86 protein-coding genes, 2 tRNA genes and 1 pseudogene (1 of these 89 running past the window's edge) are annotated in these 106,680 nt (G+C 66.5%); 52 read left to right on the forward strand and 37 right to left on the reverse strand.

From position 1 onward, the window contains the following. Positions 1-1,218, forward strand: the 3' portion of a protein-coding gene (locus ACFPQ5_RS08920) for a hypothetical protein (RefSeq protein ID WP_379753762.1). Its footprint begins 738 nt before the window's first position; the window shows 1,218 of its 1,956 coding nt (coding positions 739-1,956); its start codon lies beyond the left edge, outside the window; its stop codon occupies positions 1,216-1,218. A 16-nt stretch (positions 1,219-1,234) separates the two neighbouring features. Here the strand turns inward: ACFPQ5_RS08920 and ACFPQ5_RS08925 are convergent, their stop codons facing one another. Together ACFPQ5_RS08925 and ACFPQ5_RS08930 are read right to left on the reverse strand one after the other, a co-directional pair. Next, a complete protein-coding gene (locus tag ACFPQ5_RS08925) occupies positions 1,235-2,626 on the reverse strand; it encodes a nucleobase:cation symporter-2 family protein (RefSeq protein WP_379753765.1) in 1,392 nt (463 codons plus the stop codon). Between the two features lie 49 nt (positions 2,627-2,675). Then, positions 2,676-5,096, reverse strand: coding sequence for an ATP-binding protein (locus ACFPQ5_RS08930; RefSeq protein WP_379753768.1), 2,421 nt, complete (start codon positions 5,094-5,096; stop codon positions 2,676-2,678). A 340-nt stretch (positions 5,097-5,436) separates the two neighbouring features. On the opposite strand from ACFPQ5_RS08930, the gene paoA reads away from it, so the two are divergent. The 4 genes from paoA (at position 5,437) to ACFPQ5_RS08950 (ending at position 11,074) form a co-directional block, all read left to right on the forward strand. Then, positions 5,437-6,099 carry an aldehyde dehydrogenase iron-sulfur subunit PaoA gene (paoA, locus tag ACFPQ5_RS08935; protein WP_379753770.1) on the forward strand — a complete coding sequence of 221 codons (663 nt, stop codon included), beginning with the start codon at positions 5,437-5,439 and terminating at the stop codon, positions 6,097-6,099. After that, positions 6,096-7,049: an FAD binding domain-containing protein gene (locus tag ACFPQ5_RS08940; RefSeq protein ID WP_379753773.1), complete on the forward strand. Its 954-nt coding sequence runs from the start codon at positions 6,096-6,098 to the stop codon at positions 7,047-7,049. The genes paoA and ACFPQ5_RS08940 overlap by 4 nt, the downstream gene beginning before the upstream one ends. Positions 7,050-7,053: 4 nt before the next feature. Further along, the gene (gene paoC, locus ACFPQ5_RS08945) at positions 7,054-9,255 is read left to right on the forward strand and encodes an aldehyde oxidoreductase molybdenum-binding subunit PaoC (protein ID WP_379753776.1); all 2,202 of its coding nucleotides are present in this window, start codon (positions 7,054-7,056) and stop codon (positions 9,253-9,255) included. A 223-nt stretch (positions 9,256-9,478) separates the two neighbouring features. After that, positions 9,479-11,074, forward strand: a complete 1,596-nt coding sequence (locus ACFPQ5_RS08950; RefSeq protein ID WP_379753779.1) for a TerC family protein — start codon at positions 9,479-9,481, stop codon at positions 11,072-11,074. A gap of 17 nt (positions 11,075-11,091) precedes the next feature. On the opposite strand, the gene ACFPQ5_RS08955 is transcribed toward ACFPQ5_RS08950, so the two are convergent. Then, a complete protein-coding gene (locus ACFPQ5_RS08955) occupies positions 11,092-11,370 on the reverse strand; it encodes a hypothetical protein (protein ID WP_379753781.1) in 279 nt (92 codons plus the stop codon). 309 nt (positions 11,371-11,679) lie between these two features. Next, positions 11,680-13,200 (reverse strand): FAD-dependent monooxygenase, encoded by a 1,521-nt coding sequence (locus ACFPQ5_RS08960; protein ID WP_379753783.1) that lies wholly within the window; start codon positions 13,198-13,200, stop codon positions 11,680-11,682. A 190-nt stretch (positions 13,201-13,390) separates the two neighbouring features. Here ACFPQ5_RS08960 and ACFPQ5_RS08965 point away from each other — a divergent pair, with 190 nt between their 5' ends. The 3 genes from ACFPQ5_RS08965 to cphA (ACFPQ5_RS08975) all read left to right on the forward strand — a co-directional run bounded on the left by ACFPQ5_RS08965 (position 13,391) and on the right by cphA (ACFPQ5_RS08975) (position 18,852). Beyond that, positions 13,391-14,512 carry a 6-phosphofructokinase gene (locus ACFPQ5_RS08965; RefSeq protein ID WP_379753786.1) on the forward strand — a complete coding sequence of 374 codons (1,122 nt, stop codon included), beginning with the start codon at positions 13,391-13,393 and terminating at the stop codon, positions 14,510-14,512. Between the two features lie 149 nt (positions 14,513-14,661). Then, positions 14,662-16,122: an iron-containing redox enzyme family protein gene (locus ACFPQ5_RS08970; protein ID WP_379753789.1), complete on the forward strand. Its 1,461-nt coding sequence runs from the start codon at positions 14,662-14,664 to the stop codon at positions 16,120-16,122. A gap of 96 nt (positions 16,123-16,218) precedes the next feature. Continuing rightward, the gene (gene cphA / locus ACFPQ5_RS08975) at positions 16,219-18,852 is read left to right on the forward strand and encodes a cyanophycin synthetase (protein ID WP_379753792.1); all 2,634 of its coding nucleotides are present in this window, start codon (positions 16,219-16,221) and stop codon (positions 18,850-18,852) included. A 248-nt stretch (positions 18,853-19,100) separates the two neighbouring features. On the opposite strand, the gene cphA (ACFPQ5_RS08980) is transcribed toward cphA (ACFPQ5_RS08975), so the two are convergent. The 4 genes from cphA (ACFPQ5_RS08980) to ACFPQ5_RS08995 all read right to left on the reverse strand — a co-directional run bounded on the left by cphA (ACFPQ5_RS08980) (position 19,101) and on the right by ACFPQ5_RS08995 (position 24,077). After that, complete coding sequence (cphA, locus tag ACFPQ5_RS08980; protein WP_379753795.1) at positions 19,101-21,692, reverse strand: cyanophycin synthetase; 2,592 nt, start codon at positions 21,690-21,692, stop codon at positions 19,101-19,103. Then, complete coding sequence (locus tag ACFPQ5_RS08985; RefSeq protein ID WP_379753798.1) at positions 21,689-22,573, reverse strand: cyanophycinase; 885 nt, start codon at positions 22,571-22,573, stop codon at positions 21,689-21,691. The genes cphA (ACFPQ5_RS08980) and ACFPQ5_RS08985 overlap by 4 nt, the downstream gene beginning before the upstream one ends. After that, positions 22,573-23,481, reverse strand: coding sequence for an isoaspartyl peptidase/L-asparaginase (locus tag ACFPQ5_RS08990; RefSeq protein ID WP_379753801.1), 909 nt, complete (start codon positions 23,479-23,481; stop codon positions 22,573-22,575). The genes ACFPQ5_RS08985 and ACFPQ5_RS08990 overlap by 1 nt, the downstream gene beginning before the upstream one ends. A gap of 140 nt (positions 23,482-23,621) precedes the next feature. Beyond that, on the reverse strand, positions 23,622-24,077 hold the full coding sequence (locus tag ACFPQ5_RS08995) for a DUF2244 domain-containing protein (RefSeq protein WP_379753804.1): 456 nt from the start codon (positions 24,075-24,077) through the stop codon (positions 23,622-23,624). A 156-nt stretch (positions 24,078-24,233) separates the two neighbouring features. Between ACFPQ5_RS08995 and ACFPQ5_RS09000 the strand changes: the two genes are divergently transcribed. The 8 genes from ACFPQ5_RS09000 to ACFPQ5_RS09035 all read left to right on the forward strand — a co-directional run bounded on the left by ACFPQ5_RS09000 (position 24,234) and on the right by ACFPQ5_RS09035 (position 33,576). After that, positions 24,234-25,490 (forward strand): Hsp70 family protein, encoded by a 1,257-nt coding sequence (locus ACFPQ5_RS09000; protein ID WP_379753807.1) that lies wholly within the window; start codon positions 24,234-24,236, stop codon positions 25,488-25,490. 10 nt (positions 25,491-25,500) lie between these two features. After that, a complete protein-coding gene (locus tag ACFPQ5_RS09005) occupies positions 25,501-26,139 on the forward strand; it encodes a 3'-5' exonuclease (protein WP_379753811.1) in 639 nt (212 codons plus the stop codon). A 41-nt stretch (positions 26,140-26,180) separates the two neighbouring features. Next, the gene (locus ACFPQ5_RS09010; protein ID WP_379753814.1) at positions 26,181-26,528 is read left to right on the forward strand and encodes a hypothetical protein; all 348 of its coding nucleotides are present in this window, start codon (positions 26,181-26,183) and stop codon (positions 26,526-26,528) included. 81 nt (positions 26,529-26,609) lie between these two features. Further along, positions 26,610-28,037, forward strand: coding sequence for a hypothetical protein (locus ACFPQ5_RS09015; RefSeq protein ID WP_379753817.1), 1,428 nt, complete (start codon positions 26,610-26,612; stop codon positions 28,035-28,037). A gap of 10 nt (positions 28,038-28,047) precedes the next feature. Next, positions 28,048-28,959 carry a metal ABC transporter solute-binding protein, Zn/Mn family gene (locus ACFPQ5_RS09020; protein WP_379753820.1) on the forward strand — a complete coding sequence of 304 codons (912 nt, stop codon included), beginning with the start codon at positions 28,048-28,050 and terminating at the stop codon, positions 28,957-28,959. 2 nt (positions 28,960-28,961) lie between these two features. Beyond that, on the forward strand, positions 28,962-29,723 hold the full coding sequence (locus tag ACFPQ5_RS09025) for a metal ABC transporter permease (RefSeq protein ID WP_379753823.1): 762 nt from the start codon (positions 28,962-28,964) through the stop codon (positions 29,721-29,723). A 200-nt stretch (positions 29,724-29,923) separates the two neighbouring features. Then, positions 29,924-31,318 carry a tetratricopeptide repeat protein gene (locus ACFPQ5_RS09030; RefSeq protein WP_379753826.1) on the forward strand — a complete coding sequence of 465 codons (1,395 nt, stop codon included), beginning with the start codon at positions 29,924-29,926 and terminating at the stop codon, positions 31,316-31,318. A gap of 119 nt (positions 31,319-31,437) precedes the next feature. Then, entirely contained in the window at positions 31,438-33,576 is a 2,139-nt protein-coding gene (locus ACFPQ5_RS09035; protein ID WP_379753829.1) for a prolyl oligopeptidase family serine peptidase, read from the forward strand. Positions 33,577-33,802: 226 nt separating this feature from the next. Here the strand turns inward: ACFPQ5_RS09035 and ACFPQ5_RS09040 are convergent, their stop codons facing one another. Further along, positions 33,803-34,381 (reverse strand): helix-turn-helix domain-containing protein, encoded by a 579-nt coding sequence (locus tag ACFPQ5_RS09040; RefSeq protein ID WP_379753832.1) that lies wholly within the window; start codon positions 34,379-34,381, stop codon positions 33,803-33,805. 195 nt (positions 34,382-34,576) lie between these two features. Between ACFPQ5_RS09040 and kbl the strand changes: the two genes are divergently transcribed. From kbl to moaD, 6 genes are all read left to right on the forward strand, one after another. Next, positions 34,577-35,791: a glycine C-acetyltransferase gene (gene kbl, locus ACFPQ5_RS09045; protein ID WP_379753835.1), complete on the forward strand. Its 1,215-nt coding sequence runs from the start codon at positions 34,577-34,579 to the stop codon at positions 35,789-35,791. A gap of 25 nt (positions 35,792-35,816) precedes the next feature. Next, positions 35,817-36,773: an NAD-dependent epimerase/dehydratase family protein gene (locus tag ACFPQ5_RS09050; protein WP_379753838.1), complete on the forward strand. Its 957-nt coding sequence runs from the start codon at positions 35,817-35,819 to the stop codon at positions 36,771-36,773. Between the two features lie 40 nt (positions 36,774-36,813). Continuing rightward, a complete protein-coding gene (locus ACFPQ5_RS09055; RefSeq protein WP_379753841.1) occupies positions 36,814-38,199 on the forward strand; it encodes an L-serine ammonia-lyase in 1,386 nt (461 codons plus the stop codon). Between the two features lie 235 nt (positions 38,200-38,434). Continuing rightward, complete coding sequence (thrC, locus tag ACFPQ5_RS09060; protein ID WP_379753844.1) at positions 38,435-39,922, forward strand: threonine synthase; 1,488 nt, start codon at positions 38,435-38,437, stop codon at positions 39,920-39,922. Between the two features lie 2 nt (positions 39,923-39,924). Continuing rightward, positions 39,925-41,178, forward strand: coding sequence for a molybdopterin molybdotransferase MoeA (locus tag ACFPQ5_RS09065; RefSeq protein ID WP_379753847.1), 1,254 nt, complete (start codon positions 39,925-39,927; stop codon positions 41,176-41,178). Between the two features lie 6 nt (positions 41,179-41,184). After that, complete coding sequence (gene moaD, locus ACFPQ5_RS09070) at positions 41,185-41,442, forward strand: molybdopterin converting factor subunit 1 (protein WP_379753850.1); 258 nt, start codon at positions 41,185-41,187, stop codon at positions 41,440-41,442. A gap of 471 nt (positions 41,443-41,913) precedes the next feature. Here moaD and dctP read toward each other — a convergent pair whose 3' ends face one another. From dctP to ACFPQ5_RS09095, 5 genes are all read right to left on the reverse strand, one after another. Further along, positions 41,914-42,954, reverse strand: coding sequence for a TRAP transporter substrate-binding protein DctP (dctP, locus tag ACFPQ5_RS09075; RefSeq protein WP_379753853.1), 1,041 nt, complete (start codon positions 42,952-42,954; stop codon positions 41,914-41,916). Positions 42,955-43,170: 216 nt separating this feature from the next. Continuing rightward, complete coding sequence (locus tag ACFPQ5_RS09080; protein WP_379753856.1) at positions 43,171-43,395, reverse strand: hypothetical protein; 225 nt, start codon at positions 43,393-43,395, stop codon at positions 43,171-43,173. Positions 43,396-43,404: 9 nt separating this feature from the next. Then, positions 43,405-44,340: an alpha/beta fold hydrolase gene (locus ACFPQ5_RS09085; protein ID WP_379753859.1), complete on the reverse strand. Its 936-nt coding sequence runs from the start codon at positions 44,338-44,340 to the stop codon at positions 43,405-43,407. Next, a complete protein-coding gene (locus ACFPQ5_RS09090; RefSeq protein WP_379753862.1) occupies positions 44,337-44,540 on the reverse strand; it encodes a helix-turn-helix transcriptional regulator in 204 nt (67 codons plus the stop codon). Before ACFPQ5_RS09090 ends, ACFPQ5_RS09085 begins: the two co-directional genes overlap by 4 nt. Next, on the reverse strand, positions 44,537-44,923 hold the full coding sequence (locus ACFPQ5_RS09095; protein ID WP_379753865.1) for a hypothetical protein: 387 nt from the start codon (positions 44,921-44,923) through the stop codon (positions 44,537-44,539). The genes ACFPQ5_RS09090 and ACFPQ5_RS09095 overlap by 4 nt, the downstream gene beginning before the upstream one ends. Before the next feature lie 150 nt (positions 44,924-45,073). On the opposite strand from ACFPQ5_RS09095, the gene ACFPQ5_RS09100 reads away from it, so the two are divergent. Next, positions 45,074-46,327 carry a TIGR03862 family flavoprotein gene (locus ACFPQ5_RS09100; RefSeq protein ID WP_379753868.1) on the forward strand — a complete coding sequence of 418 codons (1,254 nt, stop codon included), beginning with the start codon at positions 45,074-45,076 and terminating at the stop codon, positions 46,325-46,327. Positions 46,328-46,466: 139 nt separating this feature from the next. Here the strand turns inward: ACFPQ5_RS09100 and ACFPQ5_RS09105 are convergent, their stop codons facing one another. The 6 genes from ACFPQ5_RS09105 to hpnC form a co-directional block, all read right to left on the reverse strand. Next, the gene (locus ACFPQ5_RS09105; RefSeq protein ID WP_379753871.1) at positions 46,467-47,279 is read right to left on the reverse strand and encodes a GIN domain-containing protein; all 813 of its coding nucleotides are present in this window, start codon (positions 47,277-47,279) and stop codon (positions 46,467-46,469) included. A gap of 9 nt (positions 47,280-47,288) precedes the next feature. Beyond that, positions 47,289-48,065 carry a DUF1700 domain-containing protein gene (locus ACFPQ5_RS09110; protein ID WP_379753874.1) on the reverse strand — a complete coding sequence of 259 codons (777 nt, stop codon included), beginning with the start codon at positions 48,063-48,065 and terminating at the stop codon, positions 47,289-47,291. Between the two features lie 3 nt (positions 48,066-48,068). Next, positions 48,069-48,218: a hypothetical protein gene (locus ACFPQ5_RS09115; RefSeq protein WP_379753877.1), complete on the reverse strand. Its 150-nt coding sequence runs from the start codon at positions 48,216-48,218 to the stop codon at positions 48,069-48,071. Positions 48,219-48,249: 31 nt separating this feature from the next. Beyond that, on the reverse strand, positions 48,250-49,653 hold the full coding sequence (gene hpnE / locus ACFPQ5_RS09120; RefSeq protein ID WP_379753879.1) for a hydroxysqualene dehydroxylase HpnE: 1,404 nt from the start codon (positions 49,651-49,653) through the stop codon (positions 48,250-48,252). Then, on the reverse strand, positions 49,640-50,473 hold the full coding sequence (gene hpnD / locus ACFPQ5_RS09125; protein WP_379753882.1) for a presqualene diphosphate synthase HpnD: 834 nt from the start codon (positions 50,471-50,473) through the stop codon (positions 49,640-49,642). Before hpnD ends, hpnE begins: the two co-directional genes overlap by 14 nt. Positions 50,474-50,556: 83 nt before the next feature. Continuing rightward, entirely contained in the window at positions 50,557-51,366 is an 810-nt protein-coding gene (gene hpnC / locus ACFPQ5_RS09130) for a squalene synthase HpnC (protein ID WP_379753885.1), read from the reverse strand. 132 nt (positions 51,367-51,498) lie between these two features. Here hpnC and ACFPQ5_RS09135 point away from each other — a divergent pair, with 132 nt between their 5' ends. The 10 genes and pseudogenes from ACFPQ5_RS09135 (at position 51,499) to ACFPQ5_RS09180 (ending at position 65,003) form a co-directional block, all read left to right on the forward strand. Continuing rightward, positions 51,499-52,626 (forward strand): efflux RND transporter periplasmic adaptor subunit, encoded by a 1,128-nt coding sequence (locus ACFPQ5_RS09135; protein ID WP_379753887.1) that lies wholly within the window; start codon positions 51,499-51,501, stop codon positions 52,624-52,626. 19 nt (positions 52,627-52,645) lie between these two features. Further along, positions 52,646-55,724: pseudogene (locus ACFPQ5_RS09140) on the forward strand (efflux RND transporter permease subunit). Positions 55,725-56,015: 291 nt separating this feature from the next. Next, positions 56,016-56,102 (forward strand) — tRNA-Leu (locus tag ACFPQ5_RS09145). 31 nt (positions 56,103-56,133) lie between these two features. After that, positions 56,134-57,474: a trigger factor gene (gene tig, locus ACFPQ5_RS09150; RefSeq protein WP_379753890.1), complete on the forward strand. Its 1,341-nt coding sequence runs from the start codon at positions 56,134-56,136 to the stop codon at positions 57,472-57,474. A gap of 77 nt (positions 57,475-57,551) precedes the next feature. Then, positions 57,552-58,169, forward strand: coding sequence for an ATP-dependent Clp endopeptidase proteolytic subunit ClpP (gene clpP / locus ACFPQ5_RS09155; RefSeq protein ID WP_136218280.1), 618 nt, complete (start codon positions 57,552-57,554; stop codon positions 58,167-58,169). Positions 58,170-58,338: 169 nt separating this feature from the next. After that, positions 58,339-59,607: an ATP-dependent Clp protease ATP-binding subunit ClpX gene (clpX, locus tag ACFPQ5_RS09160; protein ID WP_379753894.1), complete on the forward strand. Its 1,269-nt coding sequence runs from the start codon at positions 58,339-58,341 to the stop codon at positions 59,605-59,607. A gap of 271 nt (positions 59,608-59,878) precedes the next feature. Further along, positions 59,879-62,284, forward strand: a complete 2,406-nt coding sequence (gene lon, locus ACFPQ5_RS09165; protein WP_379753897.1) for an endopeptidase La — start codon at positions 59,879-59,881, stop codon at positions 62,282-62,284. A 221-nt stretch (positions 62,285-62,505) separates the two neighbouring features. Next, positions 62,506-62,778, forward strand: a complete 273-nt coding sequence (locus tag ACFPQ5_RS09170; protein WP_056335784.1) for an HU family DNA-binding protein — start codon at positions 62,506-62,508, stop codon at positions 62,776-62,778. A 103-nt stretch (positions 62,779-62,881) separates the two neighbouring features. Next, a tRNA-Asp gene (locus tag ACFPQ5_RS09175) sits at positions 62,882-62,958 on the forward strand. Between the two features lie 134 nt (positions 62,959-63,092). Further along, a complete protein-coding gene (locus tag ACFPQ5_RS09180) occupies positions 63,093-65,003 on the forward strand; it encodes a SurA N-terminal domain-containing protein (RefSeq protein WP_379753900.1) in 1,911 nt (636 codons plus the stop codon). Positions 65,004-65,156: 153 nt separating this feature from the next. Here the strand turns inward: ACFPQ5_RS09180 and mnmH are convergent, their stop codons facing one another. Next, positions 65,157-66,212 (reverse strand): tRNA 2-selenouridine(34) synthase MnmH, encoded by a 1,056-nt coding sequence (mnmH, locus tag ACFPQ5_RS09185; protein ID WP_379753903.1) that lies wholly within the window; start codon positions 66,210-66,212, stop codon positions 65,157-65,159. Continuing rightward, a complete protein-coding gene (locus ACFPQ5_RS09190) occupies positions 66,209-66,835 on the reverse strand; it encodes an arylesterase (RefSeq protein WP_379753906.1) in 627 nt (208 codons plus the stop codon). The genes mnmH and ACFPQ5_RS09190 overlap by 4 nt, the downstream gene beginning before the upstream one ends. On the opposite strand from ACFPQ5_RS09190, the gene ACFPQ5_RS09195 reads away from it, so the two are divergent. Beyond that, positions 66,834-67,556 carry an ABC transporter ATP-binding protein gene (locus ACFPQ5_RS09195; RefSeq protein ID WP_379753909.1) on the forward strand — a complete coding sequence of 241 codons (723 nt, stop codon included), beginning with the start codon at positions 66,834-66,836 and terminating at the stop codon, positions 67,554-67,556. The genes ACFPQ5_RS09190 and ACFPQ5_RS09195 overlap by 2 nt on opposite strands. 87 nt (positions 67,557-67,643) lie before the next feature. Here ACFPQ5_RS09195 and ACFPQ5_RS09200 read toward each other — a convergent pair whose 3' ends face one another. Further along, entirely contained in the window at positions 67,644-69,152 is a 1,509-nt protein-coding gene (locus ACFPQ5_RS09200) for an NAD(P)H-hydrate dehydratase (protein WP_379753912.1), read from the reverse strand. Positions 69,153-69,247: 95 nt separating this feature from the next. Between ACFPQ5_RS09200 and ACFPQ5_RS09205 the strand changes: the two genes are divergently transcribed. Then, a complete protein-coding gene (locus ACFPQ5_RS09205; protein WP_379753915.1) occupies positions 69,248-72,847 on the forward strand; it encodes a hydantoinase B/oxoprolinase family protein in 3,600 nt (1,199 codons plus the stop codon). Positions 72,848-72,922: 75 nt separating this feature from the next. Here ACFPQ5_RS09205 and ACFPQ5_RS09210 read toward each other — a convergent pair whose 3' ends face one another. Beyond that, the gene (locus ACFPQ5_RS09210) at positions 72,923-74,551 is read right to left on the reverse strand and encodes a tetratricopeptide repeat protein (protein WP_379753917.1); all 1,629 of its coding nucleotides are present in this window, start codon (positions 74,549-74,551) and stop codon (positions 72,923-72,925) included. A gap of 168 nt (positions 74,552-74,719) precedes the next feature. On the opposite strand from ACFPQ5_RS09210, the gene purL reads away from it, so the two are divergent. Both purL and ACFPQ5_RS09220 read left to right on the forward strand, forming a co-directional pair. Further along, positions 74,720-78,745, forward strand: a complete 4,026-nt coding sequence (gene purL, locus ACFPQ5_RS09215) for a phosphoribosylformylglycinamidine synthase (RefSeq protein WP_379753920.1) — start codon at positions 74,720-74,722, stop codon at positions 78,743-78,745. A 181-nt stretch (positions 78,746-78,926) separates the two neighbouring features. Then, positions 78,927-79,748 carry a hypothetical protein gene (locus tag ACFPQ5_RS09220; protein WP_379753923.1) on the forward strand — a complete coding sequence of 274 codons (822 nt, stop codon included), beginning with the start codon at positions 78,927-78,929 and terminating at the stop codon, positions 79,746-79,748. 175 nt (positions 79,749-79,923) lie between these two features. On the opposite strand, the gene ACFPQ5_RS09225 is transcribed toward ACFPQ5_RS09220, so the two are convergent. From ACFPQ5_RS09225 to ACFPQ5_RS09250, 6 genes are all read right to left on the reverse strand, one after another. Then, a complete protein-coding gene (locus ACFPQ5_RS09225; RefSeq protein ID WP_379753926.1) occupies positions 79,924-80,703 on the reverse strand; it encodes a peptidylprolyl isomerase in 780 nt (259 codons plus the stop codon). Between the two features lie 80 nt (positions 80,704-80,783). After that, the gene (locus tag ACFPQ5_RS09230) at positions 80,784-81,566 is read right to left on the reverse strand and encodes a peptidylprolyl isomerase (RefSeq protein ID WP_379753929.1); all 783 of its coding nucleotides are present in this window, start codon (positions 81,564-81,566) and stop codon (positions 80,784-80,786) included. Between the two features lie 120 nt (positions 81,567-81,686). Next, positions 81,687-81,977, reverse strand: coding sequence for a BolA family protein (locus ACFPQ5_RS09235; RefSeq protein WP_379753932.1), 291 nt, complete (start codon positions 81,975-81,977; stop codon positions 81,687-81,689). After that, positions 81,974-82,606: a septation protein A gene (locus ACFPQ5_RS09240; protein WP_379753935.1), complete on the reverse strand. Its 633-nt coding sequence runs from the start codon at positions 82,604-82,606 to the stop codon at positions 81,974-81,976. The genes ACFPQ5_RS09235 and ACFPQ5_RS09240 overlap by 4 nt, the downstream gene beginning before the upstream one ends. 16 nt (positions 82,607-82,622) lie before the next feature. Then, positions 82,623-83,018, reverse strand: a complete 396-nt coding sequence (msrB, locus tag ACFPQ5_RS09245) for a peptide-methionine (R)-S-oxide reductase MsrB (RefSeq protein ID WP_379753938.1) — start codon at positions 83,016-83,018, stop codon at positions 82,623-82,625. Between the two features lie 20 nt (positions 83,019-83,038). Beyond that, entirely contained in the window at positions 83,039-84,433 is a 1,395-nt protein-coding gene (locus ACFPQ5_RS09250) for a protein adenylyltransferase SelO (protein WP_379753941.1), read from the reverse strand. Between the two features lie 279 nt (positions 84,434-84,712). On the opposite strand from ACFPQ5_RS09250, the gene ACFPQ5_RS09255 reads away from it, so the two are divergent. After that, positions 84,713-86,362 (forward strand): 3-(methylthio)propionyl-CoA ligase, encoded by a 1,650-nt coding sequence (locus tag ACFPQ5_RS09255; RefSeq protein ID WP_379753944.1) that lies wholly within the window; start codon positions 84,713-84,715, stop codon positions 86,360-86,362. 117 nt (positions 86,363-86,479) lie between these two features. Here the strand turns inward: ACFPQ5_RS09255 and ACFPQ5_RS09260 are convergent, their stop codons facing one another. From ACFPQ5_RS09260 to ACFPQ5_RS09270, 3 genes are all read right to left on the reverse strand, one after another. Then, on the reverse strand, positions 86,480-88,291 hold the full coding sequence (locus ACFPQ5_RS09260; RefSeq protein ID WP_379753947.1) for a putative bifunctional diguanylate cyclase/phosphodiesterase: 1,812 nt from the start codon (positions 88,289-88,291) through the stop codon (positions 86,480-86,482). 2 nt (positions 88,292-88,293) lie between these two features. Next, a complete protein-coding gene (locus ACFPQ5_RS09265; protein WP_379753950.1) occupies positions 88,294-88,890 on the reverse strand; it encodes an MEDS domain-containing protein in 597 nt (198 codons plus the stop codon). Between the two features lie 108 nt (positions 88,891-88,998). Beyond that, entirely contained in the window at positions 88,999-89,760 is a 762-nt protein-coding gene (locus tag ACFPQ5_RS09270) for a hypothetical protein (RefSeq protein WP_379753953.1), read from the reverse strand. Between the two features lie 168 nt (positions 89,761-89,928). On the opposite strand from ACFPQ5_RS09270, the gene ACFPQ5_RS09275 reads away from it, so the two are divergent. The 3 genes from ACFPQ5_RS09275 (at position 89,929) to ACFPQ5_RS09285 (ending at position 94,011) form a co-directional block, all read left to right on the forward strand. Continuing rightward, positions 89,929-92,016 carry a 3-hydroxyacyl-CoA dehydrogenase NAD-binding domain-containing protein gene (locus ACFPQ5_RS09275; RefSeq protein ID WP_379753956.1) on the forward strand — a complete coding sequence of 696 codons (2,088 nt, stop codon included), beginning with the start codon at positions 89,929-89,931 and terminating at the stop codon, positions 92,014-92,016. 124 nt (positions 92,017-92,140) lie between these two features. After that, on the forward strand, positions 92,141-93,385 hold the full coding sequence (locus tag ACFPQ5_RS09280) for an MFS transporter (RefSeq protein WP_379753959.1): 1,245 nt from the start codon (positions 92,141-92,143) through the stop codon (positions 93,383-93,385). Continuing rightward, positions 93,382-94,011, forward strand: coding sequence for a helix-turn-helix transcriptional regulator (locus ACFPQ5_RS09285; protein WP_379753962.1), 630 nt, complete (start codon positions 93,382-93,384; stop codon positions 94,009-94,011). Before ACFPQ5_RS09280 ends, ACFPQ5_RS09285 begins: the two co-directional genes overlap by 4 nt. 80 nt (positions 94,012-94,091) lie before the next feature. Here the strand turns inward: ACFPQ5_RS09285 and ACFPQ5_RS09290 are convergent, their stop codons facing one another. After that, entirely contained in the window at positions 94,092-95,792 is a 1,701-nt protein-coding gene (locus ACFPQ5_RS09290) for an MFS transporter (protein WP_379753965.1), read from the reverse strand. Between the two features lie 316 nt (positions 95,793-96,108). Between ACFPQ5_RS09290 and ACFPQ5_RS09295 the strand changes: the two genes are divergently transcribed. The 4 genes from ACFPQ5_RS09295 to ACFPQ5_RS09310 are packed head-to-tail and all read left to right on the forward strand — an operon-like array spanning position 96,109 to position 99,370. Next, complete coding sequence (locus ACFPQ5_RS09295) at positions 96,109-97,287, forward strand: acetyl-CoA C-acyltransferase (protein ID WP_379753968.1); 1,179 nt, start codon at positions 96,109-96,111, stop codon at positions 97,285-97,287. Between the two features lie 43 nt (positions 97,288-97,330). Beyond that, complete coding sequence (locus ACFPQ5_RS09300; protein ID WP_379753971.1) at positions 97,331-97,633, forward strand: Dabb family protein; 303 nt, start codon at positions 97,331-97,333, stop codon at positions 97,631-97,633. A 48-nt stretch (positions 97,634-97,681) separates the two neighbouring features. After that, on the forward strand, positions 97,682-98,464 hold the full coding sequence (locus ACFPQ5_RS09305) for an SDR family oxidoreductase (protein ID WP_379753974.1): 783 nt from the start codon (positions 97,682-97,684) through the stop codon (positions 98,462-98,464). Between the two features lie 9 nt (positions 98,465-98,473). Then, positions 98,474-99,370, forward strand: a complete 897-nt coding sequence (locus ACFPQ5_RS09310) for an SDR family oxidoreductase (protein WP_379753977.1) — start codon at positions 98,474-98,476, stop codon at positions 99,368-99,370. 147 nt (positions 99,371-99,517) lie between these two features. Here the strand turns inward: ACFPQ5_RS09310 and ACFPQ5_RS09315 are convergent, their stop codons facing one another. Genes ACFPQ5_RS09315 through ygfZ form a run of 3 tightly spaced genes read right to left on the reverse strand, consistent with a single transcriptional unit; the run spans position 99,518 to position 101,599 of the window. Next, complete coding sequence (locus tag ACFPQ5_RS09315; RefSeq protein ID WP_379753980.1) at positions 99,518-100,261, reverse strand: NRDE family protein; 744 nt, start codon at positions 100,259-100,261, stop codon at positions 99,518-99,520. Further along, positions 100,252-100,536: a DUF4936 family protein gene (locus tag ACFPQ5_RS09320; RefSeq protein WP_379753983.1), complete on the reverse strand. Its 285-nt coding sequence runs from the start codon at positions 100,534-100,536 to the stop codon at positions 100,252-100,254. Before ACFPQ5_RS09320 ends, ACFPQ5_RS09315 begins: the two co-directional genes overlap by 10 nt. A 1-nt stretch (position 100,537) precedes the next feature. Further along, the gene (gene ygfZ / locus ACFPQ5_RS09325) at positions 100,538-101,599 is read right to left on the reverse strand and encodes a CAF17-like 4Fe-4S cluster assembly/insertion protein YgfZ (protein ID WP_379753986.1); all 1,062 of its coding nucleotides are present in this window, start codon (positions 101,597-101,599) and stop codon (positions 100,538-100,540) included. A gap of 99 nt (positions 101,600-101,698) precedes the next feature. On the opposite strand from ygfZ, the gene mltG reads away from it, so the two are divergent. The 7 genes from mltG to ACFPQ5_RS09360 form a co-directional block, all read left to right on the forward strand. Beyond that, the gene (gene mltG, locus ACFPQ5_RS09330) at positions 101,699-102,700 is read left to right on the forward strand and encodes an endolytic transglycosylase MltG (RefSeq protein WP_379753989.1); all 1,002 of its coding nucleotides are present in this window, start codon (positions 101,699-101,701) and stop codon (positions 102,698-102,700) included. Next, a complete protein-coding gene (gene tmk / locus ACFPQ5_RS09335) occupies positions 102,697-103,311 on the forward strand; it encodes a dTMP kinase (protein ID WP_379753991.1) in 615 nt (204 codons plus the stop codon). The genes mltG and tmk overlap by 4 nt, the downstream gene beginning before the upstream one ends. Beyond that, entirely contained in the window at positions 103,308-104,336 is a 1,029-nt protein-coding gene (locus tag ACFPQ5_RS09340) for a DNA polymerase III subunit delta' (protein ID WP_379753994.1), read from the forward strand. Before tmk ends, ACFPQ5_RS09340 begins: the two co-directional genes overlap by 4 nt. A gap of 10 nt (positions 104,337-104,346) precedes the next feature. Further along, complete coding sequence (locus ACFPQ5_RS09345; protein WP_379753997.1) at positions 104,347-104,724, forward strand: PilZ domain-containing protein; 378 nt, start codon at positions 104,347-104,349, stop codon at positions 104,722-104,724. Positions 104,725-104,742: 18 nt separating this feature from the next. Then, positions 104,743-105,264: a GNAT family N-acetyltransferase gene (locus ACFPQ5_RS09350; RefSeq protein WP_379754000.1), complete on the forward strand. Its 522-nt coding sequence runs from the start codon at positions 104,743-104,745 to the stop codon at positions 105,262-105,264. A gap of 109 nt (positions 105,265-105,373) precedes the next feature. Then, positions 105,374-106,156 (forward strand): TatD family hydrolase, encoded by a 783-nt coding sequence (locus ACFPQ5_RS09355; protein ID WP_379754003.1) that lies wholly within the window; start codon positions 105,374-105,376, stop codon positions 106,154-106,156. A 1-nt stretch (position 106,157) separates the two neighbouring features. Then, positions 106,158-106,680: ankyrin repeat domain-containing protein (locus ACFPQ5_RS09360; RefSeq protein WP_379760055.1), on the forward strand; the 523-nt coding region annotated here is incomplete at its 3' end.

Consider the following 106,680-nt stretch of genomic DNA (forward strand, 5'->3'; position numbering starts at 1 on the left):
GCGAACGACGCGAACGACGCCGGCTTCTTCTGGAGCCGCGGGAGCGGGATGGTGCCGATCGGTACGCGCAACGGCGGCTCCCGTACGGTGGCCGACCTGAACGACCGCGGCGAGGTCGTCGGCGACACTGCGACGGCGGCCGGCTCGACGGCCTACCAATGGTCGCGTGCCCGCGGCCTGGTGCCGCTGCCGCGCGCGGGCGCGCTCGAATCCGACGTCTTCGACATCAACAACCGCAGCGAGATCGTGGGCGGCGTGCGGCGCCCGAGCGGCTGGCGTGCGGCCCTGTGGCGCGGGCCCGGCGCGCCCATCGACCTGAACACCCGCCTGCAGCGCATCCCCGCCGGCCTGGTGCTCTCGCACGCCGTCGCCATCAACGAAGCCGGCACCATCCTCGCCTTGTCGAATGCCGGCCTGGTCATGCTGCGCCCGGGAACCAAGGGCACCGATGCGCCGGTGCTCGGTCCATTCACCGGCTTGCCCGACAGCGTGACGGTCGGCCAGGAACTGCGGGTCAGCCTCGGCTTCATCGACAACGCGCCGGGCCAGGTGCACACGGCCACGGTGGATTGGGCCGACGGCTGCGCCTCGCCTTCGCCGCTGGTGCGCGAAGCCTACGGCAAGGGCGAGGTCGTCCTGCAGCACCGCTTCTGCGCGCCGGGCGCGCGCACCGTGGTGCTGCGCGTGACGGATTCGGGCGGACGGACCACGGAAGCGCGGCGCGAGATCCTGGTGAACGAGCCGGGCCTGGCGGCGCTCAGCGCGCGCGGCAAGCTGGCTGCTGCCGGTGCGGCCGGCCCCGGCCGTTCGCAGCCGCTGCGCTTCACGCTGTGGGCGCCGCTGGGCGATACCCGGGGGGCGGGCAAGGCGGGCGAGAATGCGGCGCTGGTGCTGCACGGACCGTTTGCCTTCCGCAGCGACAGCGTGGCGGTGACGGGGCGCGCGGGCGCCACGCTGCGCCTGGAAGGCACGGGCCGCTACAACGGCCGCGCCGGTTACCGCTTCCAGCTCGATGCGGCGGATGGGGACAACGCGCGCGGCGGACGCGACCAGATGCGGGTGCGCATCAGCCACGTCGACGCGGCCGGCACGGAGGTGCTCGACTACGACAGCGCCGGAACGGCCAGGGCTGGCGCGAAGATGGCGGCGGCGCTTGCAGGCACCGCCGCACCCGGGCAGATGTCGCCGGTGGACGGTGCGCTAACGCTCAGCAATTAGCAGGCGCGCGGGCGGCTCAGGCGTGTTCGCCGCGACCGTCCGCGCTCGCCGGCAGGAACCAGTTCAGCAGCACGGCGCAGATGCCGCCGGTCGCCACGCCCGATTCGAGGACGTTGCGCAGGGCGGGCGGCATGTGCGCCAGGAACTCCGGCACCTGCGATACGCCCAGGCCCAGCGCCAGCGAAACGGCGATGATGAGCAGGGCGCGGCGGTCGAGCTGGACGCTGGCCAGGATGTTGATGCCGGCGGCGGCCACGGCCCCGAACATCACCATCGCCGCGCCGCCCAGCACCGGTTCCGGCACCGCCTGGATCACGCCGGCCACGGCCGGGAACAGGCCGAGCACGACCAGCATCAGCGCGATCCAGACGCCGATGTGGCGGCTGGCGATGCCGGTCAGCTGGATCACGCCGTTGTTCTGGGCGAAGATCGAGCTGGGGAAGGTGTTGAAGACGCCGGCCAGCAGGCTGTTGGCGCCGTTGAGCAGCACGCCGCCCTTGATGCGCTGCATCCAGAGCGGGCCTTCGACCGGCTGGCGCGAAATCTTGCTCGTGGCGGTGACGTCGCCGATCGCTTCCAGCGAAGTGACGAGATAGATCACGATCATGGGGATGAACAGCGACCAGGAAAAATCGAGACCGAAGTGCAGCGGACGCGGCACCTGGAACAGGGGCGCTTCGTGCATGCCGGTGAAGTCGAGCCGGCCCATCGACGCCGCCAGCGCATAGCCGACTGCCAGGGCGATGACGATGGCGCAGCTGCGCATCCACACGACGGGCACGCGGTTGATGGCGACGATCAGTGCCAGCACCACGCCGGAGAGCAGCAGGTTCTCGCCGTTGGCGAAGGTCCCGTTCTGCATGGCCGCGAAGCCGCCGCCCATGCTGATCAGGCCGACCTTGATCAGGGTAAGGCCGATCATCAGCACCACGATGCCGGTCACCAGCGGCGTGATCATGCGCTTCACGAAAGGCAGGATGCGCGAGACGCCCATCTCGACGAAGGAACCGGCCACCACGACGCCGAAGATCGCGGCCATCACGGCTTCCACCGGCGTGCCCTGTTTCACCATCAGGCTGCCGCCGGCGATCAGGGGACCGACGAAATTGAAGCTGGTGCCCTGCACGATCAGCAGGCCCGCGCCAAGCGGCCCGAAACGGCGGCACTGCACAAAAGTGGCGATGCCGGAAATGACCAGCGACATCGAAACGATCAGGTTGGTGTCGCGCGCCGGCACGCCCAGCGCCTGGCAGATCAGGAGGCCCGGCGTGACGATCGGGACGATAATCGCCAGCAGGTGCTGCAGGGCGGCCAGGATGCCGATCAGGGGACGCGGACGGTCGTCCAGGCCGAGGATCAGGTCCGGGCCGGATGGCGGGGCCAGGGTGGGCGGGGCTTGTTTGGTCATGGACGGGCCTCGGGCAAAACCGTGATTTTACCCCGGCCGGCGCCCTCGTTCAGCGGACAAGTTTGTCCGCACCCTCGTGGAGGATCCGTTCGAGCTGCCCGAGATCGGCCGGCTTGACCAAATGATGGTCGAAGCCCGCCGCCTTCGACAGCGTGAAATCGTGCGCCTGGCCGTAGCCGGTGAGGGCGATCAGCAGGGCCTCGGGGCAGGGACCGTCCTGGCGCAGGCGGCGCGCCAGCTGGTAGCCGTCGATGCCGGGCAGGCCGATGTCGAGGATGTAGGCGTCCACCGGTCCCAGGTCGCGGGCGTCGAGCAGGGCCTGGGCGCCGTCGAACAGGGCGATGCCGTGTCCGCGCGCTTCCAGCGCCGCCTCCAGCGAGGCGCCGGCGTCGCGGTTGTCGTCGACGATCACGATGCGGCGCGGCGTGGACGGCTGCGGCTGGTCCGTGGCCTTGCCCTGAGCGTCGCCCACGGCGTGCAGGGCCGGCGCCTCGATGGTCGGCAGGCGCAGGGTAAAACAGCTGCCCTGGCCGGTGCCGCCGCTCTCGGCTTCGACCGTGCCGCCGTGGTGGGCGGCGATGCTCTGCACCAGCGCCAGGCCGAGACCGAGGCCTCCCTGGGCCCGGTCCGGCGTACGCTCGCCCTGGGTGAAGAGTTCGAACACGTGCGGCAGCAGGCCGGGCGCGATGCCGCTGCCGTTGTCGCGCACGGCCAGCGTGGCCCAGCCATCCAGGATGCGCAGGTCGAGCTCGATGCGACCGTGCTGCTGGGTGTACTTGGCCGCGTTATTGAGCAGGTTCGACACGGCCTGGGTCAGGCGCGTGCGGTCGCCGCTGACCCAGGCGGTGTCGGCCGCCAGGTGCATGAAGAGGTCGTGGTGGCGCGCCTCGATCAGGGGGCGCGCCTGCTCGACGGCGTTGTTGACGACGGTCTTGAGGTCGACCGGCTCGCTTTCCATCTGTACCTGCCCGCGGGTGACGCGCGAGACGTCCAGCAGGTCGTCCACCAGGTCGGTCATGTGGCGCACCTGGCGTCCGATGATGTCGCTGGCGCGCTTGACGTACTCGGCGTCGCCGTAGCGCAGGCGCATTACCTGGGCCGCGGTGCTGATCGGCGCCAGCGGGTTGCGCAGTTCGTGGGCCAGCATCGCGAGGAACTCGTCCTTGCGCTGGTTGGCCTGGCGCAGCGCGTTCTCGGCCAGCTTCTGGTCGTGGATGTCGGTGCAGGTGCCCATCCAGCGGATGATGGCGCCCGATTCGTCGCGCACCGGCAGCGCGCGTCCGAGCACCCAGCGGTAGGCGCCGGAGCGGTGGCGCAGGCGGTATTGCACCTCGTAGGTCTCGCCGCTGGCCAGGCTGCGCGACCAGCGCGCCCAGGCTTCCTCGCGGTCCTCGGGATGGAACATGTTGGCCCAGCGCTCGCCGTCGGTGTCGCCCGGGATTGCGCCCGTGAAGTCGTACCAGCGCTCGTTGTAGTAATCGTGGAAGCCGTCCGGCAGGGTCGACCAGACCATCTGCGGCATGGCGTTGGCGATCGAGCGGAACATCGCTTCGCTGGCGGCCAGCGCGCCGGCGTTGCGCAGGCGTTCGCTCGCGGTGCGGGTGCGCTCGGCCACTTCGCGCACCAGGTTGATGTCGTCCGCGCTCCAGCTGCGCGGGCGCGCGCTGTTAACGTAGACCAGCGCCACCAGCCGGCCGTCTTCCAGCACCGGCAGGTCGACGAAGGCGCAGGAGTCGAGTGCGGCCAGGGCCGAAGCGGCATGCGCCGTGCGCGGGTCGAGCGCGACGTCGCCGATGGCGACCGGCGTGCCGGCCTTCAGATCGTCGATGAAGTCGCCGAAGGCGCGCAGGTCGATGTTCTCGGGCAGCACGGCGGCGCCGGGCAGCTGCCAGTTGCCGCTCAGCCGCACCGAGTCGCCCGCGCCCGCAGTGGCGAAGCCGACCCGGCTCGCGCCCAGGGTCTCGCCGAGGATGCGGCAGGCGCCGTCGACGATGTCCTGGGCGTTCGCGGCGTCGCGCACCAGGTCGGTCATGCGGAACAGCGCGTCGCGCCGGATCTCGATCAGGACGCGGTCGGTGACGTCGGTGCCGAGGATGAAAATGCCGTCGATGGCGCCGGCCGCGTCGCGCACCGGCTGCAGCACGAAGTCGATGTAGCGCTCGCTGACGGGGCCGTCCGGCACCACCTGCATGCCGTACTTGGCGCTGGCGGCCGTGATCGGAACGCCGGTGCGGTAGACCTCGTCGAGCATGGCGACATAGCCCTGGGCGGCGACGTCCTGCAGCACCTCGGCCATGGGCCGGTCGACCACGTCGCGGTGGCCGATCAGGCGCCGGTAGCCCGGATTGATGAACTCGAACTCGTGCTCCGGACCATGCAGCAGGGCCATGAAGATCGGGGCTTCCTCGAACAGCCCGGTGAACTCGCGCCTGCGTTTGTAGTCCAGGTCGTGCGGGGAGGGTGCGTTCATGCTGGTTTCCGGGCTGTGCGGCGTATGGAGGAGGGCCTGGTGGAGCGATGCCGCGTGCTCGACCGGTCTGGCGAAACCGGCATCATACCGTGCCGGACGGGCCAGCGCGCATTCGCTGCCCGGCAGTGCAGGCACGACGCGACCATGCACCATTCAGGTGCATCCGCGCACCTGGCCGCGGCGCCCGGAAAAGGAGGAATGGTTCCCGGTCAACCGTGCCGCCTGCTATCGAGAATGTCTTTATCATAAGCCGAATGCCCAGCCGGCCTTGAAAGGTGCCCGCTGGAGTCCCACCACGCGGGCCGCCCCGGCGCCCACCAGTTCGGAAGGTTTTAACGATATGGACGACTTGAGCGACATGAAGCTGTCGCGGCGCGACTTGCTCATCAGCGGCGCCGCTGCGGCCACCAGCGCTGCGATTCCCGGGGCGGCACTGGCCCAGGCCCAGGGAGCCGGGGCAGCAGCGCCGCAACCCGTGAACCCGCCGCCCACGATGGCGAAAACCACGCTGCGCGTGAACGGCCAGCGGCGCGAACTGACCCTCGACACCCGCACCAGCCTGCTCGACGCCCTGCGCGAGCATATAAAACTGTCCGGCACCAAGAAGGGCTGCGACCAGGGGCAGTGCGGCGCCTGCACGGTGATCGTCAACGGCCGCCGCATCAATTCCTGCCTGTCGCTGGCGATCATGCACGACGGCGACGAGATCACGACCATCGAAGGCCTGGGCACGCCCGATAAACTTCATCCGATGCAGGCGGCCTTCGTGAAGCACGACGGCTACCAGTGCGGCTATTGCACGCCGGGTCAGATCTGTTCGGCCGTGGCGACCCTCGACGAGATCCGCCAGGGCATCCCGAGCCACGTCAGCGCCGACCTCAACGTCAAGCCGCTGCTGAGCGTGGACGAGATCCGCGAACGCATGAGCGGCAACATCTGCCGCTGCGGCGCGTACTCGAACATCCTCGACGCCATCACCGAAGTCGGAGGGCTCAAGGCATGAAGGCATTCACCTACGAAAAAGCGCGCACCCCGGCCGAAGCCGCCGCCGCCGCCGAGCGCCATCCCGGCTCGCGCTTCATCGCCGGCGGCACCAACCTGCTCGACCTGATGAAGCTCGAGATCGAGGCGCCGCCGCACCTGATCGACGTCAACGGCCTGAAGCTCGACCGCATCGAGCCGCTGGACAACGGCGGCCTGCGCGTCGGCGCCCTCGTGAGGAATACCGATCTCGCGGCCGATCCGCGCGTGCGGCGCGACTACGGCGTGCTGGCGCGGGCCCTGCTGGCCGGCGCATCGGCCCAGCTGCGCAACAAGGCCACCACGGCCGGCAATCTGCTGCAGCGCACCCGCTGTCCCTACTTCTACGACACCAACCTGCCGTGCAACAAGCGCGTGCCGGGCAGCGGCTGTTCGGCGATCGGCGGCTATACGCGCAACCACGCCATCGTCGGCCAGAGCGAAGCCTGTATCGCGACCCACCCGAGCGACATGGCGGTGGCCATGCAACTGCTCGACGCCGGGGTGGAGACGGTGCGCGCCAACGGCAGCACGCGCGTGATCCCGATCGCCGACTTTTACCGCTTGCCGGGGAATACCCCGCACATCGAAAACACCCTGCAGTCGGGCGAACTGATTACCAGCGTGGTGCTGCCGCGTCCCCTGGGCGGCGCACACTTCTACCGCAAGGTGCGCGACCGCGCCTCCTATGCCTTTGCCCTGGTGTCGGTGGCGGCGGTCGTCCAGCGCGACGGCAGCGGCCGCGTGGCACTCGGCGGCGTGGCCCACAAACCCTGGCGCGTGCCGGCGGCCGACGCCGCCATGCCGCGCGGCGCCGGCGCCACCGTCGACACCCTGCTGGCCGGGGCGAAGACGACGAGCGAAAACGCCTATAAAGTCCCGCTGGTCCGGCGCACGCTGGAAGCGGTGCTGGTCGACGCGAAGAAAGGCTGAGGACATGAAATTCGATACGCCCGCCACCACCAACCCGATCGACCAGCTCAAAGTCGTCGGCAAGCCGCTCGACCGCATCGACGGCCCCTATAAAACCACCGGCACCGCGCCCTATGCCTACGAGCAGCATGCGGCGGCGCCGAACCCGGCCTACGGCTACATCATCGGCGCCGCCGTCGCCAAGGGCCGCATCGCCTCGATCGACACGGCCGCCGCCAAGCGCGCGCCCGGCGTGCTCGCGGTCGTCACCTATGAAAACGCCGGCAAGATCGACAAGGGCAAATACAACACGGCGCGCCTGCTGGCCGGTCCGGAAGTGCAGCACTACCACCAGGCCGTGGCCGTGGTGGTGGCCGAGACCTTCGAGCAGGCACGGGCCGCATCGAGCCTGGTCAAGGTGGAATACGTCAAGGCCAAGGGCCAGTACGACCTGAAGCAGGCATCGAGGAGCGCCAAGCTGCCGAAGAAGGAAGAAAAGCCGGAAACGAAAGCCGGGGACTTCGCCTCGGCCTTTGCGAGCGCGCCGGTGAAGCTGGACGCCACCTACACCACGCCCGACCAGTCGCACGCGATGATGGAACCGCATGCCTCGCTGGCCGTCTGGGAGGGCGACAAGCTCACCGTCTGGACGGCGAACCAGATGATCAACTGGAGCCGGGAAGACATGGCCAGGACGCTCGGCATCCCCAAGGACAATGTGCGCCTGGTCTCGCCCTTCGTCGGCGGCGGCTTCGGCGGCAAGCTGTTCCTGCGTTCCGAGGCGCTGATGGCGGCCCTGGGCGCCCGTGCGGCCGGCCGTCCGGTCAAGATCGCATTGCAGCGCGCGCTGATGTTCAACAACACCACGCACCGCCCGGCGACCATCCAGCGCATCCGCATCGGCGCCACCCGCGAGGGCCGGATCACGGCGATCGCCCACGAAAGCACCTCCGGCGACCTGCCGGGCGGCCAGCCGGAAACGGCGGTCCAGCAGACGCGCCTCCTGTACGCGGGGCCGAACCGCTTCACCCAGCTGAAACTGGCGACGCTGGACCTGCCGGAAGCGAACGCGATGCGCGCACCCGGCGAGGCGCCCGGCATGATGGCGCTGGAAATCGCGATCGACGAGATGGCGGAAAAGCTGAAGATGGACCCGGTCACCTTCCGCATCGTCAACGACACGACGGTGGACCCGGAAAACCGCTCGCGCAAGTTCTCGCAGCGCCGTTTCGTCGAATGCATGCGCCAGGGCGCCGAGCGCTTCGGCTGGAAGAACCGCAACCCGGAACCTGGCAAGCGGCGCGAGGGGCGCTGGCTGATCGGCATGGGCGTGGCCTCGGCCTTCCGCAACAACATGAACATGAAGTCGGCCGCGCGCGTGCGGCTCGAAAAAAACGGCAGCGTCACGGTCGAAACCGACATGACCGACATCGGCACCGGCAGCTACACCATCATCGCCCAGACCGCGGCCGAGATGATGGGTCTGCCGATCGAGAAGGTGGCCGTGCGCCTGGGCGATTCGAGCTTCCCGGTATCGTCCGGTTCGGGCGGGCAGTGGGGCGGCAACTCGTCCACGGCCGGCGTGTATGCCGCCTGCGTCAAGCTGCGCGAGATGCTTGCCGCCAAGGCCGGGCTCGATCCGGCCACCAGCGAGTTCGCCGACGGGGCGGTGCGCCTCGGCACGCGCTCGGTGCCGCTGGCCCAGCTCGCACGCGACGGCGAGGTCACGGCCGAGGACATGATGGAGTACGGCGACCTGGAGAAGAAGACCCAGCAGTCGACCTTCGGCTCCCACTTCGTCGAGGTGGCGGTCGATTCCGCCACCGGCGAGGTGCGCGTGCGGCGCATGCTGGCCGTGTGCGCGGCGGGGCGCATCCTCAACCCGAAGTCGGCGCGCAGCCAGGTGATCGGCGCGATGACGATGGGCGTGGGCGCGGCGCTGATGGAGCACCTGGTGGTCGACAAGCGGATCGGCTTTTTTGTGAACCACGACCTGGCCGGCTACGAGGTGCCCGTGCACGGCGACATCCCGCATCAGGAAGTCGTGTTCCTCGACGAGACCGACCCGATGAGCTCGCCGATGAAGGCCAAGGGCGTGGGCGAGCTCGGCATCTGCGGCGTAGCGGCGGCGGTGGCGAACGCGATCTACAACGCCACCGGCGTGCGCGTGCGCGATTATCCGATCACGCTCGACAAGCTGTTGCCGAAGCTGCCGGCGTACGTTTGACCACGCTTTTGTAGGGTGGGCACTCCGTGCCCACGCGGTACGCACGGCTCTGGCATACGTGGCGCTGATTATGCGCTCGTGCCTTGTCGGGTGCCCTACGGACGTGCGCGACACGGGTGTCGTTTGCGATACGAGCAATCAGGCATTGCCGCAGGTGTGAGCATGGACACGTACCGCGTGGGCACGGAGTGCCCACCCTACAACGCCGAAGGAGAAGCAAAACATGGAATGGATGGCCGATCCGAACATCTGGATAGGGTTCTCGACCCTCGTGGTGCTCGAGATCGTGCTCGGCATCGACAACCTGATCTTCATCGCCATCCTCGCGGAAAAGCTGCCGCCCGAGCAGCGCGACCGCGCGCGCTTGCTCGGCCTCTCGCTGGCGATGCTGATGCGGGTCGGCCTGCTGACCATGATCTCCTGGATCGTGTCGCTGACCGAACCCCTGTTCACGCTCGGCAGCCTGGATTTGTCGGGACGCGATCTGATCCTGCTGCTGGGCGGCCTGTTCCTGTTGTTCAAGGCGACCATGGAGCTGCACGAGCGGGTAGAAGGAAAGACCGCGCAAGGCAGCAGCGTCGTCGAATACGCGAGCTTCACGGTCGTGGTGGCCCAGATCATCGCGCTCGATGCCGTGTTCTCGCTCGATTCCGTGATCACCGCGGTCGGCATGGTCGACGAGCTGTGGGTGATGATGGCGGCCGTGGTGGTGGCGATGGGCGTGATGCTGTTCGCCTCGAAGACCCTGACCGCTTTCGTGAACGCCCACCCGACCGTGGTCGTGCTGTGCCTGAGCTTTCTCTTGATGATCGGGCTGTCCCTGATTGCCGAGGGCTTCGGCTTCCACATCCCGAAGAGTTACCTGTACGCGGCGATCGGCTTCTCGGTGGCGATCGAGGCCCTGAACCAGATGGCCTCGCGCAACCTGGCGCGGGAGGAAAGCCGCGTGCCGCTGCGCGAGCGCACGGCCGACGCCATCCTGCGCATGCTGGGCGGGACCAGTGCGCCGGCCGCCGGCGCCGGCGACGCGCCGCGCGCAACCCGGGACGAGGAAGCCTTCGAGCCGGCCGAACGCCACATGGTCAGCGGCGTACTGAGCCTGTCGCAGCGCTCGATCCGCTCGATCATGACCAACCGCGCCGACATCTCCTGGATCGACATCGATTCCCCGGCCGAGGTGATCCGCGGCCAGATCATGGAGACGCCGCACAGCTTCTTCCCGGTCTGCAAGGGGCAGCTCGACGAGATCATCGGCGTGGTGCGGGCACGTGACCTGATGGCCGACCTGGCCCTGGGCGGACGGATCGACCCGGCCCACGTGCGAACGCCCATCATCATTCCCGAGACGGGCGACGTGCTGAAGGTGATGGACACCCTGAAGCGCTCGCACGGCCAGCTGGTGCTGATCGCCGACGAATACGGGACGCTACAGGGCCTGGTGACGCCGATCGATATCCTGGAAGCGATCGCCGGCGAATTCCCCGACGAGGACGAGCAGCCGGCCGTGCTGCGCCAGGGACCAGGGAGCTGGCGCATCGATGGCGCAGCCGACCTGCACGACGTGGAACGGGAACTGGGCGTCGACACGCTGGTGAGCGAGAGCGACGACTATAGTTCGCTGGCCGGCTTCCTGCTTGAGCGCCTGGGCGCCTTGCCCGCGGTCGGCGAACAGGTCGTGGTCGACGACCTGCGCTTCGAGGTGGCCGAGGTCGAAGACCGGCGCATCGCTTGCGTCCTCGTTACGCGCGTCGCGGCCGATGCGACTGCGCAGCGCGGCGGGCGCAATGGCCGGGGCCCAGGCGCGCCGCGCCCCCGCTGATTCCCTACAAGCTGGGCTTACACAGGAATGACCGAAGTCCCACCGCCGGCCGCGCCGTAGTTCTGCAGGTCGCCGAAGGGCAGGCGGCGCTCGTTCAGGGCCTTCAAAATGGCCGCCAGCTGCTCCTCGTCCGGCGAGATGTAGACGATCACCTGGTCGAGCTCGTTCTCGAAATAGGGCGTGTAGGGCACGTCGGTTTCCGGCATGACCTTGGCGACGTAGTGGCCGTCCTGCAGCTCGCCGAAGACGGTGACGAGGGTGGCGGCGGTGGTGCTGTTGTTGACGGTGAGTTCCATGGTTCTCCTGTGGGTTGGCGCCCGCTGCGTGCGCATGGCAGCGTGTGAGCACCATCTTCGCGCCAAACCGGCTCAGGCGGCGCAGCTTTGCCGTACGTAAACTGCTATGGCCTAATGCCAGTCCGTTGAGCGGAACTGCTAGTTGGCCGTCGTGCACCGTAGGGTGGGCTCTCCGAGCCCACGCGGTGATACGTATCGGTTCCCATGACGTATCGACGATCTTGAAGGCACGTATCCGCGTGGGCTCGGAGAGCCCACCCTACGGTGCGCACCTGTCTCGGCCTGAGCGACCGACATTGGCCCATGGCCTCACAGGCGCAAGGCATTCGCCCGCAGGTAATCGTCCATTACCTCGATCGACGGACTGCCAGCCGCCAGCCCGACATAGGTGTCGGGCCTGAGCAGGTAGACCGCATGCTCGGCCAGTCCGGCCGCGGCGCAGGCGGCGTTCCACTCGAACTGGCGCAGCGTCACCCCGTGCAGGGCGCACCAGGTGACGATGTCCGGCCGCGCCTGGCCGTAGACGTGCACCTGCCAGCCGGGCTCGGGCAGCGGGGCGAAATTGTCGCCGCCGTCTTTCTGGATCCAGGGCAGGCGGTCGCCGCCGTGCACCTTGCCGGCGCTGCCCCCGTTGAGCGGCGCGGTCCGGTAGTGCACCAGGGTTTGCGAGATGGTGCGAAACAGGAATTCGCGCGCGCCGGGCAGCTTGGCCACCAGCGGCATGATGCGCGGGACCACGCCCGTGCGCACGATCTCGGCCACGGGACCGTCGGCTGTGAGGAAGCTGAAGGCGCGGTCGGTCGTATGCACCAGGCGCCGGGCGAAGGGCAGGCGCTCGGCTTCGTAGCTGTCGAGCAGTTCCTCGGGCGCTTGCCCTTTCGCGACGGCGGCCAGCTTCCAGGCGAGGTTGATGGCGTCGCCGATGCCGGTATTCATGCCCTGGCCGCCGGCCGGGCTGTGGATGTGGCCGGCGTCGCCGACGAGAAAGGCGCGTCCGCGCCGGAAGTGATCGGCGACGCGGTGGTGCACCCGGTAGGTCGAGAACCAGTTCACCATGCGCACGCTGATCATCAGGTTGTCGATCGCGCGCTGGCTGACGTCGGAAAACTGCAGCTGGTCTGCGTGCTCGGCCCGGTCCTCGCGCACGGTGCCCACCAGGCGGCCGCGGCCCTTCGGCGCGGTGGCGAACACGGCCAGCAGGTCCGATTCGTCCAGGTCGAGGTTGAGTTCGCCGTTCAGGGCGGGGCTGTCGCCTTCGATGTCGGCCACGTAGAAGACCTGCCGATAGGTGCCGCCGGGGAAACCGACATCCATGATTTCGCGCACCTTCGAGCGCGCGCCGTCGCAGCCCACCAGCCAGCGGGCGGCGCAGCGTTCTTCGGCCCCCCTTGCATCGACGAGCGTCGCTTCCACATGGCCGCCGCGGTCCTGGAAACCCGTCAGGCTGACATTGCGTTCGACCTCGATGCCGGCCGCCGCCAGGCGATCCACCAGCAGCCGCTCGTGGCGGTCCTGCGGGTAGATGAAGAAGAAGGGGTAGGGCGTCAGCCCGGCGCCGATCGCGCCCAGCGGGATGCGTGCGCGGTGCTCGCCTTCGGCCCAGAGATTGAAGAACTCGATGGGGTGGCCGGCGTCCACCACGGGCTGGGCCAGGTCGAGCTGGCGGTAGAGCTCGAGCGTGCGCGCCTGCACGGCCAGCGCGCGCGAAGTCGTGCCGGGGCCGGGCGCGGCGTCGACGATGCGCGGGGTGACGCCGCAGGCGTGCAGCCACAGTGCCAGCACCAGGCCGCTGGGGCCGGCGCCGACGATCAGGATTTCGGACTCTTTCATGGCCGCTCCCGGTTCGGATGTCCTCCATGGCCATGCTACGCCGGATTGCTGTATCGCGTGGGACCATATCGTGTCGCCAGCTGCATGGCGCGCGGCCCGCAAAGGTGTTGGCTTTGCGCCCCGCACACGTGCGCCGCCGGTCCCCGTCTGCCCGCATCATGTGGCTGGAACAGACCAGCCGGGAGGAATGGTGAGCGCACACACTGCAGGTCCGATCCGCCGCATCGGCGTGCTCACCGGCGGCGGCGACGCCCCCGGCCTGAACGGCGTGATCCGCGCCGTCGTGCTGGCGGCCGAGCGCCTCGGCTGGGAGTGTTACGGCATCCGCGACGGCTTCAACGGCCTGCTCGCGCCCGAGACCTGCGCCGGCGAACCGGTGCTGCGCCTGCGCGGCCTGGACGTGCAATCGATCGGCCACCTGGGCGGCACCATCCTCGGCAGCACCAACCGCGGCAATCCCTTGCACTATCCAGGCATCGGCGTGGACGGTGCGCCCGTCGAGCGCGACCGCACGCAGGAGGTGGCAGACCTGTGCCAGTCGCGCGGCCTGGATGCGCTGGTGATCGTCGGCGGCGACGGCTCGATGGGCATCGCCCAGGCCCTGCATACGCACGGCTTGCGCGTGGTCGGCGTACCGAAAACCATCGACAACGACCTCGACCGCACCTTCTTCACCTTCGGCTTCGATACGGCGGTCGGCTTCGCCGCCGAGTGCATCGACCGCCTGCAGACCACGGCCCACAGCCAGCACCGGGTGATGGTGGTCGAGGTGATGGGCCGCTACGCCGGCTGGATCGCCCTGCACGCGGGCATCGCCGGCGGCGCCCACGCGATTCTGCTGCCCGAGATTCCCTACCGTATCGAACCCGTGCTGGAAGCGATTGCGCGGCGCGACGCCGGCGGCCACCACCATGCGATCGTCGTTGCCGCCGAAGGCGCGCAGGAGCTGGGCGGCGAGCGCGCCGTCAAGGCGGCCGCCGCCGAAGGACATGCCGAGCGCCTGGGCGGCATCGGCGCGCGCCTCGAAGCCCAGCTTGCCGCATGCGGCAAGGAGTGCCGCAGCGTCGTGCTCGGCCACCTGCTGCGCGACGGCAGTCCGTCCAGTTTCGACCGCGTGATCGCGGCCCGTTTCGGCGCGGCGGCGGTGCGCGCGCTGGCCGCCGGGCAGCACGGCGTCATGGTCGCGCTCGGCCCACAGGCCATCGAGCTGGTGCCGCTGGCGGAGGTCGCCGGCCGCACCCGTACCGTGCCGGCCGACGGCGACACCATCGACACTGCCCGTGAACTGGGCATTTGCCTCGGCGATGGCTGAATGACACGCATTTGACCCGCGTTTCAATAACATTTTATTACTTTTGTAAGGCTTGTCTTACACCCTTTGGGCGCGCGTGCCGATCCCCGATGCATGGTCCAGCCCGGATAATTCCGGTAATCATTCAATAAGATTGTGAACAAACTTTTATGATGCCATCGCTCGACAACGCCGTAGCCGTTCCACGCCAGGCCCAGCCACAAGCCCGAGGCTCCGCCGAGGGACGCGCCCGCGAACTCTACTTCGCCCTCTACGCCGATCCGCTGAACACTGCGCGCGCCGGCGAGGCCTGGCTGCGCGAGCAGATCGCCGCCGTGCAGGACATCCCGGCCGACCTGCCGCCGACCCTGGCCCAGCTGCCGGCCTGGATCGAGGCTCGCAGCGAAGCCGTGGGCATCCAGTACCGCGAGTACCTGGCCGCGCGCAAGGGCGGGGCGCCGCTCCGCTACTTCCATACCAAGGCGCATGCGCTGAACTTCATCAAGTCGGTGGCGCCGACCAAGCTGGTCGACGGCTCCTGGCTGTACGGCATGCTCAGGCACTGGGACAGCCCGGACTTCCATCCGCTGATCAAGACCTACCTGGAAGAGCTGGGCGAGGGCGCGCCGAGCAAGAACCACGTCACGATCTACCGTAAACTCCTCGCTACCCACGGCATCGACGGCTGGGAACAGCTGAGCGACGACCATTTCGTGCAGGGCGCGATCCAGCTGGCCCTGGGCCACAATGCCGAACGCTTCCTGCCGGAAGTCATCGGCTTCAACCTGGGCTACGAACAGCTGCCGCTGCACCTCCTGATCACCTCCTACGAGCTGAACGAATTCGGCATCGATCCGTATTACTTCCAGCTGCACGTCACGGTCGACAACGCCGCCACCGGCCACGCCCAGAAGGCGGTGCAAGCCCTGCTCGATTTGATGCCGCAGGTGGGCGACCGCGCCGCCTTCTACAAGCGCGTGCTCGACGGCTACCGCCTCAACGAGCTGGGCGCCAGCACCAATTCCGTGATCGCCGGGTTCGACCTGCAGGACGAGCTGGTGAACATCCTCGCCCAGAAGAGCACGGTCGGCAAGAACATGCACTCGGACTACTGCCGCGTCGCCGGCCGTTCCGTCAACGACTGGCTGGCCGAACCGGGCCAGATCCCGGGCTTCCTCTCGGCGCTGGAATCGGCCGGCTGGATCAAGCGCGGCGAAGAGGTGGCGAACAGCCGCTTCTGGCGCCTGATCGAAGGCGAGCGCGCCGAGATGTTCGGCGTCTTCTCGAGCTACGAGCAGCAGGTGCTGCGCGACTGGATCGTCAGCGTGCCGGGCACCGCGGTGAAGCCGGAACGCACGCTGACCTGGCGCGCGCGCCAGCGTACCCTCGACAACCTCGGCGGGCATGCCGAGCGCTCGACCAGCTTCCCCGAACGCGGCCTGATCCGCCGCCGCGCCGCCCGCGACACGGAATCGGACAACGAACTGGGCCTGCTTGAACAGCGCGTGGCCGCCGCCGCCGGCAAGCCCGAGGCGATGGCGCTGCTGCTCGAACTGATGACGCCGGCGAATCACCACGGCGCTGCCGGCCTGATGGCCACGCGCATGTACACGCAGCTGCTCGACAGCTAGGAAGGCGCGCACACGTTTCACCCGGCCGGATTCCCCCAGGGACACCGGCCATTTTCACGCACACATAAAAATATCCAACAATAGGGACATTCTCTCGTGTATATCCTCGAACAACGATTCCTGCGCGGACCGAACGTCCACGCGGATACCCCCTGCCTGCTCAGCGTGATCGACCTGGAAGACCTGTACGGGGTCTCCTCGAAAGACCTACCTGGCTTCAACGACGCTCTGCTTGAGGCGCTGCCGTCGCTGCACGGCCAGCTGCTGCCGACCGGCCAGCCGGGCGGCTTCGCCCAGCGCCTGCGCGCCGGCACCTATCTGGCGCGCGTGGTCGAACACGTCACCTTGACCCTGCAGTCGCTGGCCGGCCCCACGGTCGGCTATGGCCGCACGCGTCCGGCCGCCGGCCGCCCCGGCCAATACCGCGTGGTGGTCCAGTACGCGATCGAGAAGCTGGCCGAGCCGAGCTTCCAGCTGGCGGTGGACCTGGTCACGGCGCTCGCCAAGGGAGAGGCTTTCGACATCGCGCCGCGCCTGGAGGAACTGCGTTCGCTGGGCCGCCGCTATGCGATCGGCACCAGCACCGCGGCCGTGCTGGCCGCGGCCCAGGAGCGCGGCATCCCGTACTCGCGCATCACCGATGAAGCCAACCTGTTCCAGCTCGGCTGGGGCTCCAAGCAGAAGCGCCTGCAGGCCACCACCACGGGCGACACCAGCTACGTCGCCGTCAAGATCGCCAGCGACAAGCAGCTGACCAAGGCCTTGCTGCAGGAAGCCGGCGTCCCGGTGCCCGAAGGCGGCACCGTCACCACGGTCGAAGAAGCCCAGCGCATCGCGCGCCGCCTGCGCGTACCCGTGACTCTCAAGCCGCTGGACGGCAACCAGGGCAAGGGCGTGACCACCAAGTGCGCCACCCCCGAGGAAGTCGAGAAGGCCTTTGCATTCGCCCGCGAATACGGGCGCCGCATCATCGTCGAACGCTTCGTCGAAGGCCGCGACTACCGCGTGCTGGTGGCGGGCGGCCGCATTGCCGCCGCTTCCTTCCGGCGTCCGGCCCACGTGGTCGGCGACGGCGTCTCGACCATTACCGAACTGGTCGAGATCGAAAACCAGAACCCGTCGCGCGGCGCGGGCCACAGCAATGTGCTGACCCGCCTGGCGCTCGACGCCCATGCCGAGGACATGCTGCGCCGCCAGGGCTATGCGCCCGATTCCGTGCCGGCGCCGGGCGTTTGCGTCGAACTGCGCAGCAACGCCAACCTGTCCACCGGCGGCACCGCCGAAGACGTGACCGACATCCTCCCGGAATCGACCCGCGCCCTGTGCGTGCGCGCGGCGAACAAGATCGGCCTCGACGTGGCCGGCATCGACATCGTCTGCCGCGACATCGCCGTGCCGCTCGACGAGCAGGGCGGCGCCGTCATCGAAGTCAACGCCGCCCCCGGCATCCGCATGCACCAGCATCCGAGCGCCGGCCAGCCGCGCGACGCCGGCGAGGCCATCGTCGACGGCCTGATGGGCCCTTCGAACGGCCGCATTCCGGTCGTCGCCGTCACCGGCACCAACGGCAAGACCACGACCACCCTGATGATCGCCCATGCCGCGCGCGTGGCCGGCCTGGGCACGGGCGTGACCACCACCGAAGGCGTGTTCGTCAACGGCAAGCGCCTGGTCAAGGGCGACTGCACCGGCTACTGGTCGGCGCGCACCGTGCTGTCGGCGCCGGACGTCGACTTCGCCGTGCTGGAAACGGCGCGCGGCGGCATCCTGAAACGCGGCCTGGCATTCGACCAGTGCGACGTCGGCGTCGTGCTGAACGTGGCGGCCGACCACCTCGGCCTGGACGGCGTCGACACCATCGAAGACCTGGCGCAAGTCAAGGCCGTGGTGGCCTGCTCGGCCTCGAAGGCGGTGGTGCTTAATGCCGAGGACGCGCTGTGCGTATCGATGGTGCGGCGCGCGAAACCGGGCGCAGAAATCGTGTTCTTCGCGATGGACGCCGAGAATCCTGTGCTGCTGAAGCACCTGGAAGACGGCGGGCGCGGCGCCTACCTGCAGGACAATGCCATCGTCATCGCCGACGGCAGCCTGCAGCAGGAACTGATGCGGGTGGAAGCGATGCCGGCCTCCTTCGGCGGACGCGCGCGCTACAACATCGCCAACGCGCTGGCCGCCAGTGCGGCCCTGATGGCCTCGGGTTTTTCGAACCTGCAGATCGCGGCCGGCCTGTCTACTTTTGTCTCGGACAGCAAGACCAACCCGCTGCGCACCAACGTCTTCGACGTGCGCGGCGTGACCGTGATCGTCGATTACGCCCACAATCCGGCGGCGTACGCCGCGCTTGCCGAGATGGCGCGCGCGCTGCTGCCGGGCCAGCTGGTCGGCATCGTGACGGCGCCGGGCGACCGCCGCGACAGCGACCTGATCCAGATCGGCGAAGTGTGCGGCGAGCGTTTCGACGAGCTGGTGGTGTACGAATCGCAAAGCCGCGGCCGTCCGGTGGGCGGGGCGGTGGACCTGATCATCGAGGGCATCGAGAAGGTGATCGGGCCGTCGGATACGACGCACCGCGAGATCGAGGTGGACAAGGCGATCCGGCTTGGCTTGTCGCTGTGCCGGGCGGGGGACGTGCTGGTATTTGCCTGCGGGTCATCGCTTAAGACCTTCATCGATGCGCTGCGGGTGGATGATCCGGAGAGCGCGGACAAGATCGAGGCGCAGACGGTTTGAATTGATTGCGTTGTTAAGGAAGCCCCGCCGTGTGCGGGGTTTTTTTATGCGCAGGCGTTTGGCGAGCGGTGAACCGCGTGGGCACGGAGTGCCCACCCTACGGTACGCAGCCTTCGGCGATTTTGGTCGAGACCGCCGCGAATCGTAGGGTGGGCTCCCCGAGCCCACGCGTTTACAACGCCGGATGGTTGGCGGCGGACGAAAAAAAAGCGGCCCATGAAGGCCGCTTCCCACAGACGGTCAAACAATTACACCGCTTCCGCCTCGATCCTTTGCGCAATCTCCGGCCTGGTCGGCCGCAGCGCCTCGGTCAACTCGGAAATCGACGATCCGCAACCGAACACCAGCACGTCCCCCGGCTCGCACAGCGTCAGGCCCTTGCGGATCGCCGCGTGCACGTTCAGCTCCTGCGACAGCTTGTCCGCCGCGATCCGCCCCAGGCGCGCACCCTGCACCAGCAGCGCGGCGACGTCCCCATCCGCACGGCCGCGGTTCTCGGTCTCGTAGACGACAAGGTCGTCGAAGCCCGCTGCGCAGGTGCGGCCGATGTCGACCAGGTCGGCGTCGCGGCGGTCGCCCGGCGCGGCAACCACGCCGACCACGCGGCCCGGCGTCATGGCGCGCGCCGTTTCCGCCAGTGCGGCGTAGGCGGCGCAGTTGTGGGCGTAGTCGACGATCACGGTCACGCCTTCGACGTCGAACACGTTCGAGCGCAGCGGGTTGTGCTTGCTGTCGGAGACGAAGGAGCGCAGCCCGGCGACGATCTCCGGGTTGCCGAAGCCGCTCGCCGCCAGGGCAGCGGCCGCGGCCAGGGCGTTGGCGATGTTGTAGCGCGCGCAGCCGTTCAGCGAGACGGGCATCTCGCGCACGTCGAGCAGGGCTTCGTGGCGCGCGCCGTTGGCCAGCACCACGGCATTGTCCTCGAAGTAGACGCCGCGCCCGCCGCGCTCCAGGTGGCGCAGCAGCACCGGATTGTCGGCGTCGAGGGCAAAGTACAGGACTTCGACGGTGTCGGCCAGGTCCTTGGCCATCGCCACGCAATGGTCGTCCTCGGCATTGAGCACCACGGCGCGCGAGGCGCGCTGGGCGACCACCGCCTTGACCCTGGCGAGATCCTCGATGGTCTCGACGCCGTCCAGGCCCAGGTGGTCGCTCGAGACGTTCAGCACCACCGAGACGTCGCAGCGGTCGTAGGCCAGGCCGCGCTTGAGGATGCCGCCGCGCGCCGTTTCCAGCACGGCGAAGTCGACTTCCGGCGCGGTGAGCAGGGTGCGCGCCGAGTGGTAGCCGGTGCAGTCGCCTTCGCGTACCATCTGGCCGTCGATGTAGACGCCCGAAGTCGTGGTCACGCCCGTGTGCAGGCCGGTGAGACGCGCCGTGTGCTCGATCAGCAGCGAGGTCGTGGTCTTGCCGTTGGTGCCGGTGATCGCCACCACGGGGATGCGGCCGTCGCTCTCGCCGAACAGGGCCTCGACGATCGAGGCGCCGGCGTCGCGCGGGGTGCCGCGGCTCGGATACTGGTGCATGCGGATACCGGGCGCCGCGTTGACCTCGATGATGCCGCCGCGCTGCTCGCGCAAGGGCTTTGAGATGTCCTGGCAGATGACGTCGATGCCGGCCACGTCGAGACCGATTGTGCGCGCAGCGCGGATGCAGATCTCGCGGGTTTCTTCCGGCAGCAGATCGGTCACGTCTTCGGCGGTGCCGCCGGTGGAGAGATTTGCGTTGCCGCGCAGGTCGACGGTGACGCCGCTCGGGACGACCGAATCGAAACCGTAGCCCTGTTTCGCCAGCGTGCTTTCGGCCAGCGCGTCCATCGGGATCCTGGTCAGGATGTTGGTATGGCCTTCGCCGCGCGCCGGGTTGCGGTTCTCGACCTCGACCAGCTCGCGCACGGTGGAGGTACCGTCGCCCGTGACGCAGGGCGGACGGCGCCAGGAAGCGGCGGCGATCTTGTTGCCGGTGACGAGGACGCGGTAGTCGCGGCCTTCCAGGAACTCTTCGACGATCACGTGGCGGCCGTACTTGCGCGCGTGTTCGAACGCCGCTTCGACTTCTTCCGGCGTGGTGCAGGTGGTGGTCACGCCCTTGCCCTGGTTGGCGTCGAGCGGCTTGATGGTGGCCGGGCCGTCGAGGCGGCGCGCCACGCGCTGCGCTTCCGCCAGCGAGGTGACGGTGGAGCCGGCGGGCACGGGCACGCCGGCCTGTTCCAGCAGGGTCTTGGTCAGCTGCTTGTCGCTGGCGATACCGACCGCGATCGAATTGGTGGCGCCGGTGATGGTCGCCTGCAGGCGCTTCTGCTTCGAACCCCAGCCGAGCTGGAACAGGTTCGCTTCGTCGGTGATGCGCAGCGCCGGGATGCCTCTTTTGATGGCGGCATTGACGACGGCGCCGGTGCTGGTGCCGATCGCGTAGTCTTCGGCCGTCTCGTGCAGTTCCGCGACGGCGGCGGCGACGTCGAAGTCCTCGCCACGCGCGACCGCCTCGACCAGGTCGCGCGCGACCTCGAAGGCCTGGCGCGCCACCTGCTCGGTGCGGTAGCCGCAGACGGCGCGGCGGGCGTCGGGTTTACGTGGCACGTCCAGGGTCTGGCTGAAGTCGGCCGGGGCGCCGGCGAGGCGCTGCAGCTCCATCACGACCGGTTCGATGGCCTGGGCCGGATTCGTCAGGCCCGCCAGGCGTGCCGATACCTCCGGCGACAGCTCCGGCAGCAGGGCCAGCAGGCGCGCGCCAAACCCGGGCGCAACATCCATGCCGCTGCAGTCGACAATGGCCATCAGGCAGGGCGCGGCGCTGAACAGATTCGGGCCGCGCAGGAAGCGTTGTTCGAGGATTCTCATGAGATCGGGTTCCGTTTCGTTACATTTTCTAAAAAATCGCGCAGCGAGGGCGACATCGGCTTGACCTGGGGTTCGTCGTCGCTCGGCAGGTAGTGGCGGCTGCCGGCGGGCAGCAGGTGCAGGCGAACGTCGATCAGTTCCGGCGTGTCGCGTTCGCGGATGTCGGCCATATTCGTGTCCATCGTGCGGCCGTCGACGATCGTGACCGAGCCTTCGCCCAGTACCTCGATGCCGCGCCCGCGCTCGACCACCAGGGCCGTGTCCTCGTCGATGCCGATGCCTTGCAAATAGGGGTTTTGCGCCACCACCGACAGCAGGCGCGAAAGGCGCTGGCGCTCGGAGAAGTGCTGGTCGATGACGACGCGGTGCAGGAAGCCGAGGCCGGCGGCAAGGCTGACGGCGCCCTTCTCGGGCAGCAGGTCGGTCTTCCCCTGGGCCAGCATGTGGCCCGACATGGCCGAGGCGCCGGCGCTGGTGCCGCCGATGCAGGCGCCGCGCACCTTCAAGGCCGTGTGCATCTCGGCGTCCAGGGCCGTGCCGCCGATGATGGCGAGCAGGCGCTTCTGGTCGCCGCCGGTCATGAAGATGCCGTCGGCCTCGGCCACCATGCGCACCTTCTCTTCGTTGTTGGCGTCCTGGCGGCTGTCCAGCGTCAGGTGGGAGCGCTGCTTGACGCCGAGGTCGCCGAAGGCGCGGTCGTACTGTTCCCACATCTCGTCGGCCACCTTGCTGGCGGCCGTGATGACGACGATGCGGGCGTTCTCGCCGCCGGACAGTTCGACGAAGCGGCTCAGGATCTCCTTGCCGTACAGGCGGTCTTCGTGGCCGCCGATGATGACGAGGTGGCCGTGCGATGCGGTTTGGTGCGGTTCGGTTTTCATTATTGTTCGACGATGGAGGTTGGCATGTGGGTGTTGCTGCAGGACGCCGCTTCCGTCTTCGTGACGCCGATCAGGCCCGTGTCCACGTCCTTGTCGATCAGGTCGAGGCCGCGCTGCAGCGCCTGCTGCAGCGGCATGCCCTGTTCCAGGTAGCCGTAAACGGTGCGGGCCAGCATGTGGCGAACGATGTGTTCGCCGACGCCGGTGGCGGCGATCGCGCCCAGGGAGCCGGCATAGAAACCGCTGCCCATGATGGCGGTGTCGCCGACGCGGCCGAGCAGGGAAGGCGCCGAGCCGCCGGTGGAGCCGGCCACGGCGAAGTGGCCGTCCGGGCCGCGCACGACGGCGCCCACCGTGTCGTGGGCGGCGCCCTTGGGCAGCTGCAGCGGGGTCTTGTAGTTCCAGAAGCGCTCGAACATGCGGTTGTCGATGCCGGGCATGGCAGGCACCGAACCGGCGAGTTCCTTCAGCAGTTCTTCGTGTTTCTTGCGCTGCGCGGCGCTGATCGGCTTCGCCCGTTCCAGTCCGAGCGAACGGGCCAGGCGCTCGGCGCCTTCGCCGGCCAGCACCACGTGCGGGGTGTCGGCAATCGCGCGCGCCAGCAGGATCGGGTTGCGCACGTCGCGCACGGCGGCGACCGCGCCCAGACGCCCGCGCGTGTCCATGATCGAGGCGTCCATTTCGATGGTGGCGCCGTCCAGGCACAGTACCGAGCCGGTGCCGGCGTTGAAGCGTTCGTCTTCTTCGAGCACCATGACGGCGGCGATCGCCGCGTCGAGGGCATCCCCGGTTTCGAGCAGTATGTCGCGCGCCCGCTTCGCCGCCTTGTCGCAGCCGTCGGTGTAGTCCAACGGTTCGCCCGCGCCGCCGTGGACGACGATGGCGAATCCATGTTCCTTGTCGCTCACTCCGTCTTCCTCTCTATTGTTGCCTTCGCGCTCGTGACGTTTGGCATATCTGAGAAAGGATTATAAAAAAGCTAATAGAAAATCCCTATCGGTTACGCTGCCGTGCGAATGTAAGATGACACTTACATCGATGACAACATTCACCGTAGCCGTCCAGGATGGCTGCGCATTGCCCGCGCCAGCTCCTGCGCCACCTGCTGGCGGACCGGCTCGGAGACGTAGCTGCCGATCTCGACGCTGCTGCCCGGCGACTCCAGCAGGATCAGCTTGCGCGCACGCGGCGCCGGCGGCTGGATGCGGGTGCGGATCGGGTCGAGCTGAAAACGGGTATGGCGCCCGGCGTCGACGCGCTCGACGACGAGGCTGCGCTCGGTGAGGGCGATCCGCTCGACGTCCAGCGCGTGGCGCGCGTAATGCAGCAGCGCCCAGCCGACCGCAAGCATCTCGAGCAGGGAAAAGGCGAGCACGATCCAGATGCCCTGCAGCAGGAAGACCAGGGCGATGGCGAAGGATGCGGTGCACAAGAGCACGTAGGCCGCGGCCGACTGGCGCGGGGTCAGCGAACAGTTGCGCTTGAGGATCCAGGTGTGCGCCATGGACGGGGAGGGCCGGAAGAGGGTTCGTTCATTATAGGAGAGGGCGTATTGACATGCCGCGCGCATGGACGTGACCGGCGCGCAACGGCGTTGGCTGACCCTTCGCCAGGGAACGTGATTTCTGGTAAGATCTCGCCCCTTCAAAGAAAGGCAGTTATGACGAACGCTTGCGGCGTCGACTTCGGTACGTCGAATTCCACGGTTGGCTGGATCGGTGCAGGGCAGGGTGCAAGTACCCTCCTGGCCCTCGAGGATGGCAAGGCCACGCTGCCTTCGGTGGTGTTCTTCAACGCCGACGACGAAGAGGTGCGCTACGGCCGCGCGGCGCTGGCCGACTACCTGGCCGGTTACGAAGGGCGCCTGATGCGCTCCCTGAAAAGCCTGCTGGGCACGAGCCTGATGGACGGCCAGACCGAAGTGGCGGGCCGCGCCCTGCCGTTCAAGATGCTGCTGGCCCAGTTCATCGGCGAAGTGAAGCGCCGCGCCGAAAGCCAGGCCGGGCGTGGTTTCGAGCGCGCCGTGTTCGGGCGTCCGGTGTTCTTCATCGACGAGAACCCGCAGGCCGACAGGCTGGCCGAGGACACGCTGCTGGAAGTCGCGCGCAGCGTCGGTTTCCGCGAGGTCGCCTTCCAGTACGAGCCGATCGCCGCCGCCTTCGACTACGAATCCCAGATCGACCGCGAGGAACTGGTGCTGATCGCCGACATCGGCGGCGGTACTTCGGACTTTTCGCTAGTGCGCCTGGGGCCGGGCCGCGCCGGCAAGCCGGAGCGGCGCGAGGACATCCTCGCCACCGGCGGCGTGCACATCGGCGGCACCGACTTCGACAAGTACCTGAGCCTGGCCTCGGTCATGCCGCTGCTGGGCTACGGCAGCAGCCTGCGCTCGGGCGCCGACATCCCGTCCAGCTATTACTTCAACCTGGCGACCTGGCATACGATCAACCAGGCCTATACCCGCAAGAGCATCGCCCAGCTCGACGACCTGGTGCGCGACGCCAGCGAAGCTTCGAAACTCAAGCGCCTGCAGGCCCTGATCGAGGACCGCGCCGGCCACTGGCTGGCGATGCAGGTCGAGGGCGCGAAGATCGGGCTGTCCGACCGCGAGCAGGTGACGCTGGAGCTGGATCGCCTGGCGCCGCCGGAAAGCCTGATGGTGGAACGCGGGACTTTCGAAGCCGCGATCGGCGGGCTGCTCGACAACATCGACGCCACCGTGCTGCGTCTGCTGGACGACGCCGGCGTCGCGCCGAGCGCCGTCGATACCGTGTTCTTCACCGGCGGTTCGAGCGGCGTGGGCCTGCTGCGCGCCCGTATCGGCGCCTTGCTGCCGGATGCGCGCAAGGTCGAGGGCGACCTGTTCGGCAGCATCGGCGCCGGCCTGGCGCTGGACGCGCTCCGTAAATTCGGATAAAAAGGACTGCATGTCTATCTTTGAACGCCCCATTGTGATGCTCGACTTCGAGACCACGGGCCTGTCGCCCGCCATGGGCGACCGCATCACCGAAGTGGCCGCCCTGCGGATCGAGGGCGGGCAGGTCACCGAGCGTTATGTCTCGCTGGTCAACTGCAATGCGCGCATCCCGTCCTTCATCACCCAGCTCACCGGGATCACGCAGGAGATGGTCGACTCGGCCCCGCCGGCGCGCCAGGTCGTGCCCGAGCTACTCGACTTCATCGGCGGCGACACCCTGTCGGCCCACAACGCCAGCTTCGACGAGAAGTTCCTGCTGGCCGAGGCCGAGCGCCTGGGGCACGCCTGCGGCCACTCGGGACTGGTCTGTTCGCTCAAGCTCTCGCGACGCGTCTTCCCCGGCATGCCCAGCTATAAACTGGGCACGCTCTCGCGCCAGCTCGGCATCGCCTTCCGCAGCGCGGCCCACCGGGCCGAGGCCGATGCCGAAGTCGCGGCCGAAGTGCTGATCCACATCGGACGCCATCTCGGCAGCTCCTACAACCTGCCGCAGGTGGCGCCGGAGCTGCTGGTGTCGATCAACAAGCTGGCGGCGGCCAAGGTGCCGACCTGGCTCGGTAAATACGCGGCCGAAAAAAACAGCGCATAAGCTTTCCGTAGTTGCCGCGTGCGCATTACAATGCCGCCATCATGATGCGCCGCCGCCTCGTCCACATCCTGCTCTCGCTGCTTCTGCTGGTGTCCCAGCAGATGGCGTTCGCGCATGCGATGTCGCACTGGACCGGCAAGCTCGGGACGGCGGTCGCGGCCAGCGTGCAGGCGGACGAGGACAGCGACCTGTCCAGCGCCGTCGCCCAGGACCGCAGCTGCTTCCAGTGCCTGGCCTTTGCCCAGATGGCGAGCGCCATCGGCAGCACCCCGCGCCAATTCGCGCCGCTCGACCTGCAGGCCGAACGCATCATCGGGCTCGCCACCACCGAGCGCGCGCCGTCCACGGTCTGCGCCTTCCATTCGCGCGCGCCGCCGCTTTCGATCTAGAGAACCGCCGTATCCGATGGCCTTCCTGCGCCTTGCCGGAAGCTGCCCGTCATTCTCCATTCGATCGAAAGACGTACGCACATGTTGAAACACTCCGTCATGACGGTGGCGATCGCCGCCGCATTTGCATTGCCCCTGTCCGCCTCCGCGGCCGAGAACCCCGAGCTGGCCGCGATCCGCGCCCAGATCGCGGAAATGAAGCAATCCTACGAAGCCCGGCTGCAGGCGCTCGAGCAGCGCCTGCAGGATGCGCAGGCCGCCGTGGCCGAAGCGCAGAACGCGGCGGCCAGCGCGCAGCAGGCTGCCGCGGCACCGGCTGCGCCGGTTGCAGTGGCTGCACCGGCCGTTGCAGCCGCGCCGGCGGCACCTGCGGCCCCAAGCGCCCGCGCCGGCGACAACAGCTTCAATCCGAGCATCTCGCTGGTCCTGGGCGGTACCTACGCCAACCTGTCGCGCGATCCCGGCAGCTACCGCTTCGGCGGTTTCATGCCGCCCGAAGGCGAGATCGGTCCCGGCAGCCGCAGCTTCAACCTGGGCGAATCGGAACTGACCATGGCCGCCAACATCGACCCGATGTTCGCCGGCCAGCTGACCTTTGCCCTGACCGGCGAGAACGAGGCGGAAGTCGAAGAAGCCTTCGTGCAGACGCGCGAACTGGGCGGCGGCATGAACGCGAAGGCTGGCCGCTTCCTGTCCGGCGTCGGCTACCTGAACGGCCAGCACAGCCATACCTGGGACTTCGTCGACGCGCCCCTGAACTACCAGGCCTTCTTCGGAGGCCAGTACAAACCGGACGGCGTCCAGGCGCGCTGGCTGGCGCCTTTGAACACCTTCCTCGAAGTGGGCGCGGAAGTCGGCAGCGGCCGCGGCTTCCCCGGCAACGACCGTAACAAGAACGGCTTCAATGCGGCCAGCGTGTTCGCGCACACGGGCGACGACATCGGCGATTCCGCCAGCTGGCGCGCCGGCGTCTCCTTCCTGCGCACCGGATCGCTCGACCGCAGCTATGAATTCGACGGCATCCCGAACGCCTTCAGCGGCAGCTCGAAGATCTGGATCGCCGACGCCGTCTACAAGTGGGCGCCGAACGGCAATCCGACCCAGACCAACTTCAAGCTGCAGGGCGAATACATGCGGCGCAAGGAAAGCGGCACGCTGGCGGCCGGCGATCTGCTCGATGGCTACAGCAGCACGCAATCGGGCTGGTATCTACAGGGCGTCTACCAGTTCATGCCGAACTGGCGCGCCGGCCTGCGCTACGACCGGCTCTCGTCCGGCAGTCCCTTCATCGGGCTGGTCGACAGCGGGGCGCTGGGCATGGAGGCCTTCCCGGCGCTGGCTGCCTACAACCCGAAGCGTTCCAGCGTGATGCTGGACTGGAGCCCGTCCGAGTTCTCGCGCCTGCGCCTGCAGTTCGCGCGCGACGAGGCGCGTCCAGGGCAGAGCGACAACCAGGTCTACCTGCAATACATCATGAGCCTGGGCGCGCACGCCGGCCATACCTTCTGAGGAGCGAGAGATGACTAAGCTGATGCATAAAATTCTGGCCGGCGCCGCACTGAGCCTGGCCGCCGTCCTGCCGGCGCAAGCCGCCATCAACGTGCTGACCTGCGAGCCGGAATGGGCCGCGCTGACCCAGGAACTGGCCGGCGACAAGGCCAACGTGTCGAGCGCGACCAACGCGCTGCAGGACCCGCACCGCGTGGAAGCGCGTCCCGGCCTGATCGCGCGCACCCGCAATGCCGACCTGCTGGTCTGCACGGGCCTGGACCTGGAGGCGGGCTGGCTGCCGCTGCTGGTCCAGCAGTCGGGCAATGCGAAGATCGCGAAGGGCCAGCTGGGCTTCTTCGAAGCCGGCAGCTTCGTCCCGCGCCTGGACGTGCCCACCAAGCTCGATCGCGCCGAGGGCGACGTCCATGCCTTCGGTAATCCGCACGTGCACCTGAATCCGCACAACATCGCCCTGGTCAGCGCCCAGCTGGCCAAGCGGCTGGCCGCGATCGATCCGGCCAACGCCGCCTTTTATGGCCAGCGCCAGGCCGATTTCGCGAGCCGCTGGTCGCAGGCGATGCGCAAATGGGAAGCCCAGGCGGCGCCATTGCGCGGCGTGGCCATCGTCGAGCACCACCGCAACATGGAGTACCTGATGGGTTGGCTCGGCATGCGCCAGGTCGGCACGCTGGAGCCTAAGCCGGGCGTCGAGCCCAGCGCGGCTCAGCTGGGCCAGCTGCTGGCGCAGCTGCAGCAGCAGCCGGCGAAATTCGTGTTGCGCGCCGCCTATCAGGACGAACGCGCCTCGAACTGGCTGTCGCAGCGCGCGCGCATCCCGGCGGTCGTGATTCCGTTCACGGTCGGCGCCGATAAAGAGAGCGGCGACCTGTTCGCGCTGTTCGACACCACCGTGCAACGTCTGACCCAGGCTGTGAAATAAACGTGCAAAACTTCGACTTTTTGATCATTTTGCCGGCTTTCGTGGCCGGCCTGCTGGTGCTGGCGACCCACATTCCCCTGGGCGCGCAGGTGCTCAAGCGCGGCATCGTCTTCATCGACCTCGCCATTGCCCAGATCGCGGCGCTGGGCGTGATCGTCGCCAGCTCGCTCGAGATCGACCCGCACGGCTGGACCATCCAGGTCGCGGCCGGCGTCGCGGCCGTGCTCGGCGCCTTGCTGCTGACCTGGACCGAAAAGCGCTGGCCCGACGTGCAGGAAGCGCAGATCGGCGTGCTGTTCGTGCTGGCGGCCACGGCCGGCCTGCTGCTGCTGGCGCATAACCCGCACGGCGGCGAGCACCTGCAGGACCTGCTGGCCGGCCAGATCCTCTGGGTCAGCTACGACCAGCTGGCGATGCCGGCGCTCGGCGCCGTGCTGATCCTGGCCCTGCTGGCGGCGTTTCGCAACCGGCTCGGCCGGCTCGGCTTCTACCTCGTGTTCGCGCTGGCCGTGACGGCCTCGGTGCAGCTGGTCGGCGTGTATCTTGTGTTCGCCAGCCTGATCGTGCCGAGCCTGGCGGTGCGCCATTATCCGGAGCGGCGCAAGCTGCCCTTCGCCTACCTGGTCGGCATGGGCGGCTACGCGGCCGGCCTGGTGCTGTCGGTGGTGCTCGACCTGCCGTCGGGCGCGCTGATCGTGTGGTGCCTGGCGCTGCTGGCGATGCTGGTGTATGGCCTGGGACCGAACCGTTCGCGCCTGAACTGAAGCGCTGCTGCACTGCGCTCCGACGAACCCGCCGCGCCCGCGCCCGGCGGGTTTTTTCTTGGGCGCGGGCCGGCACGATTGTGCACCGTCAAACCCGTAACGGGTGGCTCTCATTAAAATTTTGTTAATACATATGAGGCCGCCTGCCACGAGCGGGTGCCAACCGAGCGCGGCAGCGTCAATCCAGGACGGGGACCAGCATGAACCACCAGAAGCTCCAGAACGAGAGCCACCAGGCCTTCCTGTGGTTCCGCGACGCCGCCGAGCGCGGCAACCCCTACGCCCAGTTCAACCTCGGCCTGATGTACAAGAAGGGCAAGGGCGTCGAACGCGACGACGCCAGCGCCGTGCACTGGCTGCGCCTGGCCGCCAACCAGGGACTGGCCTTCGCCCAGAACCACCTGGGCGCCATGTACTACCACGGCAAGGGCGTCGAGCGCTGCGACGTCGAAGCCGCGCGCTGGTTCCGGCGCGCCGCCGACCAGGGCGACGCCTCGGCCCAGCAAAACCTCGGCCACATGTTCCGCCAGGGCCGCGGCATGGCGAGCGACCCGGAGCGCGCCCTGTCCTGGTACTACCGCGCGGCCGAGCAGGGCATGGCGGGCGCCCAGAACCAGCTCGGCGAGTGCTACCTGCACGGCATCGGCGCCGCCGTGAATTATCCGCTGGCGATGGCCTGGTTCCGCAAGGCGGCGCTGCAGGGCGAGGCCGCGGCCCAGCTCAACCTGGGCCTGATGTACCAGCGCGGGCAGGGCGTCGACGCCAGCGCCAGCCAGGCCCTGTACTGGTTCCGCAAGGCCGCCGCCGCCGGCGAGCGCGGAGCCCAGCGCGAGCTCGGCATCGCCTACGCCGAGGGCCTGGGCGTGCGCCTCGACCTGCGCCGCGCCTGCGCCTGGCTGCAGCGCGCGGCCGAGCATGGCGACCACGAAGCCCAGTTCCTGCTCGCCACCATGTTCGTCAACGGGCGCGCGCACGTGTCGCCCGAGCGCGGCGAGGCGCTTGCGGTCGAGTGGTACACGCGCGCGGCCCAGGGCGGGCACGCGGGCGCCCAGTACAACCTGGCCAACATGTACGCGCACGGGCGCGGGGTCGAACGCGACCAGGCCCGCGCCTTCGACTGGTACCGGCGCGCGGCCGAGCAGGGCGCGCCGAACGCCCAGTTCAACCTCGGCGTCATCTATGCCAACGGACAGGGCGTCGAGAAGGACGAGGCGCGCGCCGCCTACTGGTACCGCCTGGCGGCCGAGCAGGGCGACGCCAGCGCCCAGAACAACCTGGGCGTGATGTACGCCAGCGGCCAGGGCGTCGCGCAGGACGACAGGATGGCCGTCTACTGGTACGAACAGGCGGCCGAGCAAGGCCATGCACTGGCCCAGTACAACCTGGGCGGCATGTACGGCAGCGGCCTGGGCGTGACGCGCGACCCGGTGCGCGCCTACATGTGGATGCTGCTGGCGGCCGAGGGCGGCGACAGCGCGGCCAACGTCAACAAGGCGATCGTCGCGCGCCGCCTCAGCCCCGCCGAGATCGGCTGGGCGCTCGACTTGCAGCATAAGTGGCAGCTCAGTCACCGCGAGGTGCTGGCGAGGCGGTAGGGGCCTTCATCGATCAGGCACGCGGCCCGTACTTACAGCCGAATCTGCCTTCGCTTCCCGTTGCGTTTCGCGCTATGATGCCTCTCGGCACATTCCGCCAGTCACCGTTCGAGAAGAATATGCACCTGAGACAAGTAACGCTGGCCGTCGCCCTGATGGCAGCCTTCGGTACCACGCACGCAGCCAACCCGGCCGCCTGCGATCCCAAGTCCGCGCTGACCTACCCGGTCACCGCCAAGGTCGAGCAGACCGACAACTACCACGGCACGAGCATCGCCGACCCTTACCGCTGGCTGGAAGACGCGAACAGCGCCCAGACCAAGGCATGGGTCGACGCCCAGAACGCGGTGACCCAGGGCTACCTGGGCCAGATCCCGCAACGCGAAGCGATCCGCCAGCGCCTGACCAAGCTCTGGAACTACGAGCGCTACTCGGTGCCGTCGAAAGAGGGCGGCCGCTACTTCTACAGCCGCAACGACGGCCTGCAGAACCAGTCGGTGCTGTACACGATGAAGAACCTGGGCGACACGCCGCGCCTGCTGCTCGATCCGAACACGCTGGCCGCCGACGGTACCGTCGCCCTGGCCGGCGTCGAGATCAGCCCGGACGGCAAACTGATGGCCTACGGCACCGCCGCCTCCGGTTCGGACTGGAACGAGTGGAAGGTACGCGACATCGAGACGGGCAAGGACCTGGACGACCACCTCAAATGGGTCAAGTTCTCGCAAACGGCCTGGACCAAGGACGGCAAGGGCTTCTTCTACAGCCGCTACGACGAGCCGGAAGAGTCGGCCAAGCTGGCCGGCGTGAACTACTTCCAGAAGCTCTACTTCCACAAGATCGGCACCCCGCAAAGCGCCGACGTGCTGGTCTACGACCGCCCGGACGAAAAGGAATGGGGCTTCCGCGCCCAGACCACCGACGACGGCAAATACCTCCTGATCACGGCGACCAAGGGCACGGCCCACAAGTACCGCGTCTTCATCAAGGACCTGTCGAAGCCGGACTCGAAAGTCGTCCCGCTGATCGACAACTTCGACGCCGCCTACGACTTCATCGACAACGTCGGCTCGACCTTCTACTTCACGACCGACCGCAAGGCGCCGCGCCAGCGCATCGTCGCGATCGACGTCAACAAGGCCGATGAAGCCAGCTGGAAAGAAGTTGTCGCCGAGTCGAAGGACACGCTGGCCAACGCCCACATCATCGGCGACCGTCTGGTGGTGGAGTACCTGAAGGATGCGCGCAGCGTCGTGCGCGTCAACGACCTCAAGGGCAAGCTAGTGCGCGAGATCGCGCTGCCGGGCATCGGTTCGGTCTCGGGCTTCACCGGCAAGCGCGGCGATGCGGAAACCTTCTTCTCCTTCACCGGCTTCACCACGCCGACGACGATCTACCGGCTGGACATGAAGAGCGGCAAGACCAGCGTCTTCCGCCAGCCGAAGGTCGACTTCGACCCGAACGCCTACGAGACGCGCCAGCAATTCTTCACCAGCCGCGACGGCACCAGGGTGCCGATGTTCATCGTCTCGAAGAAGGGCCTGAAACTCGACGGCAACAACCCGACCTACCTCTACGGCTACGGCGGCTTCAACATCTCGATGACGCCTGGCTTCTCGCCGGCCAACCTGGCGTGGATGGAAATGGGCGGCGTGTACGTCGTCGCCAACCTGCGCGGCGGCGGCGAGTACGGCGAATCCTGGCACCAGTCCGGCACCAAGCTGCAGAAGCAGAACGTGTTCGACGACTTCATCGGCGCGGCCGAGTGGCTGGTGGCGAACAAGGTGACGCAGCCGTCGAAACTGGCGATCGGCGGCGGCAGCAACGGCGGCCTGCTGGTGGGCGCCGCGATGACCCAGCGTCCCGACCTGTTCGGTGCCGCGATCCCGATGGTGGGCGTGATGGACATGCTGCGCTTCCACAAGTTCACGATCGGCTGGGCCTGGACCTCGGACTACGGCTCGGCGGACAACCCGGAAGAGTTCAAGGCGCTGGTCAAGTACTCGCCGCTGCATAACCTGAAGGCAGGCACGCAGTATCCGGCCACCATGGTGACGACGGCCGACCACGACGACCGCGTGGTCCCGGCGCACAGCTTCAAGTTCGCCGCCACCGCCCAGGCCGCGCAGGCCGGCTGCAACCCGGTCATCATCCGCATCGACACCAAGGCGGGGCATGGCGCGGGCAAGCCGACGGCCAAGCAGATCGAGGAAGTGGCGGATCGCTGGGGGTTCCTGAGCAAGGCGTTGAAGATGTAATACGGTCAGGCGGCTCACGGGCCGCCTGAGCGGGAAAAGCTACGGGCCAGTCGAATCAATCGACTGGCCCGTTTTTTTGGGCTGTTCAAGTGCTGTAAACGCGTGGAGTCAGGACTCCACCCTACATAAACCACGATTCGTAGGGTGGAGTCCTGACTCCACGTGGTACACCGTATGCGTCTACGCGGCGCCAACGAACATTTGTTTCACGCTGAAAAACAAATGTTTATCTGTGCACCACCACCAACAAGGCCTTCGCCTCGGTCTTCCCGACATTCCTCACCACGTGATCCTGGTCCGCCGGATACCGCGCCGTCCCCCCCGCCTTGACCTTCCGCTTCGACGTTCCGACCTCCACCTCGAGCGTGCCGTTAATGACGGTCATGTGCTCCTTGGTCCCCGGATCATGCGCCTGCGAGGCCAGTTCGCCCCCCGGCGCCAGAGTCAGCTCGTACCACTCGTACTGCCCGGCCAGCTCCATCGGCCCCAGGATGCGCAGGGTGTAGCCGGCGTGGGTGCCCGGCAGGGTCGGCGTTTCATGGGCGTCGAGCACGCGGATGGACTCGACGTTGGGCGCTTCCGAGGCCAGCAGCTCGCCGATCTGCACGCCGAGCGCGTTGGCGAGACGCCAGGTGATGGCGATGGTAGGATTCGCCTTTTCGCGCTCGATCTGCGACAGCATCGATTTCGAGACGCCGGCGATGCGCGACAGGTCTTCCAGCGTCAGGCCGCGCGCCAGGCGCAGGCGCTGCAGGGTGGCGCCGACTTCGGGCGGGGCGTTGTTGGTCGTGGCCAGGGTTTTCATCTTCAGGACGGCTTTATTTATTAGTGGAACGCCGCACCTTGCCAAGTTCAACAGGTGGGCGTAATATTCATTATATTGAATTTCAGTTCGAGATACCGAAAACGCAACGCGATAGCGAAACGTGGCGGCGATCGAAGAACGGTACAGCATAGTCCAACCGCCGGTCAAGCCGGCATCCACAGACGAGGTAATCAAATGAGTGACGGAGCGAAGAACGCCTTCTACAGCGGCCTGCAGCAGAACCTGTCCACCCTGCGCGAGCAGGGCCTGTTCAAGCCGGAGCGCGTGCTCGCCTCGCGCCAGGGCGCCGAAGTCCAGTCCGAAGACGGCCGCACCCTGATCAATATGTGCGCCAACAACTACCTCGGCCTGTCGGGCGACCTCGAGACGCAAAAGGCGGCCGAAGCGGCGCTGCAGAAATATGGATATGGTCTCTCTTCGGTGCGCTTCATTTGCGGCACCCAGACCGTGCACAAGGAACTCGAGCGTAAACTCTCCGAATTCCTCGGCACCGAAGACACCATCCTGTACGCGGCGGCCTTCGACGCCAACGGCGGCGTGTTCGAGCCGCTGTTCGACGAGAACGACGCCATCATCTCGGACGCCCTGAACCACGCCTCGATCATCGACGGCATCCGCCTGTGCAAGGCCGCGCGCTACCGCTACGCCAACAACGACATGGCCGACCTGGAAGCGCAGCTGCAGGCCGCCACCGCCGCCGGCAAGCGCCATAAGGTCATCGTCACCGACGGCGCGTTCTCGATGGACGGCACCATTGCCCAACTGGACAAGATCTGCGACCTGGCCGACAAGTACGGCGCCCTGACCCTGATCGACGAATCGCACGCCTCCGGCTTCATGGGCGCGACCGGCCGCGGCACGCATGAGCATTGCGGCGTGATGGGCCGCATCGACATCATCACCGGCACCCTGGGCAAGGCCCTGGGCGGTGCGATGGGCGGTTTCACCTCTGGCCGCAAGGAAGTCATCGAGACCCTGCGCCAGAAGTCGCGGCCCTACCTGTTCTCGAACACGCTGGCACCGATGATCGCCGGCGCCTCGCTCTCCGTGCTGGAGCGGATCTCGAAGTCGACCGAGCTGCGCGACCGCCTGCACGAGAACACCGCCTACTTCCGCAAGGAGATCGAGCGCATCGGCTTCACCATCAAGCCGGGCACGCACCCGGTGATACCGGTGATGCTGTTCGACGCGCCGGTGGCGCAGAAATTCGCGGCGCGCATGTTCGAACTGGGCGTGCTGCTGTCGGGCTTCTTCTACCCGGTGGTGCCGATGGGCCAGGCGCGCGTGCGCGTCCAGCTGTCGGCGGCGCACACCCGCGAACAGCTCGACACCGTGCTCAAGGCCTTCGAGCAGGCCGGCCGCGAACTCGGCATCATCAAGAACAATTAATACAGTCTTCAGTCTAGGAATCTCCATGGAACGCATCCTCATCATCGGCGCCAACGGCCAGATCGGCAGCGAGCTGGTTTCGGCCCTCGCGGAACAACACGGCGCCGCCAACGTCCTCGCCACCGACATCGGCGCCAACAACGTGTACGGCGCGGCGCGCTATGCCCAGCTCGACGTGCTGGACAAGGCGCGCCTGATGGCCCTGGTCGAGGAAGAGGGCGTGACCCAGGTCTACCAGCTGGCGGCCCTGCTGTCGGCCACCGGCGAGCAGGCGCCCCTGAAGGCCTGGACCCTGAACATGGACGGCCTGCTGAACATCCTGGAAGTGGCGCGCGAGCGCGGCGAAGCAGGCAAGCCTTTGAAGGTGTTCTGGCCATCGTCGATCGCCGCCTTCGGCCCGAACACGCCGAGCGAGAACACCCCGCAGTACACGGTGATGGACCCGACCACGATCTACGGCATCAGCAAGCTGGCCGGCGAGCGCCTCTGCGAGTACTACCACACCAAGTATGGCGTGGACGTGCGCAGCATCCGCTATCCGGGCATCATCAGCTTCAAGTCGCCTCCGGGCGGCGGCACCACCGACTACGCGATCGCGATCTTCCACTCGGCCCTGAAGGGCGAGACCTACGAATGCTTCCTGGGTCCGGACACCACGCTGCCGATGATCTACATGCCGGACGCGATCCGCGCCACCATCGAACTGATGGACGCGTCCGCTGAACAGGTCAAGATCCGTTCTTCGTACAACGTGGCCGGCGTCTCGTTCAACCCGCGCGAACTGGCCGCCAGCATCCAGAAAGCCGTCCCAGGCTTCGAGATCGCCTACAAGCCGGACAGCCGCCAGCAGATCGCCGACACCTGGCCGAAGAGCCTGGACGACAGCCGCGCCACAAGCGACTGGGGCTGGAAAGCGCGCGTCGGCATCGAAGAGATGGTGGCCAGCATGCTCGAGAATATCGACGTCAGCGTCACCGCGTAATACAAACAAAATAATAAAAAATCAAAGAGACAAGCTAAACATGGACATGAGTGTTTTCGATCTGTTCAAGATCGGTATCGGCCCGTCGAGTTCCCACACCGTGGGCCCGATGGTGGCGGCGCGCCGCTTCCTCGTCGAGTGCGGTCCGCTCGACGAGGCGGTGGGCGTCGAGGCCCATCTGTATGGCTCGCTGGCGCTGACCGGCGTCGGCCACGCCACCGACAAGGCCGTGATCCTCGGCCTGATGGGCGAAACCCCGCAGGACATCGATCCCGACACGGTCGAAGACAAGCTGGCCGAAGCGGAGCTGGACGGCGTGCTGCGCCTGCTGGGCACGAAGGAAGTGCCGTTCTCGATGAAGACCAACCTGGTCTGGCACAAGCAATCCACTTTGCCCGAGCACCCGAACGGCATGCGCTTCGTGCTGCAGCTGAAGGACGGCAGCGTCGTCGAACGCATTTTCTACTCGGTCGGCGGCGGCTTCATCACGGCCGCGGGCGAGACCCAGCGCGTGGCCGAACCGGGCAGCGTGCAGGTGCCGTTCCCGTTCACGACGATGGCCGAGCTGCTGGCCCAGGGCCATGAGCACAAGCTCTCGATCCCGCACATGCTGCGCGCGAACGAGCTGGCGCGCATGAGCGAAGCGGAGCTGGACGCGGGCCTGGACCGCATCTGGCAGACGATGCGCGACTGTATCGCGCACGGCCTCGTCACCCACGGCCAGCTGCCGGGCGGCCTGAACGTCAAGCGGCGCGCCGCGACCCTGTGGAAGCAGGCGCACTGCATCGAAGGCAAGCGCGTGAACGAGCTGCCGCACGACGCTACCCATCAGGTCACGCTGTACGCGATGGCGGTCAACGAAGAGAATGCGGCCGGCGGCCGTGTGGTCACGGCGCCGACCAACGGCGCGGCCGGCATCATCCCGGCGGTGCTGCGCTACTACGCCGAGGATTGCCGCCCACTCGACGCGGTGAAGGGCATCCGCGACTTCCTGCTCACCTCGAGCGCGATCGGCATGCTCTGCAAGCGCAACGCCTCGATCTCGGGCGCGGAAGTCGGCTGCCAGGGCGAAGTCGGCGTCGCCTGCGCGATGGCGGCGGCGGGCCTGGTGGCGGCGCTGGGCGGCAGCAACGAGCAGATCGAGAACGCGGCCGAAATCGGCATCGAGCACCACCTCGGCATGACCTGCGACCCGATCGGCGGGCTGGTGCAGATTCCCTGCATCGAGCGTAACGGCATGGGGGCGATCAAGGCGATTACGGCGGCCTCGCTGGCCTTGAAGGGCGATGGGACGCACTTCGTCAGTCTGGATAATGCGATCGAGACCATGCGGCAGACGGGGGCCGACATGCAGGTGAAGTACAAGGAAACGTCGCTCGGTGGGTTGGCGATTCACGTCGTGACCGTGAATCACGCGGCTTGTTGAGTGGAGATCTTCCGGCGTCGGCGATGTTGGTCGGGGTTGGTATATTCACCGGCATATCGGCGGGCATGCCCGCCCTACGATTTCACCCGAGACCGTGATGTAACGTAGGGCGGGCATGCCCGCCATGCAATGCATCGGCACCGCGCAGCCAACACCCAAAACCCGTCCGCAAACAGGATTCCGCCGCTCGCACTATAATAAAAGATCAACGCGAGCCCAACCGGATCATCCAAACATGCAATACGTGTCTACCCGCGCCACCCGTGCGTCCGCTTCCCGCAATCCCGAAACCTTCTCTTCGATCCTGCTCGGCGGCCTGGCCCCCGACGGCGGCCTGTTCATGCCGGCCGAATATCCGCGCGTCAGCGGCGAGGAATTGAACGCATGGCGCAAGCTGCCGTATGCCGAACTGGCCTACGAGATCCTGCGCAAATTCGCGACCGACATTCCCGAGGCCGACATCAAGGCGCTCACCGCCAAGACCTACACGGCCGATGTCTACCGCAACGCGCGCGCCGGCGAATCCGCCGCCGACATCACGCCGCTGCGCACCCTCGAAGAAGAGGGCAGCCAAGGTGTTGGAACTAAGCTCGTGCTGCAGGCGCTGTCGAACGGCCCGACCCTGGCCTTCAAGGATATGGCGATGCAGTTGCTGGGCAACCTGTTCGAATACGCGCTGGCCAAGAACGAGGACGAGCTGAACATCTTCGGCGCCACCTCGGGCGACACCGGCAGCGCCGCCGAATACGCGATGCGCGGAAAACGCGGCGTGCGCGTGTTCATGCTCTCGCCCGCCGGGAAGATGAGCCCCTTCCAGACCGCCCAGATGTTCAGCCTGCAGGACCCGAACATCTTCAACATCGCGGTGGAAGGCGTGTTCGACGACTGCCAGGACCTGGTGAAAGCCGTGTCGAACGACCTGTCGTTCAAGGCGCGCCACAAGATCGGCACCGTCAATTCGATCAACTGGGCGCGCGTCGTGGCCCAGGTGGTGTACTACTTCCGCGGCTACCTGGCCGCGACGACCGACAACAGCCAAAAGGTCTCGTTCACGGTCCCGTCGGGGAACTTCGGCAACATCTGCGCCGGCCACATCGCGCGCATGATGGGCCTGCCGATCGACAAACTGGTGGTCGCCACCAACGAGAACGACGTGCTCGACGAATTCTTCCGCACCGGCGTCTACCGCGTGCGCAAGTCCAGCGAGACCTACCATACGAGCAGCCCGTCGATGGACATCTCGAAGGCCTCGAACTTCGAACGCTTCATCTACGACCTGGTCGGCCGCGACAGCGAGCGCACCCACGCGCTGTTCCGCAAAGTGGAGACCCACGGCGGCTTCGACCTCTCGGGCGGCCCGGATGCGGACGGCGACGAATTCAAGCGCGTCGGCGAATACGGCTTCGTGTCGGGCAAATCGACCCACGCCGACCGCCTGGAGACGATCCGGATGGTGGCCGACGATTACGGCATCGTGATCGACACCCACACGGCCGACGGCATCAAGGTCGCGCGCGAGCACATGACGCCGGGCGTCACCATGATCGTATTGGAAACCGCGCTGGCGGCGAAATTCAACGAGACCATCCTCGACGCCCTGGGCACGGACGCCGAGCGCCCGGCCGGCTTCGAAGACATCGAGTCGCTGCCGCAGAAGTTCGTCCTGATGCGTCCGAACGTCGACGAGATGAAGACCTTCATCGCCGCGCACACGGGCCTGTGACGATGAGCGCTCAGGAGAAACCGGCGCCGCGTCCGATGCTGACGGTGCGCGAGGCGCTCGATACCTTGCTGGCTGCGGCGCGTCCGGTGGCCGGGATCGAAACGATTCCGACCCTGGAAGCCAACGGCCGCGTGCTGGCCGTCGACCAGGCTTCGACGATCGACGTGCCCTCGGCCGATAACACCTCGATGGACGGCTACGCCGTGCGCGCCTCTGACTGCGTCAACGGCGGCGCATCCTTGCGCGTAGCCCAGCGCATCCCGGCGGGCCAGGTGGGCGAGCCGCTGGAACCCGGCACCGCGGCGCGCATCTTCACCGGCGCCATGATTCCGGAAGGCGCCGACGCCGTCGTGATGCAGGAGCAGTGCGAACTGGCCGGCGACACGGTCACCATCCGCCACACCCCGAAAAGCGGCGAGTGGATCCGCCGCACCGGCGAGGACATCCAGGCCGGCGCCACCATCCTGAGCGCCGGTACCCGCCTGCGCAGCCAGGAGCTGGGCCTTGCCGCCTCCGTCGGGCTTGCCAGCCTGCCGGTGCGCCGCCGCCTGCGCGTCGCCGTTTTCTTCACCGGCGACGAACTGACCATGCCGGGCGAAGCACCGGGCGGCGTACTGGCCCCGGGCGCGATCTACAACTCGAACCGTTTTACCCTGCGCGGCCTGCTGGAGAACTTCGGCTGCATCATCAACGACTTCGGCATCGTACCCGATTCGCTGGACGCCACGCGCGCCACCCTGCGCGAAGCGGCGCGCGAGAACGACTTGATCATCACCTCGGGCGGCGTCTCGGTCGGCGAAGAGGACCACATCAAGCCGGCGGTGGAAGCGGAAGGTCAGCTGAACATGTGGCAGATCGCCGTCAAGCCGGGCAAGCCGCTGGCCTTCGGCGAAGTGCGCAGAGAAGAGGGCAGCGCGTTCTTCCTGGGACTGCCAGGCAATCCGGTGTCGAGCTTCGTCACCTTCCTGCTCTTCGTGCGCCCCTTCCTGCTGCGCCTGCAGGGCGTGAGCGGTCCGGTGGAACCGCGCGCCTGGCAGATGCGCGCCGACTTCACGCTGGCCAAGGGCGACCGCCGCAACGAATTCCTGCGCGCGCGCGTGAATGCCGGCGGCGGACTGGACCTGTTCCCGAACCAGAGCTCGGGCGTGCTGACTTCGACCGTCTGGGGCGACGGCCTGATCGACAATCCGCCGGGCCGGGCCATCAACGAGGGCGACATCGTGCGCTTCATTCCCTTCGCCGAACTCCAACACTAAAGCACCATGCATATCGAACTGCGATTTTTCGCGTCCGTGCGCGAAGCCCTCGGCATCGCCAGCGAACGCACCGAACTGCCGGAAGGCGTGAGAACCGTGGGCGCGGTGCGTGAGTACCTGGTGCAGCGCGGCGGCGTCTGGGCGGAAGCGCTCGGCCCCGAGCGCGCCCTGCGTATGGCCTTCGCACACGTGATGTGCGGACCGGAGACGGAAGTGAAGGACGGTGGGGAAGTGGCTTTCTTCCCCCCTGTGACCGGCGGCTGAACCCGGTAGTTTGTAGGGGTGGACCAGGCCAATGGCCTGGTTCACAGTTTCACCGGGCACTCCGTGCCCACGCGGTCGTACGCAAGCGTTCACCCGCGGCCTTGCTAAATCGCTCGTGCTGTCTCCGACAGTCGTATGGCCTCAGCGGACCTGCGAGCGGCCAATCAGCGCCGCGTATGCCAGAGGCGCGCGTACGGCGTGGGCACGGAGTGCCCACCCTACGGGAAAACCGCACCCGGTAGTTTGTAGGGTGGGCACTCCGTGCCCACGCGGTGGCACGCAAGCTTTCACCTGCAGCCGTGCTAAATCGCTCGCGCTGTCTCCGACAGCCGGCTAGCCTGGGTGCGTAGTTCTCGGAGAGCCTGCGAGCGGCCAATCAGCGCTGCGTATGCCGGAGGCGCGCGTACGGCGTGGGGCCGTTGAGGCCAATGGTCTCAACGGCGGTTTCACTACGGAGTGCCCACCCTACATTTATAGCGCAGCGATCGATTTCTCGGCCAGCGCCAGCAGCTTCGCACAGTTCTCGTTGCGCGCGCCGAAGGCGGCCCATGCAGTCGTGCGCGCCATCTCCTGCCATTTCTTGAGCGCTTCGGCATCCATGTCGACCACACGCGCACCGGTGCGCGAGTAGACGTTGGCCACCGCCGCGTCGTCGGCCTGGGCCATGCGCAGCGCGAACTGCTCGAGCTCGGCGCCGACCGCCATGATCGCGGACTGCTGGTCCTTGTGCAGGCGGTCGAACACGGTCTTCGACATCAGGAGGGGCTCGAGCATGAACCAGTAGCCGCCGCTGCGCGCCGTGGTGAGCGAGCGCGAGACGTCCTGCAGGCGGAAGGAAATCAGAGAGGTCGAGGACGTGAAGGCCGCGTCCAGGGCGCCGCTCTTCATCGCGGCGTGGATGTCGTTCGAAGGCACGTTGACGATGGTGGCGCCGGCTTCCTGCAGGATCAGGTCCATTTCGCGCGAGCCGCCGCGCACCTTCAGGCCGCGCGTGTCTTCGGGCGCCAGGATCGGCGTGCCGCGCGCGGCGACGCCGCCGGCCTGCCAGATCCAGCTGATCACCACCAGGCCCTGGTCGGCCAGGATGCGGGTCAGCTCCTGGCCCACTTCCGCATTCTTCCAGCCATAGCCCTGGCTGTACGAGGTCACCAGGCCCGGCATCAGGCCGATGTTCGCTTCCGGCGATTCGGCGGCCGCATAGGACAGCGGCACCAGGGCCAGCTCCAGGCTGCCTTTCTTCAGCGCGCCGAACTGGGCGTTCGGCGCCATCAGCGCGGCATTCGGATAGATCGAGAACTTCAGGCTGCCGCGGGTGCGCTTTTCCACGCTGGCCGCGAACATGCGGCACAGCCGGTCGCGGAAGTCGCCTTCCATCACGCTGCCGCCTGGGAACTGATGCGAGATCTTCATTGCCTGCGAAGCGGCCCAGGCATTGCCGAGCCACAGGGGACTGGACGCGATCGCGCCCAGCAGGGTTCTACGAGCCAAAAGCGGCCCTGTCTTCAACGACATATTCATCCTCCAAGATGAGTAAAACGACACTACCGGGCGGATCGTAAGAGCATCGAGGCCCTCATCGTCCGCGGATCAGTGCTTACAAGAATATTCTCTTGATAAAGCTTGTCAAGCAGTATCTTGTTTTCTTAACAAATGCACTGTGAATAACAGATGAGTATGCGGCCCGCCGCCAGGGGCAGGCCGGTACTCCATCAAGGAGGATGAGGGAACTTATTTGCGGTCGAGCGCGTCGCACACGCCACAGGCAATGTTGCGCTTCATGTTGCGGTAGCGGGTGCCGATGAAGAGGGCGGAAGCGACCGCGGCCCAGGCGGCGCCCGACAGCAGGGCGCGCACGAAGGTCTCGCCGCCCAGCATGTCGATGCCGACCAGCAGGGCGGTCATCGTGACGACGGCGATCAGGTACTGGACGATCCAGTGGCTCATGGGTGGCATGCTGTCTCCTTACAGTTTTTTCAGGAAAGTGCGCAGCGCGTCGTTCACTGCCGCCGGCTGGTCGATCATGGCAAAGTGGCGCGCGTTGTCGATTTGTACGACGTCCAGCTTCGGGGTGCCGGTCATCAGTTCCCGATAATACGCCACCTTGTCGCTGGCGGATATGCCTCCCTGCGCGGCGCTGTCAGGGCCGTAGAAGGGCGCGAGCACCAGTACCGGCGCCTGGATTGTCGAGAGGCCGGGCCGCAGGTCTTGCTCCATCACGGCGCCGACGTAGGCGGCCACCGCCTGCGGATCGCTGCGGCTGGTGAGCCGGGCGATGTCGTCTGCCTTGCCCATGTCGGTGCTGCCGATGGCGCGCATGTACTGGCGCTGCTGGGCGGCGAACGCGGGACCGGCGCTGGCGGCCATCTGGCGCCGCATGTTCTCGGCCATCGCCGCGCGCTGCTCCGGCGGCAGGTCTTCGGTACGCGGCATGACGGGCAGGCCGTCGATGGCGACCACGCCGCCGATCCGTTGCGGCATGTCCTCGGCGACGGCGATGGAGAGCGTGGCGCCCAGGCTATGCCCGACCAGCACCGGTTTCGCCAAACGGCGCGAGACGACTAGATCCTTCAACGCGTCCCTGGCGGCGTCGAACGGATTGCCCTCGACCGCAGGCCGGCCGTCGAAGCCGGGCAGGGTCACCACGTACACCGTATTCGTGCCGGCAAAGGCGCGCACCGTCTCCTGCCATACCCAGCCGCCGGTGGCCAGTCCTGGAATCAGGATCAGTGGGCGGCCGCCGCTGCCGTGGCGTTCGACCAGCATGCCCTTGATTTCGAAGCGCTCGGCCGGCGCGATGGCTTGCGCGAAGCGGTTCGGCTGCTGCTGCGGCTGCGCCTCGGCGGCGAAGGAAGGGACGGCTGCGGCAAACAACAGTGCAAACAATATGGACGCTTTCATGCTGGCTCCTGGTCGGGATTGAATATGGCTTCGATCGGTTGTTGAAACAGGCGGGCAATCGCAAAGGCGAGCGGCAGGCTGGGGTCGTAGCGGCCGGTTTCGATGGCGATCACGGTCTGGCGCGAGACGTCGAGCAGCTCGGCCAGGCGGGCCTGGCTCCAGCCGTGTTCGGCGCGCAGTTCCTTGATGTGGTTGTTCATCGGTCGAGTACCTTGCGGATCAGCTGCACCGCGGCCACCGACAGGCACAGGACGCACCAGACGGTGAACATGGAGAGCTTCGGGTAGCCGGCGGTCTCGAGGAAGCCGTAGCTGAAGGTCAGGCCGGCCGTGATCGCCGCGCCGAGGGAGACGTTTTCGAGCAGACGCATGCGGATGTACTCGTCGGCGCGCTGGAGGTGCCGCACGATGGCCCAGATCGCGGCGCCGAAGCCGATCATGGGACTGAGCAGGACGATGGTGCGCAGCACGCCCGGCGCCATCGGCCGCCCGAAGCGGATGGCCGCGATCAGGATGATGGTATAGAGCGCGATGGAAGCGATCAGCTCACGCATGTAGATCTTGGCGGCGCGTTTCTCGTGCACGGTAGTCTCCTCTGGTGTAAAGTCAACTTGACTGTAAAGTATGCTTTACATCGTAGGCGCGAAGGATTTCGGTGTCAAGCATCCTTTACATATATTCTTGCGCAGGCCAATCTGGACTACAATGCGCGTCCCGTTCCCGATTGGCCCAGCATGATCTCCACCGCGCAAACCTCTCCCCGTGTCGCCGTCATCGGCGGCGGCCCCGCCGGCCTGATGGCCGCCGAAGTCCTGGCCGCGGGCGGCGTACAGGTCGAGGTCTTCGATGCGATGCCCTCGGTGGCGCGCAAATTCCTGCTGGCCGGGAAGGGCGGCATGAACATCACCCACTCGGAGCCCTACGAGGACTTCGTGCGCCGCTACGGGGCGCGCAGCGGCGAGGTCGGCGCCTGGCTGGAAGGCTTCGGACCAGGCGCCGTGCGCGACTGGATCCACGGACTCGGGATCGATACCTTTGTCGGCAGCTCGGGGCGCGTCTTCCCGACCGAGATGAAGGCCGCGCCGCTGCTGCGCGCCTGGCTGCACCGGCTGCGCGAGGGCGGCGTGCGCTTTCACATGCGGCACCGCTGGCTGGGCTGGGATGGTAACAACCTGCGCTTCGCGACGCCGGAGGGCGAACGCAGCGAAGGCTTCGACGCCGTGCTGCTGGCCCTGGGCGGCGCCAGCTGGCCGCGCCTCGGGTCGGATGCGGCCTGGGTGCCGCTGCTGGCCGCGCGCAGCGTCGAGGTGGCGCCGCTGGTGCCGGCGAACTGCGGCTTCGATACCGACTGGTCGCCGCACTTCAGCGAGAAGCATGCGGGCGCGCCGCTGATCACGGTGGCGGTCGAGTACGAAGACCGCGCAGGGCAGCGCGCGCGGCGCCAGGGACAGTTCGTCGTGACCGCGACCGGGATCGAGGGCAGCCTGGTGTATGCCCTGTCGAGCGTGCTGCGCGACCAGATCGCGGCGCGTGGCCAGACGACGGTCTGGCTCGATCTCGTTCCCGATCTCGATGCCGAGCGGGTACGCGCCGAGGTGCTGCGGCCGCGCGGGTCGCGGTCGATGGCCAGCCACCTGCAAAGCCGGCTCGGGATCAAGGGTGTGAAGGCGGGCTTGCTGCGCGAATGCCTGTCTCAGGGCGAGTATCAGGACGAAGAGGTGCTGGCAGCCGCGATCAAGGCGCTGCCGGTCAGCTTGAAACGTCCGCGCCCGATCGAGGAGGCGATCAGCAGCGCCGGTGGCGTGCGCTTCGAGGCGCTCGATGCGAACGGCATGCTGCGCGCGGTGCCGGGCGTGTTCGTGGCGGGAGAGATGCTGGACTGGGAAGCGCCGACGGGAGGTTATCTGCTGACGGCCTGCTTCGCTAGCGGGCGCGCCGCGGCTGATGGTTTACTGCGGTACGTAGGGTGGACTACGTCCACGCGGTGATACGGGACGGATCCGGACTCGCGCTCGGTGATCTAGCCAATCAGTCTCGGCTCCGATTGCGTGCTCGACGGTTATCTTGGCGCGTATCACCGCGTGGACTCGGGAGTCCACCCTACGTCTATCTCACCTCTGGCATCACTCAGTGATCGAAGTGCACATCGCCACTACCCGTACGGCTGATGCTGCGCTCCGGCGGATTCCCATACACATCGATATCCCCGCTGCCGCTCACCGCCGCCGCCACGGTCGCATGCGCCGTGACGCTCGCATTCCCTGACCCGGTCTGGCGCACCTTCACCGCTTCCGCCCGCAGGCGCTGGGCGTCCAGCGTGCCCGAGCCGTTCGACACCGCCTCGAAGCTGCGCGCCGCGCCGGCCAGGGTGATGGTGCCGCCGCCCGTCAGTTCCGCTTCCACGCTGTCGCCGTTGCCGGCGTCGAGCGTCAGTTCGCCGGTGCCGTGCACGACGGCCTTGGCCTGGCGGTAGCGGCCGTTGAAGTCGACGCTGCCGGAGCCGTTCAGTTCCAGTTCGATGCGTTCGCCCGAAAAGCCGTTGATGCGGGTATCGCCGCTGCCGTCGACGCCGACGCGCTCCAGGCTCGGCAGCGTCAGTTCGACTTCGATCGGCTGGCGGTGGCGCAGCACGATGCCGCGGGTGCCGATGTGCAGCACGCGGCCGGTCTGGCTGGTTTCGATGTTGGCCAGCAGGCGCTGCTCGCCGCGCACCACCAGCGAAGCTTCGGCGCCGTAGCGCAGGCTCAGGTCGATCGGGCCGCTCAGTTCCACGGCGCGCACCTGGCGCGTGATGCTGCGGTTCTCGTCGCCGACCAGGCGGGTGCGGATATGGTCGTTGCTCGTCGCGCCGCCCTGGGCGCGCAGCATGCCGTAGGACAGTCCTATCAGCACGAAAGCGAGGAGCAGGAGGCCGAGGCCGACCTTGAACAGGGAACGCATGGTCTCTCCTCAGCTGCCCCGGAGCAGGGACATGTTCATTTGCAGGTAGCGCTTCACGCCCAGCGCGGCGTAGCGGGTGACGACGATCGAGACCAGGAACAGCACGATCCCGCCGAGCACCATCGACAGGCCGAGCACCGTCTGGGTGGCGCGCGATTCGTCGTCGACGTCGGTCGAGATGCGGATGCCGCTATTGGCCACGCGCTCCGCGCCGCGCATCACGCGCGAGCCTTCGCCGCTTTCGGAGTCGGCTTCGGCTTCCGGCTGCGGCTCCGAGGCCCTGTCCTGGCTGACCTCGATCCCGGTGTCGCCGATCGAGACCCGGGTGCGCACGCCGTCGCCGGCCTGGCCGTCGATCACGTGGCGCAGCGGCCCGTCGAGCACCAGTTCGTTGGCGCCGGCAAGGCCCGCCGCCGTGATCGCGATGCCGCCCACATAAAAGGCGAAGGCGCCGGCATACAGCGCCGCCAGCAGCGAGCCGAACACCGCCGCCGGGATCACCATGAACAGGTTGAAGATGAGCAGGCCCACCAGGGACACCAGCAGGCGCACCAGGTTGGCCGGGTTCTTCTGCTCCTTGAAGGCGTGCATGTGGGTGCTGGTGCGCAGGGTCAGGGCGACTTTGGTCGGGTCGTCCAGCTCGCGTGCGATCTCCAGCTCGGCACGGCCGGCAGCCATGCCGTCGACGAAGCGCTGTTCGTACCATGCGAGGGTCTTGGCCTGCAGTTCCGGCGGCAGGCCGAGCATGGCGCGCTTCAGCGCCTCCAGGTATTCGAGCTTGCCCATCGATCAGGCATGCCCCAGGTGCAGCATCGAGAGCAGGGCCGGTGCCGTGTGATTGGCGCGCGCGCCGAAGACTTCGGGCGCGACCAGCACCAGCGTGCTGGCGGCCACCAGGGCCAGCAGGAGCAGGGTGCGCAATCCGAGTTGGGGTGTCATGTGCATGTCCGTGATTCAGTATCCGATGCTGCTACTGTACGGATGCGGACTTGCCGCCGCCAGCGCCGTGCGACAGGCTGCCGTTTTCGCGGCCTGACCGGTTCCCACGCAGGATGACCGAGGCCGCGGCCTGGCCGCTGCGCACCGCCGACTCGAGCGTGGCCGGGTAGTCGCCGGCGGTATAGTCGCCGGCCAGCACCAGGCCGGGCAGCGGCGTCGCATTCCCTGGGCGCTGCAAACCCGGCGTGCAGGCGAAGGTGGCGCGCTTTTCGGTGATCACGCGGCTCCACTGCGGCGCCGCCAGGCCGAGGCCGGGGAAGGCCGCGTCCAGCTGGACGGCGATGGCGCGCGCCAGCTCGTCCTGGGCCAGCGCGGCAGCCGCACCGGCGGCGCTGACGACGACCGCCAGCAGGCCGGCCTGGGCCGCATCGAGCTGGCCGCGGTCGAAGGCGAACTGGCCGAAATGCCGCTGTTCGGGAGCGTCGAGCAGGGCGCAGAAGGGCAGCGGCAGGCGCAGGCCCGGGTCGTATTGCAGGTAGCAGGTGGCGATCGGTTCGTACTCGAAGGCCTGCAGCTGCTCCGCCAACTGCGCCGTCTCGGGGAAGGGCGCGAGAAGAAAGCCCGACTGGGCGGCCGGCGTGGCCAGCACGACGGCGTCGAATACGCGCTCGTCGGCGCCGGCAGCCGCGACCGACCAGCCATCGCCGCTGCGCTGCAGGGCGGCCGCCTTAAGACCAGTCAGGACGCTGCCGCCGTTCGCGGCGAGATAGCGCGCCGCCGCCTGCGGAAACAGGGCGCTCAGTTCCAGGCGCGGGATCAGCATGTCGGATGCCGCCCGCTTCGCGCCCAGGCTGTCGCGCAGCACGGCCAGGAAGACGTTGGCGGAGGCGCGTTCGGGCGGGGTGTTCAGGGCCGCCAGGCACAGCGGATCCCACATCAGGCGCTGCAGGCGCGCGGTCTGCTCGAAGCGCTCGAGCAGGGTGCGCACGCTGACGTCGGTGTCGAGGCGCCAGCCCATCCAGCGCGCGGCGGTCCAGAAGCGCGCCAGCGCCAGCTTGTCCGCGCGCGCCAGGCCCTTGGCGCGCAGCAGCGCGATCGTCATGTGCCAGGGTGCGGGCAGGCGCGGCGCCACGAAATCCATGCCGCCGCTGTGTTCCGGGTAGCGCATCTGCAGCGGCAGGCGCAGCAGGGCGGTCTTCGGATCGACGCCGACCCGGCTCAGGAGACTCAGGGTTTCCTTGTAGGCGCCGAGCAGGATGTGCTGGCCGTTGTCGAGCAGGCGGCCATCGATATCGACGGCGCGCGCGCGTCCGCCCAGGGTGCGCGCGGCTTCGAACAGGGTGACCTGCACGCCCTTGCGCGCCAGTTCGACGGCCGCGGCGCAGCCGGCCCAGCCGCCGCCAATGACGGCGACCGCCTTTTTAGTTACGGACATAGGTCTTCCACGCCAGCCAGAGCTTGCGCAAGGGCGTCAGCGAGATGCGCTGGTTCAGGACGTGGAAGTTGTCGCGGGCGATTTCGTCGAGGAGGGTGCGGTAGATCGCCGCCATCATCAGGCCGGGACGCTGGGCGCGCCGGTCTTCCTTCGGCAGCAGGGCCAGGGCCTCGTCGTACATCGCCTGCGCGCGCTCGGTCTGGAAACGCATCAGCGCCTCGAACTTTTCGCTGTGGCGCGCATTCATCAGGTCGGCCGCCGTCACGCCGAACTGCTGCAGCTCGTTGACGGGCAGGTAGATGCGGCCGCGGCGGGCGTCGTCGCCGACGTCGCGGATGATGTTCGTCAGCTGGAACGCCAGGCCCAGCTTCTCGGCATACTGCAGGGTCTGCGGATTCGTGTAGCCGAAAATGCTGGCCGACAGGATGCCGACCACGCCGGCCACATGCCAGCAGTATTTACGCAGGCCCGGATAATCGAGGTAACGGCTCTGGTCGAGGTCCATCTCCATGCCGGTGATGATCGCCTGCAGGTGCTCCTCTTCGAGCTTGTAGACATCCAGGTGGGGTTTGAGCGCCTGGGTCACCGGATGGGTCGGCGTGCCCTTGTACATGGTCGAGACTTCGGTGCGCCACCAGGCCAGCTTGATTCGCGCCAGCGAGGCGTCGCTCGCTTCGTCGACGGTATCGTCCACTTCGCGGCAGAACGCGTACAGGGCCGTGATCGCACGGCGGCGCTCGGGCGGCAGGAACAGGAAGCTGTAATAGAAGCTGGAACCGCTCTGGACAGTCTTTTGCTGGCAGTATTCGTCAGGAGACATGTAAAAAAGGCAATGGCAGGGGATGCGAATCCGCTATCTTAGCCGATGCGCGTCGCTGCCGGGTCCGCTTGACGGGTTTTTTCCTACATGCGCAGCGCGCGCCAGACCATCAGAACATAATCGGACTTGCCGAGTTGGGGCCGGCGCCGGAAGACATCGTACTGCGCTTTTTCGATGCGCTCGAGGATGCGCAGGCCGCCCTGGATCACCAGCCGCAGCTCCCAGCCGATGCGTCCGGGCAGCCGGGTGGCGAGCGGGGCGCCGGACAGCATCAGGGCGCGGGCGCGCTCGACCTCGAATGCCATCAGGGCGCGCCAGGCCGGGGTATCGGCCTGCGCGACGATATCGGCTTCAGGCACCCCAAAACGCTGCAAATCTGCCAAAGGCAGGTAGATGCGGCCCTTGCCGATGTCGATGCCGACGTCCTGCCAGAAATTGATCAGCTGCAGGGCGGAGCAGACGGCATCGGCCTCGCGCAGGTTTTGCTCGCCCCCGACGCCGTACAGCGCGAGCATCAGCCGACCGACCGGATTAGCCGAGCGGCGGCAATAGTCGAGCAAAGAAACATAGTCCGGATAGCGCGTCGTGACCACGTCCTGGCGAAAGGCCGACAGCAGGTCGCGCAGCGGCGGCAGGTCGAGCCGGTACTGGGCGACGACCGCGGCCAGGCGCGCGAACATCGGGCGCTCCGGCGTGCGGCCGGCTGCGATCGCGTCCAGGGCCGCTTCGTATTCGCCCAGTTCCGCCAGGCGCTGGGCCGGCAGGGCATCGCCCTCGTCGGCGACGTCGTCGGCGCCGCGCGCGAAGGCATAAATCGCTTCTACGGCCGGCACCAGGCGGCGCGGCAGCAGGATGGAAGCGACGGGGAAATTTTCGTAATGCTCGACGGCCATGCGATCGACAATGACCGGTCGGCCATTTCTAAAATGTATGCGCGACATTATAAGGGTCGCCGCTTGAGGAGGGCCCCGATCCGCACGATACTGGTTAAGAGAGCACGCCGTCCCACCGAGAGGGAGAATGCCGTGGCTACCTTGATCCGTCCGCGCTGGCCGAAGGCCGCGCCCTTCATGCTGCTGTACGCCCTCCTGCTGGGCGCGTGCTCGAAACAGGAAGCCGGCACCGAGCCCGTGCGCCCGGTGCGCGTCGCGGTGCTCGGCCAGGCGCCGTTCCAGGCCAGCGCCGAGTTCGCGGGCGAAGTGCGCCCGCGTTACGAGTCCCAGCTGGGCTTCCGGGTGGCTGGCAAGATCGCGGCCCGCGAGGTCGACGTCGGCACCACGGTGCGGCGCGGCCAGGTGCTGATGCGGCTCGACCCGCAGGACTTGCGGCTGGCGGCCAGCCAGGCCCAGGCCAGCTTGCGCGCGGCCGAGACCAGCCGCGACCTAGCCGATGCGGACTATGCGCGCTACCAGGAACTGCGCGCACGGAACTTCGTCAGCGAGTCGGTGCTCGACACCAAGCGCGCCGCCCTGCGCGCGGCGCGCGCCGAGGCCGAGGCCGCGCGCGCCGCTTTTCAAAGCCAGGCCAACCAGGCGGACTATGCCAGCCTGCGGTCCGACGTCGACGGCGTCGTGACCGGCATCGAGGCCGAGGCCGGCCAAGTGGTGGCGGCCGGCACGCCGGTGGTACGCGTGGCGCGCCTGGATGCGCTGGACGTCGTGATCGGGATTCCGGAAGACCGTGTTGGGGGCTTGCGCACCGGAGACCAAGTGGCGGTGCGGCTCTGGGCCGAGCCGGAGGAAGCGATTCCCGGCCGCGTGCGCGAAGTGTCGCCGGCGGCCGACCCGGCCACCCGCACCTATCCGGCGCGGATCGCCATCCCGCCGCGCTCAGGGGTGCGCCTGGGGATGACGGCCACGGCGCAGGTGGCCGCAAGCAGCGGCGCCGGCCTGCGCGCGCCCTTGAGCAGCCTGCACTACGAGGGGGCAAGACCGGAGTCTGGCTGGTGGAGCGTGGCGCGGTGCGCCGGGTGCCCGTGCAGGTCGTCGGCCAGGTGGGCAACGACGTGCTGCTGGGGACGGGCGTGCAGGACGGCCAGGCCATCGTCACGGCCGGCGTCAACCTGCTGCGCCAGGGCCAGAAGGTGCGCATCCTGCAGGCCGACGTGGCACGCCGCGGCGATACCGAGGTGGCTGCCGGCAGCGTGCCGATAGGGCGCGCTGGAGGTGCGCGATGAGCGGCTTCAACCTCTCGCGCTGGGCGCTCGAACACGTCCCGCTGACCCGCTACCTGATGGCGGCGCTGCTGATCGGCGGCATCCTTAGCTACAAGGTCCTCGGCCAGGACGAGGATCCGCCGTTTACCTTCCACGTGATGGTGGTGCGCGCCATCTGGCCGGGCGCGACCGCGGTGCAGATGGCCGAGCAGGTCACCGACAAGCTCGAGCGCAAACTGCAGGAAACGCCCTACCTCGACCGCCTGCGCAGCTTTTCCAAGCCCGGCGAAACCACCATCCTGGTCGAACTGCGCGAGTCGACGCCGCCACGCGACGTGCCCGCTTCCTGGTACCAGGTGCGCAAGAAGATCGGCGACATCGCCGCTACCCTGCCGCAGGGCGTCCTCGGGCCCTTCTTCAACGACGAGTTCGGCGATACCTACGGCTCGATCTTCGCGCTGTCCGGCGACGGCTTCACCTATGCCGAGATGAAGGATTACGCCGATTTCGTGCGCCAGGCGCTGCTGGCGGTACCGCTGGTGGCCAAGGTCGAACAGTTCGGGGTGCAGGACGAGCAGGTCGACATCGTGTTCTCGAACCGGAAGTTCGCGCAGCTGGGCATCCCCTTCGAGCAGGTCGTGAACCAGCTGGCCACCCAAAACAACGTCGAGGCCGCAGGCGTGCTGGTCACGCCCGGCGACAACCTGCACGCCAGGGTCGGCGGGGCGATCAGGAAGCTGGGCGAGCTGGAGGACCTGCAGCTGCGCGCCGGCGGCACCACCTTCCGCCTGGGCGATTTCGCCACCGTGCGCCACAGCTACCGCGATCCGCCGGCGGACAAGATGCGCTTCAACGGCAGGGAAGTGATCGGCCTGGGCGTATCGATGGAGAAGGGCGGCAACATCATCCGGATGGGCGAGGCGCTGGCGGCGACGCTGGCCCGCGTGCGCGCCCAGTTGCCGGTCGGCATCGAGCTGGAACAGGTGGCGGACCAGCCGCGCGCCGTGACCAGCTCGGTGAACGAATTCATCCACACCCTGATCGAAGCGGTCGTGATCGTGCTGGCCGTCAGTTTCCTGGCGCTGGGCCTGCATACCCGGCCCAGATTGCGCCTCGACGTGCGTCCCGGGCTGGTGGTTGCGATGACGATCCCGCTGGTGCTGGCGATCACTTTTCTGTTCATGCGCATCTTCGACATCGCCCTGCACAAGATTTCGCTGGGCGCGCTGATCATCGCACTCGGGCTGCTGGTGGACGATGCCATCATCGCCGTCGAAATGATGGTGCGCAAGATGGAGGAGGGCCTGTCGCGCCTGGACGCGGCCACCTTTGCCTACACCTCGACCGCGATGCCGATGCTGACCGGGACCCTGATCACGGCTGCGGGCTTCCTGCCGATCGGCCTGGCGAAGTCGGCGGCGGGCGAATACACCTTCACGATGTTTTCGGTGAACGCGATCGCGCTCCTGGTGTCGTGGGTGGTGGCGGTGACCTTCACGCCCTACATCGGATTCCTGCTGCTCAGGCCCAAGCCGGGCGCCAATGCGCACGGGGTATTCGACACGCCCGGCTTCCAGCGCTTTCGCCGGCTCGTGAACTGGTGCGTGGACTACCGCAAGACGACGATCGCGCTGAGTCTGACCGTATTCGCGCTGGGCGTGTTCGGCTTTCGCTTCATCGAAAAGCAGTTCTTTCCCGATTCGAGCCGGCCGGAACTGATGGTGGAAATGTGGCTGCCGGAAGGCACCAGCTTCGCGGCCAACGAGGCGCTGGCGAAAAAGTTCGAAACCTTTGTACGCGGGCAGCAGGGCGTCGAGAGCGTCACCACTTATGTCGGCACCGGCAGCCCGCGCTTTTACCTGCCGCTCGACCAGATCTTTCCGCAGTCGAACGTGTCGCAATTCGTGGTGCTGCCGGTTGACGCGGCGCACCGCGAAAGGCTCAGACGCGCCATCGAAGACGTGTTCGCGAACGACTTTCCCGAAGCGCGCGGGCGCGTCAAACTGCTGCCGAACGGACCGCCGGTGCCGTATCCGGTGCAGTTCCAGGTGGCCGGCCCCGACATCGGCGTGGTGCGCGCCGTGGCCGGGCAGGTCAAGGAGGTGCTGCGCGCCAATCCCAACGCGGTCGGCGTCAACGACAACTGGAACGAGCCGGTCAAGGTGCTGCGCCTGGACCTCGACCAGGACAAGCTGCGCGCCCTGGGCGTCAGCTCGCAAGGGGTGCGCCGCGCGGTGCAGACGCTGTTGACGGGTACCCGGATCGGCCAGTTCCGCGAAACGAACGAGCTGATCGACATCGTCGTGCGCCAGCCGTTCGAGGAGCGCGCGACGATCGGCGTGCTGCAGGACCTGAACGTGGCCACCGCCTCGAACCGCCCGGTGCCGCTGGGGCAGGTGGCGCGCATTGGCCTGGCCTGGGAGCCGGGCGTGATCTGGCGCGAGGGGCGCGAGTGGGCGATCATGGTGCAGTCGGACGTGGTGGCCGGCATCCAGGGACCGACCGTCTCGGAGCAGGTGAGCGCCAGGCTCGATCCGATCCGCGCCCGGCTGCCGGCCGGCTACCGCATCACGCTCGAGGGCGCCGCGGCCGACAGCTCGGAGGCGGAAGCTTCGATCACGGCCAATGTGCCGCTGGTGCTGTTCATCGTGTTCACCCTGCTGATGCTGCAGCTGCACAGCTTCTCGCGGGCCATGCTGGTCTTCCTTACCGGGCCGCTGGGCGTGGCGGGAGCGGCGATGGCGCTGCTGATACTGGACCGGCCCTTCGGCTTCGTCGCCAACCTCGGGGTGATTGCGCTGTTCGGGATGATCATCCGCAACTCGGTGATCCTGGTCGACCAGATCGAGCACGACATCCGCGCCGGGGCCGAGCCCTGGGATGCGATCGTCGAGGCGGCGGTGCGGCGCTGCCGGCCGATCCTGCTGACGGCGGCTGCGGCGGCGCTCGCCATGATTCCGCTGTCGCGCTCGGTGTTCTGGGGGGCCGATGGCGGTGGCGATCATGGGTGGGTTGCTGGTGGCGACCGCGTTGACGCTGCTGTTCCTGCCGGCCTTGTATGCGGCGTGGTTCAGGGTTAGGAAACCTGTCCGGTAGACGCGTCTCGATTGGCATGCGTCGTAACGCGTGGAGTCGGGACTCCACCCTACGATTCGCGCAATGCGTAGGGTGGAGTCCCGACTCCACGCGCTTCACCGGCCGAGGAATCGCGCCGCCTGACATATATGTATATGAGCCACGCCCCGCACCTTATAAAAATCACTCCTGTAGTGTCAGAAAATCCAGTAAAATACCGGGTTGAAGTTGTAGCCCCTAAACAATGGAGTGCAGGGCGGCCGGTTTCTACTGTCGGGCGCCCTTTGTTTTTGTGGCAATATGCAATCCTGCGCGAGGATGGCGAAATTGGTAGACGCACCAGGTTTAGGTCCTGACGCCAGCAATGGTGTGGGGGTTCGAGTCCCCCTCCTCGCACCACGAATAATTATTTTTTTGGACGATTTTTACGATGGCAACTGCAGTCGAAACCCTGGACAAACTCGAGCGTCGCTTGACGATCACTTTTCCGCTGAGCGACGTCCGTTCGGAAGTTGAAAAACGCCTCAAGAAGCAGGCCAAGACCGCCAAGGCGCCTGGTTTCCGTCCGGGCAAAGTGCCTCTGAAAATGGTCGCAGCCCAGTATGGCTACCAGATCGAATCGGACGTGCTGAACGACCGCGTCGGCCGCGCTTTCAACGAAGCCGCCAACGAAAACCAGCTGCGCGTTGCCGGTTTCCCGAAAATCGAGCCGAAGCAGGACGCACCGGAAGGCATGCTGGCTTTCGACGCGACCTTCGAAGTGTTCCCGGAAGTCGTCATCGGCGACCTGGCCAACACCGAGATCGAAACCGTCAAGGCCGAGGTCTCGGACACCGAGATCGACAAGACCATCGACATCCTGCGCAAGCAGCGCGTGCACTACCACACCAAGGGTGAGGCAGGCGAGCACGGCGACGGCGGCGAAGCCATCGCCGCCAACGGCGACCGCGTGACCGTCGACTTCGTCGGCACCATCGACGGCGTGGAATTCTCGGGCGGCAAGGCGGAAGACTACGCATTCGTGCTCGGCGAAGGCCGCATGCTGCCGGAATTCGAATCGGCAACCGTGGGTCTGAAAGTGGGCGAGAGCAAGACCTTCCCGCTGCCTTTCCCTGAGGATTACCACGGCGCCGACGTCGCCGGCAAGACCGCCGAGTTCACCATCACGCTGAAGAAGCTGGAATGGGCGCACCTGCCGCAAGTCGACGAAGAGTTCGCCAAGTCGCTGGGCATCGAAGACGGCTCGATCGAAAAAATGCGCGCCGACATCAAGACCAACCTGGAGCGTGAAGTCAACGCCCGCGTCAAGGCCCGCAACAAGGAAGCCGTGATGGACGCCCTGGTCAAAGTGACCGAGATGGACGTGCCGAAAGTCATGATCCAGCAGGATTCCGAGCGCCTGGCCGAGCAGACCCGCCAGGACATGGCCCAGCGCGGCATGGACGTGAAGAGCCTGCCGTTCCCGGCCGACCTGTTCGCCGAAAAGGCCGAGCGCCGCGTGCGCCTGGGTCTGATCCTGTCGCAACTGGTCCAGGACAACAACCTGCAAGCAACGCAAGAGCAGGTGAAGGCCCAGATCGAAGACTTCGCGCAGAGCTACGAAGATCCGAAGGAAGTCCTGAAGTACTACTACAGCGACCGTCGTCGCCTGGGCGAAGTGGAAGCCCTTGTATTGGAAGAAAACGTCGTTAACTATGTGCTTGGCAAGGCGAAGGTCGCCACCAAGGACGTCGCCTTCGACGAATTGATGGGCAGCAACCCACAGGGTTGAGCTTGAGGGTAGGCTCGGTTACTTGAGCCTACCGTTGCAGCCCCGTTTTTAGCCCTCTTACAAGGAACGAGACAGGTATGAACCGTAATCCGGCATTGGACACCCAAGCACTCGGCCTCGTGCCGATGGTAGTTGAGCAAAGCGGCCGTGGCGAACGCGCGTACGACATTTACTCGCGTCTGCTCAAGGAACGCGTGATTTTCCTGGTCGGTCCTGTCAACGATCAGATGGCCAACCTGATCGTCGCCCAGATGCTGTTCCTGGAAAGCGAGAATCCGGACAAGGACATCTCGCTCTACATTAACTCGCCTGGCGGCTCGGTTTCGGCCGGCCTGGCCATCTTCGACACGATGAACTTCATCAAGCCCGACGTGTCGACCCTGTGCACGGGCCTGGCGGCTTCGATGGGCGCCTTCCTGCTGGCGGCCGGCGCCAAGGGCAAGCGTTTCTCGCTGCCGAACTCGCGCGTCATGATCCACCAGCCGTCCGGCGGTTCGCAGGGCATGGCTTCGGACATCGAAATCCAGGCCAAGGAAATCCTGTACCTGCGCGAGCGCCTGGCACGCATCATGGCCGAGAACACCGGCCAGAGCGTCGAGCAGATCCACAAGGATACCGACCGCGACCGCTTCATGTCGGCCGAGGAATCGGTCGAGTATGGCCTGATCGACCGGGTGCTGACCAACCGCGCCTAAGCGCTTGAGCCACCACAAGGTGTTGCTTAAAAAACGCCCGGGCGCAAACACGTTCGGGCGTTTGTTTTTTATTTCGGGTAGCATGGTGGTGTACGCATGCGTTGTCGCGTCCGCGCATTCCCGTTATATTCGCGTTTATATTTCCAGTACTTAATGAGACCTGCCCCCCATGTCTGACAAAAAATCCTCCAGCGGCGAAAAGCTCCTGTACTGCTCGTTCTGCGGCAAGAGCCAGCACGAGGTCAAAAAGCTCATCGCGGGACCTTCGGTGTTCATCTGCGACGAGTGCATCGACCTGTGCAATGACATCATCCGCGACGAGACCTCGAACGTGGAATCGGTGGCGGGCGCCAAGTCCGACCTGCCGACCCCGCACGAAATCGCCGAACTGCTCGACCAGTACGTGATCGGGCAGCAGACCGCCAAGCGCATCCTGTCGGTGGCGGTGTACAACCATTACAAACGCCTCAAGCACCTGGGCAAGAAGGACGACGTCGAGCTGGCCAAGAGCAACATCCTGCTCGTCGGCCCGACCGGTTCCGGTAAAACCCTGCTGGCCCAGACCCTGGCGCGCATGCTGAATGTGCCCTTCGTCATCGCCGACGCCACCACGCTGACTGAAGCGGGCTATGTGGGCGAAGACGTCGAGAACATCATCCAGAAGCTGCTGCAGAGCTGCAACTACGAGGTCGAGAAGGCCCAGCGCGGCATCGTCTACATCGACGAGATCGACAAGATTTCGCGCAAGTCCGACAATCCGTCGATCACCCGCGACGTCTCGGGCGAGGGCGTGCAGCAAGCCCTGCTGAAACTGATCGAAGGCACAATGGCGTCGGTGCCGCCGCAGGGCGGGCGCAAGCATCCGAACCAGGACTTCGTCCAGATCGACACGACCAACATCATGTTCATCTGCGGCGGCGCCTTCGACGGCCTGGCCAAGATCATCCAGAACCGTTCGGAAAAGAGCGGCATCGGCTTTGCCGCCAGCGTGAAGAGCCAGAGCCAGCGCTCGAACAGCGAAATCCTGCTCGAAGCCGAGCCGGAAGACCTGATCAAGTTCGGCCTGATCCCGGAACTCGTCGGCCGCCTGCCGGTCGTCGCCACCCTGAGCGAGCTGACGGAAGAAGCGCTGATCCAGATCCTGATCGAGCCGAAGAATGCGCTGATCAAGCAGTATTCGAAACTGCTGGAAATGGAAGGCGCGGAACTGGAAATTCGTCCAGCCGCACTGCACGCGATTGCGAAAAAGGCATTGGCGCGCAAAACCGGTGCCCGTGGCCTGCGTTCGATCCTGGAACACGCGCTGCTCGACGTGATGTACGAATTGCCGAATCAGCAAAACGTCGTGAAAGTCGTGGTTGATGAAAATACGATCACGAACGGCGCGAAACCTTTGCTGATTTACAGCGAAACCGCAAAAGCCTCCGGAGAAAATTAAAAAATATCCGCGCGGAAACCACAAAAGCACTTGTGCGCTGGGAGCTTGGCGGTACAATTTACCTCAATAAAAGCATCCGGCTTCAATCGAAAAGCCACTCGTGACGCCCCGTCACGTAGTGGCTTTTTTATTTCAAATCGGGATTTTTATTGGAACGTCCAGATTGCATTTCGCGAAGTTGTTTTTTTATTCGTAGAAATAAATTCGGGACGGTCTTGAGTTTTAACCGTGTGCGCCCAACATCCGTTACACGCTTTTTATAAGGTATACCATGACAACTTCGAAATTAACCGAGCAAACGACGCTGCCCCTCCTGCCGTTGCGCGACGTGGTCGTGTTTCCCCATATGGTAATACCCCTGTTCGTTGGCCGCCCGAAATCGATCAAGGCGCTCGAAGCCGCGATGGAGCAGGGCAAGAGCATCATGCTCGCTGCCCAGAAGGCGGCTGCCAAGGACGAACCTTCCGCCGCTGACATCTACGAGATCGGCTGCGTCGCGAACATCCTGCAAATGCTGAAACTGCCCGACGGTACCGTGAAGGTGCTGGTCGAAGGTTCGCAACGCGCCCGTATCGACCACATCAGCGATGCGCCGACCCACTTCGTCGCCGAGCTGACCCCGTTGCGTTCGGAAATCGGCGACGATTCCGAAGTCGAGGCGATGCGCCGTGCGATCGTCCAGCAGTTCGACCAGTACGTCAAACTCAACAAGAAAATCCCGCCCGAGATCCTGGCTTCGCTGGCCGGCATCGACGACGCCGGCCGTCTGGCCGACACCGTGGCCGCCCACCTGCCGCTCAAACTCGAGCAGAAGCAAGTCATCCTGGAAATCTTCAACGTCGCCAAGCGCCTCGAGCACCTGCTCGGCCAGCTGGAAGGCGAACTCGACATCCTGCAGGTCGAGAAGCGCATCCGCGGCCGCGTGAAGCGCCAGATGGAAAAATCGCAGCGCGAGTACTACCTGAACGAGCAGGTCAAGGCCATCCAGAAGGAACTGGGCGAGGGCGAAGACGGCGCCGACATCGACGAGCTCGAGAAGAAGGTGATCGCTGCCAAGATGCCGAAGGAAGCCCTGGACAAGGCGACCGCCGAGATCAAGAAGCTGAAACTGATGTCGCCGATGTCGGCCGAAGCCACCGTCGTGCGCAACTACATCGATACCCTGGTCTCGCTGCCATGGAAGAAGAAGTCGAAGGTCACCAACGACCTGTCGAACGCCGAGAAGGTGCTGGAAGCCGAGCACTACGGCCTGGAGAAGATCAAGGAACGCATTCTGGAATACCTCGCGGTCCAGCAGCGCGTCGACAAGCTGAAGGCCCCGATCCTGTGCTTCGTGGGTCCTCCGGGCGTGGGTAAGACCTCGCTGGGCCAGTCCATCGCCCGCGCCACGAACCGCAAGTTCGTGCGCATGGCCCTGGGCGGCGTGCGCGACGAAGCCGAGATCCGCGGCCACCGCCGTACCTACATCGGCTCGATGCCGGGCAAGGTGCTGCAGTCGCTGGCGAAAGTCGGCGTGCGCAATCCGCTGTTCCTGCTCGACGAGATCGACAAGATGGGCGCGGACTTCCGCGGCGATCCGTCCTCGGCCCTGCTGGAAGTGCTGGATCCGGAACAGAACCACACCTTCTCGGACCACTACCTGGAAGTCGACTTCGACCTCTCGGACGTGATGTTCGTGGCGACCTCGAACTCCTTCAACATCCCGCCGGCACTGCTGGACCGGATGGAAGTCATCCGCCTCTCGGGTTACACCGAAGACGAGAAGACCAGCATCGCGCAGCGCTACCTGCTGCCGAAGCAGGTCAAGGCGAACGGCCTGAAGGACGGCGAGATCAAGGTGGAAGAGTCGGCAATCCGCGACATCATCCGCTACTACACCCGCGAAGCCGGCGTGCGTTCGCTCGAGCGTGAAATCTCGAAGATCTGCCGCAAGGTCGTCAAGATGCTGCTGTTGAAGAAGTCGGAAAAGGCCGTCGTCGTCAGCAACAAGAACCTGGACAAGTTCCTGGGCGTACGTCGCTACGATTTCGGCGTGGCCGAGAAGGAAAACCAGGTCGGCCAGGTGGTCGGTCTGGCCTGGACCGAGGTCGGCGGCGACCTGCTGACGATCGAAGCCGTGAACGTGCCGGGCAAGGGCGGCATCATCCGCACCGGTACCCTGGGCGACGTGATGAAGGAGTCGATCGAGGCGGCGCGCACCGTGGTGCGCTCGCGTGCCCAGCGCTTCGGCATCAAGGCGGAAGCGTTCGAAAAGAGCGACATCCACATCCACGTGCCGGAAGGTGCGACGCCGAAGGACGGTCCGTCCGCCGGTATCGGCATGACGACGGCGCTGGTGTCGGCCTTTACCGGCATCCCGGTGCGCGCCGACGTGGCGATGACGGGCGAGATCACGCTGCGCGGCGAAGTGCTGCCGATCGGCGGCCTGAAAGAGAAGCTGCTGGCGGCGCATCGCGGCGGCATCAAGACGGTCCTGATCCCCGAGCAGAACGTGAAGGACCTGGCCGAGATTCCGGACAACGTCAAGAACAAGCTCGAGATCGTGCCGGTACGCTGGATCGAGAAGGTGCTGGAAGTGGCGCTGGAACGGCAGCCGGAAGCGATCGTCGACGTGCCGGCCGTGTCGGTGACGCCGGCGCCGTCGACGGACGGCCAGGAAGGCGTGGTCAAGCACTGATCGCTGTGACGTCATAAAGGGCGCCCTGCGGGGCGCCTTTTTTTCGCCCATGCGTGAACGGAAATGCCCGCGCCACATCGGCGAAAGCCAATAAATCACCATATTGAAGCATTCACGGATGAATGTTGCTTGACAGAAGCAAACGCCCCTTGTTTAATACGCGCTTGCACTTTTTGCAGGAAGGCGCAGCGCCGCAGCGCCAGGAACGAAAGAGGATACGAGTGAACAAGACTGAACTGATCGAAGAAATCGCGAAATCCGCGGACATTACCAAGGCCTCGGCCACCCGTGCCCTGGACGCGATGATCGAAGCGGTGACCAACACCCTGAAGAACAACGACAGCGTGACCCTGGTCGGCTTCGGCACCTTCACCGTCGGCGACCGCGCCGCGCGCACCGGCCGCGATCCACGCACCAAGGAACCGATCAAGATTAAAGCTGCAAAGGTTCCGAAATTTAAGGCTGGTAAAGCACTGAAAGATGCTGTAAACTAATGCCTTCTTTGCAGTGACATGCAAAGAAAACATCCTGTAGCAGGTGGAGAGCTTAAGCCTCTCGGCTTTCGCCGCACGGATGGAGTAGTACCCAGTGTTTTGTGGAGCGGTAGTTCAGTTGGTTAGAATACCGGCCTGTCACGCCGGGGGTCGCGGGTTCGAGCCCCGTCCGCTCCGCCAGATTTCAGCAGTATCTGACATGCTTGAGAAAGAGGATGTCAACGAGAAGAGGCGAACGCGAGTTCGCCTTTTTTTTTAACTTGTGCGTAGAAGACATTTCTACAGCGAGCCATTTCTACAGCGATTGGTGGACCATGTTTGATTTTGTACGTAACAACAAGCGCATATTGCAGGGCGTACTGCTGCTGTTGATCATTCCTTCGTTCGTGCTGGTGGGCGTGGAGAGCTACCAGAACCGCGGCGACAGCGCCGCCGGCGTCGCCAGCGTGGGCGACCAGAAGATCACCCAGCAGGAATGGGACGATGCGCAGCGCCGCCAGATCGACCAGGCGCGCCAGCAAATGGGTCCGCAGTTCGACCAGAAGCTGTTCGACACCCCCGAAGCGAAGCGCGAAGTGCTGGAAAACCTGGTCGCCGAACGCGCCGTCAACGCCGAAATCGCGCGCAGCCACCTGACCGTGGGCGACCAGTCGATCGCCAAGGCCATCAACGCCATCGAATCCTTCCGCAAACCGGACGGCAGCTTCGACATGGACGCCTACCGCGCCGCCCTGGCCGCGCAAGGCATGACGCCGCAGATCTTCGAATCGCGCATGCGCCGCGACATGGCGATCCAGCAGCTGGCCGGCTCGATCCAGGCCACCGCCTTCGTGCCGCGCTCGATCGCCGGCCGCATCTCGGACATCAACGACCAGCAGCGCGAAGTGCAGGAACTGGTGTTCCCGATCGCCCAGTACCTGCCGCAAGTGAAAGTCACCGACGACATGGTCAAGGCCTTCTATGACAAGAACGCCAATCTGTTCCAGATCCCGGAAACCGTGAAGGCCGAGTACATCGTGCTCGACGCCGCGGCCGTGGAAAGCCAGGTGACCGTGAACGACGCCGAGATCGCCCAGTTCTACGAAACCAACAAGAAGCGCTTCACGGCGCCCGAAGAGCGTAGCGCCAGCCACATCCTGATCACCAAGGCGCAGGGCGCCAAGCCGGCCGAGGAAGCCGCCGCCAAGGCCAAGGCCGAAGCCGTGCTGGCCGAAGTGCGCAAGAACCCGGCCGATTTCGCGGCCATCGCCAAGACCCAGTCGCAGGATCCGGCTTCGGCCGCGAACGGCGGCGACCTCGGCAAGATCGAGCGCGGCACCTTCGGCAAGGCCATGGACGACGCCCTGTTCGGCCTGAAGGAAGGCGAGATCAGCGGCATCGTGCCGTCTGAATTCGGCTACCACATCGTCAAGGTCACCTCGGTCAAGCCTGCGAGCCAGAAGTCGCTGGCGGACGCGAAGGAAGAGATCGCGGCCGAAGTCAAGAAGTCGAAGCTGTCGAAGAAGTATTCGGAGCTGGCCGAGCAGTTCAACGACAGCGTCTACGAGCAGTCCGACAGCCTGAAACCGACCGCCGACAAGCTGGGCCTCAAGATCCAGACCGCCGAGAACCTGACCCGCAAGCCGAACCCGTCGCTGGGCGCCGCGCCGTTCAACAACGAGAAGTTCCTGACCGCGCTGTACTCGACGGACGCGATCAAGAACAAGCGCAACACGGAAGCCGTGGAAGTCGCGCCGGCCGTGCTGATCGCCGGCCGCGTGGTCGAATTCAAGCCGGCCGCCAAGCGTCCGTTGGCCGAAGTCGAAGCGGCGATCCGCCAGCGCGTGACCCAGGAAGAAGCGCTGCGCCTGGCACGCCAGGCCGGCGAAGCGAAGCTGGCCGCCGCCAAGGCATCGGGCGACGCCACCGGCTTCGGCGAGACCAAGGTCGTGTCGCGCACCCAGCAGCCAACCATCAACACCGCCGGCGCGCTGGCTGTGTTCAAGGCCGACGTGACCAAGCTGCCGGCCTATGTCGGCGTCGACCTGCCGGGCCTCGGCTACGGCGTCTACCGCATCGGCAAGGTGTCGCAACCGGCCCAGCCGGACACGGCGCGCCGCAGCCAGGAAGCCGAGCAGATCGGCGGCCTGGTGGGCCAGGCGGAACTCTACAACTTCGTGGAAGCCATCAAGGCGAAGTCGAAGGTGAAGATCAACGCCGGTGCTACCGCTGCCAAGACGGAGTAATACATCCCAAGGCCTTCGTGCCTGGCGTAGAAACGAAAATACCGGACACGCGTGTCCGGTATTTTTGTTTGTAGGGTGGGCGCCCCGTGCCCACCAAAGCAAGCGCCACGTTGGCGCATCGTTCGGTGGGCACGGAGCGCCCACCCTACGGGTTCATGCAGTGTGCAGCAACTGTGCCGCCTTGATGAAATCCTGCGGCGCGATGTCGCCCAACTCGAGCACCTGCGCCTGGCCGTACTGCACGAAATTGCGGTCGATCGAGCGCAGGTAGGCAGGATCGTAGTGCTCGACCAGCAGCTGGTCGACCAGCTCCGGCATCGCGCCGCTGTTGGCCAGTTCGTGCCAGGCGTCGATCCTGGCGCGGCCGTGCAGCTGGACCAGGTGCTCGAGCTGGCCGTTCAGCGCCTGCGGATCGCGCGCGAAGTGCTCGTAGTCTTCCATCAGCAGGCGCACGCGGTTGGCGCGCGACAGGGTCAGGGCCACGCAAGGGGCCGCGCGCATGCTTGCCATGACCGCTTCCGGCACGCGCAGGTTGCCGACCTTCTTGCTCTCCGATTCCACGAACACGGGCCGGCTCGGGTCGAAGTGACGCAGCTTGTCCCAGATCCGGGTCTCGAACATCTTCTGCGTCGGCTGCGGCTCGTGCGGCAGGTGGCCGAGCACCGAGCCGCGGTGCGCGGCCAGGCGTTCGAGGTCGAGCACTTGCGCGCCGATGCCCTCCAGGGTTTCGAGCAGGCGGCTCTTGCCGCTGCCGGTGGTGCCGCAGATGACGCGCCACTGCAGCGCCGGCGGCGCTTCCAGCGCGCTGCTGACCGCGGCGCGGTAGGCTTTGTAGCCGCCGTCGAGCTGCACCACGGGCCAGCCGATTTTTGCCAGGATGTGTGCCAGCGAGCCGCTGCGGTTGCCGCCGCGCCAGCAATAAACGAGCGGCTTCCAATCGCGCGGCTTGTCGCCGAACTGTTCTTCGAGGTGGCGCGCGATATTGCGCGCGACCAGGGCGGCGCCGAGCTTCTTCGCTTCGAAGGAGCCGACCTGCTTGTAGAGCGTACCGACCTGGATGCGCTCCTCGTTGTCCAGCACCGGGCAGTTGATGGCGCCGGGCAGGTGGTCGAGCGCGTACTCGCCCTCGCTGCGGGCGTCGATGATGGTGTCGAACCGGTCGAGTTCGGGGAGGATGTCGGCAAAGCCCAGTACGGCGGGGTATTTCATCGTGTCTTGATCAGTTGATGGAAGGTGGGCCAGATGTTATTCAGGATGATCGGGTGCGCCTGGGCGCTCGGGTGCAGGCGGTCGGCCTGGAACAGGGCCGGCTTGTCGGCCACGCCTTCGAGCATGAAGGGGACAAGGGGCGCCTTGTACTGCTTCGAGAGCGCGTCGAACATGCCGAAGAAGCGTTCGGTGTAGGCGCGTCCGTAGTTGGGCGGCATGCGCATGCCGATCAACATCACCTTGGCGCGCTGCTTCTGCGACATGGCGATCATCTCGCGCAGGTTGCTCGACGCCGCTTCCACCGGCAGGCCGCGCAGGCCGTCGTTGGCGCCCAGTTCGAGCACCACGACGTCGGGCTTATGCGCCGAGAGCAGGGCGGGCAGGCGTGCGCGGCCGCCGCTGGTGGTCTCGCCGCTGATGCTGGCGTTGACGATGCTGGCGTCGATCTTCTCCGCTTTCAGCTTTTGTTCCAGCAGGGCGACCCAGCCGGCGCCGCGCGCCAGGCCGTATTCGGCCGACAGGCTGTCACCCACCACGAGTACGGTTTTTGGTGCAGAATAAGCGCTCGCCGAAGCAAGTACCAGGCTTGCTGCGACAGATAATTTTTTGAGAAACGACAGCATGCGCGATAACCCCGAGGCGTTGAAGAATCCAGTGTCCACCATGGAAAACCATGCGGCGATCCAGGTGGAAGGCCTGTCCAAGCGGGTGGCGGACGCCAGCGGCGAACTCACCATCCTGCACAGCATCGATTTTACCGTGCAACCGGCCGAGACGCTTGCCATCGTCGGCGCCTCGGGTTCCGGCAAGTCGACGCTGCTCGGTCTGCTGGCCGGCCTCGATGCCCCCAGCAGCGGCCGCGTGCTGCTCGACGGGACCGACATCTTTGCTCTCGACGAAGACGGCCGCGCCGCCTTCCGCAAGGCCAAGCTCGGGTTCGTGTTCCAGTCGTTCCAGTTATTGGCACACCTGAACGCGCTCGAGAACGTGATGCTGCCGCTTGAATTGCGCGGCGACGGCGAGGCGCGCGCCAAGGCCGAAGCCATGCTGGGGCGGGTCGGGCTGGCCAGCCGGCTGCGGCATTATCCGAAGTATCTGTCTGGCGGCGAGCAGCAGCGCGTGGCGCTGGCGCGGGCTTTCGTGACCGAACCGCCGCTGCTGTTTGCGGACGAACCGACCGGGAGCCTGGATGCGGCGACCGGCGAGGCGGTCATTCAATTGATGTTCGAATTGAATCGGGAGCGTGGGTCGACGCTGGTACTCGTCACGCACGATCCGGCGATGGCGGCGCGGTGCGCGCGGACGATCACGATCGCGGCGGGGAAGCTGGTCGGGGGCGCATAGGTCCGTGGACGCGTGGGCGGCAAAGCCGCCCACCTTACGGGTATGCCAGCAAGGGATGTAAGGTGGGCGGCTTACCCGCCCACGCGTTCAACGGGCGCGTACCTGGCCGCGATCCCGAATCAAACCGTTCAGCACCGAGCGCACCGCCGCAGGCAACTCGCCCGCCGTCATGCCCACCGGCCCCACGCCTTGCTCCACGAGGCGATCCGCCGCCGCCCCATGCATCCACACGGCGCCGATCGCCGCTTCCCACGCCGGCCAGCCCTGCGCCAGCAGCGCGCCGCACACGCCCGCCAGCACGTCGCCGCTGCCGCCGGTCGCCAGTCCCGGATTCCCGGTAGGATTGATCGCCACTTCTCCATCCGGCCGCGCAATCACGCTGCCCGCACCCTTGAGCACGACCACCGCCTGCAGGCGCTTGGCCAGCGCGCGCGCCGTACCGAGGCGGTCGGCCTGCACCTCCGCCGCCGAACGTCCGAGCAGGCGCGCCGCTTCCAGCGGATGCGGCGTGACCACCGTCGGCGCCTGCCGGTGCGTGAGGCGCGCCTGCAGTTCGGTGCTGGCCGCGACCAGGTTCAGGCCGTCGGCGTCGAGCACGATCGGCGCGGCGCTGTCGATGCCGTGACCGAGCGCGCGCATGGCTTCCATCGCGCCGCCCATGCCGGGGCCGAGCACCAGCACGCGGCCGGCCATGTCGAAATCGTGGGCCAGGCGGAACATCAGCTCGGGCTGCAGCGGATCGAAGGCCTGCACCGGATCGATCGTCACCGCGAACACGCGCCCGGCGCCGGCATACAGGGCGCCGCGCGCGGCCAGTACGGCCGCACCGGCCATGCCGCGCGCGCCGCCGACCACGGCCAGGTCGCCGAACTGGCCCTTGTGCGAATTGCGGCGCCGCGGCGCGAGCATGGAGGCGAACAGCGCCGGCGACGCGACGCAGGCCTGCGCCGGCTCGTAAAGCGCAAGATCGAGATCGAGCCCGGCCACCTGCACGATCCCTGCATGGTCGCAGCCCTCGGCCGTGTGCAGGCCCGGCTTGTCGCCGATGAAGGTAATGGTGTGGGTCGCATGCACGGCCACGCCGTTCGGGCCGACCACGGCGCCGCTGTCGGCATCCAGGCCGCTCGGCACGTCCAGCGCCAGCACCGGGCAGCGCACGCGGTCGATCGCCAGCACCAGGTCGCGGTAGCGGCCCTCGAGCGGACGCTCCAGGCCGATGCCGAACAGGCCGTCGACCACCAGCGCCCAATCACGCACGTCGGGAGCGACGTCGGCGAAGTTGGCGCGGCTGGCGTGGGCGCGCACCAGGGCCTGCGCCGCTTCCGGCGAGGGCTTGCCGCTGCCGGCCAGGTGCAGCACGACGACGTCGACGCCGGCTTCGCCGAGATTGGCGGCCAGCTCGAGCGCATCGCCGCCGTTGTTGCCGGGGCCGGCCAGCACCAGTACGGGACGCTCGCGCGCGCCGTCCAGCAAGGCCAGCGCCGCATCGGCGGCCGCGCGGCCGGCGGCGCGCATCAGCGCGCCCGGTTCGAGCGCCTCGGCGGCGGCCGCTTCCAAGGCGCGTATCTGCGCCACGCTGTAAAGTCGATTGTCCATGGGGCTCCAGAAGGTGTCTGCTACTGCATTTTCGCCAATTATCGCATCCATCGCGAATACAATAGGCCCACTTTGATACCCGATGGGAGTGGAGCATGGACTGGCAGTTCTGGATCGACCGCGGCGGCACCTTTACCGACATCGTGGCGCGCCGCCCCGACGGCGCCCTGGTGACGCACAAGCTCTTGTCGGAAAACCCCGAGCAGTACCGCGACGCGGCGGTGGCCGGCATCCGCCACCTGTTGAATATCGCGACCGGCGACGCGCTGCCGGCGGGCGCGATCGAGGCCGTCAAGATGGGCACCACGGTCGCCACCAATGCGCTGCTGGAGCGTAAGGGCGCCCCGACTGCACTGGCCATCACGCACGGCTTTCGCGACGCACTGCGCATCGCCTACCAGAACCGCCCGAAGCTGTTCGCGCGCCACATCGTGCTGCCCGAGCTGCTCTACGGCCAGGTGGTCGAGATCGACGAACGCATCGGCGCCCACGGAGAGATCGTGCGCGAACTGGACGCCGCACGGGCACGCGCCGACCTGCAGGCCGTGTACGACAGCGGCACGCGTGCGCTCGCCATCGTCTTCATGCACGGCTACCGCCACACGCAGCACGAGACCGAGGTGGCCCGCATCGCCCGCGAGATCGGCTTCACGCAAATCTCCGTCTCGCACGAAGTCAGCCCGATGATGAAGCTGGTCGCGCGCGGCGACACCACCGTGGTCGACGCCTACCTGTCGCCCATCCTGCGCCGTTACGTCGACCAGGTTGCGAGCGAGCTGCCCGGCGTGCACCTGCAGTTCATGCAGTCGAACGGCGGCCTGACCGATGCGCGCGCCTTCCAGGGCAAGGACAGCATCCTGTCCGGCCCCGCCGGCGGCATCGTCGGCATGGTGCGCGCCAGCCGCCTGGCCGGCTTCGAACGCATCATCGGCTTCGACATGGGCGGGACCTCGACCGACGTCTCGCATTACGCGGGCGAGTTCGAGCGCGTCTTCGAAACCCAGGTGGCCGGCGTGCGCATGCGCGCGCCGATGATGAGCATTCACACGGTGGCGGCCGGCGGCGGCTCGATCCTGCATTTCGACGGCAGCCGTTACCGCGTGGGCCCCGACAGCGCCGGCGCCAATCCGGGACCTGCGAGCTACCGCCGCGGCGGGCCCTTGACCGTGACCGACGCCAACCTGATGCTCGGGAAAATCCAGCCAGATCACTTCCCGCACCTGTTCGGACCGAACGGCGACGCGCCGCTCGACCTCGACATCGTGCGCGCGAAGTTCGCGCAGCTTGCACGCGAGATCGAGGCGGCCACCGGCGACGTGCGCACGCCGGAGCAGGTGGCCGCAGGCTTCGTCGACATCGCGGTCGGGAACATGGCGAATGCGATCAAGCAGATCTCGGTGCAGCGCGGCCACGACGTCACCGGCTATGCACTGACCAGCTTCGGCGGCGCCGGCGGCCAGCACGCCTGCCTGGTGGCCGATGCGCTCGGCATGAAGACGGTATTCATCCACGGCCTGGCCGGCGTGCTGTCGGCCTATGGCATGGGGCTGGCCGACCAGAGCGCGATGCGCGAGCAGGCGGTCGAGGAGCGCCTGGGTGCCTCAGGTATCGCAGCGCTGGCCGCGCGCCTGGACACGCTCGCCGCAAGCGCCGCGGACGAACTGCGCAGGCAGGGCGTGAGCGGCGAGCGCATCGATGTCCTCAAGCGCGTCCACCTGCGCTATGAGGGCACGGATTCGGCGCTGCTGGTCGACTTTGGCACGCCTGAGGCGATGCAGGGCGCTTTCGAGGAGGCCTACAAGCGCCGCTTCTCCTTCCTGATGCCTTCGCGGGCGCTGATCGTGGAAGCCGTGTCGGTCGAGGCGCTCGGCCGCTCGGAAGCGCCGCCCGAAACGATCGCGCCGGCCTCGCCGCGCATCGAGCCGCTGCAGGCCTTCGAGACGGTGCGCATGTTCGGCAGCGGCGAGTGGCGCGACACCGGCATCTACCGCCGCGCCGTGCTGCAGCCGGGAGACGTCATTCCGGGACCGGCCATCGTCGCCGAAGACAACGCCACCACCGTGATCGAAGCCGGCTGGCAGGCCGAGGTCACGCCGTACCGGCACCTGGTGCTGCGCCGCGTGGAGGCGCTGCCCGAACGGCGCGCGATCGGCACCACGGCCGATCCGGTCATGCTCGAGATCTTCAACAACCTGTTCATGTCGATCGCCGAGCAGATGGGCCTGCGCCTGCAGAACACGGCCTATTCGGTCAACATCAAGGAGCGCCTCGACTTCAGCTGCGCGATCTTCGACGCCGCCGGCAACCTGGTCGCCAACGCGCCGCACATGCCGGTGCACCTGGGCTCGATGGGCGAGAGCATCAAGACCGTGATGCGCGCGAACGCGGGCAAGATGGCGGCGGGCGACGTCTACGTGCTGAACGACCCGTACAACGGCGGCACCCATTTGCCGGACGTGACCGTGATCTCGCCCGTGTTCGACGAGGCGGGAACCGAGATCCTCTTCTACGTCGGCTCGCGCGGCCACCACGCCGACATCGGCGGCACGACGCCCGGCTCGATGCCGCCCGATTCGACCCGCATCGAGGAAGAGGGCGTCCTGATCGACAACTTCAAACTGGTGGACGGCCGCGACGGCGTGCTGCGCGAGGCCGAAGCACGGGCGCTGCTCCAGGGCGCGCGCTACCCGGCGCGCAATCCGGACCAGAACATGGCCGACCTGCGCGCCCAGGTCGCCGCCAACCAGAAGGGCGTCGAGGAGCTGCACCGCATGGTGGCGCACTTCGGCCTGGATGTCGTGCGCGCCTACATGGGCCACGTGCAGGACAATGCCGAGGAAGCGGTGCGGCGCGTGATCGGCGCCCTGAAGGACGGCAGCTTCACGGTGGAACTCGACAACGGCGCGCGCATCGCCGTGGCGATCACCGTCGACCGCGCCGCACGCAGCGCCCGCATCGACTTCGGCGGCACCTCGCCCCAGCTGGACAACAACTTCAATGCGCCTTCGAGCGTGTGCATGGCGGCGGTGCTCTACGTGTTCCGCACCCTGGTCGAGGACGAGATCCCGCTGAACGGCGGCTGCCTGAAACCGCTTGAAGTGATCATCCCGCCCGGCTCGATGCTGAACCCGCATTACCCGGCCTCGGTCGTCTCGGGCAACGTCGAGACCTCGACCTGCATCACCAACGCGCTCTACGGGGCGCTGGGCGTGCAGGCGGCCTCGCAGGGCACGATGAACAACTTCACCTTCGGGAATGCGCGCTACCAGTACTACGAAACCATCTCCGGCGGCAGCGGCGCCGGGCCCGGTTTCGACGGCACCGACGTGGTCCAGACCAACATGACCAACTCGCGCCTGACCGATCCCGAGATCCTCGAGTTCCGCTTCCCGGTGCGGCTGGAGAGCTATGCGATCCGACCCGATTCGGGCGGCGCCGGGCGCTGGCACGGCGGGAACGGCGGCGTGCGCCAGCTGCGCTTCCTGGAACCGATGACGGCGGCGATCCTGTCGAACAACCGGATCTACGCGCCCTTCGGCATGGCCGGCGGCGCGCCCGGTGCGCGCGGCGTCAACACGGTCGTGCGCGCGGACGGCAGCGTCGAACGGGTGGGCCACATCGGCAAGGTCGAGATGGCGGCCGGCGACATGTTCGTGATCGAGACGCCGGGCGGGGGAGGTTATGGAGTGAAGTAGGGTGGGCGCCCCGTGCCCACCATTACGACCAGCAGACGTGGCAGTGCAGGCAATGGTGGGCACGGAGCGCCCACCCTACGAAGAGATACCGTACTTCCTGCGCATCGCCAGATACTCTTCTTCGAGCGGCTCCAGCCTCGGATGCTGCGCATCGATCGCCCTGATCTTCTCCAGCTGGGCGTAGCACAGCTCGCCCAGCGGATGGTCCCATCCGAGCTCGTTGATCTGCCGAAGTACGCCGCCCGCCACCGCGATCATTACCTGCAGATTCGAAGGCGCCATGTGCAGCGCTTCCAGCAGCGTCTGCACCGCCCCCCGCACGTCGCCCATATTGCGCTTCTCGTCGGCGACGCCCAGCAGGATCTGGGCCTGCGCCTTGAGCTGCTGCTGGACGCCGTCGGCCAGGTCGCGGCGGCCGGCCTGGGCGAACAGTTCCAGCGCGTGCTGGGTCGTGACGCCGCTGTCCGGGTCGTTCACGACCGCCATCATGACGTCCTGCGCGCCTTTATCTAAGCGGTGGTCGAGGCAGGCGCGCACCAGGCCCAGTTTCAGGCCAGTGGACAGGCCGCTGCTGGCGCGCACCGCCGCCACCGCGCCCTGCAGGTCGGTCAGCGCCGCGCCGCGGTTGCCGGCGGCATCGTGCAGGGCGGCGTTGGCCACGGCGACGCAGGCCTCGACTTCGGGACTGGCGCGCATCGAGCGTTCGAGATCGCGCACCACGCCGCTGGCGCCGGGCAGGTCGCCGCGCTTGACCAGGGCCTTGGCCAGGCGCAGGTGGTCTTCGGGGTCGCGGAACTCCGAGTAGCGCGCCTTGCTGACCACCTGCTTGAAGGACTTTTCGGCCGCGGCCGCGTCGCCCGCTTCCAGCGCGACTTCGCCGAGTTTGCGCAGGCGGCGCACCATGTGCGGCGAGATGGCTACCGCTTCTTCGAGGATCTTCTGGGCCTGCGCGACTTTGCCGAGCGCTTCGTGGCAGCGCGCCAGCAAGTCGTAGGCGGCCATCAGGCGCGGATTGGCGGCGACCAGCATCTGCAGCGTCTCGCGCGCATCCTCGATGCGGCCTTGCGCGAACTGGGCCCGCGCCAGCCCGAGGGCGGCCCAGCCGAGCGGCTTGTAGTCGAGTACCTTGCGGTAGATCTGCTCGGCCTCGCCGTGCTCCTTGAGGTTCACGTGCAGGTCGGCGCGCAGGCGCGCGAAGTCGAGCGCGTGACGCGGATGCGCGATCTCGGCGGCGGCGGCCGAGCGGATCGCTTCCTGCACATTGCCCTGCGCGACAAGCTGCCAGGTCGGCAGGAACACGGCGCGCCGCTCGAGCGCGCGGGCGATGCGCGCGCCCAGGGTGTCGGCCGTGAAGGGTTTGAGCACGTAGTCGGTCGGCGCCAGCTCGGCCGCGCCGATCACCTTGCCGTACACGGCTTCCGAGGTCAGCATGATGAAGATCGCCCAGGGAGCGATCAGGCGGTGGTGGCGCAGGTCTTCCAGCAGCTGCTGGCCGTCCTGGCCGTCGCCGGAACCGCTGCTCAGGTCGTATTCGCAGAGGACGATGTCGTAGCCGCGGCGCGTCAGCTGGCGGATCGCGGTGCCGGCGTTGACGGCGTACTCGATCTTGCTGATCCCCGACAGATTCAGCATGTTCTGCAGGTTGCTGCGCATGCCCGGATTGGGGTCGATTACCAGGACCGACAGGTTGCTGTTCTCTTGCATCGTCTCTCTCGTAGGCGGCGGGGGCCTTCTTTTTCCAATCGCTACAATACCGGCAAGCGTAGTGCACGGCAACAGAAAGGGCCCCTATGCGCAGGCAATATTGTCAACCCTGTATAATAGCGGGCTATCTTCCACCCGCAGCCACGCTGCATCAACCGACTTTCAGCCATGTTGATTCTGCCGGGTTCCAACGCCCTGTCCGTATTTCGTAGCCAACGCCTCCTGAACCAGTTGCAAGCAGCCGCCCCCGCGATCGCCGCGGTCCAGGCCCGCTTCGTGCACTTCATCGACAGCAGCGCTCCGCTGTCGGTTGACGATACGGAGAAGCTCACCGCCATGCTGACCTATGGCGAACCGGTCCCGGAAACGCTGTACGAAGCCAGTACCGTCGAGTTCTTCGTGATCCCGCGCCTGGGCACGATCTCGCCCTGGGCCTCGAAGGCGACCGACATCGCCCACAACTGCGGCCTGGCCCACGTGCACCGCATCGAACGTGGCGTGGCCTACAAGGTCGTGCTCAAGAGCGGCATCCTCGGCAGCAGCATCGGCGCGCCGAAGAAGCTGACGGACGAGGAACTGTCGAACGTGTCCGCGCTGCTGCACGACCGCATGACGGAAACCGTGCTGCGCAATGCCGACGATGCAGCCCAGCTGTTCCAGGAGCTCGAAGGCAAGCCCCTCGAGGCGATCGACGTGCTGGGGCAGGGCCGCGACGCCCTGGTGCGCGCGAATACGGAACTCGGCCTGGCCATGTCGACCGACGAGATCGATTATCTGAACGACGCCTTCACCAAGGCGCAGCGCAACCCGACCGACGTCGAACTGATGATGTTCGCGCAGGCCAACAGCGAACACTGCCGCCACAAGATCTTCAACGCCGACTGGATCATCGACGGCGTCAGGCAGGACAAGTCGCTGTTCGGCATGATCAAGAACACGCACCAGCTGCAGCCGAAGGGCACGGTCGTCGCCTACAGCGACAACTCCTCGATCATGGAAGGCGCGACCGTCACGCGCTTCTTCCCGGCGCAAAGCGGCGAGTACGCACCCGTCACCGAGCTGACCCACACGCTGATGAAGGTCGAGACGCACAACCACCCAACCGCGATTTCCCCGTTCCCGGGCGCCTCGACCGGCGCCGGCGGCGAGATCCGCGACGAGGGCGCAACCGGCCGCGGCGCCAAGCCGAAGGCGGGCCTGACCGGCTTCACCGTCTCGAACCTGCTGCTGCCGGATGCCCAGCGTCCGTGGGAGAACGCGGCCGACGTCACGCAAGCCGGCGAGAAGGCCGAAGCGCCTGTCTACGGCAAGCCCGAGCGCATCGCTTCGCCGCTGCAGATCATGATCGACGGCCCGCTCGGCGGCGCCGCCTTCAGCAACGAATTCGGCCGCCCGGTCCTGGGCGGCTACTTCCGCACCTACGAGCAGAATGCGCAGGCGGCCGGCGGCGTGTACGGCTACCACAAGCCGATCATGATCGCGGGCGGCATCGGCAACATCGCCGACCAGCACACGTTCAAGAACGACATCCCGGCCGGCAGCCTGCTGATCCAGCTGGGCGGTCCGGGCATGCGCATCGGCATGGGCGGCTCGGCGGCGTCCTCGATGGCGACCGGCACCAACACGGCCGACCTCGACTTCGACTCGGTCCAGCGCGGCAATCCGGAAATGGAGCGGCGCGCGCAGGAAGTCATTAACGGCTGCTGGCAGCTGGGCGACAAGAACCCGATCATCTCGATCCACGACGTCGGGGCCGGCGGCCTCTCGAACGCCTTCCCGGAAATCGTCAACGACGCCAAGCGCGGCGCGACTTTCGACCTGCGCAAGATCCAGCTCGAAGAATCCGGCATGGCGCCGAAGGAAATTTGGTCAAACGAGTCGCAAGAGCGATATGTGTTGGCGATTTCGCCGGAGAGCCTGAGCCTGTTTGCATCGCTGTGCGAGCGCGAGCGTTCGCCTTTCGCCGTGATCGGCGTCGCCACCGAAGAGCGCCAGCTGCGCGTGGTGGACGAGCTCGCCGGTAACAACCCGGTCGACATGCCGATGGACGTCCTGCTCGGCAAGCCGCCAAAGATGCTGCGCGAGGTCGAGCACGTCAAGCGCGAGCTGCCGAAGGTCGACCTGACCGGCATCGAGCTGGAAGAAGCGGCGCGCCGCGTGCTGCTGCTGCCGACCGTGGCCGACAAGTCCTTCCTGATCACCATCGGCGACCGCTCGGTCGGCGCCATGACCGTGCGCGACCAGATGGTCGGCCCGTGGCAGGTGCCGGTCGCCGACTGCGCCGTCACCGCCATGAGCTACGAAGGTTTCAAGGGCGAAGCGATGGCGATGGGCGAGCGCACGCCGCTGGCCGTGATCGACGCCGCCGCCTCGGGCCGCATGGCCGTCGGCGAAGCCATCACCAACATCGCCGCTGCACCGATCGCGTCGATCGAAGACATCAAGCTGTCCGCCAACTGGATGGCCGCCTGCGGCCAGCCCGGCCAGGACGCGGCCCTGTTCGATACCGTCAAGGCGGTCGGCATGGAGCTGTGCCCGGCGCTGGGCATCAGCATCCCGGTCGGCAAGGATTCGCTGTCGATGCGCACCACCTGGAACGACGAAGGCGAGAACAAGTCGGTGATTTCGCCGGTCTCGCTGATCGTGTCGTCGTTTGCGCCGGTGCCGGACGTGCGCCGTTCGCTGACGCCGCAGCTGCGCACGGACGTCGGCGACACCGCTCTGATCCTGATCGACCTCGGCCGCGGCAAGAACCGCCTTGGCGCATCAAGCCTGGCGCAGGTTACCCAGCAGCTCGGCGATTCGGTGCCGGACGTCGATTCGCCGGAAGACCTGAAAGCCTTCTTCGGCGCGATCCAGCGCCTCAATAGCGAGGGCAAGCTGCTGGCCTACCACGACCGTTCGGACGGCGGCCTGTTCGCGACGCTCGTCGAGATGGCCTTCGCCGGCCGCGCCGGCGTCTCGGTCAACCTCGACATCCTGACCATGGAAGGCGAGCACGCCTCCGACTGGGGCGACGCCAAGAACTGGGCGGCGCAAGTGGGCGAGCGCCGCAACGAGATGACGCTGCGCGCGCTGTTCTCGGAAGAGCTGGGCGCCGTGGTGCAGGTGCGCGAGGCCGACAAGCGCGAAGTCATGAACGTGCTGCGCGAACTGGGCCTGGGTGCCTGCAGCCACATCATCGGCAAGCTCAACGAACGCGGCGCGATCGAATTCACGCGCGACGCCAAGGTCATCTACAACCAGAAGCGCAGCAGCCTGCACCGCCTGTGGTCGGAAACGAGCTGGCGCATCGCGCGCCTGCGCGACAATCCGGACTGCGCGGACCAGGAATACGAGCGCCTGCTGGACGAAGCAGACCCGGGCATCACGCCGAAGCTGACCTTCGACCCGAGCGAGAACATCGCTGCACCCTTCATTGCGACGGGCGTGCGTCCGCGCGTGGCCATCCTGCGCGAGCAGGGCGTGAACTCGCACATCGAGACCGCCTGGGCGATGCACCAGGCCGGCTTCACGGCGGTCGACGTCCACATGAGCGACCTGATCGCGGGCCGGGCGAAGCTGGCCGACTTCCACGGCGTGATCGCGGTCGGCGGCTTCTCCTACGGCGACGTGCTGGGCGCGGGCGAAGGCTGGGCCAAGACCATCCTGTTCAACGCCCAGCTGGCCGACCAGTTCGCGGCCTTCTTCGCGCGCCAGGACACCTTCGGCCTCGGCGTGTGCAACGGCTGCCAGATGCTGGCCAACCTGAAGCCGATCATCCCGGGCGCCCACGCCTGGCCGAAGTTCACCCGCAACAAGTCGGAACAGTTCGAGGCGCGCTTCGGCATGGTCGAGGTGCTCGACTCGCCGTCGATCTTCTTCGCCGGCATGGCGGGCACCCAGGCCCCGCTGGCCATCGCGCACGGCGAAGGCTTCGCCGACTTCTCGCTGACGGGGAATCTGGACGAAGTTGTCCAGTCCCTGCGTTACGTCGACAACCGCGGCCAGGCCACCGAGCAGTATCCGTTCAACCCGAACGGCTCGCCCGGCGGCCTGACGGCGGTGACGACGCCGGATGGGCGCTTCACCGCCATGATGCCGCACGCCGAGCGTGTGTTCCGCACGGCGGTGCACTCGTGGGCGCCGCCTTCGTGGGGCGACGATGCGCCGTGGATGCGGATGTTCCGCAACGCGCGCAAGTGGGTCGGCTGAACCGCTGACGGGAACGCCTCCTGCGGGAGGCGTTTTTCATGGTCGCGCAATTTACGGCGACCAACATTTCTCGCTTTAAATTCAAACGCTTACGCTGCTGAGCCTGCACAATTCCGTTTGGGGAGTCCTCCGCGATCATGGTTCCAGGCGGTCCGTCCGCCCTCTACCAAAGGAGATTTCCATGACGCTCAGTTCCACCCGGGCCTTCCTGGCCATCGCATTCGCGCTCGTTTGTACTGCCACCCATGCCGCGCCCAAAAAAGCGCCGGCGGCCGCGACCGCCACCCTCGAGGTCACGACCAATGAAGCGACCGGCCAATGGCGCTATTCGGGCGTGGTGACCGTGCCGGCGGCGGCAGGGGCGCGCGTCGTCGTCGACAGCCGCATCCAGAACCAGACCTCGCGTGACGGCTACCGGGATGCGCTCAAGGCGACGGCCGGCGAGGCGGTGGCGCGGGCAGGGGACACGCTCGTGGTGCCGTATTCGGTCGAAGGTGCGCCCCTCAGCCTGGGCGAGCTGCGCAGCGCGATCACGGTGCAGGTGCAGGACTCGCTGACCAGCCCGGTCCTGCGCACCCTGTTCGCGGAAAGCGCGGCGCTGACGCCGACCGCCGTCTGCGGCTGCCCGCCGAAAGGCTGCGTACGCACGCAAGGCTACTGGGGCAACAAGCCGGGCGTGGTCTGGCCGGCGCCTTATAACCGCAATGCGCTGTTCTTCTCGTCGGGACTCACCTGGCAGCAGATCCTCGATACGCCGCCGCGCGGCAGCGGCTACGTCATCCTGGCGCACCAGTACATCGCCGCGGTGCTGAACCGGGCCGCGGGTGCGTCGGCGCCGGCCGGCGTGCAGTCGGTGATCGATGCGGCCCCGGCATGGTTTCGTAGCGGCACCGTGCCCTCGACCTGCGGGCCGGGCGAGTGCGCGCAGCAGAAGACCTGGGCGGGGATCCTGGATACCTATAACAACGGACAGTATCCAGGGGCGCCGAAGCATTGCGACTGAATCGCGTCGGCAATTGGTGGGCTCGGGGCGCCCACCCTACGTCCGTTCCAGCGACGCCGGCCTTATGGCTGCTCGCGCCGTAGGGTGGGCGCCCCGTGCCCACCATCGCGTCGAACAGACGCATAATAAAAAAGGCGCTTCCATGGAAGCGCCTTTCTCGTTCAGCCGATCCGAATTACTGGATCTTGGCCTTCTTCAGTAGCGACTCGCGGTACTCGGCGAGCTTGCGCTGTTGCAGCTGTTCCGCGACCTGCTGCTTGACCTGGTCCAGCGGCGGGATGGTCACTGGGCGGGTTTCTTCCAGCTTGATGACGTGGTAGCCGTACTGGGTCTTCACCGGGGTGTCGGTGATGGCGCCTTTTTGCAGGGCGACCATGGCCTTCGAGAACTCAGGCACGAAGCGGCCAGGATCGGTCCAGCCGAGGTCGCCGCCCTGGGCAGCCGAGCCTGGATCCTTGCTCTGCTTGGCCAGTTCTTCGAACTTGGCGCCGCCCTTGAGCTTGGTGATGATGGCTTTCGCGTCTTCTTCCTTCTCGACCAAGATGTGGCGAGCGTGGTATTCCTTGTCCGGTGCGCCGGCTTTCGCCTTGTCGTACTCGGCCTTGATCTCGGCATCCTTGACCGGGTTCTTCTTGACGTAGTCGGCCAGCATCGCATTGATGATGATGCTCTGGCGGGCGTTGTCGATGGCGGCCTTGACTTCGGGACGGGCGCCCACGTTCTGCCTGTCGGCTTCCTGGATCAGCACTTCGCGGCCGATCAGGTCCTTCTTGATCAGTTCGCGCAGCTGCGGCGAATCGGTGGCGCGGCCCTGGGCGACGACCTGCTTGACCATCTGGTCGACCCGCGCCGCCGGGATCGGCTTGCCGTTCACGGTCGCAACGTTTTGGGCGAAGACAGGTGCTGCCACGATGAAGGACATGGCGAGCAACAGGCGGGTTGGCTTCAAAATCATTGTTCAGATCCTATAAAAACTCGAAAAGTCGCCCGCTGGCGACGATAGACCGGCGCCAGCGACGGCGCCGGTGGAACATATTACTGCACCTTTGCCTTCTTGACCATTTCCTCTTGGTAAGCCGCCAGTTTATTCTGGGTCAAGCTTTCCGCGATCTGGGACTTGATCTCTTCCAGGGCAGGCACCTTCACGGCGCGCACGTCGTCGACCTTGATGACGTGGAAGCCGGCATTGGTCTTGACCGGCGCTTCGGTGACCTGGCCCTTGCCCAGCTTGGTGAAGCCGGCAGCGAATTCGGCCGGGAAGGCCGATGGTGCTGCCCAGTCCAGGTCGCCGCCGTTGGCAGCCGAACCGGTGTCCTTGCTCTGTTTGGCCAGCTCTTCGAACTTGGCGCCGCCCTTGATCTTGGCGATCACGGCCTTCGCTTCGTCTTCGGTGCCCAGCAGGATGTGGCGCAGGTGGTATTCCTTCTCGCCCGCCTGGGTCTTGGCGAAGCGGTCGTACTCGGCCTTGATGTCGGCGTCGGTGACCGGGTTCTTCTGGATGTAGTCGCGCGCCAGCTGGTTCACGACGATGGCCTGGCGGGCGCTGTCGAGGGCTTGCTTGACGTCCGGCTTCTTGTCGTAGCCTTGCTTGATCGCTTCCTGCATCAGCACTTCGCGTGCGATCAGGTCGCGCTTGATCGCTTCGCGCAGTTGCGGCGAATCCTGGCCCTGGCCCTGGGCGACGACCTGCTTGACGATGGCGTCGACGCGCGAGGTCGGAATGGCCTTGCCGTTCACGACGGCCATGTTCTGGGCGAATGCTGGTACCGCGATAACGGCGATCAGGGCTAACAGCAGACGTGCTGGCTTAACAGTCATTATTGAATTTCCTGTGGAGGGAGTTGCTTGGACGAGATTTGAATTAGTTCTTTTTGCAGAGCAGTTCTTCAATACGATACGAATGATGCGTCAAAAGTCTTAAGCGATCCTGAACCGGCCTCAGTCCAGTTCGGATGGCGTCAAGGCCGTGATCGCCAGGGCGTGGATCTCGGCCCGCATCATATCGGCCACGGCATCATACACCAGTCGATGACGCATGACGAGTCTCAGTCCCTGGAAGCGTTCCGAGACGATTTTGACACTGTAATGACCGCCGCCGGAGGCTGCGCCCGCGTGGCCGGCATGCAGGTGCGAGTCGTCGGAAATCTCGAGCAGGGTCGGCGCGAGGGCGGCTTCGAGCGCCTCCTGGATGCGCTCGACGCGGTGGTCCACCTTGTTATCCAGACTCATGCCTCCTCCTGCGGAATGTGCTTCATCAGCAGCATCGACTGGGCGATGGTGAAGACGAAAAAGATCGCGGTCATGCCGAAGACCTTGAAGTTGACCCAGGCCGCCGTGTTGTCGCGGTAGACCACGAAGGCCATTAGCAGGTTCAATGCGCCGAGCAGGAACAGGAACACGACCCAGGTGTAGCCGACGCGCGGCCACAGGGCGTCCGGCAGCGGCAGGGCTTCTTCCATGGCCTTGCGCATCAGGTTCTTGCCGAAGAACAGCTGGCTGATGAGGAGGGCGGCCGCGAAGATCCAGTAGATGATGGTCGGCTTCCACTTGATGAAGGTCTCGTCGTGCAGGTAGATAGTCATGCCGCCGAAGACGACGATCACGAACAGCGAGACCCACAGCATGCCGTCCACCTTGCGCCGGCGCGCCAGCAGGTAGCCCACCTGCAGGATGGTGGCGATGATGGCGACGACGGTGGCGAGCATGGTCGGCGCCTGCTCGGCCAGGATCTTGCCGCCCGAGACCATGCCGCCCAGGTATTGCTCGGCGATGGCCAGCGCGGCCGCTTCGTTGCCGTTGCCGATCTTGTAGACGACGAAGAACAGGATCAGCGGGAAAAAGTCGAACAGGAATTTCATGGGTTTCTCTTAATCTTCAGATTTCCTTGAACGACAGCGCGGCCGAATTGATGCAGTAACGCAGTCCGGTCGGCGGCGGACCGTCGGGGAACACGTGGCCCAGGTGCGCGTCGCAGACGGCGCAGATGATCTCGGTGCGCACCATGCCGTGGGTGCGGTCGACCTTTTCGATCACGTTGTCGGGGTCGAGCGCCTTGAAATAGCTGGGCCAGCCGCAGCCCGATTCGAACTTGGCGTCGGACTCGAACAGCGGCGTGTTGCAGCAGACGCAGGTATAGATGCCGTGCTCGTGGTGGTCCCAGTACTTGCCCGTGAAGGCGCGTTCGGTGGCGGCGTGGCGCGTCACCTGGTATTCCATCGGGTCGAGCTGGGCGCGCCATTCGGCGTCGGTCTTTGTCACTTTATCGGTCATGGTGGTCTTTCTACAGTAAATCAGGAGGAACAGCTCACTTCGAGGTGGGCCGCCCAGTCCGGCGGCAGCGCGGCGTAGTGTTCATGCTCGGGCTGCTCGTCGAAAGGCTGCTCCAGCACGGCAAGCAACTCGGCCACGCCCGCGTAATCTCCGTTCTGTGCCCGTTCGATCGCCTGCTGGGCCAGATAGTTTCGTAGCACGTACTTCGGATTGACGCGGTTCATGGCGGCGCGGCGTTCGGCATCGACGCTGTTTTCCTGGCGCAGGCGAGCGCGGTAGCGCACGGCCCAGTCGTCGAAGGCAGCGCGGTCGATGAACAGGTCGCGCAGCGGGGAGTCCGTCTCCGGCGCCTCGACCTGCAGGTCGCCCAGGCGCCGGAACAGCAGCGTGAAGTCGACGTGGCTGCCCTGCATGATGGTGAACAGGCTGTCGAACAGGGCGCGGTCGCCGGCGTCGTAAGTCGTCAGGCCCAGTTTGGCGTGCAGCAGTTCGTCGAGCCTGGCTTCGAAGACCGGCATGTAGACGTCGAGCGCTTCCTGGGCCGCCTCGACGCTGCCGATCAGCGGCAGCAGGGCGTTGCCCAGCGCGTAGCAGTTCCAGTGGCCGATCGCCACCTGGTTCGCATACGAATAGCGTCCGCCCTGGTCCGTGTGGTTGCAGATGTGGTTGACGTCGAAGGCTTCCATGAAGCCGAAGGGACCGTAATCCAGCGTCAGGCCCAGGATCGACATATTGTCGGTGTTCATGACGCCGTGCATGAAGCCGACCGCCTGCCAATGCGCGATCATGCGCGCCGTGCGTTTGGTGACGTCGGCCAGCAGCGCCTTGTAGGGATTCTCGGCATCGCGCAGCTCCGGATAAAAACCGCCGATCACGTAGTCGGCCAGGGTTTTCAGTTCTTCCGGCTTGTCGCGGTAGTGCCAGTGTTCGAAGGAACCGAAGCGCACGAAAGAAGGCGCCATGCGGGTGACGACGGCGGCCGTCTCGATGTTCTCCCGCATCACACGCTGGTGCGAGCCGGTCACGATCAGGGCGCGCGTGGTCGGAATACCGAGCGCGGCCATGGCTTCGGAGCAGAGGAATTCGCGGATCGAGGAGCGCAGCACGGCGCGGCCGTCGCCCATGCGCGAATAGGGCGTCTTGCCGGCGCCTTTCAGCTGCAGCTCCATGCGGCCCTCGGGGCCGTCGAGTTCGCCGAGCAGGATGGCGCGGCCGTCGCCCAGCTGGCCGGCCCAGACGCCGAACTGGTGGCCGGAATACACGGCCGCCAGCGGCTCCGAGCCCGGCAGAAGCTGGTTGCCCGTGAAGGCGGCCACGAAGTCGGGCTGCGCGAGCGCGGCCGGGTCGAGCCCGACCAGGCTGGCTGCGCGGCTGCTGGCCGCGACGAAATAAGGCGCGGGCAGGGGCGTGGGCATCAGCCGGGTATAGAACGCGGGCGGCAGCGCGGCGAAGCCGTTCTCCAGTGTCAGTGCGTCGGGCGTAATGGCAGCTCCAATAGTGAATGGGACGATGGCGCGATTCTACCGTACGGGGCCGATTCTATTCGCACACGCCTGTTCTGCAACGCCACTTACATCCCGTTACGGAAAAGCACGGCCGTGCTGCGGCGCAACATCAAAAGGCCTTGACGGGTCCGGCCGGGTCGAATCACACTCGACCGAGAGTTAGTAATCCGACCACAGGAGACCACGCACATGTCCTACCCGAAGAGCCCGCTCATGGGCCAGATGATGAACCAGCCCCTGCTCATTTCCAGCATCATCGAATTTGCCGCGCGCCATTTTCCGGATAACGAGATCGTGTCGCGCCGCGTCGAAGGCGACATGCACCGCTACACCTACCGCGAGTGCGAGGTGCGCGCGCGCCGTATGGCGCACGTCCTGCAAGGCCTGGGCGTGCAGATAGGCGACCGGGTCGCGACCCTGGCCTGGAACGGCTACCGCCACCTGGAACTGTATTACGCGGTCTCGGGTTCCGGCGCCGTCATGCACACGGTCAACCCGCGCCTGCATCCGGAGCAGATCGCCTACATCGTCAACCACGCCGAAGACCAGTACCTGTTCTTCGACCTGACTTTCCTGCCGCTGGTAGAAGCGGTGGCCGGCCACTGCAAGACGGTCAAAGGTTTTGTCCTGATGAGCGACCGCGCGCACATGCCGCAGGAAACGAAGATCCCGAACCTGCTGTGCTACGAAGACCTGATGGCATCGAGCAGCGACGAGTACGAATGGCCCCTGTTCGACGAGAACTCGGCCGCCACCCTGTGCTACACCTCGGGCACGACCGGCAACCCGAAGGGCGCCCTGTACTCGCACCGCTCGACCATCCTGCACGCCTACGCGTCCAGTTCGCCGAGCGCGCTGAACGTCTCCTCGATCGACACCGTGCTGCCGGTGGTGCCGATGTTCCACGTCAACGCCTGGGGCCTGCCGTATTCGGTGCCGCTGTCGGGCGCCAAGATGGTGTTCCCGGGCGCAGCCCTGGACGGCAAGTCGCTCTACGAGCTGTTCGAGGCGGAAGGCGTGACCTTCTCGGCCGGCGTGCCAACGGTCTGGCTGGGCCTGATCAACCACGCGATCCAGAACAATCTGCAATTCTCGACCTTCCGCCGCACGGTGATCGGCGGCTCGGCCTGCCCGCCGGCGATGATGGACACGCTGATGGACAAGCTCGACGTGCAGGTGATCCACGCCTGGGGCATGACGGAAATGTCGCCGCTGGGCACGGCCGCCACCCTGCAGGCCAAGCACCGAGACCTGCCGAAGGAAGCGCAGCGCAAGATCCTGCAGAAGCAGGGCCACGCCATCTACGGCGTCGACATGAAGATCGTCGACGACGACGGCAAGGAACTGCCATGGGACGGCGAAACCTACGGCCACCTGTACGTGAAGGGACCGTGGATCGTCTCTGGCTATTACCGCGAGGAAGGCGGCGACGTGCTGGTGGACGGCTGGTTCCCGACCGGCGACGTGGCCACGATCGATGCCGACGGCTACATGCAGATCACGGACCGCAGCAAGGACGTGATCAAGTCCGGCGGCGAATGGATCGGCAGCATCGACCTGGAGAATATCGCCATGGCGCACCCAGCCGTGCTGCAGGCGGCCTGCATCGGCGTCGCCCACCCGAAATGGGACGAGCGGCCGATGCTGGTCGTGGTCAAGCGCCCGGGCCAGGAAGTCACGCGCGAGGAGTTGCTCGGCTTCTTCGAGGGCAAGATCGCGAAATGGTGGCTGCCGGACGACGTGGTCTTCACCGAGGCGCTGCCGATGGGTGCGACCGGCAAGATCCAGAAGAACCGCCTGCGCGACCAGTATCGCGAGCACAAGCTGCCGACGGCGTGATGCAACAAGCTGTAGGGTGGACGGGTCCTCCCGTCCACGCGGCGATCGTTGGAATATGCCCGATCGCGCCGGTTGCAGCTCGGTGATTTGAACGCGTGGACGGAGAATCCGTCCACCCTACCAGGTCGCCAGCCCCGGCTGCCTGAACACGGCCTGCACCTCATCGGCCGGCACCGGGCGCGCGAGTAGAAAACCCTGGATCTCGTCGCAGCCGTGCTTCCTCAGACACTGGGCCTGGCCGAGGGTTTCCACGCCTTCGGCATTGACGCGCATGCCCAGGGTGCGGGCGAAGGAAATCACGGCCAGCGCCACCGCGGCGGCGCTGGACACGGTTTCGATCTCGTGCACGAAGGAACGGTCGATTTTGAGTTTGTCTGCCGGGAAGTTGCGCAATGCGCTAAGGCTGGAATAGCCGGTGCCGAAGTCGTCGATCGAGATCGACACGCCCAGGCCCTTGAGCGCGTGCAGCAGCGCCGTCGCATGCTCGAGGTCGTGCATGATCGAGCTTTCCGTGATCTCCAGTTCGAGGCAGGACGGCGCCAGGCTTGTTTCGCGCAGCACGTCGCGCACGGTGCCGACGATGCGCTCGTCGCGTAATTGCCGGGCGGCCACATTCACGGCCACGCTCATCCCCTCGTGTCCCGCTTCATGCCACAGCCTTGCCTGCAGGCAGGCCTGGCGCAGCACGTACTCTCCGACGTCGACGATCAGGGCGGAATCCTCCGCGATCGGAATGAAGCGGCCGGGCGGCAGCAGGCCGTGGCGCGGGTGCTGCCAGCGCACCAGCGCCTCGGCGCCGACGAAGCGGTTGGCGGCCACGTCGAGCTTCGGCTGGTAGTAGACCACCAGTTCGCCCGCGGGAATGGCACGGCGCAGTTCGGTTTCCAGCTCCATCCGTTCCGCGACGGCGGCGTCGCGCGTGCTGGCATAGAACTGGACGTTGTCCTTGCCCGAGGCCTTGGCCCGGTGCATGGCCGTGTTGGCGCGGCGCAGCAGGATTTCCGGTTCGTCGCCGTCGAGCGGGTAGACGCAGGCGCCGATGCTGGCCGTCACGACCACGTCCTTGCCCGCCAGCGCCACCGGTTTGCGTACCGCCGCCAGCATCGCCGACAGGCGCGCGCTGCTGCGCTCGACGTTTTCCATGCCGGCCAGCAGGATCACGAACTCGTCGGAACCGATGCGCGCCACGGTATCGCTGTCGCGCACCAGGCGCGACAGGCGGCGCGCCGTTTCGCACAGGAAGGCGTCGCCGCAATCGTTGCCGAGCCCGGTATTCATGAAGGAAAAGCTGTCGAGGTCGAGATAGACCACGGCTGCCATTTTGCCCTCGCGCTGGGCATTGGCGATCGCGCCGCGCAGGCGGTCGACCAGCAGGGCGCGGTTGGCCAGGCCCGTGACCGGATCGTGGGTGGCGCGGTATTCGAGTTCGCGGGTGCGCTCGGCCACCCGCATCTCCAGGTGGTCGCGTGCCTGGCGCAATTCCTCGTTGAGCTGGGCCAGCCGCGCCTGGTAGCGGTGGGCGACGACAATGCGCGTGATGGCGCTGGAGATATTGCTCAGGAAGGGCAGGTAGGGACGCAGCGCTCCGGCATCGCGGACGTGGATGGCCAGGCAGCCCAGGTGCTGGCCCGGCGCATACATGGGAAAGCAATGCAGGTCGGGGCCGAAGTCGCGCTGCTGGTTCTGGGCCGGCGCATCGGGAATGCTGTCGGCGCAGCGCGCCAGCAGTGGCGCCAGCTCCGGGGGCGGCTCGTTGACGCCTGCGAGGTAGAGAAAAGCGTCGGCCACGCCGGGTACCGCGGACATCGCGCGGCGCACGAAATCGGCCATGCGCAGCTCGTCGGGGATGGCGTCGACGGCCTGCTGGATGACGAGCAGGCGCCCGAGCACTTCCGCACTCGGGTCTTGCGCATCCGCCGCGGCGTCCATGTTCAGGCCTTCTGGTAGAAGGGATTACGCAGGATGTGGCCGCCGACGATCATCACCGGATGCACGTTCATGACGTCGAACATCATGGCGCCGTCGAACTTGCGCAGGTCGTACTGGCACATGATGGTGATTGGCGCTTCCTTGACCAGCTCATTGATGCGCGACTCGCACTCGATGATGTGCTCGGTGCCGGGGACGCCGCGCAGAGCCCAGTCCATTTCGCCGGCGAAACGGGCACCGGCCAGGCCGGCGGCCTTGGCCTGGGCATACTGGGCGCGCAGGCGCGAGAGCATGCCGTCGGCGTCGAATTTTCCTTCCGGGTAATAGCCTTCGCGCGTAGTCAGCAGCTGCACCTGGTCGGCCGGGCCTGCCAGCGCGTGGGTCAGGTCGAGCGCGGCAGCCGCACCCGGCAGCTCCGCACGGGTGTCGACGTCGGCCAGGTAGCCGAAGGCCTCGTTTTCCAGCAGCGCGTGGCGCGCGAAGAGGGGCAGGATGCGCCGGCGCTCTTCGTCGCTGTTGTACAGGTAGCAGATATGGGTGCCTTCCGGATAGCGTTCCTCCGTGAACCCGAGACAGATATGCCGCCTTGTCTCCGCCATGAACTCCTCCGTGTCGTGGCGAGCCCATGTAGGCGCTCCATGCGGACAGGATACACCTCCACCCGTGAAAAAGGGGTGAACCCCCGCGTATCGTGCCAGCGGGCGGACTCAGCCTTTGCCGGGCTCGGGTAGCAGGTGGCGGAAGGTCGGTTCGATGTTCAGGGCGTGCAGGTGGCGCACGATGTCTTCCAGGGTCGCGTCTTTCAGGAGCAGGCCGTCCGGGGCGGAAGGCGCGGCCGGCGCGGGCGGAGCCGCCGGAGCCGGTGCCGGTGCGGACAGCGCCGGATCCGGCTGCGCCAGCGCCGCGAAGGCGTCGGCGAAGCGGTCGGGCGCGAGGCTTTCCACGCCTTCCAGGAACGCCGCCTGGGCCAGGGGCGGCGGCGCCAGCTCGAGCCAGGGTTCCTCGAGGAAGGAGGCGCCCATGCCGGGATGGATGAAGGCGGCCCAGTGGCCGCTGCGGGCGTCCAGGCAGGGCGGCAGCGGCGGCGTCCTGACCTCGCCGCGCGCCGCACGTTCGGGCAGCCAGGCCTGGCGGATCCTGCGCACGAACTGGCGGGCCTGGGCATTCGGGATGGGCGCCGCGAGCGAGATCCACAGGCAATAGCCGAGGCCGGTCACGCTGACGGCCGGCGCGGGAAAGCCATGTTCCGTCTGCAGGGCATTTGCCGCCTCGCACAAGTGCTTCCAGTGTTCGCCCTCGGGGCCATCCTTGCCCTCGAAAGGAATGGCGATGGCGCGCGTCAGGCCGCCCGAGGACAGCAAATCGCTTGTCTCGACTTCCTCGCCCTGCAGCTGGCGCGCCAGCAGCTCGGGTGCGGCGGCGCCGTCCTGGACGAACAGGCGCATCAATTCGGCAATCAGTTTTTCCATGTTTTTACCCGGCGGTCGGTAACGCGAACCCGGCATTGTGGCACAGGCGCGGGCGCCGCGATCCGATTGCGTGCAGCAGGGGCGGATTTTAAGCTCAGGGAATAAGACGACCGTACTTTTTTCAGTTATAGTTAAAAGTGCAGGTTCAACTACTAAAAAGGAAGAGACATGAGTGCAGACTACGTCGTGCATGGCAGCGTTGCCGTCATCACCCTGAACAATCCCCCAGTCAACGGCCTCGGCATGGCGACGCGCACCGCGGCCGTCGAGGCGCTGCGCCGCGCCGAGCAGGACGAGGCCGTCAAGGCGGTCGTGATCACGGGCGCCGGCAAGGTGTTTTCGGGCGGCGCGGACATCCGCGAGTTCAATTCGCCGAAAGCCCTGACCGAGCCGACCCTGCACACCCTGATCGCCACCGCCGAGAACCTGGAAAAGCCGGTGGTATCCGCCATCCACGGCGTCTGCATGGGCGGCGGCCTCGAGCTCTCGCTCGGCTGCCACTACCGCGTCGCCGTCCCGGGCGCCCAGATCGGCCTGCCGGAAGTGAAGATCGGCCTGGTGCCGGGCGCCGGCGGCACCCAGCGCCTGCCGCGCGTGGTCGGCCTCGAGCAGGGCCTGAACATGATCGTCTCGGGTAACCCGGTGCTGTCGGAAAAGCTGGCCGAGACCCGGCTGTTTGATAAAGTGTTCGCGGAAGGCGCGGACCTGGTTTCCTCCGCCGTCGAGTTCGCGAACGGCATCGCCGACGTCCGTCCGCTGCCGACGGTGCGCAAGCTGAAAGTCGACTATCCGAACGCCGAAGCCTTCCTCCAGTTCTCGCGCAATACCGTGAAAGCCATGGCCGGCGCCTTCCCCGCACCGCTCGAATGCGTCGAGTGTGTGGCAGCGAGCGTCACGATGAAATTCGAGGATGGCCTGAAGTACGAGCGCGAGCGCTTCCTGGCGCTGGCCCAGACCACGGAATCGAAAGCCCTGCGCCACGCCTTCTTCGGCGAGCGCGCCGCCAGCAAGGTGCCGGACGTACCCGCCGACACCCCGACCCGCAGCATCGGGAAGGCGGCCGTGATCGGCGCCGGCACAATGGGCGGCGGCATCGCCATGAACTTCGCCAACGCAGGCATCCCGGTGACCATCCTGGAAACGAAGCAGGAGGCCCTGGACAAAGGTTTGGCGACGATCCGCAAGAACTACGAGAACACCGTCAAGAAGGGCAAGCTGACCCCGGAAAAGGCGGGCCAGCGCATCGGCCTGATCACCGGCACGCTGTCGTATGAAGACATCGCCCAGGCCGACATCGTGATCGAGGCCGTGTTCGAAGACCTGGGCGTGAAGGAAACCGTGTTCCGCCAGCTGGACGCGACCATGAAGCCGGGCGCGATCCTGGCCTCGAACACCTCGACCCTGGACCTGGACAAGATCGCCGCCTTCACGAAACGTCCGCAGGACGTGATCGGCCTGCACTTCTTCAGCCCGGCCAACGTGATGAAGCTGCTGGAAATCGTGCGCGGCAAGGAAACCGGCAAGGACGTGCTGGCCACCGCACTGGCGCTGTCCAAGAAGATCAAGAAGACCGGCGTCGTCTCCGGCGTGTGCGACGGCTTCATCGGCAACCGCATGCTGGAACAATACCTGCGCCAGGCCTTCTTCCTGCTGGAAGAGGGTGTACTGCCGGAGCAGATCGACAAGGCGATCGAGCGCTTCGGCTTCGCCATGGGCCCGTTCCGCATGAGCGACCTGGCCGGCAACGACGTCGGCTGGTACATCCGCAAGCGCCGCGCGATCGAACAGCCCGAGGTCGTGTATTCGAAGGTGCCGGACCTGCTGTGCGAACAGGGCCGCTTCGGCCAGAAGACCGGCGCCGGCTGGTACGACTACAAGGCGGGCGACCGCACTGCCTACCCGTCGCCGGTCGTCACGGACCTGATCCAGTCGCAGGTGCAGGCTGCCGGCGGCGAGCGGCGCCAGGTATCGGACGAAGAGATCGTCCAGCGCCTGGTGTTCGCGCTGGTGAACGAAGGCGCGAAGATCCTGGAAGAAGGCATCGCCCTGCGCGCGTCCGACATCGACATGGTGTATCTGACCGGCTACGGCTTCCCGCTGCACCGCGGCGGCCCGATGCTGTACGGGGACACGGTCGGCCTGCCGAACGTGCTCGAGACCATGCGCAAGTTCGCGCGCGGCCGCCATGGCGATGCCTGGACGCCGGCGCCGCTGCTGGCGCGCCTGGCGAGCGAGGGCAAGGGCTTTAACGGCTAAGTCCTTGTTTTTGTCTTGACCGGTAACGCCGCTGCACGCCAGCGGCGTTATCGTTTTCGGGCTGCTGCTCGAATAAAGCAACATTATTGTTTACTTATTGTCGGGCTGGGCCGAGAATGGACGCATGAGCTCCCACGCCCCGCCTGCCAGGACCCATTTGCTGATCGCCAGCCTCTGCCTGCTCGGGCTGCTGTCGACGACCGGCGCCTCGCTGCCGTATCCGATCCTCGCGCCGCTGTTTGCCGGCGACGTGGGCAATGGCTTGAGCGCCTTCCTCGGACTGCCGCCGAAACTCCTGCTCGGCATTGCGCTGATGGTCAATCCACTCGGACTGCTGATCGGGAGCGCGGTGCTGGGGGCCGTGTCCGATCGTCTGGGCCGCCGCCGCATCCTGCTGGCTACCGCGATCGGCGCCGCGGCCGGGCACGCGCTGACGGCGGCGGCGCTGGTGGCCGAATCCTATCCGCTGTTCCTGCTGGCGCGTTTCGTGACCGGCCTGCTGGAAGGCAATGGCGCGATCATGCGCGCCATGGTGGTCGAGCGTGTCGAGGGCCCGCTGCGCAACCATGCGCTGTCGTGGCTGAACGGGGCGTTTCACCTCGGCTGGCTGGTCGGGCCGCTGCTGGCGGGTTTCACGGTCGGGGTCTCGATCACGCTGCCGTTCACGATTGCGGCGGGCGCCTTGCTGGTGGGCGCGCTGCTGGCCGCCAGCGCACTGGAGCGCGGGACGGCCGCAGCGAAAGCCGGGGAGCGCTGGTGGCGGGTGGCGCGCGAGCGGCATGCGTTCACGCTGCTGCGCCATGCGCCGCTGCGCACGCTCTTCTCGGTCCACTTCGCCTATGCCTGCGGCGTCGCCGCCTTCTACGAATTCTTCCCGCTCTGGCTGGTGGACGTGGGCGGCTATGCGGTGCGCGAGATCGCCTTCGTGAACATGGGCATGTGCGCGCTGATGACGGGCGCCGCGCTGTTCGCGGGGCGCGCCAGCAGCACCGAACCGCGCCGGCGCGCCAGCATCCAGGCCGGGCTGGCGGCCTTGAGCATCCTGGCGGTCGGCTTCGGCAGCCTGGGCGTCGGCCTGGCCGCCATCGTCCTGTTCGGCCTGCCGCACGCCTACTACAACGCGACGGTGCAGGGCTGGGCGGCCGACCAGTTCGCCGGCTACGGCCAGGGCGCCGTCATGGGCCTGCTCTCGACGACCTTCTGCCTGGCCAATATCGTGATGGCCCTGGCCGGCGGCGCGCTGGCGCTGGTCGACACCCGGATCGTGCTGGTGCTGGGCGGCGCGCTGGCCCTGTGGGCTGCGCTGGCGATGCGCAACTGGAGCCGGCGCGCCGTCAGCGTGGCCGCGCAGGCGGTGGAGCTGCGATGAATACCTATGACCAGATCCTGATGCTGCTGAAGACCCGCGGCCCGCAGACGGCGCAAACGCTCGCCGCGCTGATGGGCCTGACGGCGATGGGCGTGCGGCGCCAACTGGAAGCGGCGGTCGACGCCGGGCTGGTGCGCTTCCAGGACAGTCCCGGCAAGGTTGGACGTCCGGTGCGGCGCTGGATGCTGACCGAGAGCGGCAATGCGCGCTTCCCGGACCGGCATGCCGAGCTGACGCTCGACCTGATCCAGGGCGTACGGACGCTGTTCGGGGAAACGGGACTGGAAAAACTCATCGCCAGCCGCGAGGAGGCCAGCGAGCGCGCGTACCGCGAGCGCCTGGCCGGCAAATGGACGCTCGACGAGCGCGTCGAGGCGCTGGCCGCGGCGCGCACGCATGAAGGCTACATGGCCACGACCGAGCCGCGGGTCGACGGCAGCGTGCTCCTGCACGAGAACCATTGCCCGATCTGTACTGCGGCCCAGGCCTGCCAGCAGTTCTGCCGTTCGGAGCTGGAGGTGTTTCGCCGCGTGCTCGGACCGTCGACCGTCGTGGTGCGCATCGAGCACCAGCTCGAGGGTGCGCGCCGCTGCTCCTACCTGGTGAGCGAGGCCGGACAGGGCTGATGGCAACGCCTGTCCGACGAGAGGGAGCAAAAAAAATGCCGCTGTTTCCAGCGGCATTTCAGTGTCCGGCCAGCTTGCGCTTAGTCGGCGGCGTAGATGTTGTTGTCCTTGGTTTCGCGCACGAACAGGCCGCCGATCACGACCGTGATCAGGGCGATGATGATCGGATACCAGAGGCCGTAGTAGATGTTGCCGTTGGCTGCCACCAGTGCGAAGGAGATGGTCGGCAGCAGGCCGCCGAACCAGCCGTTACCGATGTGGTAAGGCAGGGACATCGAGCTGTAGCGGATACGGGTCGGGAACATCTCGACCAGCATCGCTGCGATCGGGCCGTAGACCATGGTCACGTAGATCACCAGGATGAACAGCAGCAGCACCAGCATCGGCTTGTTGATCGCGTTCGGATCGGCCTTCTCGGGATAGCCGGCCGTCTTCAGGGTGGCGACGACTTCCTTGTTCAGCGCGGTCTGGCGGGCCTTGTCGTCCTTGACGAAATCGATGCCGTCCGGGGTCATGGTGGCGTTGAAGGACGGGATGACCTTGTCGCCGACCTTGATCTGGGCGACCGAGCCGGCTGGGGCGTCGACGGTGGTGTAGCTCACCGAGGCGTTGGTCAGCATGCGGGTGGCGATGTCGCAGGAGGACGGGAATTTCTTGGTGCCGGTCGGGTCGACCTGGAAGTGGCAGGTGGACGGGTCGGCGACGACGGTCACCGGCGAGGTGGCGATCGCCTGCTCGAGGGCCGGGTTGCCGTAGTGGGTGATGGCCTTGAAGATCGGGAAGTAGGTCGCCGCGGCGATGACGCAGCCGCCGAGGATGATCCACTTGCGGCCGATCTTGTCCGACAGCGAGCCGAACACGATGAAGAAGGGCGTCGCCAGTGCCAGCGCGATGGCGATCAGGATGTTGGCGGTCGGGCCGTCGATCTTCAGGGTCTGGGTCAGGAAGAACAGGGCGTAGAACTGGCCGGTGTACCAGACCACGGCCTGGCCCATCGTCAGGCCGACCAGGGCCAGGATGACGATCTTGGCGTTACGCCAGTTCAGGAAGGCTTCCGACAGCGGGGCCTTCGAGGTCTTGCCTTCGGCCTTCATCTTGGCGAATGCCGGCGATTCGTTCATCGACAGGCGGATCCAGACCGAGACGCCCAGCAGGACGACCGAGATCAGGAAGGGAATGCGCCAGCCCCAGGCCATGAACTCTTCCTCGCCGATGGCGGTGCGGGTGGCCAGGATCACGAGCAGCGACAGGAACAGGCCGGCCGTCGCGGTGGTCTGGATCCAGGCGGTGAAGGCGCCGCGCTTGCCTTCCGGGGCGTGCTCGGCGACATAGGTGGCCGCGCCGCCGTATTCGCCGCCCAGCGCCAGGCCTTGCAGGATGCGCAGCGTGACGAGGATGATCGGCGCCGCGATGCCGATCGTGGCATAGCCCGGCAGCAGGCCGACGACGAAGGTCGAGGCGCCCATCAGCAGGATGGTGACCAGGAAGGTGTACTTGCGGCCGATCATGTCGCCCAGGCGGCCGAAGACCAGCGCGCCGAACGGACGGACGATGAAGCCGGCTGCGAAGGTGAGCAGGGCGAAGATGAAGGAGGTGGTGGGATCACCAAGGAAGAACTGCTTGCCGATGATGGCGGCGAGCGAACCGTAGAGGTAGAAGTCGTACCATTCGAAAACGGTGCCGAGGGAGGACGCAAAGATCACCTTGCGTTCTTCCTTGGTCATCCCCTGGGAAGCAGGCGCTGCCTTGCCGCCCGCGGTCATGCCGGGTGTGATAGCCATTTTTTGTCTCCGTATATTGTTTAATGCGTCGGATTTAGCCGAAACTTCGTCAGCTGCGTCGCAGTGTGGACCGTTAAACTTACGTCATGCTTGCTCCAAACTTACCCGAAACTTACAGTTAATTGACGCGATCGCTTGACGGGTCAAGGTGTAAAAGCGGAGCGGATTCATGTCTCAATGATTGGACAATGCCGGCCCCAACAAAGATCCGGAACAACACGTTGAGGCCGGTCAGAAGATTTGCGAACGGTCGTACTTAATTATGCTATTCTCGTCTGGTCCAAACACCAACACACCAACAACCAGGGAGACCAGCATGCAAGACGCAGTGATCGTATCGACCGCCCGCACGGGCCTGGCCAAGTCGTGGAAGGGCGCCTTCAACATGACCCATGGCGCGACGCTCGGCGGCCACGTGCTTGCCGCCGCGATCGAGCGCGCCGGCATCGCATCCGGCGAAGTCGAGGACGTCATCATCGGCTGCGCCAATCCGGAGGGCGCGACCGGCGCCAACATCGCGCGCCAGATCGCGTTGCGCGCCGGCTGCCCGACCACGGTGCCCGGCATTACGGTCAACCGCTTCTGTTCCTCGGGCCTGCAGACCATCGCCCTGGCGGCCCAGCGCATCATCGCCGGCGAGAACGAAATCCTGGCCGCCGGCGGCGTCGAATCGATCTCCTGCGTGCAGCAGGAAATGAATACCCACATGCTGCAGGACCCGTGGCTGCGCGCGCACAAGCCGGAAATCTACTGGCCGATGCTGCAGACGGCCGAGACGGTCGCCAAGCGCTACGAGATTTCGAAGGAGCGCCAGGATGCCTACGGCGTGCAGAGCCAGCAGCGCGCAGCTGCCGCCCAGGCCGCCGGCTTGTTCGATGCCGAGATCGTGCCGATGACGACCGTGATGGGCGTGGCCGACAAGGCTTCGGGCCGGCTGCTCACGCGCGAAGTGACCATTTCCGCCGACGAAGGCATCCGCGCCGATACGACCATCGAAGGCGTGTCGAAGATCCGCACCGCGCTGCCGGGCGGCGTGATCACCGCCGGCAATGCCAGCCAGTTCTCGGACGGGGCCTCGGTCTCGATCCTGATGAGCCGCGGCATGGCCGAATCGAAAGGCCTGCAGCCGCTGGGCGCTTTCCGCGGCTTCGCCGTGGCAGGCTGCGAGCCGGACGAGATGGGCATCGGTCCCGTGTTCGCGGTGCCGAAGCTGCTGCAGAAGGCGGGCCTGACGGTGGGCGACATTGGCCTGTGGGAACTGAACGAAGCCTTTGCCGTGCAGGTGCTGTACTGCGCCGACAAGCTGGGTATCCCGATGGACCGCCTGAACGTGAACGGCGGCGCGATCGCGGTTGGCCATCCTTACGGGGTGTCCGGTGCGCGCCTGGTCGGCCACGCGCTGCTCGAGGGCAAGCGCCGCGGCGTCAGGTACGTCGTGGTGACGATGTGTATCGGCGGCGGGCAGGGCGCGGCGGGCCTGTTCGAAGTCCTGTGATATATAAAACCATTCAAACTGACTGCTGAGATTCGAGAAAGATATGATCAAACACATCGTCATGTGGAAGCTCAAGGACGAGGCCGAAGGCGCGGACCGCCTCACGAATGCGCGCGAGATGAAGCGCCGTCTCGACGAATGCGCCGACATCGTCCCGGGCATCCTGACCTTCGAAGTGACCCTGGCCCAGCCGGGCCTGGAAGCGACCTACGACGTGGTCCTGTACTCGGAATTCGAGAACAAGGCGGCGCTCGAGGCCTATGCCGTGCACCCGACGCACAAGGCGCTGGTGCCCTTCATCGGAGCGATCCGGGAAGGACGCCAGTGCATGGATTACGAAGTCTAGGAAGCTACCGAACCGCGAAGCACCCACTCATAACAATACGGAGACAGCATGCGCAAGACTCAGGAACTTTTTTCGTTGCAAGGTAAAACCGCCCTCGTGACCGGCGGCTCGCGCGGGCTCGGCCTGCAGATGGCCGAGGCGCTCGGCGAGCAGGGCGCGCGCATCGTGATCTCGGCGCGCAAGCAGGAGGAACTCGACGAAGCCGTCGCCCATCTGGCGGAGCGCGGCATCGAGGCGTCCGCCATCGCGGTCGATTTGCAGAAGGAAGCCAACGTCCAGCCTTTCGTCGAGGAAGCGCTGCGCCGCCTCGGCCAGATCGACATCCTCGTGAACAACGCCGGCGCCAGCTGGGGCGCCCCGGCCGAAGAGCATCCGCTCGAAGCCTGGGACAAGGTCATGAACCTGAACGTGCGCAGCATTTTCCTGGTGTCGCAGGCGGTGGGCAAGCTGTCGATGATCCCGCGCCGCTACGGCAAGATCATCAACATCTCCTCGATCGCCGGTCTCGCCGGCAACGGTCCGGGGACGATGCAGACCATCGCCTACAACACCTCGAAAGGTGCCGTGATCAATTTCACGCGTACGCTGGCGGGCGAATGGGGACGTCACGGCATCACCGTCAACTCGATTGCGCCAGGCTTTTTCCCGTCTAAAATGACCAAGGGCGTGCTGGAAAATATCGGCGTCGACAAGCTGGCCAAGGGCGCGCCGCTGGGCCGCCTCGGCGACGACGAAGACCTGAAGGGCGCGGTGGTGCTGTTCGCCTCGGACGCCAGCAAGCACATCACTGGCCAGATCCTGGCCATCGACGGCGGCGTGTCCGCGGTCTGAGGAGGCAGCATGAAGAACTTCAGCGGCAAGGTGGCCGTCATCACCGGGGCCGGCAGCGGCCTGGGCCGTGAATTCGCGCTGGTCGCAAGTGGGCTGGGCATGAAGCTGGTGCTGGCCGACGTCCAGGCCGATGCCTTGGAGCGCGTCACCGACGAACTGCTGGCCAAGGATGTCGAAGTGCTGGCCATGGTCTGCGACGTGAGCAAAGGCGCCCACGTGCAGGAACTGGCGGACGCGGCGATTGCGCGCTTCCACGGCATCCACCTGGTGTTCAACAACGCCGGCGTCGGCTCGGGCGGCCTAATCTGGGAAAACACGGAAGCCGACTGGGAATGGGTGCTGGGCGCGAACCTGTGGGGCGTGATCCACGGCGTGCGCGTCTTCACCCACGCCATGCTCGAATGCGCGCGGCGCGATCCCGACTACGAGGGCCACATCGTCAACACGGCCTCGATGGCGGGCCTGCTGAACGCGCCGGCGATGGGTGTCTACAACGTGTCCAAGCATGCGGTGGTGTCGCTGTCGGAAACCCTGTACCACGACCTGGCGCTGGTGAACGCGCCGATCGGGGCCTCGGTGCTGTGCCCGTACTTCGTGCCGACCGGGATCCACCAGTCGCATCGCAACCGGCCGGAAGAACTGAAGCCGGATGCGCGTCCGACGGCGAGCCAGATGGCGGCCCAGGCGCTGACCTCGAAGGCGGTGGAGTCGGGCAAGGTGTCGGCGAGCGACGTGGCGCGCATCACCTTCGAGGCGATCCGCGAAGGGCGTTTCTACATCTACTCGCATCCGCAGGCGCTGGGTGGCGTGCAGGAGCGGATGCAGGCGATCGTGGAAGGGAAGAATCCGCCGGATCCGTATGCGGCGACGCCGCATGTGACGGAGCTGCTCCGTTCGAAGATGTAAACCGATCCGCCGGCCCGGTGATCATTAAATCCGGGACGGCGAATCGTAGGGCGGGCATGCCCGCGCGTGGATGTCGCATTGTGTTGGCTTCGTTTGAGGAAAGACCCCGCCAACACGATGCGAGCGTCACGCGCGGGCATGCCCGCCCTACGGCCGTACGATCCGTTCGTGGAGTTCAGCCGGCGCGTTCTCGTATAACTTCACCACCGTCGAGGTCCGCGTCCCGTAGCCCGGCGTCTCGATGCACACCGCCGACAGCACTCGTTCCAGATCGAGCGGCACACCCGTCTCCGGCAAGCGCATGTCCGGCGCCCGCGTCGTATCGGCCAGCATCTCGAAATACGCATCTTCCGGCGCCCCTTGGCACAGTAGGCTGGCGAACTGCGCCTTGGTGCGCGTGACCTTCGGCCAGGGCGCGTCCAGCAAGCCGTTCGAGACGCCGTAGATGCGGCCGGCTTCCAGAGGCTGGCCATTGCGAGGATCGTCGCCGGCGCGGTTCGAGTACCAGTACAGGTTCTCGCGGTCGCCCAGCACCAGGTTGAAGCCGTTGTAGACGTCGCCGCGGGCGGCGATCATCTCCAGGTATTCGGCGGCCGTCCACGAACCCTTCAGAAAATCCGCCACCAGCTCGCCGCGCGAGGGCGCGTCGGCGCGGCGCTCGCCCGGCGCGCGGATGTTGGTCAGCGCGGCGAATTTCGGACCGTTCGGCCCTTCGCGCGTGATGCCCATCCAGCTGCCGCCGTGTTCCAGGTCGCGGCCGGCGATCAGGTTCGGATGTTCGGGCCAGGGCGCGGCCGGGGCGGCCGGGCGGTCGTAGAATTCGTCGCGGTTGGCGACCGCGATCACGGGCACGCCGGGGATCACGCGCCAGGCGAAAACGATCAGGCACATGGCGGGATCTCCGTAAACACTTCGACGTGGCGCGGGCCTTGCAGCAGCCCGTCGAGGCCGGCGCCTGCGACCGCGTCTTCCAGCGTGGCGGCGAAGCTTTCCGGCACGTCCGGATAGACTTCCATCCAGGTCTGCAGGCCGTCCTTGCTTTCCGGACGGCGCAGCAGGCGCGCATGGCCGGGCTGGATTACCCGGGTCTGCAGGGCGCAGACCAGGTGCGCGAGGCGTTCGGCGTCTTCGTCGCGCACCTTGTAATACACGTAGAGGTCGACCATGCTAGAGATCGAGCGCGTCCAGCGCGTAGGGCATGGGCAGGAAGCGCAGCGGCGCGCCCGCGGCGGAGCCGAGGTGCACCTCTTCTTCGAGCGCGGCCAGCTTCATCTCGACCAGCAGGGCGGCGCCGCCGAGGCCGTTCGGCGCGGCGTTCACCACCATGCCGCAGGGCTGCTCGGGGTCGCTCGTGGAAAACACTTCGTCGCCGGCGCGCGCGGCGGCGTTCTCGACGCTGGCCAGCGCCGTGCGGCGTTTCAGTTTGCCGAGATACTGGCTGCGCGCGACGATTTCCTGGCCTGGATAGCAGCCTTTCTTGAAATTCACGCCGCCGAGCAGTTCGAGGTTGATCATCTGCGGGACGAACTGCTCCTGGGTCGCGGCGCTCACCTGCGGCACGCCGGCGTGGATCGCGGACAGGTGCCAGGCGGCGTTGCCGCCCAGGGCCAGTTCGGCGCCCAGTGCCGGCAAGGCGGCCTGTGCGGTCGCACTGGAGGTCAGCCACAGGAAGCGCGGCGCCTCGAAGGCATCGGCCAGGCGGATCACCGTGCCGCGCTCGCCGTGCACCACGGCGTACGGCGCAGCCGGCAGGTCGAGACCCTGCGCACGCAGGGCGGCCTCGGCCTTCATCCCGCCGAAGCCGAGCACGGCGGCGACGTTTTCTTCTTCGGTCGCATCGCGCAGCTTGGCCTTGGTGCGCAGCACGAACATGGTCAGGCGCTTCTGCAGCGGCGCCTGGATGGCGCGCGGCAGTTGCAGCCAGACGGTGCCGTCCTCGCTGCGCCACATCAGGAAGGTGGCTTGCAGGCGGCCTTTCGGCGTGCAGAAGCCCGCCAGGCGCGCCTCGTTCGGACCGAGGTGCTCGACGTCGTTGGTCAGCTGGCTGTGCAGGAATTTGGCCGCCTCCTCGCCGGCGACGGCGATCAGGCCGAGGTCGGTGACGGGGGCGACGAAACCGCCCGCCAGGTCGGCGGCGGAGAGGGTGCGGCCGAAATCTTCGACCTGGGTGGCCTCGTCGATATGGAAGCGGGCCCCGTGGCTTGCTAGATAGTCTGTCCAGTTGCTCATAAATGCAATATGCTTTGCGGTTTAGGCTTTATCATTACGGCCTCATTATAGAGTTGTCGAGCATTTCGCGCCGAGAGCGCCGTAAACCCGAAAATCAGAATGGCTTTCATAAAAAAAACACTCATCACGGCCGTGGTCGTTTCCATCGTCGGCATCGGCGCGTTCAGCTGGTGGTCCAAGCAGCCGCTCACCACGGGCGAACCGCCGATCGCCTTTACCGTCACGCCCGGTAGCGGCGTCGGCGCGGCCGCACAGCAGATGGTGCAGGCCGGCGTGCCCGTCAACGCGACGCTGTTCCAGATCCTGGCGCGCGTTACAGGCCAGAGCGCGCGCATCAAGGCCGGCAGCTACGAGCTGAAACCGAATACCTCGCCGCGCCGCCTGCTGACGCAACTGGTGCGCGGCGAATACGCGCAGGAAGCCCTCACCATCATCGAAGGCTGGACCTTCCGCCAGATGCGCGAAGCAATCGCCGCCGCCAAGACCCTGCGCCACGAAACGGTCAAGATGAGCGACGCCGAGCTGATGGCGAAGATCTCGACCGACTATAAAGAGCCCGAAGGCCTGTTCTTCCCCGACACCTATCTGTTCGCCAAGGGTTCGAGCGACCTGCAGATCTACAAGCAGGCACACCAGATGCTGCTGAACCGCCTGAACGCGGCCTGGGAAAAGCGCGACGCCAACCTGCCATATAAAACCCCGTACGAAGCGCTGATCATGGCCTCGATCGTGGAAAAGGAAACGGGCCAGAAGAGCGAGCGGGCGATGATCGCCGGCGTGTTCGTCAACCGCCTGCGCACCGGCATGATGCTGCAGACCGATCCGAGCGTAATCTACGGCATGGGCGCGCGCTACGAGGGCAAGATCGCGAAGAAAGACCTGACTACCGATACCCCGTACAACACCTACACCCGCTACGGCCTGCCGCCGACGCCGATCTCGCTGCCGGGCGTGCAGTCGCTGAGCGCGGCCCTGGCGCCGGCCAAGACCGAGGCCCTGTACTTCGTCTCGCGCAACGACGGCACCAGCCATTTCTCGGAAAACCTGAACGAGCACAACCGCGCTGTGAACCAGTACCAGCGCGGCATATCGAAGCCATGAGCGTCAGAGGCAAATTCCTGACCGTCGAAGGCATCGACGGCGCCGGCAAGTCGACCCACATCGGCTTCGTCACCCAATTCCTGCAGGCGCGCGGCAAGACGGTGGTGTCCTCGCGTGAGCCGGGCGGCACGCCGCTGGGCGAAAAACTGCGCGAGCTGCTGCTGCACGAAAAGATGCATCTGGAAACCGAAGCCCTGCTGATGTTCGCCAGCCGCCGCGAGCACATGGCGCAGGTGATCGAACCGGCGCTGGATGCCGGTTCCTGGGTGCTGTCCGACCGCTTCACCGATGCCAGCTTCGCCTACCAGAGCGGCGGGCGCGGCATGGACCGTTCGAAGATGGAGGCGCTGGAAGCCTGGGTGCATCCGCACCTGCAGCCCGACCTGACCCTGCTGTTCGACGTGCCGCTCGAGGTGGCGCGCGAGCGCCTGGACGCGACCCGCACCCTGGATAAATTCGAGCGCGAGCAGGGCGAATTCTTTGCCCGCTGCCGCGCCGAGTACCTGCGCCGCGCCCAGCAGTTCCCGGCGCGCTTCGCTGTGATCGACTCGACGCGCAGCATCGCGGAAACGCAAACGAAGATTGCCGAGGCGCTGGAGAAGTTGTTGTGACGATCTACCCTTGGCAGCAAACCGCCTGGACCCAGCTCCAGGCCATGCGTGGGCGCATGCCGCACGCGATCCTGTTCCACGGCCCGGCCGGCATCGGCAAGTCGGGCTTCATCGAAGCCTTCGCCCAGTCGCTGCTGTGCGAGAACGTGCAGCCCGACGGCCAGGCCTGCGGCAGCTGCGCCTCCTGCGGCTGGTTCCTGCAGCACAACCACCCCGACTACCGCCGCGTGCGTCCGGAAGCGCTGGAAGACGAGCCGGCGGCCGAATCTGAGGAAGGCGGCGAGGACAAGAAGGCGAAGTCGACCAAGGCGCCCTCGAAAGAGATCAAGATCGAGCAGATCCGCTCGCTGGCCGACTTCATGAACATCTCGACGCACCGCCAGGGCTTGCGCGTGGTCGTGCTGTATCCGGCGGAAGCGCTGAACATGCCGGCCTCGAACGCGCTGCTGAAAACCCTGGAAGAGCCGCCGCCGGGCACGGTGTTCCTGCTCGCTTCGAACGGGCTGGACCGCCTGCTGCCGACGATCCTGTCGCGCTGCCGCAAGTTCGCGTTGCCCATGCCCGAGCATGCCGCGGCGCTGGCCTGGCTCAAGGAGCAGGGCGTGCCGGACGCCGACAGCTGGCTGCGCGAGGAGGGCGGCGCACCGCTGGCGGCGCTGGAGCGCTCGGGCAGCGGCAACCGCGAGGAGCTCGATGCCCTGCTCGGTTTCCTGGCGCGTCCGAACGTCGAGTCGGCGCTGCGCCAGGCGGACAAGCTGAGCAAGACGCCTTTGAGCGCCCTCGTGTCCTGGCAGCAGCGCTGGCTGTACGACCTGCTCGCAAGCAAGCTGGCCGGCACCGTGCGCTACTATCCGCGCTACCAGAAGGAACTTGCAGCCTTGGCCGGCAACGTGCACACTGCGAACCTGTTACGTGCAATCAAGTCCACCAACGAACGGCGCGCCGTGGCCGACCATCCGCTGTCGGCCAAGCTGTTTGTGGAGGACATGTTGCTGGATTACGCAGCATGCTGCGCCCCGGTGTGAAAGGACCGTCATGACTGGCAATACCACCGACCCGAACGCTTCGCTCGTGCCGCGGCCGTCGGTCCTGTCGCTGGCGATCAAGGAAAAGGCGGCCCTGTACGCGGCCTACATGCCTTTCCTGAAGAACGGCGGCATGTTCGTGCCGACCACCAAACCCTATAAAATGGGCGACGAGGTCTACCTGATCCTCTCCCTCATGGACGACCCGAACAAATACCCGATCGCGGGCAAGGTCGCCTGGATCACCCCGGCCGGCGCCAACAACAGCAAGGCGCAAGGCATCGGCGTGCAGTTCCCGGCCGACGAAACCGGCCAGCGCGCCAAGGCCCGCATCGAAGAAATCCTCGGCGCGGCGCTGCGTTCCTCGCGCGCCACGCATACCCTGTAATCCTCTCCTCACCGTTCCATGCCGTCCTACGTACACCGTCTTGCCCGCCGCGACGACCTGCCCGTCATCGTCGACATCTATAACTCCACCATCGCCTCGCGGGAAGTCACCGCCGACACCGAACCCGTGAGCGTCGCCTCGCGCGAAGCCTGGTTCAACGAGCATACGCCCGAGCGCCGGCCGCTGTGGGTAATTCACGATGCTAACGACGTGTCGGACGAGCCGACCGTGATCGGCTGGATGTCGTACTCGAATTTTTATGGCCGTCCGGCTTATTCGGGGACGGCTGAGCTGTCGATCTACATCGACGAGGAATGGCGCGGCAAGGGGATGGGGCGGTATTGCCTGGAGCAGGCGATTGCGTTTGCGCCTCGCATTAAAGTGCACACGTTGCTCGGGTTCATTTTCGGGCACAACGTGCCGAGTTTGGCCCTGTTCCGCAAGTTTGGATTCGAGACCTGGGCGAATTTTCCGCGGGTGGCGAACCTGGATGGGATCGAGCGTGACCTGATCATTCTGGGGAAACGCGTCGTCGACTGATCGGGCACTGTAACCGCGTGGAGTCCTGACTCCACGCGGTTACAGACCTCGATGTGCCCGCACCGGGACCGCGTGACGCGTGTCGCCCGCACCCCGTACAATACGGGCCATGTACATCGATTCCCACTGCCACATCAATTTCCCCGAGCTGGCCGCCCGGATGCCCGAGATCCTGGCCAAGATGGCCGAGAACCGCGTCACCCACGCCCTGTGCGTCTCGGTCGACCTGCCGGACTTCCCCTCGGTGCTCGCCCTGGCCGAGCAATATCCCAACATTTACGCCTCGGTCGGCGTCCATCCCGACTACGAAGACACGCCGGAACCAACGGTCGAGCAACTGGTCGAACTGGCTGCGCATCCGAAAATCATCGCGATCGGCGAGACCGGCCTGGATTACTACCGCCTCGAGGGCGACCTCGAATGGCAGCGCGAGCGCTTTCGCACCCATATCCGGGCGTCGCGCGCGACGCGCAAACCCTTGATCATCCATACCCGCTCGGCCAGCGCCGACACCATTCGCATCATGCGGGAAGAGGGCGCAGGGACGAAGGACGGCGGCGTGGCCGGCGTGATGCACTGCTTTACCGAGTCGCTGGAAGTGGCCGAAGCGGCGATCGAGATGGGCTTTTATATCTCCTTTTCCGGCATCGTCACCTTCAAGAGCGCCAAGGACCTGCAGGCGGTGGCGCGCGCGGTGCCGATGGACCGTATCCTGATCGAGACCGATTCGCCCTACCTCGCGCCGGTGCCCTACCGCGGCAAGATGAACGAGCCGGGCTATGTGGCCCACGTGGCGGAATTCATCGCCAACCTGAAGGACGTGCCGCTGCGCGAAGTCGCGGACCGCACGAGCGAGAACTTCTTCAACCTGTTCCAGCACGCAAAGGCCTGACATGCAAGCACGCCGCCGTCTCGTCCTCGAAGGAATCGTCCTTGCCGCCGCCCTGGCCTGCGGTGTGTCGACCGCGGCAGTGCGTCCGCCCAGCCCGTCCGAACTGACCACCTTCTTCCGCGCCGTGCAGCTCGACGATGCGAAAACCGTGGGCGAGATGCTCGGCAGCGTGGTCAACGCCAACCAGCCCAATCCGATCGGCGGCGAGCCGGGCCTGGTGCAGGCGTTGCGCGAGGATGCGATGAAGGTGGTGAAGGTCTTCCTCGAGCACCCCGGCACCAATCTGGAAACGAAGGCCGGCAACGGCAACACCGCCCTGATGATGGCCGCCTTCAAGCGCAACCGGCCGGCTGTGGAGCTGCTGCTGGCCAAGGGCGCGAAGGTCAACCAGCCCGGCTGGACGGCCTTGCATTACGCGGCGGCGGCCGGAGACGACGACATCGTGCGTCTGCTGCTGGCGCGCGGCGCCAAGGTCGACGCCGTCTCGCCACCGAAGAGCGGCGGCTACACGCCGATGATGATGG

The organism is Massilia suwonensis, assembly GCF_042655665.1.
Taxonomy (GTDB): Bacteria; Pseudomonadota; Gammaproteobacteria; order Burkholderiales; family Burkholderiaceae_D; genus Telluria; species Telluria suwonensis.

Bases quoted from the DNA above. Each gene is read 5' to 3' on its own strand.
- ACFPQ5_RS08925 (WP_379753765.1), bottom strand. From the start codon at position 2,626: ATGACCAAACAAGCCCCGCCCACCCTGGCCCCGCCATCCGGCCCGGAC.
- ACFPQ5_RS08930 (WP_379753768.1), bottom strand. From the start codon at position 5,096: ATGAACGCACCCTCCCCGCACGACCTGGACTACAAACGCAGGCGCGAG.
- paoA (WP_379753770.1), top strand. From the start codon at position 5,437: ATGGACGACTTGAGCGACATGAAGCTGTCGCGGCGCGACTTGCTCATC.
- ACFPQ5_RS08940 (WP_379753773.1), top strand. From the start codon at position 6,096: ATGAAGGCATTCACCTACGAAAAAGCGCGCACCCCGGCCGAAGCCGCC.
- paoC (WP_379753776.1), top strand. From the start codon at position 7,054: ATGAAATTCGATACGCCCGCCACCACCAACCCGATCGACCAGCTCAAA.
- ACFPQ5_RS08950 (WP_379753779.1), top strand. From the start codon at position 9,479: ATGGAATGGATGGCCGATCCGAACATCTGGATAGGGTTCTCGACCCTC.
- ACFPQ5_RS08955 (WP_379753781.1), bottom strand. From the start codon at position 11,370: ATGGAACTCACCGTCAACAACAGCACCACCGCCGCCACCCTCGTCACC.
- ACFPQ5_RS08960 (WP_379753783.1), bottom strand. From the start codon at position 13,200: ATGAAAGAGTCCGAAATCCTGATCGTCGGCGCCGGCCCCAGCGGCCTG.
- ACFPQ5_RS08970 (WP_379753789.1), top strand. From the start codon at position 14,662: ATGATGCCATCGCTCGACAACGCCGTAGCCGTTCCACGCCAGGCCCAG.
- cphA (WP_379753795.1), bottom strand. From the start codon at position 21,692: ATGAGAATCCTCGAACAACGCTTCCTGCGCGGCCCGAATCTGTTCAGC.
- ACFPQ5_RS08985 (WP_379753798.1), bottom strand. From the start codon at position 22,573: ATGAAAACCGAACCGCACCAAACCGCATCGCACGGCCACCTCGTCATC.
- ACFPQ5_RS08995 (WP_379753804.1), bottom strand. From the start codon at position 24,077: ATGGCGCACACCTGGATCCTCAAGCGCAACTGTTCGCTGACCCCGCGC.
- ACFPQ5_RS09000 (WP_379753807.1), top strand. From the start codon at position 24,234: ATGACGAACGCTTGCGGCGTCGACTTCGGTACGTCGAATTCCACGGTT.
- ACFPQ5_RS09005 (WP_379753811.1), top strand. From the start codon at position 25,501: ATGTCTATCTTTGAACGCCCCATTGTGATGCTCGACTTCGAGACCACG.
- ACFPQ5_RS09010 (WP_379753814.1), top strand. From the start codon at position 26,181: ATGATGCGCCGCCGCCTCGTCCACATCCTGCTCTCGCTGCTTCTGCTG.
- ACFPQ5_RS09015 (WP_379753817.1), top strand. From the start codon at position 26,610: ATGTTGAAACACTCCGTCATGACGGTGGCGATCGCCGCCGCATTTGCA.
- ACFPQ5_RS09020 (WP_379753820.1), top strand. From the start codon at position 28,048: ATGACTAAGCTGATGCATAAAATTCTGGCCGGCGCCGCACTGAGCCTG.
- ACFPQ5_RS09030 (WP_379753826.1), top strand. From the start codon at position 29,924: ATGAACCACCAGAAGCTCCAGAACGAGAGCCACCAGGCCTTCCTGTGG.
- ACFPQ5_RS09035 (WP_379753829.1), top strand. From the start codon at position 31,438: ATGCACCTGAGACAAGTAACGCTGGCCGTCGCCCTGATGGCAGCCTTC.
- ACFPQ5_RS09040 (WP_379753832.1), bottom strand. From the start codon at position 34,381: ATGAAAACCCTGGCCACGACCAACAACGCCCCGCCCGAAGTCGGCGCC.
- kbl (WP_379753835.1), top strand. From the start codon at position 34,577: ATGAGTGACGGAGCGAAGAACGCCTTCTACAGCGGCCTGCAGCAGAAC.
- ACFPQ5_RS09050 (WP_379753838.1), top strand. From the start codon at position 35,817: ATGGAACGCATCCTCATCATCGGCGCCAACGGCCAGATCGGCAGCGAG.
- ACFPQ5_RS09055 (WP_379753841.1), top strand. From the start codon at position 36,814: ATGGACATGAGTGTTTTCGATCTGTTCAAGATCGGTATCGGCCCGTCG.
- thrC (WP_379753844.1), top strand. From the start codon at position 38,435: ATGCAATACGTGTCTACCCGCGCCACCCGTGCGTCCGCTTCCCGCAAT.
- ACFPQ5_RS09065 (WP_379753847.1), top strand. From the start codon at position 39,925: ATGAGCGCTCAGGAGAAACCGGCGCCGCGTCCGATGCTGACGGTGCGC.
- moaD (WP_379753850.1), top strand. From the start codon at position 41,185: ATGCATATCGAACTGCGATTTTTCGCGTCCGTGCGCGAAGCCCTCGGC.
- dctP (WP_379753853.1), bottom strand. From the start codon at position 42,954: ATGTCGTTGAAGACAGGGCCGCTTTTGGCTCGTAGAACCCTGCTGGGC.
- ACFPQ5_RS09080 (WP_379753856.1), bottom strand. From the start codon at position 43,395: ATGCCACCCATGAGCCACTGGATCGTCCAGTACCTGATCGCCGTCGTC.
- ACFPQ5_RS09085 (WP_379753859.1), bottom strand. From the start codon at position 44,340: ATGAAAGCGTCCATATTGTTTGCACTGTTGTTTGCCGCAGCCGTCCCT.
- ACFPQ5_RS09090 (WP_379753862.1), bottom strand. From the start codon at position 44,540: ATGAACAACCACATCAAGGAACTGCGCGCCGAACACGGCTGGAGCCAG.
- ACFPQ5_RS09100 (WP_379753868.1), top strand. From the start codon at position 45,074: ATGATCTCCACCGCGCAAACCTCTCCCCGTGTCGCCGTCATCGGCGGC.
- ACFPQ5_RS09105 (WP_379753871.1), bottom strand. From the start codon at position 47,279: ATGCGTTCCCTGTTCAAGGTCGGCCTCGGCCTCCTGCTCCTCGCTTTC.
- ACFPQ5_RS09110 (WP_379753874.1), bottom strand. From the start codon at position 48,065: ATGGGCAAGCTCGAATACCTGGAGGCGCTGAAGCGCGCCATGCTCGGC.
- ACFPQ5_RS09115 (WP_379753877.1), bottom strand. From the start codon at position 48,218: ATGACACCCCAACTCGGATTGCGCACCCTGCTCCTGCTGGCCCTGGTG.
- hpnE (WP_379753879.1), bottom strand. From the start codon at position 49,653: ATGTCCGTAACTAAAAAGGCGGTCGCCGTCATTGGCGGCGGCTGGGCC.
- hpnD (WP_379753882.1), bottom strand. From the start codon at position 50,473: ATGTCTCCTGACGAATACTGCCAGCAAAAGACTGTCCAGAGCGGTTCC.
- hpnC (WP_379753885.1), bottom strand. From the start codon at position 51,366: ATGGCCGTCGAGCATTACGAAAATTTCCCCGTCGCTTCCATCCTGCTG.
- tig (WP_379753890.1), top strand. From the start codon at position 56,134: ATGGCAACTGCAGTCGAAACCCTGGACAAACTCGAGCGTCGCTTGACG.
- clpP (WP_136218280.1), top strand. From the start codon at position 57,552: ATGAACCGTAATCCGGCATTGGACACCCAAGCACTCGGCCTCGTGCCG.
- clpX (WP_379753894.1), top strand. From the start codon at position 58,339: ATGTCTGACAAAAAATCCTCCAGCGGCGAAAAGCTCCTGTACTGCTCG.
- lon (WP_379753897.1), top strand. From the start codon at position 59,879: ATGACAACTTCGAAATTAACCGAGCAAACGACGCTGCCCCTCCTGCCG.
- ACFPQ5_RS09180 (WP_379753900.1), top strand. From the start codon at position 63,093: ATGTTTGATTTTGTACGTAACAACAAGCGCATATTGCAGGGCGTACTG.
- mnmH (WP_379753903.1), bottom strand. From the start codon at position 66,212: ATGAAATACCCCGCCGTACTGGGCTTTGCCGACATCCTCCCCGAACTC.
- ACFPQ5_RS09195 (WP_379753909.1), top strand. From the start codon at position 66,834: ATGCGCGATAACCCCGAGGCGTTGAAGAATCCAGTGTCCACCATGGAA.
- ACFPQ5_RS09190 (WP_379753906.1), bottom strand. From the start codon at position 66,835: ATGCTGTCGTTTCTCAAAAAATTATCTGTCGCAGCAAGCCTGGTACTT.
- ACFPQ5_RS09200 (WP_379753912.1), bottom strand. From the start codon at position 69,152: ATGGACAATCGACTTTACAGCGTGGCGCAGATACGCGCCTTGGAAGCG.
- ACFPQ5_RS09205 (WP_379753915.1), top strand. From the start codon at position 69,248: ATGGACTGGCAGTTCTGGATCGACCGCGGCGGCACCTTTACCGACATC.
- ACFPQ5_RS09210 (WP_379753917.1), bottom strand. From the start codon at position 74,551: ATGCAAGAGAACAGCAACCTGTCGGTCCTGGTAATCGACCCCAATCCG.
- purL (WP_379753920.1), top strand. From the start codon at position 74,720: ATGTTGATTCTGCCGGGTTCCAACGCCCTGTCCGTATTTCGTAGCCAA.
- ACFPQ5_RS09220 (WP_379753923.1), top strand. From the start codon at position 78,927: ATGACGCTCAGTTCCACCCGGGCCTTCCTGGCCATCGCATTCGCGCTC.
- ACFPQ5_RS09225 (WP_379753926.1), bottom strand. From the start codon at position 80,703: ATGATTTTGAAGCCAACCCGCCTGTTGCTCGCCATGTCCTTCATCGTG.
- ACFPQ5_RS09230 (WP_379753929.1), bottom strand. From the start codon at position 81,566: ATGACTGTTAAGCCAGCACGTCTGCTGTTAGCCCTGATCGCCGTTATC.
- ACFPQ5_RS09235 (WP_379753932.1), bottom strand. From the start codon at position 81,977: ATGAGTCTGGATAACAAGGTGGACCACCGCGTCGAGCGCATCCAGGAG.
- ACFPQ5_RS09240 (WP_379753935.1), bottom strand. From the start codon at position 82,606: ATGAAATTCCTGTTCGACTTTTTCCCGCTGATCCTGTTCTTCGTCGTC.
- msrB (WP_379753938.1), bottom strand. From the start codon at position 83,018: ATGACCGATAAAGTGACAAAGACCGACGCCGAATGGCGCGCCCAGCTC.
- ACFPQ5_RS09250 (WP_379753941.1), bottom strand. From the start codon at position 84,433: ATGCCCACGCCCCTGCCCGCGCCTTATTTCGTCGCGGCCAGCAGCCGC.
- ACFPQ5_RS09255 (WP_379753944.1), top strand. From the start codon at position 84,713: ATGTCCTACCCGAAGAGCCCGCTCATGGGCCAGATGATGAACCAGCCC.
- ACFPQ5_RS09260 (WP_379753947.1), bottom strand. From the start codon at position 88,291: ATGGACGCCGCGGCGGATGCGCAAGACCCGAGTGCGGAAGTGCTCGGG.
- ACFPQ5_RS09265 (WP_379753950.1), bottom strand. From the start codon at position 88,890: ATGGCGGAGACAAGGCGGCATATCTGTCTCGGGTTCACGGAGGAACGC.
- ACFPQ5_RS09270 (WP_379753953.1), bottom strand. From the start codon at position 89,760: ATGGAAAAACTGATTGCCGAATTGATGCGCCTGTTCGTCCAGGACGGC.
- ACFPQ5_RS09275 (WP_379753956.1), top strand. From the start codon at position 89,929: ATGAGTGCAGACTACGTCGTGCATGGCAGCGTTGCCGTCATCACCCTG.
- ACFPQ5_RS09280 (WP_379753959.1), top strand. From the start codon at position 92,141: ATGAGCTCCCACGCCCCGCCTGCCAGGACCCATTTGCTGATCGCCAGC.
- ACFPQ5_RS09285 (WP_379753962.1), top strand. From the start codon at position 93,382: ATGAATACCTATGACCAGATCCTGATGCTGCTGAAGACCCGCGGCCCG.
- ACFPQ5_RS09290 (WP_379753965.1), bottom strand. From the start codon at position 95,792: ATGGCTATCACACCCGGCATGACCGCGGGCGGCAAGGCAGCGCCTGCT.
- ACFPQ5_RS09295 (WP_379753968.1), top strand. From the start codon at position 96,109: ATGCAAGACGCAGTGATCGTATCGACCGCCCGCACGGGCCTGGCCAAG.
- ACFPQ5_RS09300 (WP_379753971.1), top strand. From the start codon at position 97,331: ATGATCAAACACATCGTCATGTGGAAGCTCAAGGACGAGGCCGAAGGC.
- ACFPQ5_RS09305 (WP_379753974.1), top strand. From the start codon at position 97,682: ATGCGCAAGACTCAGGAACTTTTTTCGTTGCAAGGTAAAACCGCCCTC.
- ACFPQ5_RS09310 (WP_379753977.1), top strand. From the start codon at position 98,474: ATGAAGAACTTCAGCGGCAAGGTGGCCGTCATCACCGGGGCCGGCAGC.
- ACFPQ5_RS09315 (WP_379753980.1), bottom strand. From the start codon at position 100,261: ATGTGCCTGATCGTTTTCGCCTGGCGCGTGATCCCCGGCGTGCCCGTG.
- ACFPQ5_RS09320 (WP_379753983.1), bottom strand. From the start codon at position 100,536: ATGGTCGACCTCTACGTGTATTACAAGGTGCGCGACGAAGACGCCGAA.
- ygfZ (WP_379753986.1), bottom strand. From the start codon at position 101,599: ATGAGCAACTGGACAGACTATCTAGCAAGCCACGGGGCCCGCTTCCAT.
- mltG (WP_379753989.1), top strand. From the start codon at position 101,699: ATGGCTTTCATAAAAAAAACACTCATCACGGCCGTGGTCGTTTCCATC.
- tmk (WP_379753991.1), top strand. From the start codon at position 102,697: ATGAGCGTCAGAGGCAAATTCCTGACCGTCGAAGGCATCGACGGCGCC.
- ACFPQ5_RS09345 (WP_379753997.1), top strand. From the start codon at position 104,347: ATGACTGGCAATACCACCGACCCGAACGCTTCGCTCGTGCCGCGGCCG.
- ACFPQ5_RS09350 (WP_379754000.1), top strand. From the start codon at position 104,743: ATGCCGTCCTACGTACACCGTCTTGCCCGCCGCGACGACCTGCCCGTC.
- ACFPQ5_RS09355 (WP_379754003.1), top strand. From the start codon at position 105,374: ATGTACATCGATTCCCACTGCCACATCAATTTCCCCGAGCTGGCCGCC.